Consider the following 82,105-nt stretch of genomic DNA (forward strand, 5'->3'; position numbering starts at 1 on the left):
CCCGGAATGCGCACTCCCCCCGGATTCATTCTCACTCAGCGTCCCCCAGAATGCGCGCTTACCCCGGTTTTATTCTCACTCGTCGTCCCGGAATGCGCACTTCCCCTGGTTTTATTCTCACTCGTCGTCCCGGAATACGCACTCCCCCTGGTTTTATTCTCACTCAGCGTCCCGGAATGCGCGCTCGCCCCGGATTCATTCTCACTCAGCGTCCCGGAATACGCACTCACCCCGGATTCATTCTCACTCAGCGTCCCGGAATGCGCACGCCCCCTGGTTTTATTCTCACTCGGTGTCCAACTTCGAAAATTCAGGCCGAATTTAAGATGCAACAACACCCCCGAAAAGCGCCTGAAAAATAGTTGCTTTATTATGTTGTGTGCCCCCAAGAGTATATTAGTATGCTTTATTAAATGATCCATCTAGCGACTGATATAGATTGGCATACTCGCTTGCTGAATCCTTCCAACTAAAATTGCTCTTGTTAACATTTTTCAGTAGAGCAGACCACCTAGTTGGATCGTGATAAATCGCGAGCGAATACTTTAATATGTGTAATAACTCATGTGCATTGTAATTGGAGAAGCTAAAGCCATTACCAGTTTCTTCTGTTTCATCAAAAGGGATGACCGTATCCTTTAGCCCACCTGTTTCCCTAACGATTGGTACTGATTTATATTGGAGGGCAATTAGTTGTGACAGGCCACATGGTTCAAATAGGGACGGCATCACAAAGAAATCACTAGCTGCATAGATTTGCCTGGCAAGTGCCTCATCGAAACCCAAATAAGAAACTAACTTTTGGTTGTTTCGTTGTTGAGCATGGAAATAGAAGTTTTCAAATTCATCATCTCCTGTTCCTAACAAAACAAATTGAACATCCTCTTGCAAAAACTCGTCGAGGATTGTTTGGACTAAATGAAGTCCTTTTTGTTCTACCAGTCGAGTAATCATTACATACATTGGTTTTTCGGAATCTATTGGTAAGCCTAGTTTTTCTTGGAGGTTTTCTTTGTTCTCCTTCTTTTTAATTCGTGAATATTTATAGTTTGATGTTATGTGTGGATCTGTCATTGGATTGTATTCATCTAAATCAACACCATTAATGATACCTATTAAATCATTTCGCCGTTCAGCAAAAATGGGATGTAGACCTTCACCATAGTAAGGTGTCTGAATTTCTTCGGCATAGCTTGGACTAACTGTGGTAATTTTATCTGCATGGAAGATGCCACTTTTCATGCAATTGAGGAGACCATTCCATTCCAAGCCACCGATATGTTCTTCTGGTATATTGAACAGTTCCTGGTATGCATCTTTTGGAATAATTCCCTGGTACTTGATATTGTGAATGGTAAAAACTGTTTTCATGTCTTTGACGGGATCTGATATCTTCGCAAATGCTACAGCTAAGCCAGCTTGCCAGTCGTGCGCATGAAGGACATCTGGTTGGAAATCTAATACAGGTAACGCCTCGATTACTGCTCGACAGAAAAAGACAAAACGCTCGCCGTCATCATAGTAACCATAAATTCCTTTTCGTTCGAAGTAATAATCGCTACCAACGAAATAGTAATGAATACCCTGATGAACTAATTGGTAAATAGTTGCTTCCTGATTTCTCCAACCTACTTGTACTTGAATGGATGTTACAAGTTCCATCTGACTATGCCAGTTAGCAATAATCTCTTGATAAAGAGGAAGAATGACTCTCACATCAGTCTTTTCATTTTTATTTAGTTCTTGCGGCAGGGAACCGACTACGTCTGCAAGGCCTCCAGTTTTGACAAAAGGGCTACACTCTGATGCGACAAATAGAATTTTTTTCCCCATAACAACATTCGCTCCTTATATTTTTCTTCTTTTGGCAATGACAAATGGTTGTTCTTTTGCACCTTTTAACACTTGATCCTTGGTTATCGTTACATCCTTATCCATGATGACATTTTCTAACCGAGCTCCGGGTTCAATCGTACACCGTTGCATGATAACTGAATTTTTGACAACAGCTCCTTCACTTACTTTCACGCCACGGAACAAGACACTATGATCGACTTCACCGTCAATGACGCAACCTGTAGCTACTAATGATTTAGTTACCTTCGACTCACCACTATATTTTGTTGGTGCTTGATTTCCGACCTTGGTTAACACATGTTCACCATCTGAAAATAGCTGTTTGTATGATTTTGTTTCAAGGAGTGCCATCGTTTGTCGGTAATAGCTATCAACTGAGTTGATGATTGAACTATAGCCGTCATAATGGTAAGACTGAATCGTTAGTCGGTTGAGATTAGCCTTAATACCGTCCATAAAGAAATGGTTTTTGTAATCTGCTATACATTCATCTACTAATTCAAGTAACAATGATTTTCGAATCACATATACACCTGAAAAGACGTGTGGATTTTTAGGGTCGTTTGTCAGAGAGGCGACAGAGCCTTCTTCAGCTACTTTTACCTTAATACAGCCATTATGTTCTGGAAGTAAATCTTGATATGTTGTCGTGAGTAATGTTACATCAGCTCCTGTTTCAAGATGGTGCTCAAAAAGCTGCTGGTAAACCGTATTAGAAATAAACTGGCTGCCACTAATCAAGACATAATCGGACTTACCTCTTTCAAAATAATCACGGTTGTTGTGAAAATGACTGAGGTCACCTTTAGAGATATCAGTGGGGTCGTTCCAATCTGGTGGTAGGATAAACAAACCACCGTGTCGCCTGTCCAAATCCCAGTCTGCTCCAGAACCGAGGTGATCCATCAAAGAACGATACTTATTTCTAGTGAAAATAGCGACTTCACTGATGTTGGATTTTGCCATGTTTGACAAGGTGAAATCAATCATTCTAAAACGTCCAGCAAACGGTACCGCTGCACCGCACCTGAAATAGGTTAATTCATTTAAGAAATCATGTTCATGTTCTAAATTTATTAAACCCATCATTGTGTCTATTCTAAAAACCCCCTTAAGTAATCGAACCACTTTGTATTTTAAATGCTTTACCGATATTGATGCTAGATGGTAACTGCTTTCAGGTTACTGTTAGATAACACAATCGGTTCTTCGTTTTTACTTGCTGCAATTTTTGAACCATCTGGAATTGTTACATTTTCCTGTACGATTACCCTTTCTAAAAAGACATTGGCTCCTACACGAACACCTGGATGAAGAATCGATTGGTTGATAACAGAACCTTCGTCGACATAAACATTTTCAAATAAAATAGAATGATCAAGCTTCCCTGAAACAATGCAACCATTATTGACTAATGAATGGTGCAGAACTGCGGTTTCTTCAATTAGTTGTGGAGCAAAATTCGAATCATGAGAATAGGTTCTCCATTCATTATTGTTAAGCGACAGTGATAGATCTTCTTTCAATAGATCCATGTGGGCTTCCCAGTAACTTTCGATTGTTCCAACATCTTTCCAATAGCCATCAAAGCGATAAGCATAAAGCTGGAGATTATCTGCGATCATCGCAGGTAGGATGTTTTGCCCGAAATCATGTTTAGATTCTTGGAGTTTTGCATCCTCCTCAAGGTAGCCCTTCAATACCTTCCAATTAAAAATATAAATACCCATTGACGCTAGATTACTCTTAGCATTTGTTGGTTTTTCTTCAAACTCATAGATTCTTAGATTGTCAGTAGTATTTAGAATTCCAAAACGAGATGTTTCTTTCCATGGAACTTCAACAACAGAAATCGTAACATCTGCTTCTTTTTCTTTATGGTGATTTAATAATGCATCGTAATCCATGTGGTATATGTGATCGCCAGATATGACAATTAAATATTCTGGATCATATCGTTCAACATAGTTTTTATTTTTAATGATGGCGTCTGCAGTCCCAAGATACCAACTACCCCCATCTTTTTCGGTGAACGGGGATAAAATAGTGAGCCCATCCTCCATTCGGTCTAAGTCCCATGGTTTTCCTACACCAATATGCTTGTGAAGTTCTAGTGGCGAATACTGTGTCAAAACACCGACTGTGTGCATCCGGGAGTTCAGGCAATTGCTTAACGCAAAATCAATAATCCGGTATCTACCACCGAACGGTACGGCAGGTTTAGCTAAATTCTTAGTCAACAATCCTAGCCTAGTACCAACACCCCCGGCTAAAAGCATCGTAACGCATTCTTTTTTCATAGCTTTGCCCCCTCGTATATTATATTTAGGCCCTCTATTAAGAGCCATCATTCTTAAAAATTTTCTTGCTGTATATGTCAAAAAAATCTTGGACACCCTGAGATAATTCTAGATAATGGTCTTAGGATCATTTGGGACAATTCTTTCCCCCCTTAAGTTGTAAGTTCAGGTACTTGTTTAAATACACAAATGGCGAGTGGAGGAACCTTTAATTTAATATGCTGTTTTTGTCCATGCCATTCGTCTGGGATACTAAAATGAAGTTCGGTATTAAGCTGGTCTGAACCACCATAGATTTCTGAATCAGAATTGAACACTTCCTGATAGCTGCCTGACTCGGAAACGCCAACTTTATAGTCGTAGTAAACATTAGGTGTAAAATTACAGATGATAAGCAAATCTTCTGTCAAAACACCGCTTTTTCGTTTAAAAGCAATGACACTTTGCTCCATGTTGTCTGCGTCAATCCATTCAAATCCTTTGGAATCATGATCTAGACTATATAAAGAAGGCTGATTTAGGTAAAAATGGTTTAACTCTTTAACATAATCAAACATCTTGCTATGCAACGGATACTCAAATAATAGCCAATCCAATTGATGTTGATCTCTCCACTCGATGTATTGACCGAATTCTCCACCCATAAATAATAATTTTTTACCTGGATGTGCCATCATATAGCCATAAAGAAGTCTGAGGTTGGCGAATTGTTGCCACCTATCGCCAGGCATTTTATTTAACAGTGATTTCTTTCCATGAACGACCTCATCATGTGAAAGGGGTAGTACGAAATTTTCGCTGTATGTGTACATAAATGAGAAGGTAAGTAGGTTGTGGTGCCACTTTCTGTAAACTGGATCATATTCCATGTAGGTAAGCATATCGTTCATCCAGCCCATGTCCCATTTAAAGTTAAAGCCAAGTCCACCTAAGTAGGTAGGTTTGCTAATGCCTGGAAGGTCTGAGCTGTCCTCTGCCATCATTAAAGCGGTTGGAAAGTACTTAAAGACTACTTCATTCAACTTTTTAATGAACGCGATTGCTTCTAGATTTTCATCTCCACCGAAGCCGTTTTTGAGTTTCACCTCGTCATCTGCTCGGTCAAAATTTAAAGAGGTCATGCTGGCAACGGCATCAATCCGAAGTCCATCAATATGAAATTCTTCTAACCAAAAGACTGCATTTGAAATCAGGAAACTTTGTACCTCAGGACGACCGAAGTCAAATGTTAATGTGCCCCATGAGCGCTTTTCTGCTTTGTCGGGATCACTGTATTCAAACAAGGGTTCGCCGTCAAATAAACGTAAACCTTGGGAATCCTTACAAAAGTGTCCTGGTACCCAGTCCATAATGATGCCTATTCCATTTTGGTGGCATTGATCAACAAAATACCTGAAGTCATTAGGTGTCCCGTAACGACTTGTTGGTGCAAAATATCCAGTGATTTGATAGCCCCAAGACAGGTCAAAAGGATGCTCGGAAAGAGGCATTAGCTCAATATGGGTGTAGCCAAGCTCTTTGACATAGGGGATTACTTTGTGGGCTAATTCCCGGTACGTGTAATACGTGTCATCTTCCTTTGTTTTCCAAGAGCCAAAGTGCATTTCATAAATAAGAATTGGCTCCTGATAGGGATGATACTTTTTCTTTTTAGCTTCCCACAACTGATCATCCCACATATACTTAGTAGATGAAGGTGTTACTGATGCAGTAAGTGGGCGAAGTTCAGCCTGATAAGCATAAGGATCGGCTTTTAAAAACGATTCGCCTGTGGCGGGTGTGATCCGGTACTTATACGGGCTGTTTGACTCAATTCCGGAAAAAGAACCAATCCAAAGTCCAGCCTGGTTAATTCGTTCGAGTGGGTAATCCGTACCTGTCCAATTGTTAAAATCACCAGCAAGTTCTACTTGAGATGCATGTGGTGCCCAGACTGCAAATCGTAGTCCGTTTTCACTTGGATGGCAGCCAAGCAAGTGGTAGCTGTGATAATGCGTTCCTTGGTGGAAGAGAAAAACATCTTGGTCTGCGATTTGATTCGACATAAAAAACTCCTTTCAGGTTACGTTTCGACAACAAATTACAGAATTTTCTGACTATTTTTGTCGAAAAATAAAAGAGCACTACGTTCACAGGTATCATTTTCTGATAATGTGAAGTGTAAGATGCCCCGGCTGCCCGATGATTTCTTTATACTATTACTCTACGAGTATATCATGTTTAGGACTGAAAGTGTATAATATTGGGTATATTTGTAAAGAAAGAAAATTTAGAAAATTTAAGATCAAAGAAATGAGGAGCTAACAATGGAAAATTCCATTGCTTGGATCGATGGAGAAAAAAGCATAACTGTCGAGTTAAGTGGGCTTGAGATTGAGGGCTTGATTAAAACAAATACTAGAATTGTTGTTGAGGGTCAAGAGTATCCAATCAATAAAATTGAACATTTAACTTCAAAAACAGCTACGATAAATTTAGAAACTAGCTTGCCACTTGGTCAAAAGATGTACCTTGGATGGAAAGACAACGAACTACCGATTTATCCGAGAGGTATTGTGCGGACTGCTTGGTTTGACCAAAGTTATGATGCTAGTGATGAGCAACTTGGATACATTTATTCTCCAGAAAAAACTTCCTTTTCTGTCTGGGCTCCAACAGCTACTACCATTGATTTAGTTCTTGAAGATTACCGGATTAAGATGGGGAGGAAAGCTAATGGTGTCTGGCATACGATTGTGGCAGGCAACTGGAACCATTCTCCTTATCATTTCGCGGCGGTGATTAATGGAAAAGAGCAATTAGTTAACGATCCTTATGGCAAAAGCATGACAGCCAATAGTTCGCGCAGTGTTGTGTTAAATCTTGAATCAACAGACCCGAGTGGGTTTGATGTGACTGATTACCCAAAAATATCAAAACAAGATGCAATCATTTATGAACTTCATATTCGTGATGCAACTAGTTCCAATGAAAGTGGTGCGACAAATAAAGGTAAGTTTCTCGGACTGACTGAAACAAACACGAAGAATTCTCAAGGATTTTCAACGGGTTTGTCCTATATCAAGCAGCTCGGTTGTACCCATGTCCAATTACTTCCTGTCGGGGACTTTGCTCGTGTTGATGAACGGAACCCTGACAAAAGCTATAACTGGGGCTATGATCCGTTGTTTTATTTTGTGCCAGAAGGAAGCTACGCAACAAGTGCTGATAACCCATACTTACGAGTGAATGAATGCAAGCAAATGATACAAGCCTTTCATCAAGAGGGTCTATCTATCATTTTAGATGTCGTCTATAATCATGTCTTTTATCATCAAGATTCAGCTCTAGAAAGGTTAGTCCCAGGTTATTATTTTCGCTACAAGGAAGATGGTAGTCTTAGTAATGGTAGCGGTACAGGTAATGATATTGCGACTGAACGAAAGATGGCGCGTAAGCTTATTCTAGATTGTATTGATTACTGGATAACGGAATACAAAGTAGATGGATTTCGATTTGATTTGATGGGTGCGATTGATCTTGACACAATGAAAGCCATCCGGATCCGTTGCTTACAGGAAAATCGACCAATAGTACTGCTGGGTGAAGGATGGGAGCTTGATACGGAACTACAACCTGAACAAAAAACGACTAGTTCGAAGTCTAATCAACTACTTGAAGTTAGTTTTTTTAATGATACATTCCGCGATTCACTAAAGGGGAATTTATTTGAAACAATGGATGTTGGCTATGCCAATGGCAACGGCCATTACATCGAACGGTTACCACAACTTGTTTCAGGTTCATGCCTTGACAGATTTGGTGATAAGTTATTTTCGAATCCACTTCAATCAGTCAATTATGTGGAGTGTCACGATAATCATACGTTATCAGATCGTTTAATGATATCCAGTCCTGATACGACTGAACAAAATCGTAAGCGTATGCACCAGCTAGCGACCGGATTAACAATCCTTAGCCAAGGGATTCCGTTTTTACATGCAGGTCAGGAATTTTTTAGGACAAAACAAGGTGATGAAAACAGCTATATCTCTGGTGATGAAATCAACCAAATTGACTGGCAAAAGCGTGGGATAGAAGATGAGAATGTTCAGTGGATCAAAAATCTGATTTCGCTGCGTAAAAAGTATCGTTTATTTGGTCTTAGTTCAGCTAAAGAAATTCAACACAGGCTGCACATTATATCCACTCCGGACCCAGTATTTGGTTACATGCTCATTGGTGAAAGTGAAGACTTTGCTATTTTCATTAATCCAACAAATCAAGTAATGGAAATTGGGATGCCAGCACAAGGTAGATGGGAAAAACAGGTTAGTAATTTATCCGGATCAATTTCCCCAATTAGTTGCTTACTTCAGACGAAGACAGAAATAGGTGGATATGAATTAGCTGTCTGGAAAAAGAATCGGGTGTAGGGTGGTGTCTATCCTGAAAACTTTATACCCAGGGATACATTACACCTTTTTTGTTGTGTGGTATCGTATTAAATACTATCAATAACGAACTAAAAGGGTGGAGTCAATATGAAAAAGGTATTAGCTTTTAGTGTAATGGTATTTATCATGATGTTGGCTGCTTGTAGTGATGACAGTTCAGGCGATGATAACGTTGAAAATGAAACGACTACAGAAGAAAGTCAGTCGAATGAAGTTCAAGCAGATACAGATGGGGATAAAACAAAAGGTGACGAACAAGAAGAGAATGCTGAAGAAGAGGCGGATCGTTCTAGTGATCTGGTTGCGACTGGCGCCGAGCAAATTTTACGAGAATCCGCTGAAGCAATGGCTGGGGTTACGAGCTTCCTAGCAGAAGGCCAATACATCGACAATACTACGACTAATGGACAAAACGAACGTGCAGAAACAAGTTTATCGATGACTATGATTCTAGATGACTCAACAAAAATGCACGCAAAATCAAGCACGGAGTCTAATACTGATGCAGGCGGCGATATCGAGATGTATCGGGTAGAGGATGCGATGTATGTTATGTCTGAAGGGCAATGGATTACGATGCCAACGACCGCTGATAATGGACAAATGTCTGAAATGTTCCAAATGTATGATACGGAACGAGTGGAAGAATACGTCGCTCAAAGTGAGTATTTTGAAGTAGCCGATAACGGGGATCATTACCTGCTTTCTTTTGCTGGTGACGGGGAACAATATAAGTCAGTTGTGATGGGAGCATCGGCCGAAGTGATAGGTGACACGCTAAAGGAACATTACCAGAATATGGAGGTTAGCGGCACATATGAAATAATGATTGATAAAGACAGCTATTATATGACGGGCTATAACACCGAATATGAATCGTCAACTACAGGTGAAATGGGAGAAGTAAAAACCCATCATAAAGCATCCTATTCGATGAGCAATTACAATGAATACGATGATATTACTGTTCCGGATGAGGTTGTCGATCAAGCTATGGCTATTGGAAATTAGTTTTTACACTTGGAATTATTGTCGCAGGAAAGTATCGAGTCTTTTTAGATTCGGTACTTTCTTTTGTTCTGATCTAGGAAATTAAAAATGGACTGCTGTGGATAATTAATTCCTAAGCTTAGCCACGTCCAGCTCCGGCACCTACCACCTCGAGGTCTTAAGTCAATCCTCTCTGTGGCAAAGAACACCACGCCGAGGCTTGTCTTAAGCTTGTCGGTGGTGAGCTAGGCGCCTGCGCTTTTGTTCTGATTTTTTGAGACTCGATATTAACTAACTTTTAATCTTTTGCTCCTTTCCTATATACTATAGAAAGAAAAATCTTTTTTAAGCGGGTAAGGATGTGAGTGTCATTCGAAAAAGAGATAAGGCGGATAAATTGTTCGAGATTAATCATTTACTAACTAAGTCATTAGATGTTCAAGTTATTTTACGAACATTAGTGGAAGAGGCTAGAAATCTGCTTGAGGTTTCTGACACAGTTATTCTCTATTTATTTGATCAGGAAGAAAAAGTTCTTCGTGTCGCAGAAGGTGTAGGAGTCGATATGGAAGCAATGAAGGATATCAGATTTTTACCTGGCGAGTCATTAACGGGGAAAACGTATGCTAATCGGAAATCATATCTATTTGCTGAAGAAGATATAATACGAGAAAATATGTCAAATATGTCATCTAGAAATTATTCCCACTATTTTAAAGGAGTTTTTAAAAGACAGGTAAAGAGTGCATTTTCAGTACCGTTATTACATCAGGATGAATGTCTCGGTGTGCTTGTAGTTGACAATTTCGAAAATGATGGAAAATTTACTGATGATGATATTCGAGTTATTGAAATTATTGCTAATCAGAGTGCGATTGCAATTGTTCATTCTAATTTGTTTCAAGACCTAAAGGAAAAAAACGAACAGCTTAAACATTCGATTGATATACATAACAAATTCACTAAAGCCATTTTAGATGGTGGTGGAATTGATACGATTTTAACTTTACTAACACGAAGTCTTCATGTGACAGCTGAATTTCACGGTGAACGTAATGAACAAGCTACGCAATCATATCCAATTATTCGAGGACGGGAGACGCTTGGGTATATTGGAATTGGAAAGGAAATAAGTGATTTATCTAATCTTGAAATTATTGCAGTAGAGCATGCGGCAACAGCGCTTGCCCTCGAGTTAGTAAAAGTAAACGCGCTATATGAGAAAGAGCTTCATTTTCGAGAAGAAGTATTTCAGCAAATGATAGAAGGAATTCCCGAAAGTGAACTGAAAAGAATCCAAAACTATGTGAATTGGAATATTAATTCACAGGTCAGTTGTATGATTATAGAAGGGGAAAAGACGGCTCTTTGGAGTCCGGAATCATTACTTGAGAAAGAACGCTTTATTCGTTCGTTAGAATCAATTTCTAAAGTCGTCAGCGGATCAAGCTTTGTCCTGACAAGAACATTTCAAGCGATATTAATTATCCCAATAACCAATCAATTTGTTGTAGAAAGTATTGTTGATCGAATTAAAAATCAATGGGATGAAAAGGGGCTTCTTTTTGGGATTGGTAGAAAAGTCGCTGTCAACGAGCTTGGGAACTCCTATCATGAGGCACTTGATGCTGTTCGTTATGGGAAGAAAAGTGGTGAATCATATGTTGACTATTCTAAACTTGGTATTGAACGATTGCTTGAAAAAGTAGATTCAACGACATTAAATTTCTTTATTGATGATAAAATGGGTCCTTTAATTACGATGGGTCCGATTTATATGAAAACCTTGTCTACGCTGATTCAATTAAATAAAAATCATAAACAAACAGCCGAGCAATTACATATTCACCCAAATACGCTCTACCAGCGCATTAAAAAAATGGAAGGCCAATTAAATATGTCGTTTGATTTAGAAACGGATTGGTTAAATCTAGTCGTCGCGTATAATCTTTATGTGACTACCAACAACAAATAGTGAGATATGTTGTTGGTAGTCACATTTCCTTTTATTTTTCTGAATATTATAATTATTGGAAGATTACTATAAAGGAGTAGTGTAGTGTGGGAAACGAGAATGTACGTCAAAAGAAAAGTCTTATCGATAAGTTAACTGAAATAAGGCATGAATTGCACCGGTTTCCAGAGGTTAGCCAAAAAGAATATAAAACGACTGAACGACTTAGTAACTGGCTAACAGAAGCGGGTTACACGATCTTACCGTTTGATATAGAGACAGGACTTGTTGCTGAAATTCGTGGTGGATTACCGGGCCCAACAGTCGCTTATCGTACTGATATTGATGCTCTACCGATTCAAGAACAAACAGGACTCAGTTATGCGTCAACCAATGATGGCGTTTCTCATGCATGTGGACATGATTTTCACATGACGATTGCTCTAGGTGCAGCGTTTGTTTTGGCTGAAAAAAAAGAGCAACTAAAGGGTACGGTTCGATTTATTTTTCAACCAGCGGAAGAAACTACGCAGGGTGCTAGGCAGTTGATTGAAGCCGGATTATTTACAGATGAAAAAATTGAAGCTATTTTCGGTTTACACAATCAACCTGCAATTGCAGCGGGTAAAGTAGGGCTCACTGATCATCATTTAATGGGAGCTGTAGATACAATCCGAATTACGATTAACGGCCATGGCGGTCATGGCGCAATGCCTCATCAAACGATTGATTCTGTTGTAGCAGGATCTGCAGTTGTCATGGGACTTCAGTCAGCAGTTAGTCGAAATATCGACCCTTTTGAACCAGTTGTCATCACACTCGGTTCGTTCCATTCTGGTACAACTCATAATGTTATTGCACAATCAGCTGAATTATTCGGAACCGTTCGAAGCTTTAACCCGAAGATTCGTGCCAAACTTCCTGAATTAATCGAACGGATTTCAAAAGAGATTGCAAAGGGTTATGGGGCAGAAGCTGAAGTAGAGTTTATTCCACAAGTCCCAGCTATTGATAATGACACATTAATGACTCAGTTTGTACAAGAAGCTGTAGAGGAAGTGCTTGGAAAAGATGCTGTTGTAAAACCAAATCCTACACTTGGGGGAGAGGATTTCTCTCTTTACCAGCAACATGTACCTGGTTGCTACTTTTGGATGGGTACAGGGGATGCGGAAAAAGGAATTACAAAGCATTGGCACGATCCAGCCTTTTTAGTCAATGATGACGTCACTTTAGATGCAGTTACAGTGGTAGTCAATACACTAGAAAGAGCACTCGACCATTTCTCAATACAAACAAATAAAGGGAGGAATACTTAGGTGGTAGCTACTTACCAAAATTATCTAAACGGCCAATGGACAGATTCTGAGACAGGAAACACCTACCCAAGTTTTAATCCAGGAGACAGTAATGAAATATTGGGTTATTTTCAAAGTTCAAATACTGAAGATGTTAAAAGGGCAATAACAGCAGCAAGTGACGCTTTTCCAGCTTGGTCAAACACATCTGCGCCAACCCGTGGCGATGTTTTATTTCGGCTTATCCAAGAGCTGGAGTCTGAACGCGAAGTCTTAGCGGAAATTATTACAAAAGAAGTAGGTAAATCTCTTCCCGGAGCACGAGGAGAGGTCGATAAGACGATTCAGGCAATGAAACAATTTAGCGGAGAAGCGACTAGAATGAATGGCGAAACAATTCCATCCGTTGATGCCAATATCTTCGGATACACTGTTAGGGAACCGCTTGGTGTTGTTGGAGTAATTGCTCCCTACAATTTCCCACTAGGGATAGGGATTTGGAAAATTGCGCCCGCGCTTGTTGCCGGTAATACTGTCGTGTTTAAACCAGCTAGTAATACATCACTTATTAGTATTAAAATTATTGAGTTGTTCGAGAAAGCTGGTGTACCAAAAGGAGTGCTTAATCTTGTTACTGGTTCAGGATCTGTTGTTGGCAAGGAATTTGGTGAAAACACAGACCTTAAGGCCGTTTCTTTTACAGGTTCCTCAGATGTTGGAATTAAACTTGGAAAAGCAGTAACAGCTCGTGGTGGGAAAATCCAAGCTGAAATGGGAGGGAAAAACGCATCGATCGTATTAGAAGATGCTGATATTGATCGTGCTGTTGATAGTTTAATTGTTAGTGGATTCTTGGATAATGGTCAGCGCTGCACTGGAACGAGTCGATTAATCGTACCAAGAACAATTGCAAAAGAAGTCATTGACAAGCTAGTAGCTAAAGCTAACGAACTTGTGATTGGCAATGGTTTTGATCATGGGGTAGACAATGGACCAGTGATTGACGAATCTCAACTAAATGTCTATTTGCATTACGTTAATCGTGCAATAAAAGAAGGCGCAAAGCTTGAATGTGGTGGTAAAAGATTGACTGATAATGGTTTAAATAAAGGATATTTCGTTGCGCCTACCGTATTTAGTAATGTAACAGAAGAGATGACAATTGCGAAAGAAGAAATTTTCGGACCAGTAATTGCTGTCATGGAAGTCGATTCATACAGGGAAGCAATCCGAGTCGCAAATAATACCGAGTTTGGGCTATCTTCAACCATTTACACAAAGGATTTAGAAAAGGCATTTCATTTTGTTCGTAATATCGAGTCTGGTGTTACCCATGTTAATATTCCCTCCAATTACTTTGAAAATCAGTACCCGTTTGGTGGGAAAAAGACGTCAAGTATCGGCCCACGTGAACAAGGCAGTACAGCACTCGACTTTTGGACCGACTACAAAACTGTTTATATCAGCCCCTAAGTGAGTCCATTTCATCATTACCATATCAAGCCATATCCCAACAACATATAGTTGGAAAACATTTAATGCAACTGTATGTTGTATCCTGATGGCGGTAAATAGTTATGATGAGATTGATTTAAGTAACCGCGTATGAGATTACTAATTAGGACTAAAGGGGGAAGTACCGATGGGAAATGAAAAGGTCGGTGTAATTGGTTGCGGAGCAATGGGGAGAGGGATTATTAAGAATCTTGTGTTAGGTGGATATCAAGTCCTTGCTTTTGATGTTAATCAACAGGCGCTGGATGCTGTCGAACAAATCGGAGCCAGTCCAACGAGTCAGAAAGAAGATATCTTCAGGCAGGTAGATTATTTGATTACTTCATTGCCATCACCGCAATTAGTCAAAGAGACAATTAGCGATGCTCTAACGTTTATGAAAGAAGGCAGTTATATTTTAGATGTTAGTACAACAGACGTAGCAACGTCGCGAACTATTTTTCAACAAGCAAAAGACAAAAGGATTGCCTTTTTCGATTGCCCATTAAGTGGGGGACCAGAAGGGGCAGATAAAGGAGAACTTACAATTGTTGTCGGTGGTGATCCAGATGAATTTATAACTGTTTCCCCGCTTTTAAAAGTAATTGGCAAAGAAATTGAATATATCGGTGAGTCGGGCTCTGGCCAGATTGTTAAATTATGCAACAACATTGTCGTAGCAGGAATTATTACATTGCTCAGTGAAGCTTTTTTAACCGGTGTAAAGGCAGGTGTGCCTGCTACAAAAATTGCAGAAATGATGCAAAAAGGCTCAGCTCAAACGAAGGCAATGTCAATCTTTGGTGCGAATTTGTTAGATGGGAACCACGAAAATGTTAAGTTCATGCTTCAGCACATGTCTAAGGACATTGATTTATATATGGATCTTGCCAAACAGGAAAAGATTCCAACCTTTTTCAGTGCTTCAATAGAGCAATTCTTTACCACCGCAAAAAATAATGGGAAAGGAGAGTTGGATACATCTGCTGTGAGTCAAGTGTTAGAAGAATTAGCAGATTCTTTAATCGTACCCAAATAATATTCTAGGAGGAACTTATATGACGGAAGAACGAAAAAATCTTTGGAAAGATTGGCGTCTCCATGCTGTTGTACTTGCCATTGTCTTGGTTACAGAATTAATTGGAACGCACCAATTTTCGGTTGGTCCTGGTGTGATTTTATTACTTCCTATGCTTTATGCTATTATTATCGGTCTTGCATTATATTTCACCCCAATCATTAAGGACAAACAATCAAAAAACGCAGAGCCGCTGATTATCTTAGGTGTAACATTACTGATTGCTAAAATCGGTGTTATTATTGGGCCATCTTTACCTCAGATAATCGAAGCAGGTCCGGCACTTTTATTACAAGAGTTTGGCAACTTAGGGACAATCCTTATTGCATTACCAATAGCCGTTTTTCTAGGATTAAAAAGAGAAAGTATTGGTATGACGCACTCTGTTGCACGTGAGCCAAACGTTGGGTTAATCATGGATAAGTTTGGTTTCAACTCACCTGAAGGTAGAGGTGTAATGGCTATTTATATCTTTGGTACTGTATTCGGTGCTGTATTCATGGGATTAATATCTGGCTTTTTAGCTACTTTAACTCCGCTCCATCCATTATCGTTCGCGATGGCTTCTGGAATTGGTAGTGGAAGTATGATGGCAGCTGCTAGTGGATCGTTAGTTGCAGCTTTCCCTGCTATGGAAACTGACATTTTAGCATTTGCAGGAGCTAGTAACTTACTGTCATTATCGACCGGTTTATACATGAGTATCTTTATTGGACTTCCACTTACGGAAAAATTATATGATGTATTAACGAAGCGAAAAGATAAAAAAGACCAAAATAAAACAAGGATAGGGGCGTAAGTATATGCTAAAAAACATTCAAGAGTGGACATTGTTATTAGTCATATTCGGCTTTGTTTCCCTACTTGGTAACTGGGTAGGATATGAGGTCATGCCTGTTGAAGCAGTACCTGGTATTATTGTTCTTGTGCTCATTTGTCTTGTAGGTTTAATTATTCAAAAACTAATACCTGTTAATATTCCTAGTGTTGCTTATGTTGCTATTGTTGGTGTACTAGTTTCAATGCCATGGATGCCAGGCTCTGAACAAATAGTAGAATGGACGAATAGTGTGAATCTATTGGCACTTGCCACCCCGATTTTAGCCTATGCTGGTATAGCGATTGGGCGCTCATGGACTGATTTTGTTAACTTGGGTTGGAGAAGTATTGTTGTTGCTGTCTTCGTTATGCTGGGGACATTTATTGGTTCAGCATTAATTGCAGAAATAACATTAAGAATTCAAGGGATTATTTAATAAAACGGATATTTTATTGGACTGTTGATTATCTAACGTAAACAGAGCTTTGAGGCATTATGCCTCGTAGCTCTGTTTTTGTTTTATCAACTAGTTTTAATTCACAGAATTGCTTTAACTGTTATTTTACTTTAAAATCACTAGTACAATAGACTTACTTATTTTTAAAATAAATTACTAAAAGAGTGATAGCTTTTGAATGGTTTTTCATTACCTAAAGGAAAACGATTATATGTATTATTTATATCGATAATGGGAGTAACTGCGTTCTTATTACATAATCCTTTTCAAGCAGTTGCAGAAATTTCTGGGATCTCAGATTGGCTGTTAACTTTATTGCTTGTTGCTGCTGTTATTCTTTCCAATCGCTACCTGGTTTATTTACCACCAGAAGGAAATTCATTGTCAATGGATTCTTCTATTTATATAGCTTCTACATTTATTTTTGGATTAGAATTAACACTTTTTCTATTATTTGTTGGAAGCCTTCTAGGTGATTTGAAACAAAAAAGAGTTAGGTGGCAGTTTCAAGTATTTAATTTTGCTTCCTTCACCTTAATTATATGTGGAGCGTATTACCTGTTTGCTTTTACAGGGGGGAAAATAGGTTATATCGAATTCGCTAGTATATTTTCTTATCTATTAGCCTTGGTTGGATATTTCTTAATTAATATACTTTTAATAGGTTTATATTTTATCATACCTTCGTCCCAAAACTTAATTTCTTTATTGAAAAAAATTCTAATAGAAGCACTTCCGACCTATGTTGTTACTTTTGCTTTAGCATTTATATTAGCGCTACTATTGGAATCAAGTCCTATTTTTGGTGTAATTATATTTACTTTTTTAGTTACATTACTTTCATATGTCTTTAGAAGGTACTTTGAATTGTATGAAGAGGCATCAGGTGATCGAGCGTATATAGAACAAATAATGAACTCTTTACCAGTTGGAATTATTACCTTTGATGAAAAAACAGGAGATATATCACTCAACGCTTTTGCAACAAATTTACTGGGTGTGAGTAAGGAAGAAGTAAAAAAAGTCATGTCGAGTACCGAAAACCATAGATATGAAAACAAATCATTTTGGGATATAGTACAAACAAAACAAGTAGTGCAAAACGTTACAGTCGACTACAAAACTGAGAAGAAGACGAGTATATTGTTAGTTTCACAATCTGAATTGATTAGTTTCGATAAATTAATTGGAAGAATCTATCACTTTGTGGATGTAACCGAAAGAGATGAGTTAGAAAAGCGAATGCATCAATCAGAAAAATTAGCTGTTCTAGGGGAGGTATCTGCTGGTGCAGCACATGAAATTCGAAATCCATTAACGGTAATAAAGGGTTTTTTAACATTGATGAAGCAGTCGCTTTCAAAATCTGACCAAGATAAATTTTATATACCATTATTGCTAAAAGAATTTGACCAAATTAATACAATTGTAGAAGAAATGTTATTGCTTGCTAAACCGGGACAGCCTCAGTTAAAGGAGGCTTATATAAGGGACATTTTTAATGAAATAATCCCACATTATCGCCCAGCATCTACGATATATGACATCCGGTTTAACATAGATATAGATGAGACACCACTATTACTTGATACAAAGCAAATCAAGCAAGCATTGTTTAATTTAATACGAAACAGTAGTGAATCAATGGATGGTGAGGGAACAATTACTGTTTACTCAAATACCAAACGAGAGTCCTACCAGCTGTTTATTCAAGATACAGGTCCGGGTATTCCTGAAAAATTACAGGATTCTATATTTGATCCATTTTTAACAAATAAGGAAACAGGCACTGGTTTAGGATTATCAATCGTCCAAAGAATTATAGAAAATCATCATGGTAGAGTTGAGTTGTTTGAAAGCTCGGATAAGGGTACTACGTTTTTAATTACATTTCCCTTAATAATTAACAAAGCGACCAATTAATTGGTCGCTTTGTTAATTATTAAGGCTTTTTGAGTTTCGTTGCTTTTAAGCTTCGGTTTTGATAGAAACTGCGACGTAACTTTTGCTTTCTTCCACTCTAAATAAAACGAGTGTAATACGGTCGCTTCGTCAGAATACTTCGCTTTCCGTGGGCACGGCCTAAAGCCTCAGAATCAAAGAACGATTCTTCCGGGGTCTTCGGCTCGTGGGACTGCGATTACTCGTCCCATCGAAAACCTTTTGCTGTTCCCACAGGATTCTCCGTATTCTGCCTACGCTGAGTAGTGGTGTTCTGATTAATAAGTACCTTACGCCGCCGTCAAATCAACATTTCGTGGAATTCTTCCAACTTGAACAGAAAGCCATTCTTTGCTGCGGAAATACACTTCGCTTTGTACAGTACTTACTATTGTTTATAAATATCGTTGTACTGATTGATTGGAGCGAAGGGCAGTCGACTCCTGCGGGAAAAGCAACAGCTGAAAATCCCGCAGGAAGTGGTTTTCTTCCGAGGAAGTTGAAGCGTTGCCCGCGGAAAGCGACTGCCCGGAGCGGAAATCAACTCAGCAGTTACGTCGGAGTCTATAGATTTTGTATTTTAAAATAATAACTATTTACGGTGGGAAAAGTAACGTAGTCCCGATCTTTTAGAAAATAGCTATTGTTAAAGAAGTACTCTGTTAACTATTACTTATCTAAGGAAACCCTTAAACATACTCACAACTGGTCCAGCTTGATTTACCACGCCCATGACATTCTGTACTCCATTACCAATCTTGACTAAATCTATTTTTCCATTTTCATCTCTTATTAGCGACCCGACTCCTTGTGTTGGTCGCCTCTGGCCAAGTGGTTTTTGACCTCTTGGGCCACTACGTGGTTGTTGCGGCATGATAAAATCTCTACGTTGAATGTGCTGATTAGGGTACTGAAATGGATTAACCCCTTGTGGATGATGGCCTCTTGGATGTCTAATGTTCGGTGGAAACATAATAACCTCCTAACTATACTAAATATACCTTACCTAGTCCGAATTTAGAATATAGTGTTATAGATTATAGATTATGTCATTTCAGAGATAATGAACCGGTTAAATAACTATAATCAGGTAAAAAAGAAATAAAAAACACCTATTTTTTCTTAAAAGACAAAGTAGTTATAAATGTCCAACCAACTACACCAATTCGAAAATAGACTAATTAAGAATAGCGGATGACGTTAGATGAGCTTTTCGCTTTAATAAACGAGTGTAAAAGGAGGTTAATGATGTCTGTAAACCATTATTATGAGTTGTGTCATAAAAGCATAAATAAAGAAGTTGTGATAAAAGATGTTCGTGGAACTGTCTACGAAGGTGTTATAGAAAAAGTTGATTATCAAAAAGTATATGTACGTCAATATGGCGGGGGAGTTTCACCGGCGGGGCCAGGAGGACCTGGGCTATTTCTTTTTGGACCTGCCTTTGGTGCTGGTGCGTTAGTAGGGATTGGTTTAGGTTCAATCGCTTCATTAGCATTTAGGCCATATCCTTATTATTGGTAAAAGGTGTGATCAAGGAGTGGCCTTCGTTTAAGTGTCACTCCTTTTTTAAAATTGGCTGAAATTTACTTGGGATGTGTACGTATGTTAAATAGACCGGTAGTGATTCAATTTGAGACGAATAGTTTGTTAATCAGAAATATAAACTTGAATGATAAAAAAGAGATTTATTCTATTTATTCAGACCCAGGAGTACTTAAATTTGATAATAGTTCTGGATTTAGCAACATCAAAGAAGCAGAAGATTTTATTAGACAAATCCTAAATCCACATCTGGATGATAATTCAATTAGGTGGGCAATTATTAATAAAGAAACAGGGAATCCAATTGGAACTTGTGGTTTTAGAAACTGGGACCGAGAGTCCAGGCATGCAGAAATAGGTGGGAATTTCATGAGCAAATATTGGGGAAAGGGATTTGCAACGGAACTGATACCTAAGATTGTGCAATACGGGTTTGATCATTTAAGGCTTAATAAAATCCATGCCTATACCCTTAGAAAAAACAAAGCGGTGCTAAAATTATTAGAGCGGTATCAATTTAAGAGAGAAGGTTATTTACGAGAGTATCAATTAGTAAATGGTAGATTTGAGGATGTAGTAATTTATGGGAAATTAAAAAGTGATGGGCATTTATAGAAAAGTTTACATGCCTATTCGTAGTGTTGTCAGTAATGAAACTCTGACAATTATAAACAAAGAGAGAGGGCATTGATCTATTTAATCAATGCCTACTCGTTTTATTCAATTATCTAAATCATCGATGGAGATAGCGATTATCTCGCCTGTGTAGGCATCGATATCCAGTTCCACTTCATTTTTATCAGTATCTAATTGAAGTTCATAGAGTAGATAACCATCATCTTCATCTAATTCAAGTTCAGTAATCGTACCTTTGAATTTTGCTAGGGCGATTTCCTTTGCTTTTTCAGCTGAGATTGGTGTGTTCTTAGTTGTGTTATCTTTCTTTGTAGTGTTATCGTCGACATCATCATCGTTGGTGTCTTTATTTTCATTAGTAGCTACATTGTTGTTATCAGTGTCATCATCTTTCTTCTTATTTTGATCATCACTGTTATCATCTTTTGTTGTACTACCAGTCTCTTTTTTTGTGTTTTTCCTGTCTTCTTCTAACTTTAATATCTCACCTGTGTTTGCGTCTATCGACAACTCATAATTGCGGTCAGATCCTTCAATGTCCACTTCATATACATAATTTTTACCATTTCGTTCTAATTCGATTTCAATTACTTCACCCGGAAATTGACTTTGGGCTTTCGTCATTGCTTCCTCTTCTGATAAATTAGCGGAAGCTGGTGAAGCCGATAATTGATAAATACCAGCAGCGCCACCAATAACTACTAGTGCACCCACAATTGAAATAAACGTTTTGTTTTTCATTTTTTTTCCTCCTAATTTTCACACGACCCTAATTTGGATTACGGATAGTGTATGAAAAACGTAAACTATCGTTTTAAACTAAAGGACGATGTCTGTTTTTCTTATTAGCTATAGCATAAGCAATTTTTATGAAGGAACGATGTGATTTAAATTAGAATTTGATGAGAAATCAATAATAGACTATTAATATGGAAGATGGATCGTGAAAACAGACCACTCTCCCTCGTTGCTTTTCACTTTTATATCTCCGCCATGAGCTCGAACAATATAGAGTGCAATCGATAAGCCAAGCCCAGTCCCGCCTGATTCTCTGTTTCTAGCTTTATCAGCTCGGTAAAAACGGTCGAATATATGCTCTTGTTCTGTTTCAGTTAACCCTTCACCAAAATCCTCGACCGATATTTGTATTTCTTGTTCAAACTGATCAATACTGATATTTATTTCTGAATCACTATACTTGCAGGCGTTATCGATCAATATATATAATGCCTGACTAATTTTTTCTTTATCAGCACTATGTTCAAGATTTTGAAGCTCAGTAAATAAGGTGATTTTTCGGTTGTAAGCAACTGATAAGGAGCGTATGATATCTTGTGTTAGGGCGATGAGATTAACTGATTCAAAAAGTAAATTCTCACGCTGTTGATTTTTAGCGAGTGAAAGCATTTGTTCTGTCATATGTTGCATTCTGTTTGATTCGGAGTTAATCGCTTGAACGGCTTCATCAAATATCTCAGGTTTTTCATTGCCCCAACGCTTTAGTAACTGAGCATAGCTTTTAATGATCGTGATTGGTGTTTTTAATTCATGGGATGCATCAGAAACAAATTGTTCTTGACGATTAAAGCTTTCGTTTAATCGGTCAATCATTTGATTATACGTATTACCCATTAAGTATAATTCATCTTTGGATCTGTTATGAATATCTATCTTTTTCCATTCACCATCCTTAGGGTTATCTGTCATCGAATGTGTCAGCTGTCTGATTGGCTTTATCACAAAGTTTCCTAGCCACCTACCAGCGATAAGTGCCGGTACAATCATAATTAGAGATGCAAAAACAAGCACAATGAAAAGTGTAGACATTGTTTCCTTTAAAGAGGTAAGGTGTTCTGCAACTTGCAGTGTCATCACTTGCCCATCATTCCATATCAAGGGTACAGAAATAATTGCATATCGAGTGCCAGAATCACCTTGAATTACTTGTTGTGATTGTTTTTTTACAAAGGTAAAAGGTAGGTTATAATACTCAACTTCTTTGGAAATTGATTCAATTACTTCATTTTGGTCATTAATGACTCGAATCATTCCATTTGACGGAATGTACGCTCTTAAAAATTGGTGTGGATCGGCGTCAATGTTTTCGTTTTCAGCTAATGCCTCCATTAAGGTGTTTGCTTGTGATTGAACACGTTCCACTTCAGCATCTAGTGATACTTTATAGAATAAAAAATAAATAGCCGTATTAATGAAGATAATGACTATTATCATGATAAGGCTCAGAAATACTTGGATTTTTGTTCGGAGCTTCATGATTTATTTTCCTTGATGGAGTAACCTACACCTCGAATAGTATGAATATATTGGTTTTCAAACGGTTTATCAACTTTCTGTCGTAAATACCGAATGTAGACGTCCACAACATTTGTGTCCCCAAAATAATCATATCCCCATACTTGTTCAATCAATTGTTCACGCTGTAATACCTGATTTTCATTTTTCATTAAGTAAACAAGCAAATCAAATTCACGTGGGGTTAATTCGATTGTCTGCTCACTTCGAATAACCTCCCTGGTTTGGATGTTTACAGAAAGGTCACCAATCGTTAATTGTTCCGTTTGGACGGTAGGACGACTACGTAGATGGACACGTATCCGGGCTAATAATTCTTCAATTTGGAATGGTTTTGTTATATAATCGTTTGCCCCTAAGTCTAATCCAGAAACCTTATCATGTACCTCATCACGCGCAGTTAATAGAAGTACCGGAGTAGATGTATCTTTGTTACGAACTCGTCTTAGAACTTCTAAACCACTTAGTCCAGGCAATAAAATGTCTAATAAAATGAGATCCCAGGACTGGTTTAGAATTTTTGTTAAAGCATCTTTTCCATTGTTGGCTATTTCTGTTTGATAGCCTTCATAGTCCAACTCCAATTGAATTACTCTTGCCAGCTTTTGTTCATCTTCAACAATTAGAATGTTGGGCATGTAAAAATCAACTCCTATTTTAATAGTAAAAGTGAGACTTTCTTTTGGATTAAATTACAAAAAAATCAATATTATGAAATAGACTAATATATAAAAATGTGAACTTAATTATTTAAATCACTCTAACAATATAATAACCTATATTCTAAGCTTTTAAAGGCATATTCTATTGAGATTCAGTAAATTGAATGGTATTTAATAAAATTAAAAGTAGTGAGAGTATAAATAGTCAGTTTTGATTGGGTTAATAAAAAAACAGCCTGCTCCTTTTTGAAAAAAGAAACAGGTTGCATCAGTTATTCTTTGAAATCGTCTTTGATTGCAGTAGCTTTTGTAACTGTTTCGTCCATTAACAATGAAAGTTGATGATTTCCAGTTGTTAAATTATCGACGGTCGCATTCATCTCTTCTAGGCTCGCTGATGTTTGTTCGATAATTGCTGCGAAGTCGTTGGTTGATTTCTCTACATCATTCGATTGTCCTTGTACTTTTTCAGCTAGTTGAGTAAAATTCTTTAGCCCGTCATTGAGTTCCTGCATGGTAGCAGATATTTTTTCGAAATATCCAGTAACATCATTTGTTGAAATAACTCCAAGTTTAATATTTTGTGTACTTTCGTCCATTTGGGTGATTGCTTGTTTATTGCTAGTATTTAATTCATCTAAGTTCTTGGTAATCTTTTCAGTTGTTTGACCAGTCAAGTCAGCGAGTTTTCTGATTTCATTCGCGACGACAGCAAATCCTTTTCCGGCGTCACCAGCTCTTGCTGCTTCAATCGACGCGTTTAGAGCTAGCAAGTTCGTTTGAGCCGTTATTTCTTTAATTGTTCCAGCGAATTTATTTGTTTCCGCTATTTTTTCCGTTAATATAGTGAAAGTATCATTTAAATCATTAATGACTTTTTCTAACGTTGTATTATTTTCATTTAGATCATTAATTTTCATTTTCCCATTCTTGGTTAATTCACTAGCGTTGCCAGAAGCCAGGTAGAGTTCAATTGATTTGCTATGTACCTCATCAATAGTAGACTTTGTTTCATTGGTGTTTTGTGATATTTCAGAGATTTGTTCGGATTGCGTTTGGCTGCCGACGGATACTTCATTAATTGCTGAAGCCATTTCATTTTGCGCAGTTAAGTTTGTCTGCAGATGATTATTTACCTCAGAGATACTAGTTATAATTGCATTTACATTTTGTTGTAATTGAAATTTTTGTGCTTCTTTACGTTTGGCTTCTATTTCAGACTTTTCGAGAACATCGATTAACTTTTTCGTTTGTTCTAAGGAAAGTCGAATTACTACATTAAATATTAGTCCAATCAACAGATAAATTAAAATTGTATAACTAAGAAGACTTTGGATTACTTCCTTATCAGCCGTTGCCAAAAAATGATTGGCTAAAATAACAACTATTCCTAAACCATACCCATAAAAGAATATTTTCCTATTCAGCTGAATGGCTGAATAAATTGTCAGAAATAATGAAATCAAAATAATGTTAATGCTGCTCCCATTGACGACTACGAATAGAAAATTAAAGGCATATGCAACAGTAATCAATAAATAAGGTAATATATTATGTTTCTTAAGCACTTTTTGGAAAATAAAATAAAGTAGTACTAAAAAAATCAAAGTTAAACCATAAAACATAAGTGTGAAATATTCCTGTTGAATAAAATTTAAAATAATTCCTCCAGCTAATGAGATTGCAATCGTCATCAACATTAACGTATTTTTTTTAATAGTATCGTGCAATTTCATGCTTTCAGCTAAATTCAAATCACATGCCCCCTCTTTTTTGAAAAAGTGTAAAACTTTGTCGTATATTCTGATTATATGGTTATATCCAAAAATTAACAATCAGTTTTGAGTAGAATATCAAGTTAAGTTTAGTATAAATTTCCGAAATTTTAATTTTTCCCGCGTTTTGTAATAGTTTTAGTTATTTTTGGAAAAATAAAAGCTAACTATTCATGTGGAGGTATTAATTTAAAAATGGAAACAAACCATCATCCAAATCTAACATCAGCAGAATTATCGTTTTTGTGGATGGCATACCAAAATAGCACTCTAATAGAGTGTACTACTTCCTATTTCCTAGAAACAGTTGAAGATGAAAATGTTCGTTCACTGTTAATTTATTCTTCAGATCTAGCTAGTAAACATGCCGAGCTATTAAGAGGAATTTATCGAGAAGAAAAACATCCAATCCCAATCGGTTTCACTGAACAAGATGTAAATTTACGTGCAAAAAGGTTATTTACAGATACGTTTATGCTTTTTTATCTTTCACACATTGGAACAATGGGATTAAACTCATATGGTGTTTCTTTGTCTATGTCAGCTAGAAAAGATATTCGTGAATTTTTTTCAGAAAGCTTATCTTCTTCAACGGAACTATTTAATCGTGTAACAGATGTTATGCAGAAAAAAGGTGTATTTATTCGTGCACCATATATTCCTTATCCGGAGCAAGTGGAATTCGTTCATAAGCAACATTTTCTATCTGGATGGTTAGGAGAACAACGTCCGCTGACATCGACTGAAATTTCATTTTTATTTAGCAACTTAGAAAGAAATGTTCTCGGAATGGCAATGCTAACTGGATTTAGTCAAGTAGCAAATTCAAAGAAATTAGCTCACTATTTTATTAGAGGTGCAGAGATTGCTAAGCACCATTGTGCTGTTTTTAGTAAATTTCTGGATGAAAGTAATATTATGACACCAATGACTTCCGATTCAACTCCAACACGCTCTAAGGAAGCCCCGTTTAGTGATAAATTAATGATGTTTCATACTGCTGCAGTCCAATCAGCGGGAATGGGTTTTTACGGAGCAAGTATGGCTGCTAGTCTAAGAAGAGATTTAGGAGCTTCGTATAGTCGGTTGATGGCAGAGGTTGCAGAGTACTCCGAAGATGGTGCTAACCTGATGATTGATAATGGCTGGATGGAAAAGCCGCCTACTGCACCAGATCGAAGGAACCTAGCAAATGATTAAAGGAATGTAGGTTGGGATCAGTAATGAACCTTATAAAAAATGAAGGTCAAGAGCAACAGCTCTTGACTTTCATTTTAATAATTTGATAATTCATTAACTGGCGCTTGAATGATAACTGGATTTTTTGCAGGATCTACCCATTTGAGGATAGAAACCATATTACCCTGTGAAACCCCAGTACAACCCAATGTATGACCTGTGGAAACATGAAGGAAAATAGCACTTCCTTCCCCTGGTACCTGACCGGTATTATAATTGATTACCAATCCATAGGTGTACGGACCAATATCCATATCCTCAGCACTAGACCACTGGTCTTGTGTTTCCTGTTTAGATTGCTATGTATTATATAACTGCGATTGTGGATCATCTACCCAAACATCGTCAGCTGTTATGTTTCTAAATGGAAGTTTTGTACCAGGATTTCCTTGCCGACCAAAAGCAGTTCCAATTGTGTACTTACCGCGCGGACTTTTTTGATCGCCTTCTACTTTATTTTTAGCAAAGCCTTTTTTGCCAATATGCCCTGATGTTGAGAGGATTCTGTCCCAAGAACCGCTAGCATTTCGCTCAAACGTTTGAATTTTTGCAGAGCTTGTCCCATAGTCATTCGAAGTAACTAATATTAATTGGTTATTCTTGCTTACTGTCTTAAGCTTGTCCGCATCATTTGTTTTTGGCTTAGCTGGAGGGTCCGTTTTTTCAGTCGATTCTGATTCGTCTTTTTCCTTTGACTCGTTATCCGTTGTTTTTTTATTTTTAGAAGCTGCTTTTTCGCTACTTGATTTAAGTTCAATTTTTTTATCTGATAGATACTTTCCATTTACAAAGCCTGTGAATTTTTCAGTTTGAACTTCAACCCATTCGGTTGGTGAACTACCTTCTACTGCTTCTATTGCTTGGTTCAAAGTGACTACCCCACTGACATCATAATTGGTACTTGGTCCTGCTCTCACATTTAACGAGGAGACTGATACATATTTTGTCGAAAGAGTTTTAACTGCTGTCTTTTCAGGTTTATCTTCTTTGTTTTGTGGATCAGGTGATTGTTCTTGATCTACTTCATCAATAGTATCATCTGTATTTTCAGTAGCTGTATCTTCTGACTTTTTTGCTATTAAATCAGATTCAGTTTCTGTTACTTCTGTTATCAGGGAATCCTGATTTGTTTTGACTTTTGTTTGAGCTTTTGATTGGTTATATATGTATCCGAAGCTAGACGCCGCGACAATGAAGATTAATAGACTTCCAATAATTAAAAATGATTTTCTCTTGTTCATCCAATCGTCCCCTCCACCTATTAGTAGGTAAATTATACCAGATGTTGTCACTTTAATAAATGTAACGCTGTCAATTACTTGATAGGGTAGAAGTTTGATAAGTGTGACATATTTTGGAATTAAGAGCATGGCCAGTGGATGGCAATCATGTATTACATGCGAAAAAATACTGACTGGAAAATAGTTTGTTTAGATAGAAGAGCTAAGTGACCTGTTAGCACCTCTGAACAGGTCGATTCACATTTTGTGTTAGAAATGTGATAACCTTACAAGGAGACGAGCTAATTAGTTTATTTCTAAATAAAAGCTTTATTGACAGCGCTGCCAATTTTGGGTTTAATAGTTTCAATGACTGAACTAGCATTTAAAGGAGGACTATCTAAAATGGAAAAAAAGATAAAATGGGGGATACTAGGTACAGGCGGAATAGCGAAAAAATTTGCCGAGGATTTGTCGTATGCCAGTAATGCTGATCGAATTGCAGTAGGTTCAAGAACAAAAAATAGCGCTAAAGAGTTTGCTGAAAGATATGGGATTGAACGTGCATATGGTAGCTATCAGGAATTAGCAGAGGACAAAGATGTAGATGCAATCTATGTAGCGACACCGCATCCTTTTCATAAAGAGAATGTAATGGCTTGTCTTCGAGCAGGTAAAGCTGTTCTTTGCGAAAAACCATTTACTGTTAGAGCAGAAGAACTTGAGGAACTTATTGATTTTGCTAAAGATAAAAAGCTGTTCCTTATGGAAGCAATGTGGACAAGGTTCCTTCCTCCGATTGTTAAGGTTAGAGAGTGGATTAACAATGGTAAAATAGGAGAAGTACGTTTAGTAAAAGCAGATTTTGGATTCCGGGCACCGTGGAATCCAGAGTGGAGACTACTAAACCCTGATCTTGGTGGGGGAGCACTGCTTGATGCTGGTATCTATCCAGTTTCCTTTGCATCGATGATTCTAGGTGCAAAACCAGAGAAAATAACAAGCACAGCTCATATTGGGGAAACTGGTGTTGATGAAGAATTCTCTATTATTATGTCATACCCAGGTGGTAAAACAGCATCTTTAAATGGTGCAGTTCGACTTAACCTAACCAATGAAGCATATATACTTGGAACAGAAGGCTATATTCACATTCCTAGTTTTCATTCTGCTAAGTCTGCATCATTATATATTGGTAAAGAGAAAGTAGAAACGTTTATCGATGACCGAGAATCAACCGGCTATGCTTTTGAAGCAGAAGAAGTAGGGCGAGCCTTGAGTGAGGGACTAAAAGAAAGCTCCGTTATGCCTCTTAATGAATCGTTGGAAATTATGAAACTAATGGATGAAGTACGAGGACAGTGGGGACTTAAATATCCATTTGAATAAATAGAAATGCCTGTTATTTGTCTTAGGAAGACAAGTGACAGGTGTTTTTAGTTTCGTTTAAAAGATGTTTCTAATCGTTAGTGGGGAGAAAAAAAGGAATCTAGCTTAATGGATAGAAACGACTGTATCAATAAAAAAGAACTTGTCCCTATTTATATATGCCTTATGAATAGGGGCAAGTTTTCTTTATACTACAATCGCTATGCTAATCTTCACCTAAAATCACTCTAAAAATATGGGGGTTTTTGATAGCTTTGGTAGAGTTGTTTCTCATCTTCTCTTGTAAAGTGTTCGTGTAAATTGTAAAATGGACCGTTTTCAATTGTTTCTTTGGATAAATCAACAACTACTTTTTGATCAATCCAAGAGATATTCTTGATCCAATCAATTGATAATAGCACGAATTTTCCTGGGAGAAAGTTTTTTGTTTCAACAATGAAATAGCGCAGCTTCCAGTTATAATCATCAACAAGAAAGTCTGTCACATGTCCAATTTCACCATTAGTAGCTTGAATGGTGTAGCCACCTAAATCACCTGAAATTTCGTCAACACTACGCAACTTTGTACTTTCTTGCTGTTCTTTGGCAAGTTCTTCTCCAGTTTGACCTGTCTTCATTAACTCTGCGGGAGTTGCAAAACCGCCCCACATCTTTTCGTTATCAAGATAGCTCCAGTAATAAGGCCACTCAAAGTAGGTATTCAGGCTAGATTCTTGTTGTCTGGAAACAGGTTGATTTTCGTCGATATTAGGACTATTTTTGATACTATCTTTCGACTCGAAAATAGTCACTGTTGAATTTTGATAGTCCACATAATCAAAAGAAATAGGAGAGACTAATACCTTTCTTCCTGGCAACCATTTTTTCGTATCCACAACAAGGTAACGTACCACCCAACTATCTTCATCAAAATAAATATCTTTCACTTTTCCTAATTTGTCATCTGTTGCTTGCACTTTAAAATCTTGTATTCGATTTGTGAAATGTAACATTCAACTACCTCCTCAAATAGTTATCCTGTTATTTTTCTTTTACCGGTTATCGTTAGTTTTAAACATAAGGTTTTTATGCAACGGGGAATGCCAAGTCGATGTCAAGTGCATTTAACCATGTTGCGCATGGCGGTAAACTACTTGTTAAGGAGAATATTAGCTTCAAAGATCCGGAGTTTCATAAAAAAGAACTGACTTTAATGGGTAGTCGAAACGCGACAAAAGAAGACTTTCAGGTGGTAATTGAAACAATCAAAAGCGGACAGATAAATGCCGAATCGTATATCACCCACAGAACCAGCTTTGATCAAATGACCGAGGTGTACGAAAGCTGGTATAACCCAGAAGAGAAAGTTATTAAGGCAATTGTGACCTTATGAGGAGCTTGATATAGAGATTGGGAAATAGAACAACAGAAAAAAACAATCGAGCGACCATAGCTGCGGTTGCTCGATTGTTTACTTGTAGTCCAGGAAATTATAAAATGGTCTGCTATGGATAATTAATTACTAAGTTAGCCACGTCCAGCTCCAGCTCCAGCGCCTAGCCGGAAATAAGCGGTTTTCTTATTTCGAATGGACCCGCCTGAGGTCTTAAGACAAGCCTCTCTGTGACAAAAAGCGTCACGTCGAGGCTTGTCTTAAGCTTGTCGGGGCTAACAAGGCGCCCTTATCTTTTCTTGTATTATTTAACTTTAATCACAATTTTACCTTTGGCATGATGTGTTTCGCTCAGTCCATGTGCTTCTCGGAGTTGCTCAGCAGTAAAAGTGAATACATGTCCAACTTGGGGTTTTACAATTTCTTTTTCTAAGAGATCTCCAAGCGTGCTTAGTTGTTCACCATTTGGAGTTAGCCAATATGACATCGCATCGACGCCGTGTTTTTTAGCTAAATCCTGGTCAGGTTGCCCCGCGATTGTCACAAGTTTACCTCCGTGTTTTAGCACTTGAAAGCCTTTTTCTAACACTTCTCCACCCATGGTATCAAGGACAACATCAAAGTCTTTCAATACCTCTTCAAATTTCTCGGTTTGGTAGTTAATGAATTGATCGGCGCCAAGTTGTTTTACATATGCTTCATTGGTTTCACTTGCTGTTGTGGCAACGTATGCCCCTAAATGCTTGGCCATTTGAATAGCTAAACTACCTACACCGCCAGCACCGGCCTGTATTAATACTTTATCGCCTTTTTTTACCTCAGTTTTATCAACGAGACATTGCCATGCAGTAAGTCCTGCGAGTGGAATGGAAGCAGCTTCTTCGTAAGAAAGGTTTTTTGGCTTTTTTGCTAGTAAGTTTTCATCGACAGTGGTGTACTCCGCATATGTTCCGTCAGCTGTTGTATCTGGACGAGCGAAAACCTCGTCGCCGACAGCAAAGTTTTTCACGTCTTTACCAGTCTCGACAATTATTCCTGCGACATCCCAACCTAAAATAATTGGAAATGAAAAATCAAGCATAGCCTTCAAATAACCTTCTCTTAGTTTCCAGTCGATAGGGTTAATAGAAGTAGCATGGACCTCCACTAATACTTGGTTATCATTAATCTCCGGTTTTGGTACGTCTTGCTCCTGTAGGGCTTCTTTGCCACCATACTCATTTATAACAATTGCTTTCATCACTTGATGCTCCTTTAATCATATTGATTTTAGTATGACCAAGTCTAGTAAATGCAAATCAAAAAATCAAAGAATAAGCTTGTAGAACTTAGCATTGAAAAAGTGGTTTTCGTTAGTGATAGTTGGCGATAGCTATAAAATAATAATGTATTCACGATGTCATTTGAGGAGATATATCCAAAATGTGTCGGAGAAGCATTGGTATATATAAATTTACTCGATAACTTTAGCAGTCGCGCTCAATCAGGGCTTATTTGCAAAGGCCTATAACATAGGAACTGGTTCTAATTGGAGTATTTCGATTAAGGTTACATAACTTGTTTATATTATTAAAATAGATAAGTCGATTTTGTCAAAAAAAGGAGTATTTAGTAGAAGTATAAGATGTTTTAAAATTTTGTTGACTTGTTCTTTATAAAGAATTAGAATGAAGATTATTAAGGACGTTAGCATCTCTATATATTCTTCGTAGTTAAAAAGTAAGACTACAATGCAAAAGAAAATTTAAATGTAATTATTGTTCTTTATAATGAATAAAATGTAGAGGTAGTGTAAATAAAATCGAGTTTTTTAAAAAAAGGTGATTAACGTGAGTAAATTGAGTAAGGATTTTATTCAAGATAATAGAAAGGTTAGAGAGATAAATTTAAAGGAGTACTATGATTTATTTAGAAAAAGATTGTGGATAATTCTTTTAATCACTACTCTGACAACGTTAGCAGGTTATTTTTATGACAGCCAAAATAACTATGTTCCATTATATGAAACTTCAACAAGAGTTATTATCGGACCAGAAGCAGAGTCAATGGTAACTTTAATGGTAATGATTAAAGATCCAATCATTTTGGAAAAGGTAATACAAGAGTTAGAACTAACAAGAACTTCGGATGTTTTAGCAGAACAAATCGATGTAACGAGAATTGATGAATCAAGTGTAATCAGTATTTCAGTTATCGATGAGGATCCCGTTTTAGCAATGAATATTGCAAATGCAACATCAAAAATATTTAAACAAGAAATTGTAGGGATTTTAAATTTCAATGGAGTACAACTATTATCAGAAGCAAAAGAAAACTCACTTCCAATCAATGAGCCATCAAGAGGAGTAACTCTTTTTGCTGCAATATTTGGAATTATTGTTAGTGTAGGATTTGTGTTTTTATTGGAATCGTTAGATGGAACTGTTAAGAAGGAACGAGATGTTGAGGAAGTACTTGGAGTACCAGTACTTGGGGTGATTTCAAATATGAATAAGAGAAAATTCATCCTAAAAAAACAAAAACACCAGCAAAAGCAGGAGTCGGAGATAAGGGGTGAAACAATTGGCATTGAATAAAAGGAGTCAAGTGAAAAATTTTAAGAAAAAGAATCTCGTGACCTATTCAAACCCAGATTCAGCGATTTCAGATCAATTTCAAACAATTAAAACAAATATAAAATTTTTGACAGAAAAAAGAAATAATCAAATCTTTTTAATAACATCTCCAGGAATAGGAGAAGGTAAATCGACTATAACTGCCAATTTATCTGTGTCTATGGCTCAACAAAAAGAAAGAATTTTACTAATTGACGCTAATCTCAGAGACCCTATTATTCATACTGTCTTTAAGCTCTCAAATGAGACTGGATTAACAGATGTACTACATAATAAAACATTACTTAATCAAGCAATTAACAACACTGGAATTGGAAACTTAGACATCTTGACTAGCGGCAATTATTCCCCTAATCCTGCAGAATTAATAGGTCATGAATGGATGAGAGAAATATTGAAACAATTAGCAGATTCATACGATATGATATTGATTGATGGTCCTAGTGTTTTAAAATGGACAGAAACAAGAATATTAGCAAATCTGAGTCATAGTGTAGTACTTGCAGTAGCGCGAGGAAAAACAGGAATGGAAAAAGCAGAAGAGGCTAGGAAAGTCTTAGAATTAGCACATGCTAATTTAGTTGGAGCAATTATTATCGAGAAATAAAAGGGATTTTTTTGATTCTATCGTTCGTTATTAAGAATAATTTATTCGTTGGTCTTGGTGATGTCTACTTATCAATAACAATGTAGGCAATCGGTCATGCTGTGGGTTGGAGTCAACCTTAGACGCGTTCGTTGTCGATAGTGTGATGTGAGGATGGGTTAAATGCCCATAATTTTTTATTTTTAAGTGCTTATTTATGTGGCTTTTAAATAGGACATGTAAATAAACACTTAACTATTTTTCCGAGATAAAAGGGGATTATTGAAAAAAAGACTATAGAAAGGGGGAAGTACATGACTTACCGCCAGCGGTTGTCATTATTTATCATTCTTGATTCAGTTATTGTAATTACCGCCATTTTTATTAGTAGATTTCTTGTAAATGCTAGCATTCACGTGATTACTATTCCACTAATTGTTAGTTCGATTATCATTCTACTGAGTCATCATTCTTTTTCAGTCATGTATAAGTTATACAAAAAGGCCTGGGAGTATGCCAGCGTAGGTGAGTTAGTCATTATTACTAAGATTGTCAGTTTTTCAATGCTTATCGCGCTGGTATTTCAACAAGCTTTGTTTCAGGAAACACAATTTAGGCTACTAGCCGTCACCTGGTTACTTCATATGTTGTTTATAGGTGGTTCAAGGTTTGTCCTAAGAATGTACCGCGATTCGATTATTAATAAATCTATCAGCCAAAAAAGAACCCTTATTATTGGTGCAGGTGCAGCTGGAACAATGGTGGCTAGACAATTACTAAAGAATAATGAGGGTCTGTTACCAATTGCATTTGTCGATGACAACATACGTAAGCATCATTTGGATATCATGGGGATTCCAGTTACTGGCGGAGTTAATGTTATTGAGCAGGTAGTACTTGATTACAACATTGAAAATATAATTATCTCGATACCATCGCTAAGTAAAAAAGAGTTGAACGTTATTTTTAGAGAGTGTGCCAAAACAAAAGCAAAAACGCAAATCATGCCAATGTTGGAAGACTTGGTTACGGGTAAGGTCTCTGTTAGCCAATTTCGTGATGTTCAAGTTGAAGACTTGTTAGGAAGAGATCCGGTTAACATGGATATAGAAAAAATATCTGAATATGTAACCGATAAAGTTATCTTAGTTACTGGTGCTGGTGGTTCAATAGGCTCGGAGATTTCAAGACAAATTGCTGTTTTTAAACCACAGACATTGATTTTACTTGGACATGGAGAAAATAGTATTTATTCGATTGAAATGGAATTAAAGGATAAATTCAAAGATTCACAGGTTGAGTTTATTACAGAAATAGCCGACTTACAAGACCAGGACAAAATGTTGAAGATTATGAGTGAGCATAAACCAGATGTAGTTTATCATGCCGCTGCTCATAAACATGTGCCATTAATGGAACGAAATCCTGAAGAGGCTGTTAAAAACAATTTAATTGGTACGATGAATGCAGCAAAAGCTGCTGACCAGTATGGTGTAAAAACTTTTGTAATGATTTCTACTGATAAAGCCGTAAATCCAACAAGTGTCATGGGAGCAACAAAGAAGTTAGCAGAGATGGTTGTTCAAGGTATGGGTAAGTATAGCAACACCAAGTTTGTTGCAGTCCGGTTTGGAAATGTATTAGGAAGTAGAGGTAGTGTCATCCCGATATTTAAGAAACAAATTGAAAAAGGTGGGCCAGTGACAGTCACTCATCCAGACATGTTGCGTTATTTTATGACAATACCCGAGGCTTCAAGGCTAGTCATCCAAGCAGGTGCACTTGCTAAAGGTGGCGAAGTATTTGTTTTAGATATGGGAGAACCAGTGAAAATTGTTGACTTAGCAATGAATTTAATTAAGTTATCTGGTTATTCTGTAGAGGAAATTGGCATTGAGTTTACAGGAATGAGACCAGGAGAAAAATTATTTGAGGAATTATTAAAGGAAAACGAAGTACAACAAGAACATATTTATCCAAAAATTCACATTGGCAAAACCGCAGAGTTATATTTAGAAGAAATTGAAGAACTAATAAACAACTATGCTAACTTCGATAAGGTCTCGCTTAGAAATTATTTATTAGACTTAGCTAATGGAAAAGTAACAAAAAGACAAAAGCCAATTATGTCAGCATCAAGTTAGAAAGGGGTGTAAATCAATGAAAGTGAAAAAAGCAATCATACCAGCTGCCGGCCTTGGTACTAGATTTCTTCCGGCAACGAAAGCAATGCCGAAAGAGATGCTACCAATTGTTGATAAGCCGACCATTCAGTACATAGTTGAAGAGGCAATTGAGTCAGGTATTGAAGATATAATTATCGTAACCGGTAAAGGGAAAAGAGCGATTGAAGACCATTTTGATAACTCATTTGAGCTAGAACAAAACCTGTTTAACAAAGGAAAATTCGATTTATTAAGTGAAGTACAAAAGTCTTCGAAGCTAGTCGATATTCATTATATCCGGCAAAAGGAACCGAAAGGATTGGGTCACGCAATTTGGTGTGCCCGCAAATTTATCGGAGCTGAACCCTTTGCAGTGCTTTTAGGAGATGACATTGTGAGGTCCCAAACTCCATGTCTAAAGCAACTGATTGATCAATATAACCGCTACAATGCGACGATTTTAGGAGTGCAAACCGTTAAGGAAAGTGAAGTTTCGAGATACGGTATTGTCGGTGGAAGTATGATCTCTGATCGGTTATATAACGTACACAATCTTGTAGAAAAACCTAAACAAGAAGATGCTCCTTCAAATTTAGCAATTTTAGGACGCTATATTCTAAGTTCTAGTATTTTTAACATATTGGAAAGCCAAAAGCCTGGCACTGGTGATGAAATACAATTAACAGATGCCATTGCTGAACTTAATAAACAGGAAGCGGTATATGCTTACGATTTTGAAGGGCGCAGGTATGATGTTGGAGAAAAAATGGGTTTTATCAAGACGACAATTGACTTAGCGCTAGAACGAGAAGATTTACGCAAGGATTTATTGGAATATCTTTCTACTATAGTAGAGAAAGAGTTAATGAGATAGATAGGTGAAAAACATGGCCAATAAAATACTGTTTTGTGCCACAGTTGACTACCATTTTAAAGCATTTCATTTGCCATATATGGAATGGTTGAAAAATCAAGGTTGGCAGGTTGACGTCGCAGCATCGGGAAAGATTGATTTACCCTATACAGACAATAAGTATGATATACCGATTAGGCGCTCGCCATTTAATAAAATTAACCTGCGTGCTTATCAAAAATTGAAAAATGTTATCGATAAAGGAGACTATTCGATTATTCATTGCCATACACCAATGGGAGGTGTGTTAACCCGTCTGGCAGCAAGAGATGCTAGAAAACAGGGAGCAAAAGTAATATACACAGCTCACGGATTTCATTTTTGTAAGGGTGCACCGCTGATCAGTTGGCTTGTCTATTATCCGATTGAAAAGTACCTGTCCAAAGTAACAGACACGCTAATCACGATTAATATCGAAGATTATCGTTTTGCACAAAAGCATATGTCTAAAGCTAAAAAGATTGAACATGTACATGGTGTTGGTGTTGATACAGAACGTTTTAAGCCAATTACAGAAAATAATAAAAGCGAAATGAAAAAGTCATTCGGTTATGGACCTGATGACTTTTTATTGTTTTATGCAGCAGAATTTAATAAAAATAAAAATCAACAATTTCTGCTAGAATCATTAGCCTTGATTAAAGATGATGTTCCGAATGCTCATCTTGTTCTAGCTGGTGAGGGTCAATTACTAGAGCGTTGTCGCTTACTATCGTCAAATCTTGGAATAAGTCATATGGTTACTTTTTTAGGATTTCGAAATGATATTCAACAAATCCTTCCAATGTGTGATATTGGTGTTGCATCAAGCCTTCGTGAAGGATTGCCAGTCAATATAATGGAAGCAATGAGTTGTGCCTTACCAGTTGTAGCTGTTGACAATAGGGGGCATAGGGAACTCGTACAAAATAATAAAAATGGTTGGACCGTTGCGAGCGATGATACAAAACGATTTGCTAATAAAATAAAAACGCTCGCAAATGTACCAGATTTAAAGAATAAACTTGGAGCAAACGGCAGGGAGATAATTTTGAAAAGATATAGTACGAGGAAAGTATTGATTGAAAAAAGTAGAATTTACAGAATATATATGAATAGAGAGGAGGTTACGGAATGGGCAACCCATTGAGAGTACTTCATGTTGTAGTCAATATGAACCGAGGTGGAGCTGAAACTTTACTAATGAATCTATATCGTAATATCGATCGTTCGAAGGTTCAATTCGACTTCTTAACTTGTAAAGAAGGTGTTTTTGATTCGGAAATCACTGCAATGGGAGGGGAAATTTTCAGAATTCCTTACATCTCAGAGGTTGGTCATTTGGGATACAAACAACACTTGGATCAATTCTTTAAATCAAATAACCAATACAAGATTGTTCACTCACATATGGATAAAATGAGTGGGTTTGTTCTTTTGGCTGCCAAGAAAGCAAATATACCAGTCAGAATAGCACATAGTCACAATACGAGAAGTGAGGGTGGTTTGGCATCAAAGTTATATAAATGGTATGCAGGTCAATATATTAGATACAACGCCTCGCATTTCTTTGCATGTTCAACAAAGGCTTCAAAATGGTTGTTTGGAAACAATTCAACGGAAGCATATATTTTAAAAAACGGAATTGAAACCGATCAGTTTCATTTTTCTCTAACTGCTCGTGAAAAAATCAGGAACGAGTTAACTATTGAAAAAGACACAATCGTTTTGGGGCATGTAGGAAGATTCTCTCATCAAAAGAATCACTTATTCTTGTTGGATATTCTCGCAGGTATGGTCAAGAAAATACCGAACGTTGTCTTGGTGCTAGTTGGTGATGGACCATTGAAACAAAAGGTGAAAGAAAGAATAAAAGAGTTAAAACTAGATAAGAAAGTGAAGTTGTTGGGAATAAGAGACGATATTCATCTGTTGCTTCAATCCTTCGATGTTTTCATTTTCCCTTCCTTTCATGAGGGGTTGCCAGTTACATTGATCGAGGCCCAAGGAGCTGGATTACCATGCATTATTTCTGATTCAATCACGGACGAAGTGGATATGGACGTTGGTCTAGTTAGCTATCTACCAATAACAGATCAAAACTTATGGATCCAAAAGATTACACAGTTAGCGAAGGCGAGACAGACCAGAAAGTCATCGAGTAAATCCCTGACGCTCAAAGGGTATGACATCAAGAAAACAGCAGAGCGGTCACAGTTATCTTATCTATCGTTAGGAGATAAAGTGATATGAAGAAACTGACTGTATTCACTCCTACTTATAATCGTGCTTATTGTCTTGATAACTGTTATGAAAGTTTAAAACGTCAATCATGCAAAGACTTTGTTTGGTTAATTATTGATGATGGTTCTACAGATGATACAGAAGCTCTCGTTGATGGCTGGATAATCGAAGGCGTTATCGAAATACTCTATCTGAAGCAAAGAAATCAAGGGATGCACGGGGCGCACAACACGGCCTTTGAGCTTATCGATACCGAATTAAATATTTGTATTGATTCGGATGATTATATGCCAGGTGATGCAGTTGAAAAAATTCTCGCATTTTGGAATGCTTTTGGGAATGAAAATGTGAGTGGAATCATTGGACTTGATTCCTATACAGATGGCCGAATTATTGGTACAGAACTTCCTAATAGTTTGAGAGAGTCCACTTTGTTTGATCTATATCAGAAGCATGGTGTAACAGGTGATAAGAAGCTCGTTTACCGAACTGAACTAACAAAAAAGTACCCATATCCCATTTTCACGGGTGAAAAATACGTTGGGCTTGCCTACAAATACCACATGTTAGATCGAGATTATCAAATGTTGCTAATGAATGAAGTTTTATGTTGTGTTGAATATCTTAATGATGGCTCATCGTTAAATATGCTAAATCAATATCGAAATAATCCACAAGGGTTTGCTTTTTATCGTAGAGAGTTGATGAAGTTACCATTCGCGAATGTTTTGTTTAAATACAGGCAAGCAATCCATTATGTATCTAGTAGTTTAATAAGTAAAAACTGGTTGTTTTTAAAAGAGGCACCAAAGAAAGTTTTAACTATCCTAGCATTGCCACTCGGAATCCTGTTATATGTTTATGTTACAACAAAATCAAGAGTTGTTTAAGATTATAAAAGAGCGAATGGTTCATGTTTTTATATCGAAAGGAAATTTACTATGACTCTCCTCTGGGTAAATCTTTTTTTAGTTTTTATATTTGCATTTTTTGCAAGATACGCTGCAACTCCTAGATTGACCATTAATGCAGCTGTTCCGATTAAACCAAATAAAGTTCTTATTTTTGGAGCGTTAGTATCTTTGGTTGCAATATCTGGCCTCAGGTCAAGTATTGGAGACACTGGAGCCTATAAACGTATTTATGTGATAAATGATTTTTCCTGGGAGTTTATTCAGTCTCAGGGTGATATAGGCTTTGGAATTCTACAGATGCTATTAAAGAATTACGTATCCGATGATCCTCAAATACTAATTTTCACTACAGCATTAATTACAAATTTGTTAGTGGTAATCGTATTGTATAACTATTCTAGAATGATTGATTTAAGCTTGTATGTGTATATTACCGGAGGACTATTTTTAGTGTCGATGAATGGAATTAGGCAAGTACTAGCCGCTGCAATTCTTTTCATCGGTACGAAGTATTTAATAGAAGGTAATTTCTTTAAGTATTCACTGATTGTTGTATTAGCCTCTTTCATTCATCAGAGTGCACTTATATTGTTACCAATTTATTTCTTAGTCAGATTAAAAGCTTGGTCAAAAGCTACTGTAGCTCTTGTGATTTTTTCATTTTTTATTGCATTAGGATTTGATCGGTTTTCAGTATTGTTGTTTTCTGCAATTGAGGGTAGTCAATATGGAGGGTATCAGGATTTTAATGAAGGTGGCGCTAGTATTTTAAGGGTAGTTGTAGATGCTGTTCCGATTGTAATTGCATATTTAGGAAGAAATAAGCTTAAAAAAATTTGGCCTGATAGTGATTACATAGTCAATATGGCATTAGTAGGGATGGTATTTATGATTATTGCTACACAGAATTGGATATTTGCTAGGTTTTCAATTTACTTTGATTTATATCAGTTAATTTTAATCTCTTGGATTATTAAGATATTCAGAGAAAAGGACCAAAAGCTGATTTATTTAGTCATCATAGTTTGTTACTTTGCTTATTATTTTTATGAGAATGTGATTACTTTAAACATTAATTATAGAAGTGATTACTTCATTTGGTAGTCAGTAAACTTATAATTTTGGATGTTTTAATTTTTGAAAGGAGGAATAGTAGATGGCTATTCTCGTAACGGGTGGAGCTGGATATATTGGTAGTCACACTTGTGTGGAGCTATTAAATGATGGTTATCAGGTAATCGTTGTTGATGATTTTTCAAATAGCAATCCTGAATCATTAAAAAGAGTGGAACAGATAACCGGAAAACAACTTAAGACGTATCCGATTGATTTATTAAATCAGATTGATTTAGAAAAAGTATTTAAAGAGAATAAGATTGAAGCGGTTATTCACTTCGCTGGATTAAAATCAGTTGGAGAGTCAGTTGCGGTGCCACTTAAATACTACCGTAATAATGTGATAAGCACATTAATTCTATGTGAGGTGATGAGAAAACACCGAGTGAAAAATCTTGTCTTCAGTTCATCAGCAACAGTTTATGGAGCAACGGATAAAATGCCTGTTTCAGAAGATGCTTTTCTGAAGCCAGTCAATCCATATGGACGAACGAAACATTTAATTGAAGAATTGCTACGGGACTTGTATCAATCAGATAAGGAATGGAGTATTACATTATTAAGATATTTTAATCCAATTGGAGCTCATGAAAGTGGCAATATCGGTGAGGATCCAAATGGTATTCCAAATAATTTACTACCGTATATTTCGCAGGTAGCAGTAGGGAAACTGCAACGTCTTAACATATTTGGAGATGATTACCCAACCAAAGACGGAACCGGGATAAGGGATTATATTCATGTCGTTGATTTGGCTAAGGGGCATCTAAAAGCCTTAGAAAAAATAACATCAATAACTGGTGTAGAAACGTATAATCTTGGTACGGGTAGAGGTTATAGTGTGTTAGAAATGATTGACGCGTTCGAGAATGCTTCGGGGAAGAAAATACCTTACACGGTTGTAGATCGGCGAGAGGGAGATTCAGCTATTTGTTATGCGAATCCGAATAAGGCAAGAGAACACCTAAAATGGCAAGCTAGTAGAGATATTCATTTGATGAGTAAAGACGCATGGCGATGGCAACAAAAAAATCCAAAGGGATATCAAGAAATAGTTGATCCAAGACAAACTGGTGTTTACTAAACGCTAGTTTTTTTAAATGTCTATAAAAGCGGGGAGTATAATGAAAAGCACGACTAATTTAACAAAAAGAGATGTAAGAGAAATGCTGGTAAAGGCTAAAAAAGGAAGCGAATCGACTAATATTAGCGCACTTGAAGTTATCAATCAGATGAAAGACCAGATAATGGAAATCAAATTCGCTGATAAGAAAGTAAAATAAAGTTTTAAGAAATTGGGGTTAGATCATGATTAAGCGATTAATTGATGTAGTTATCTCACTAATACTGCTGACGGTGTTGTCTTCACTTGTTTTAGTCATTGCTTTTTTAATACGAATTAAATTAGGAACACCAATACTATTTAAACAGCTACGTCCAGGTTTAAACGGCAAGGCATTTTACGTATATAAATTTCGCACAATGAATAACGAAACAGATGAGAAAGGTAATTTATTATCTGATGACTATCGTTTAACTGGTCTTGGGCAATTTCTTAGAAAATACAGTTTAGATGAATTTCCACAACTAATTAATGTTCTTAAAGGTGAGATGAGTTTGGTTGGTCCGAGACCTTTGTTACTAGAATATTTACCTCTTTATACAAAGGAACAAGAGAAAAGACATAACGTTAGGCCAGGTATAACTGGATGGGCACAAGTTAATGGGAGAAACGCGATTAACTGGGAAGAAAAATTCAAGCTAGATACATGGTATGTCAACAATTATAGTCTACTTCTTGATTTTAAAATAATGATTAAAACACTTAGTAAAGTGGTTAAGAAAGAGGGGATTAATTATCAAGGACATGTCACGATGGAAAAATTTAAAGGCTCAGAAGAAGTGATGTAGCATGAATATAATTATTGTCGGAAATGGTGGGCACAGCAAAGTCATTCAAGAGATGGTTTCTTTGATAAAGGAGCATCAGGTTATTGCAATCCTAGATGATAAATATACGAGTGAATTCCACGTTAATGGAACTGTACATGGCCCTTTAACTTTGTTAGATCAAGTACTTGAACAAGACGGTAAGGTGATCATTGCGATTGGAAATAATTTAACCAGAAGACACATAGTAGCTTCATTAAACTTAGAAATCGAACAATTTTTAACAATTATTCACCCAACAGCGATAGTAAGCTCCACAGCAAGATTAGGTTATGGAACAGTTATTATGCCAAATGCAGTAATTAATGCAGAAACAATGATTGGTGATCATTGCATTATTAACACGGGGGCTATAGTGGAGCATGAAAATGTTGTTGGTGATTACACACATATTTCTCCCAATGCTACCTTGACAGGTAATGTCTTCGTTGGTGAAGGTGTACATATAGGGGCAACAGCAACTATTATACCAGGGATGAAAGTAGGTAACTGGTCGGTTATTGGTGCTGGGTCAATCGTTATCAAGGAAATTCCAGCTGGAAGTAAGGCAGTTGGATCTCCTGCAAGAATTCTTTCAAACAATAAATTAAATAAAACGCAGGAAGAAAAGGTGGTGGTTATAAATGACAAAACCTAAAATTCTTCTTTCACCACCACACATGAGTGGGAAAGAGATAGATCAAGTTAAGGAAGCATTCAGAACAAACTGGATTGCACCATTAGGACCGAATGTTGATGCATTTGAAAATGAAATAGCAAGTTATCTAGGAGCAAATGGAGCTGTCGCGGTAAGTTCAGGAACTGCAGCGATTCATTTAGCTCTTTCTTTATTAGGAGTGCAAAAGGGAGATAAAGTGTTTTGTTCCACGCTTACCTTTGTTGCTAGTGCAAATCCAATTTTATACCAAGATGCAGAGCCCGTTTTTATTGATTCAGAGCCGGATACATGGAATATGTCTCCACAAGCACTTGAACGGGCGTTAACAGATGCAGTACTTGAAGGAAATTTACCAAAAGCAGTAATTGTAGTGAATCTTTATGGACAAATAGCCAAAATGGATGAGTTGGTGTCTATTTGTAATCGGTATAATGTTCCAATTATTGAAGATGCGGCCGAGTCTCTGGGGTCAACTTATAAAGGAAGACCAAGTGGTGTTTTTGGTAAGTTCAGTATTTTCTCTTTCAACGGAAATAAAATTATTACCACATCTGGCGGGGGAATGCTTGTATCGGGTGATCTAGACGCGCTGAAAAAAGCGCGTTTTTTAGCAACACAGGCAAAGGATGCTTCGCCACATTATCAACACAGTGTTTGTGGTTATAACTACCGGATGAGTAATATATTAGCGGGTGTTGGAAGAGCTCAACTAGATGTTTTAGAAAGTCGTGTGGATGCAAGAAGACATATATTTGATCGCTATTACCGGTGTCTAGTTAACTTACCTGGTATAAACTTTATGCCAGAATTACTACATACAAGGACAAATAGATGGCTTACGGCATTCACGATAAATGAACATGAAGCTGGTGTTTCTGTAGGACAATTGTTGGAAACACTTAATGCCGAAAATATTGAAGCACGTCCGGTATGGAAACCACTCCATTTGCAGCCATTATTTAAAGGTGCAAAGTACTACCCACATGAAAGAACAGGGCATGTCGCACAAGAGCTATTTGAAAAGGGTATATGTCTTCCGTCTGGATCGAGCCTAACAGACGATGAACAAGACAGAGTAATCGACTGTATAACAGAGACAATAAACGGACCCGTTACTAGCGAAGAAGTAATCTTAGAAAATATGAGGTATAGATAATGATAGGTGATAACATATACAAGATTCGGAAGCAAAAACGTTTAACTTTATCAGAACTAGCAGAGCGTGCGAATATTTCTAAGTCCTACTTGAGTAATATAGAACGTAACTTAAATCAAAATCCTTCTATTCAAATAATAGGGAAAATCGCAAAAGAATTAAACGTCAACATTGATACGATCTTAGGATTGAATCAGAAAAAAGCAAATCAACCCGAAACAGAGTGGTTAGACTTTGTTAATCAACTAAAAGCGTCTGGAATCGAAAAAGAACAATTACAAGAGTATAAGACTGTTATTGAGTTTGTTAAATGGAAGAATGAGAAATTAGGGGAGAAATAATTTACCCATGCAAATATATTATGGAAGGGAAATGAAATGGATAACCCAATCAAGGTCCTTCAGGTTGTTGGAGCAATGAATCGAGCAGGCACAGAAACGATGTTAATGAATATTTATCGAAATATTGACCATCAAAAAGTACAGTTTGATTTCATTTCCTATGGGAGTGGTGATGCAGATTATGATGAGGAAATAAAAAATTTAGGTGGGCAGGTGATAAAGTTAACCAAAACGAGCTCAGTTGCACAGATTTACAAGGTTATAAAAAAGAATGGACCATATGATGCTGTTCATTGTCATACACTGTTTCATTGTGGGCTTGCTAATCTAGCAGCATTTCTAGCCGGAGTGAAAATTAGAATTTCCCATGCACATACTACCTTAGATGATACTAATGGGCTGGCTAGAAAGATATATATTAATCTAATGAGGTGGATGATTAGTACTTTCTCAACCAATCTACTAGCTTGCAGCAATGGTGCTGGGAGTTATTTGTTTGGAGAAAAAGAGTTGTCAAATGCTAACTATTCCTTTTTTCCAAATGTGATTGATTATTCGAATTTTTTACAGGTTCCAGGTACAACTATTAAGAAATTTAAAATGGAACAGGGAATTGGCAATAGTATAGTGATTGGCCACATAGGAAGATTTATTGAACCAAAGAATCACCTTTTTTTGCTAAAAGTAATGAAAGAAATTATTAAGAAAGAACCATCTAGCAAACTACTGTTAGTTGGAGATGGAGATTTAAGGCAAGAGATTGAAGCAAAAGCAAAAAAAGAAGGATTATACGAGAATATCAAGTTTGTTGGGGTGAGAGAGGATGTGCCAACAATGCTACACAGCATGGATATATTTGTATTTCCTTCCATTTATGAAGGTTTAGGGCTCGTACTTTTAGAGGCCCAAGCTAGCGGATTACCGTGTATTGTATCGAATGCAATTCAGCCCGAAGCTGACATAAATATTGGACTTGTATCAAAGCTTTCCTTGGACGGTGGACCAGAGGCTTGGGCAAGAAAAATTTTAAAGGAAGTAGGTAATAAAGAAAAGAACCTTAACATGATTAACAATTGTCTTGATAAATCTGGATATTCTCTAAATGATGGAATTACCAAATTAATCAACATCTATTATCCAGAAGAAGGAGAAGTTTATGAAACAGATATTAGTCGCCTCTTTTGATATGGAAGTAGGTGGAGTCGAGAGAAGTTTAATCAGTATGTTAAACAATTTTGATTACGACAATTATGCAATTGATTTGATGTTATATAGTCATACCGGTGATTTTATGGAACTGCTGCCCAATCAGCCTAGTTTACTATCCGAACTACAACCGTACAAAACTTTTCGGATGTCGATCGGGCAAATACTCAAGTCTGGGAATCTTCCAATCGGACTCGCAAGATTATTAGCAAAGTATAAAGCAGGGTTACATCCATCTTCAGAAAATGGATATAAACAGATGCAATACATGTGGAAGTATTCCATCCCATTTTTACCAAAAATAAAAAAAAGATATGATGTCGCTATCAGTTATTTATGGCCGCATTATTTTATTGCGGAAAAGGTTAAAGCTAATACAAAGATTGCATGGATTCACACCGATTTCTCGACAGTAGAAACGGATGTAGATTTGGATCTTAACATGTGGAATAACTATCATCATATCGTGGCAGTATCTGATGAATGTAAAAAAGCCTTTACCAGAAAGTATCCGTCATTAGAAGAAAAGGTCAGTGTTATTGAAAATATTTCTTCGCCAGCAATAGTTCAAACACTTGCAAATGAACAAATAGAAAATCCAATGGTTAATGATAATCGTTTTAAAATTATCACAGTTGCAAGACTATCTCATGCGAAAGGGATTGATCAAGCAGTCAGAGCTATGAAATTGTTAAAGGATAGCGGTTATCAGGATATTGCTTGGTATGTCGTTGGCTATGGTGGAGATGAGCAGATGATAAAAGAATTAATTAACAAGTATCAGCTTGAGGATTCATTTATCCTATTAGATAAAAAAGCGAATCCGTATCCATATATGAAAGAAGCAGACATCTATGTACAACCATCCAGATATGAAGGTAAGGCTGTAACAGTTGTTGAAGCACAAATTCTAGCAAAACCTGTTCTCATCACGAATTATCCAACTGCAAAAAGCCAAGTAAATGACGGTTATGATGGGTGCATTTGTGAGTTATCACCAGAAGGGATTGCCAATGGAATCAAAATGCTTTATAACAATGAAGCCCTAAGGAGAATCTTGTCTGATTACTGCAACAATAAAAACTACGATAACAACGAGGAACTCAAAAAACTATATCAATTAGTTTAGGGAGGGGAACAATAGATGTTACACAAACAACTAGTTAGCGTTATTGTTCCTATCTACAAGGTAGAAAAATATATCCATCGTTGTCTTGAAAGTATTTTGCGGCAAACTTATCAATACTTAGAGGTGATCTTGGTTGATGATGGTTCCCCTGATCAATGCGGAAAAATCGCAGATAACTACAGTGAACTGGATTCCAGAATCATTGCCGTGCACAAGGAAAATGGCGGATTATCTGATGCAAGAAACCACGGGATGGGATATGTAACAGGAGAGTTTACCATGTTTGTGGACAGTGATGATTGGTTGGAATTGACCATGATTGAGACGATGGTAAATGTCATTTTAGATTATCAAGCTGATGTGATTCAATCAGCTTTTTATTATGCTTACGATGACAAATTACTTTTTGATAGTAGGCATCATAAAAAAGATGATGATCCAATTTTGTTAAACAATAACACATTAATGTACGAACTAGTAGTTAATGAAAAAGTGAAAAATTTCGCCTGGGGCAAGCTTTACAAAACGGAATTGATTCGTGATATTCCATTTAAAAAAGGTGTGTTATTTGAAGATGTGTTTTGGGCTCACCAAGTCATGCATCGAGTTGAAACTTATGTCATGATTCATCAGCCAATGTATTATTATTACCAACGTGATGATAGCATTGTCGCAAACTATACACCTAGAAATTTAGATATTATTAATGGATTAAAGGAAAGACATCGATTTATAGAAAAGTATTATAGTCATTTATCGAACGAGTCCTATAAGTTGATGGTAAAGACATGCTTGGTTCACTATAATCTTTTGTTAGCCAATCGAAAAAAAGACAAACATGGGATTTACAGAAAAGAAATTCGGTATTATATCCATAATAATTATGGGGATTTAAAAAAAGCGGTAAGAGATGACAAGCAATTGTTGAGAGAATTATCGTTTTTTTCATTGCATCCATTGCTTAATATTTTACTTACTGGATTAAGAAAAGTAATAAAAACACTAAGAATAAAATCTCAACCAGATGGGCTATCTTGGATGAAGTACGAACAAGACATTATAAAATCACATAGGAGTAATAGTGATGGTTAATATGATAAAGGAAAATGAAATCTCACAAAAACTTAATTTAAAACGGCTTAATCAAGTAAGAATTGATAAAGATTTGCCAATTCTAGATGTTGAACCATACAATTTAATTAATCATAAAAGATTCGACATTATGGCTAAGTATATATATGGGGAATTCCAAGAAAATGCGTGGAATAGTAGTTGGGGTTATCGACTTTATGAAAATCATATGTGGGTTTTTAATCAGTATGATGAAGATGATGAGTCAGGAAAAAAAGGAATAAAATCTTTCATTAGTTCTTTTAATTTCACTTTGAAATCTGTCAAGGATAATGGTTTTGATGATACAGTTTCATTACTACCAATTAACGAAAATAACGTTCCAATTGATGGAGCACATCGCCTAACCGCAGCATTACTTTATGACAAAAAGGTAAGCGCAGTGAAAATAAAGAATCACAATTTAAATTATAACTATGAGTTTTTTAGAAATAAAGGTCTTCTTAGTAAATGGTCCGATGCCATGACTTATGAATATTGTAAGTTAAAAAGTAATACTTTTATTGTTCTATTATTTCCAAATAGCATTGAAAAAAAGGAAAAGGTCAAGGAAGTTCTCGATAACTTTGGGGATATTTATTATGAAAAGGAGGTTTACATAAAGAAAGAAGGTCCAAGAAACCTTATTAAACTATTGGCTGAAGATGAGAAGTGGTTAGAAGACTTTAGTGGATATAAGAACGATCCTGAAAGGGAAATTGGTTCTTTTTTTAATGGCGATGGAACAATAGGTGTTCTGATTTTTGAAACGACTGATTTTAGAAATCTATCAATGGTGAAAATAGGACTTAGAGATATTTATGGCGAAAGTGATTTTAATTTTTATATTAATGAAAAACATCAGGATACTATTCGGCTAACTCAAATGCTATTAAACGAGAACAGTATTCACTTTTTGAATAACGCTATTTCAGATTCGCCATTTAAAGACTTTGAAGAAAACTTAAATCAATATAAGAAATTCATTAAAAGAGTGGATATTGACATTGATTCTATTTGTTTGATTTCTAATGAAGTGCTCGCAGCTTATGGACTACGCGATTCAGTTGATTTTGTTTTTATTCAAAATGGACAAATGCATATAGAGGATGAAAACTCTGGCTTTGAAAGATTAATAAATTACAATAGTGAATTGATTGGTTTTAAAAGACACATTGACGATATTATATTCAACCCGGAGAATCACTTTTATTATCAAGGTGTTAAGTTTGCATCGTTAAATGTTGTAAAAGAAATAAAGAAAAAACAAGGAGTATTTTATGACAGGGAAGGTATTCTTATGATTAAAAACATCTTAGGGATCTGGTTGAATAATATCAATAAAGAATTAATAAGATATACCATTAAAAAAAGAACTATGATACTAAAGTTGAAAGTAATAGCAATAAAATTAGCTCTAAGTAAATTTTATAAAAAGTTGCGGCAGGAAAAAGTTTAATACAATAATTAATTAAAATGGAGTTTTAAAATATGAAAAAAAGGATGCTATTTGTAATAGATTCATTAGATTGTGCAGGAGCGGAAAAGAGTCTATTAACGTTATTATCACTTTTAAACTACTCGAAATACTCTGTTGACTTGATGTTGTTTGCACATGGGACAATACTGGAAAGTTTAGTTCCAGAAGAGGTTAATATTTTGAAACCATTAAAATATACAGAGTTTACTAAATTAAGTGTTAAGAAATCATTTTTTTATACTCTAACAAACAAGGAATACAAAATGTTCTATTCAAGGATTAAATATTCAGCGAGAATTCGTAAGAAAAAATATCGTAATTCACAGAAAGCTAGAGTATTTTGGGAGAGCGTTTCTAACACCATTGAGAACAACCCTAAATACTATGATGTTGCAATAAGTTATGCGCAAGGTATTCCAACTTTTTATGTAGCCGAAAAAGTAAAAGCGAAAAAGAAGTTCGCCTGGGTTAATGTAAGTTATAGATTAGAAGTGAAGGATAAACAATTCCAAGAAAAATTTTATGAGAAATATAAAAAGATTGTTGCTGTGTCAGATTCCACCAAAGAAATATTTTTAGAGACGTTCCCTAATTTCACCAACAAAATGAAAGTAATTCATGACATTAATAACCCTGACTTTATAGCAAATATGTCCGAAATAGGAAATGGTTATCAAGATAATTTTAATGGGGTGAAATTATTAACGATAGGGAGACTTGATCACCAGAAGGGATATGATATCGCACTAAGAGCTTGTAAGAAGCTTAAAGAAAGTGGTATTGATTTTAGATGGTATGTATTAGGAAAAGGGCCTTTAAAAGAAGAGATTCAAAAGTATATAGAAAAAAACAACCTAACCAAACATTTCATTTTATTAGGTGTTAGATCCAACCCTTATCCTTTTATCAAAAATACTGATATATATGTTCAAACATCAAAATTTGAAGGTTTCGGCTTAGCAATTGCAGAAGCACGAATGCTAAATATTCCAGTTGTTACTACAAGATTCGACGCAGTTTTTAGTCAGATGGTAGATGGGGAAAATGGCTTGGTGGTTGATATGAATGCTGACGCTGTTTGTGATGCAATATTGAAATTAACTAACGATAGAGAACTAAGAAATAGGCTGATTAGTTATTTAACTATCGAGAAAAAAGGAAACGTGGAGGAAGCAGAAAAGTTTTATCAACTAATAGGATGAGTGTGGTAAATCCAATGAAGATTAAAATAGTATTTATGGTCATTAACATGAACATCGGTGGAACTGAAAAGGCATTGCTAAATATGATTGAAGAGATGCCTAGGGATCAGTATGAGATCACTATATTAATGTTAGAGAAATATGGTGGATTTTTAGAGTCTATTCCAAGTCGAGTTAATGCTGAGTATTTAGATGAATATTTTGAAATGAAAGATGAGTTAAATAAGCCGCCAAAAACAGTAGCATTGAATCTTATAAAAAAAGGGCAGTTTGTTAAAGGAGTAGGCTTCACTTTAACTATATTATTATCAAAGGTTATAAAAAACAAAGGACTTCTTTTTAAATTTCTTTTAAGAAATGTTCATGAATTAGAAAAAAAATATGATGTTGCTGTAGCTTATGCTGGTCCGATGGACTTCATAAGCTATTTTGTTATTAAAAAAATAAAAGCTGATAAGAAAATACAATGGATTCACTTTGATATCACGAAAATTGGATTTGACGTTAAATTTGCCGAAATATTCTATAAAAAGTTTGACAAAATATTTGTAGTTTCAAAAGAAGGTAAGAAAAAAATTAATCAAAAATTACCGAAATTAAAGGAAAGAATAGAAACTTTTAGTAATATTCTTTCGACAGATAAGGTTTTAAGAATGGCTGACGAGGGCCTAGGATTTACAGATGATTTTAACGGTATAAGAATTTTAACAGTTGGGCGATTAAGTATAGAAAAAGGTCAAGATTTAATCATACCTATCTTGGCGAGATTAAGGGAAAAAGGATTGAATATAAGGTGGTACTGTATTGGCGAAGGGAATGCTCGATCAGAGTATGAAACGTTAATAAGTGACCATCAGGTAAAGGAAGATTTTATTTTACTTGGAGCGAATTCAAATCCTTATCCATATATGAAAGAATGTGATATATATGTTCAACCATCTAGGCATGAAGGTTTTTGTATAACTCTTGGTGAGGCAAAGTGTTTTAATAAGCCAATTGTTAGTACAAATTTTACGGGAGCAAAGGAACAAATATCCAACAATAAAACAGGTTTAATTGTTGGATTTGATAAAGATCAGATGGTTAATGCCATTGAGCAAATGATTAATAAAGATTTTAGAGAACAAATCGTAACGAACATACAGAAAGAACACACTAGTAATACTAGTGATTTCAAACAATTTTTTTAAAAATAGATGTTCCGTAAATTTATTTGCTGGAGGTGAAAAAGATTAAAAGAAAAATTTTATTTATGCTCACTAGCATGAACATAGGTGGTGTGGAAAAATCACTATTGTCCTTACTCTCCGCAATGCCTATAAATAAATATACTGTTAAGGTCCTTTTATTAGAGAAAAAAGGAGCATTTTTAAAGCACATTCCAGCTTGGGTAGAGGTGGAGGAGGTTAATTGGTTTGAAGAAATCAAACCAATTATTATGCAACCACCTCAACAGACAGTAGCTGACTATTGGAGTGGAAAGAAGTTCTTTAAAATCCCTACATTTGTTGGTAAGTATTACTTATCGAAAAAACTTAATGATAGATATATCTATTATAAGGAAGTTTTCAAAAGTATTCCTAATAACTCAAATGAATATGACGTTGCTATTGCTTATCAAGGACCGACTGATGTGATTGATTATTATATAGCAAACAAAGTAATAGCAAAAAAGAAAATAGCGTGGATACATTTTGACGTCGAAAATCATTTGATTAATCAAAAATTATATAAAAAATTGCATGAGAAATATAATAAGGTGTTTGTTGTATCAGAAGAGGCTAGGCAACATTTAGTTAATCTTATTCCTAATGATAAAAATAAGACGGAGGTCTTATTTAATATCATTTCACCTGATCTAGTTGAAAAAATGTCTCAAGAAAAGGTAGTAGATTTTGATGAAAAGCATAATGGAATTAATATTGTGACAGTTGGGAGGCTTTCTTTAGAAAAAGGTCAGGATATCGCGATTAAAGTTTTATCAAAATTGAAAGAAAATGGTTATAACGTTAACTGGTATTGCATAGGTGATGGAAAAGCCAGAAAGGAATATGAAAATCTAATTACTAGGTACAATTTAGAAGATTCTTTTATCCTATTAGGAGCCAAAGAAAACCCTTACCCTTATGTCAAAAATGCTGATATCTATGTTCAACCCTCAAGACATGAAGGGTTTTGTCTAACACTTGCAGAGGCAAAATGTCTATGTAAGCCACTTATATCCACAAATTTCACTGGAGCAAAGGAACAGATTAAAGATGGTTATAATGGGTTAATTGTGAAAAAAAATATTGATGAATTACTCGGAAAAATAAAATTTCTAATTGAAAACCCTAAAAAAAGAGAAAATCTTTCAAGTAATCTATGGAAACAAAAAGTGGATACATCAAGTGAAGTAGCAAAACTATTGAATTATATAGATGATGAGAGGAGTCATGGTTATGAATCCGAAGATAAGTATAATAGTTCCAGTGTACAAAGTGGAACCATACATTCATAAGTGCATTGATTCTATACTAGCTCAAACTTTTACAGATTTTGAGCTAATTCTTATAGATGATGGTTCACCTGATCGATGTGGTGAGATATGTGATGAATATGCTAATAATGATAATAGAGTTAAGGTTATACATAAAGAAAATGGAGGTGTTTCTGAAGCTAGGAACTCAGGAATAGATAGAGCGGTGGGTGAATATATTATATTTGTTGACAGTGACGATTGGATTGAAAGTTACTCTTTGCAAATGTTAAATGAAAACATTAGCGACCCTAAAATTGATGTAGTTATATTTGGTCTAGTAAAAGATATTCATTCTAAAAACAAACTTATAAAAAGTGAATCAAACGGGTTTTATAAAAAAATAAATTTAAATATTACTGAACTAAGTAACAACTTTATTTATTTTCTTAATTCTGTTGGAATGCATCCATCTTGGATGTATCTATTCAAAGCAAAAATTATAAAGAATTTTAATCTGTATTTTAATAGTGATTTAGTTCTGTATGAGGATTTTGATTTTAATTTAAGATATTTAATGAACTGCAATAAGATTACGTTACTTCCGGATGCTTTGTATCATTATAATCTGTATGTTTCAGTAGATTTATTGGCAAAGCGAAATAAAATTAATATAATATCAGATATTTCAACTGTATGCACATCTTTATTCGATTTCTTAAAAAACACGGTGGGGAAAAAAGATATTGAAAAACAGGTTCTTGAATATATTCTCCCGATATATACTTTATGTTTTCGAAATATTGTAATACACAGAAATAAATCCGACTTAGCATACAAAATCATAATGATGAAGCAAATAAAGAAAGACTTAGTGTTTAATATTTTGATACAACAATATGGATATTCACTAAAATTTTATAGAATTCTAGGTTCACTATTGAATAAAAATTTATATTTGGCGGCTTATTTCCTTATACTAGTTAAGTTTAATAAATAATTAATTTTGTGTGAGGAGGTGTTATGTTGGAGGAAAAGATAAGTATAATTGTCCCAGTTTATAATGTGGAGAAATACTTGGGGAAATGTGTTAATTCAATTTTAAAACAATCATATCAAAATTTTGAATTAATACTCGTTGACGATGGTTCCCAGGACAATTGTGGGATGATTTGTGATCGTCTTGCAAAAAATGATAAAAGAATCAAAGTAATACACAAAAGTAATGGAGGCTTGTCTTCGGCTAGGAATGCAGGGTTGAAATTCGCAACTGGGAAATATATTTCATTTATTGATAGCGATGATTATATACATCCGAATATGTACGAAATTCTCTATAATTATTTGCAGAAGTACTGCTCAGATATAGTTATATGTGATTTTGTAAGAGTTCTAGAGAATGTAAAACATCCTTATGAGAAAATTAATGTGGATCAAAATGTCAGAAATTATTCAAATATAGAAGCACTAGAAAATATATATACGAGTTTGGGTACAACATTCATTGTATCCTGGAACAAATTGTATAAAAGACATTTATTTTTTAATTTAAAATTCGAAGAAGGCAGAATACATGAAGATGAATTTATAGCACATAAAATTTTGTATAAAAGTTCAAAGATAACATATGTACAGTGTGAATTATATTATTATGTTCAAAGAGAGGATGGAATAATAAATTCTCCATTTAATATAAAGAAAATAGATGCTATTTATGCAAATTTAGATAGAATAAATTTTTTGAATTCAATAAATCAAATACAACTTCGCAGAAAAGCCGAATTCAATTTTATACTATTATTTTTTCAGCTTTACTTTAAAGTGAAAAAAGAGTGTGATAAACCTAATTATGAGTTGAAAATTTTAAGGAAAAAGTTCCGTGGTATTTTATTATTTTTAATTAAGAATCCTTATTTTAAATCTAAAGAAAAACTAATGTGGATTATATTTATAATACATCCTAATCTTTATGAGAATCGAATTAATAAGTAAAACACTTTAAATCTAATTATGCAGAATAATAGGAATAATTAGATTTTAATTAAAGGGGAACAGTATGGGAGGTTAATTAGTTGAATGAATTGAAGGTGTGACTGCTTAAATGAGACAAAGATAGTTATACCAGTAGGGCTTAATAGCTGAAATATTAGAATGAAAAGAGCAACAATGATTTATTTGCATACCATGTCAAACCATATTCAAAAAATATTAGAAGATTTAATAAGTTCTAATAGCAACTTAGTTTTTTAAATAAACAAATGAAAGGAGATATTTTGTATGGTTAAAGTAAGCTTTATTGTTTCTGCATATAATATTCAAGACTATATATCGAAATGTGTACAATCATTAATGAATCAAACACTTGAAGATATTGAAATAATTATTGTTAATGATGGTTCTACAGATAATACTTTTAGTGAAATTGAAAAGATAACTAAGGAAGATAATAGAATCGAAATAATTGATAAAAACAATGAAGGAGTAATGAGAGCAAGGGAAACAGGGTATGAACAAGCAAATGGAGAATATATACTCTTTGTTGATGGTGATGATTGGCTTGATGAAAACGCAGCAGAAAAATTATATGAAAAGGCAAAAGAAAAGGATTATGATATAGTGTCTTTTGGTTTTTATTTTACTGATGGAGAAAAGAAGGTAAAAGGGATTTCAGTGAGAAATGACTTGTATGATAATTTAAAAGGTGACAATTTTTTAGTAATGGTACTAACAAATAAAATATATCCACCATTGTGGAGTAAGTTAATAAAAAGAAGTTTTATTAAAAGTAATAATGTTGTATTCCCTAATTTTATTGAAAAAGCTCAAGATTTAGCTTTTTCATGTTCTCTAGGGATTCATTATCCAAATTCTTGCGTTATAGACGATTGTCTATATTATTATTTCACATCTAGAAGTACCTCGGTTACAAATACAATGTCCCCAATAATTTTTGAAGTGGAAAAAGCCGTTAGCTTTATTCGAAAGCAATTAAAATTTAATAATATGTTAAAGAGTTATAAAGAAGAGTTTGACTTTTTAGCTTTCTATCATCTTTATTGGGTCAATAGAAGGTTGATATATGATAATAATAAATTCAGTAAACCCATTTATAAAATGTGGAAAAGCACGGGAATAGACCTCAGAAAAAATAAGTATTTTAATCATTTAATAATGAAAGAATCATTTAAGGCAAGAGTAATCATAAAGATGATTATATATAACTATACTTTGGGAAGATTGATTGTAAATTTTCATGGGTTTTATATTAATATTTTAAAAAAGCGAAACACATTTGTTTGAATTGTGTTTTATATAATAAATGTATTGAAGTGGAATAATACCCACTTGCAAACCGATCCAATTATTTAAACCTTGTTTCAGTTTAAAAAAATTAATAATAAGGAGGATGAAAAATGAAAGTTACTTTATTAAAACTTTTAACACTTTTCAACAAAAGTGAAAAGAAAAAACTATTAATATTGTTCTTTATGATGATAGTTGCTGCTATATTTGAAACGATTGGAATAGGATTAATTGTTCCATTTGTAGGTATTATAACTAATCCTGATATCATTCAAGAACAAGCAATTTTATCATTTTTATATCAAGTGTTTAATTTCCAATCAACCAAAGCTTTTATCGTATTTTCAGTTGTTTTATTACTGACGATATTTGTTATGAAAAATCTATATTTACTACTTTTTAATTACGCACAATTTAAAGTCATTTTGAATCAACAAGTTAAGTTATCAAGTATATTGTTTAAAGAATACCTAACAAAGCCATATTCATTCCATTTACAGCGAAATACAGCAGACTTACTTAGGAATATAAATGGGGAAGTATCCAAATTGTTTCAAGGAATTATCATGTCAGGTTTTCAGCTATTTACCGAAATTCTTGTGACTACATGTATTTTAGTGTTGTTATTAGTAACAGCACCAATTGCAACTTTAGTAGCTGCTACCTTATTAGGTGGGAGTGTTTTTTTATTCTTTGCATTTCTTCGTAAAAAAATCAGCCTTTTGGGAAAAGAACAGCAAAAGGTAAATGGAACGATGATAAAGTGGGTAAACCAAGGGTTAGGAGCAAGCAAAGAAGTTAAAGTATCAGGAAAAGAGAGCTTCTTTATTAACTCTTATACTGGTCAAAGTCAAATCAAGGCTAACAACAGCCGATATATGAAGATGTTAGAACTAGTACCTAAATTATTTATTGAAACATTATTGGTATCTATTGTTCTAATTACGATGCTTATACTTGTTTTTCAAGGAACAAATACAACGCAAATTGTATCAACGATGGCACTGTTTGCTATGGCAGCTTTTCGATTAATGCCTTCAATTACACGAATTGTGTCATTGATTACCACTATCCGATACAGCCAACCAGCTCTAACTGTTGTTTATGACGATTTGTTTCAGAATAAGACAGAAATTACAGAGATTAATCTTAATGAATCAATATTCGTTAATAGAGGGGGAAGAACCTTTACTGACTCAATACAATTAAATAATATATCATTTCGTTATCCTAATCAAAATGATTATTCAATAATGAATGTATCATTAACCATCCCTATTGGTAAATCTGTTGCATTTATAGGGGAATCAGGTGCTGGAAAAACAACAATTGTTGATATCATTTTAGGACTATTTCGTCCAGAAAATGGAACTGTATTAATTGATAAAAAACCCCTTTTAAATCAAAAAAAGTTATGGCAGCAAAAAATAGGTTATATACCACAATCAATTTTTCTATCTGACGATACAATTCGTGGGAATGTTGCTTTTGGAATAGGCCTTGATCAAATTGAAGAGGTTGAAGTTTGGAGGGCCTTGGAACAAGCGCAATTAAAAGAATTTGTTGAAGCACTTCCTGATCAACTTGAAACTTCTGTAGGCGAGAGAGGCGTTAGACTTTCAGGTGGTCAACGACAACGTATTGGTATAGCCAGAGCACTATATCATAATCCAGAGATATTATTTATGGATGAAGCAACATCAGCATTAGATAATGAAACAGAAAAAGAAATAATGAAGGCAATTGATGGATTAAAAGGTGAAAAAACCCTAATCATAATTGCCCATAGGTTAAGTACTATAAAAAACTGTGATATCGTTTTCGAGATGAATAAGAGTAGACTTGTAAGTATAAATAATAAACAAGAACATTCAATAATATAATCTATTTGACGCTTACTTTACTAGTGGTTATGAACTCTAGTTCAGCCTAGGAAAATTTAATATATCAACATCGAAGTTTAAGAAAAATTTCATTCGGTCTTTAAGTTACTTAGTGTTATTAATTTTTATAGCAATTCCATATCTTGCTGGCAAACCAGAAGTCTTGTCGGGTGGTATCGACAGAGTCTTGCTTAATTTCTTTTTATTATCGAACTCTTACAACGGTGCATGGTGGTATTTACAGACCTACGTCATTGTTGTATTGTTAGCGCCACTATTAATTAAACTAGTGCAGAAGCATAATTCTTTTTTCTATTAATGGTCTCAGGTATTATCTATTTCATTACCTATTGTAGCAATTTAATTTTGTAATTGATTTCGGTGATAATTCAATTGTAAATATTTTAGAGAATGCAACAGTTTAAGTTTATTTCACGACTTGTAAATTACTGATTTGTTCTTTATAACGAAATGAGTGATTGCATTTATTTTGATAATCATAAAATTTTTAAATTGAATGGCAACCAGTTATTTTTAATTGGGAATTTATTTTAAATTGGAGAGTGAACTATGAGTGCTATTGCTGGAATCCTTCATTGTAATAAAGAACCTATACCAATTGGACATAGCAATGGAATGATGAAGAAATTACAATTTCCTGCTGATGATATCAAAGTGTTGTATAGAGATTATCTATTCTTTGGATGTCATGCGCAATGGATTACACCTGAGTCAGTTGGAGAGCCGTTACCATACTATGACAACGAAAGGAAACTAGCAATTACTGCTGATGCTATTATTGATAATCGGAATGAATTGTTTCAGAAGTTGCAGGTAGGTAAGGATGAAGGAAAGATAATGCCTGATAGCCAGCTGATCTTACTCGCCTACTATAAATGGGGCGAAGATACACCGAAGCATTTAATTGGTGATTTTGCCTTTATGATTTGGGATGAGAAAGAACATAAGCTTTTTGGAGCGAGAGATTTTTCAGGAAGCAGGACACTATATTACTTTAATAATCAAAATCGGTTTGGTTTTTGCACAATAATGGAACCATTACTGTCATTACCATACGTGAAGAAGAAGTTGAATGAACAATGGCTTGCAGAATATCTTGCTATTCCTAATATGATTGATAGTGTTAATGCTTCTTCGACAGTAATAAAAGATATTAAACAGGTTCCCCCTTCACATACTATTACTATGATTGATGGGAAAACTACTATTTCAAGGTACTACACTTTAGATCTGAACAAAACAATAAAATTTAAGAAAGATAAAGATTACGTAGAATCTTTCCGAGAGGTTTTTCAGGAAGCCGTTGATGCAAGGTTACGTACGGATTATCCTGTGGGCTCTCAACTAAGTGGGGGACTGGATTCGAGCTCCGTTGTTGGTTTTGCTGCGAAACCATTGATGAAAAAGAACAGAACTTTACATACGTTTAGTTTTATTCCTGAAAGAGATTTCATAGATTGGACGCCTAAATATAGAATGGCAGATGAGCGACCATTTATTAGTTCAACCGTTCAACATCTGAGCAATATAGATGATCACTATTTAGACTTTGCGGGTAAAAGCCCGTTGTCAGAAATAGATGATTGGTTAGAAGTGATGGAAATGCCCTATAAATTTTTTGAGAATTCTGTATGGGTGAAAGGAATATATGAAAGTGCAAGTCAAAAAGGTATTAAAGTGTTATTAAATGGTTCGAGAGGTAATTTCGGAATTTCTTGGGGGCCTGCACTAGATTACTATGGAACTTTAATAAAAAAAATGAAGTGGATCAGCCTTTATCGTGAATTGAATCTATACAGTCAAAACACAGGAGTGAAAGATAAATTCAGAATACTCTCAATAGCAGGTAAAAAAGCATTTCCATTTTTAAATAAATCAAAAGAAGTCTACCAACTACCCATGATCATCAACCCTAACCTTGCAGAAAAAACTGATGTTTTTAAAACATTTCATGAACACGGCATTGATAAGAATGGCTCTTCTAATTCAAGTATATACGAAAAAAGAAATGACCACTTTACGAATCCTGCTATCTGGAATACAACTGGCACAAGCGGAACAAAATTATCTCTTCGTTATTCAATTTGGAATCGTGATCCTACTAATGATCTACGTGTTATTCAATTTTGCTTATCGTTACCAGAAGATCAATTTGTCATGAACGGGATGGATCGGGCACTTATTCGAAGAGCAACAAAAGGGTATCTGCCAGATGAAATTCGTTTGAATCAGCGAGTAAGAGGTATCCAAGGTGCAGATTGGGTCCACCGTGTAGCTCGGTCTTGGGGCCTGTTTATAGAAGAGTTACTACAGCTAGTTAATGATCCGTTAGTTTCTGATTACTTAAATATTCCCTTACTTCAATTAGCAATTTACAACGCTAAGGAGGGTCCTAAGTTGAACAATGCATTTGACCCAGAGCTTAGAATATTAATGCGTAGTTTAATCATTTATCGATTTATAAAAAGATTTCATTTGAAAGGAGGTGATAATACATATGAAGAAGATATGGAAACAGCCAGCGTTGGAGGTTTTGGAAATTAATATGACTATGCAAGGCGCAGGAATTAGAGATGTAGATGCTACGTTTGAAGATGAAGATGAAACTGTACACCTTCATGAAAGTTAAATCAGAAAAGAGTATGTGTTACTTACCCTTATAAATTTAAACGAATTTATAAGGGTCTTCTTTAATGAGTCAATGTTTTATTTCTCAACATTAATTTGAATTTTATTGACATTAAAATACAATAATGATAAGTTATATAGTATAATTTGTTCTTTATAAAGAATTAAAAGTCATATTAACTACTGAAAATTAGTTTCTTAAATAAATGACCATACCTTAGGGGAAGACTTTCTGGAAAAATGTTCTCTATAAAGAAAAAACATTTGATTATTAAATGCTATAGGAGGAAATTATGAGTGCAATCGTTGGTATCCATAACAGTAATCATGAACCTGTAGCTGTAGAATATATGCAAAATATGATGAAATCCCTGAAGAAGTATCCCGCTAAAGACATTCAAATCTGGAACAATAAAAATACCTTCTTCGGTTGTCATGCACAGTGGATTACACCGGAGTCGATTGGAGAACGATTACCATATCATGATTATGAAAGACAGCTAGCAATTACAGCTGACGTAATCATTGATAATCGAGAAGAGTTATTTAATAGATTGCAAGTGAATCAAACAGATAGAAAGTCAATACCAGATAGCGAACTAATTTTATTAGCTTACCATAAGTGGGGCGACGAGGTACCAAAGCATCTCGATGGTGATTTCGCTTTTATGATATGGGATGAGAAAAAGCAGAAGTTATTTGGAGCTAGAGACTTCTCTGGTGCAAGGACTCTTTATTTTCATCATGACCATAGACGGTTCGCATTTTCAACAACAATAGAACCATTGTTTACACTTCCTTACATAAAAAAGAAGTTAAACGAAGATTGGCTGGCTGAATTCCTTGCAATACCAACGATTGTTGAATCGGTAGACATGTCGACCACGGTATATAAATCGATCTCTCAAATTCCTCCTTCCCATACCATCACTGTAGTTGATGAGAAAGTTACTGTTTCAAGGTATTGCACGATAGAAGTCAAGAAAGGGATAAAACTTGGGTCAAATGAGGAGTATGAGGAAGCATTTCGGGATGTTTTTCAAAAAGCAATTAGTGCTAGGACGCGAACACACGGGCAAGTAGGATCACATTTGAGTGGCGGCTTGGATTCTGGATCAGTTGTTAGCTTTGCTTCAAAAAACCTTATAAAACAAAATAAAAAGTTACACACGTATAGTTACTTACCAGAAGATAGTTTTACAGATTGGACACCGAAATATTATCAAGCTGACGAAAGTTCGTTGGTAAAAGAAACAGTGAATTATGTAGGTAATATTTCAGATAATTATTTAAGATTTGAAGGTATGGATCCTTTTACTGAAGTAGATGATTTCATTGAGCTAATGGAAATGCCTTACAAGTTTTTCGAAAACTCATTTTGGTTAAAAGGTATCAATGAAACAGCTAATAAACAAGGGATTAAGGTTCTATTAAATGGTGCAAGAGGAAATCACTCGATTTCTTGGGGTTCATGGAAGTTGAACATTAACTATTACACTTCACTATTTAAGAAACTGAAATGGTTAAAGCTTAATAGTCAACTAGACTACTACACTAAAAATTATCATACGGGGAAGTCAAATATGCTTCCTATTATTACAAAACAAGCAATTCCAACGTCAGTGAATTGGAATAAAAAAAATCATCAATTTAGAAATGAATTTCCTACTATTATTAATCCGTCATTTGCTAACAAAACGAATGTAGTTGAAAGGCTTAAGCAATATGGACTTGATCCAAAATCAGGGCCCGTTGAGAACTTAACAAAATATAGGAATAACTACTACAAGCAACTACATGCTTGGAATAAAAGCGGAGTTGCAGAAACAAAGTTATCTTTGCGTTACTCATTGTGGAATCGTGACCCAACAAACGATATTAATGTTATCCGTTTTTGTTTAGCTATACCGGAAGAACAATATGTTCTAAATGGAATGGAACGTTCATTTATTAGAAGGGCTACAAAAAACTTTCTTCCAGATAAGGTGAGACTTAACTATCATACACGGGGGATTCAAGGGGCAGATACAATTCACCGTATTGCTAAACATTGGGACTGCTTTATAGATGAATTACAACAATTAAGCAATGACTCTCTAGTTTCTGAATTTATAGATTTGAACGTGATTAGAAATTGCTTATCAAGGATAGGGACTAAACCACGGCAGGAATTAATAGTTGAAAATGATTTTAAGGTTCTAACTCGTAGTTTAATTGTGTACCGATTTTTGAAGAATATTGGCTGATTGGGGGAGGTGATAATAATGAAAAGAGAGTGGAAAAAGCCATTGTTAGAAGTTCTTGATGTAAGCATGACAATGAACGGACCAGGAAATGCAAACGCGGATTGCTTTGATGTTTCGGAGGGTAAGGATGAAACACACGAAGGAAGATCTAACGCGAGTTGTTTAGGTAGTTAATTTTTTGTTTGAACATTTACTTAACCCTTATACATTAAAGTATAAGGGTCTTTATTAAACTATAGGGGAGCATGTTGATGATAATCTCAGAGAAGAAACAGGCTTACAAAGTCTTCGGGTTAGCTGTATCAAGTGAATACCACCTACCGGAGTTACAACAAGTTAGCATAAAAGAAGATTTAGTGGATGTCACAATTACCAAAACTGATTTATCAGTAACTTGGTTTGAACTAGCTGAACCAAACAATTATTTTATTGTTAAGAAAGATTTTATTTTATTTCAAATACCTGAAGTGGCCATTTTTTTAATTGAGAATGGAAAAAAGATTACTGTTTCACCCATGGTAGGTTTTGATGAAGACCAAATTCGTCTCTACCTACTAGGAACTTGTATGGGAGCACTTTTAATGCAAAGAAAAATCCTTCCTTTACATGGTAGTGCGATAGCTATTGATGGTAAAGCCTATGCCATTGTTGGTGATTCAGGTGCAGGGAAATCAACCCTAGCATCAGCATTCCTAAAAAGAGGATTCCAGTTGCTAAGTGATGACGTAATTCCAGTTACGCTATCTGACCAAAATGTTCCGATTGTAACGCCTGCATATCCACAACAAAAGTTATGGCAAGAAAGTTTGAATGAGTTTGGAATGAAATCGACCCAGCTACGTCCAATTATTGATCGAGAGACTAAGTTTGCTGTCCCGGTTTTAGACCAATTCGCTCAAGAACCGATCCCGCTTGCAGGTGTTATTGAATTAGTTAAAACAGAAACTGAAGAAATCAAAATACGACCAGTTCTTGCCCTCGAACGACTTCATACCTTATTTGTTCACACGTACCGCAACTTTTTGATCAACAGGTCGGGTTTAATGGAATGGCATTTTGATACTACAACTAAGATTGCTAATAAAATCGATTTATTTCGCTTAGAACGACCTACATCGTGTTTCACGGCCCATGAATTAACGGATGTCATTTTGTCTGAGATAAAAAAGGAGGAACCAAGTTTATGATTGAAAATCAAGTTGTTTCGGTTAGTCAGGTTGTTAAACAAAATGAGGGCAACATCGTTAGTGACATGGATGGAGAAAAAGTCATGTTAAGTATTAACAAAGGTAAGTACTATAACTTAGGTGAAATGGGTGGAGAAATATGGGATCAGATTAAGGAACCCACGTCCGTTAAGGAATTGATTGAATCATTACTTGCTCAGTATGATGTTGAAGAAAGTGAATGTCGGGATCAGGTCATTTCGTTCTTAGGTATGTTGGCAAGTGAAGAATTAATTCAACTATCATAATTAAGGAAGGAACTAAGAAATGAGGAAGTTTAAGACTTTTTTATTATTGGATCGAAAACTAAAACTACTATTATTTGAATCTTATTTTTACTTAGGCTGGGCTCGGATATTAAAAAGCGTACCTTTTTCAAAGGTAGCTCCTTCCTTGGGAATTCAAATGCAAGAGACCACGACCAATAATGACTTTGCAAACAAACAATTGTTAAGCAGTGTATCTCAGGCAATCCACATGATGAGTCGTTACACTTTTTGGGAGAGCCAATGTCTTGTGAAAGCAATTGCGGCAATGAAAATGTTGGAGAAACGTAATGTGGAGAGCACACTGTACTTAGGAACTGCAAAGGATGAATCCGGAAAATTGGTTGCACATGCATGGTTACGAAGTGGTTCGTATTATATTACTGGATTAGAAGTAATGAAGCAATTTACTGTCGTTAGTAAATTTGCTAAAAATGTCTATAAAGAAGGAGAAAAATATGGATAACAAATTTCGTCTCGATTTAGCAGGAATACCGAAAGAATTGCTTTTAATCCTCGAATTGCTGAAAAGGGACGAGTATGCCCCTCTAAATGAACCCCAATTGTTAATAGATATCGACTGGAAGTTATTTATCAATCTAGTGAATCATCATCGTCTTTATCCCTCTTTATATCGTAAATTAAAGTTAGTAGAAAATGGCCTCATTCCAGAGTACGTTATTGAAAGTATTGAACAAAGTTATAAGCAAAATACATTTCAAATGTTGTTACTTAGTGCCGAAATGGAGCAAGTCAGTAAGTTATTTAATGAAGAAAAAATCAGGTCTCTGTTTCTAAAAGGCCCAATGCTTGCACATGAGCTATACGGTGATGTTTCTCTTCGAACCTCGAGTGACTTAGATATTCTAATTCCACTCAATAAACTAGAGAATGCGGAAAGACTGCTTGAGAATCTAGGGTATGAAAAGGACGATTATATCCAAACCGTGTTGAACGATTGGAAATGGCGTCACCACCATGTTACTTATATTCATCCACAAAAAAGAATGAAACTAGAAATACATTGGAGATTAAATCCAGGACCAAGTAAAGAACCGAACTTTGAACAGTTGTGGGAACGGAAAAACAGAAGCTCACTTACCAGTTATCCCGTCTATCTACTAGGTAAAGAGGACTTATTTTTACTACTCGTTTCTCATGGTGCTAGGCACGGTTGGTCCAGATTACGCTGGTTGCTCGATATTAAAGAACTGGTAAAACAAGACTTGGATTGGGATAAAGTTCGCCAACTAGTAAAAACATACCATTTTCAGCAGGAAGGTGGTCAGTCGCTGATTTTATCCTCCCAACTGTTGGATTCAAAGATTAGTAATAAGATGACCCCTTTGATTTCAAAGAAAAAACCAGGTGAAGTGGCACAAAAAGCCACATTTTATTTTAGACAAAGGGTCAGCTTACATAACAACCCAGTCCCAAAAGAAATAGCTGTATATCATAAACGCTATTTATTTTCATTAATGTCATTTCAACAAAAAATAGTGTTTATTTTAACTTTTCTGCATCCGTATCCAGAGGATGCGCAGACATTGTCATTACCAAAAAAGTTCCATTTCCTTTACTTTCCACTGAGACCTTTTTTATGGGCATGGAGAAAAACGAAGAAAGATGCTTTATCCTAGGGGGACAATCAAATGCAACATATCTTGTATTTCTTAAAGCAAATTCATGCATATTCCGGTAAGATTCTTTACATAAATATGTTTGCAATGATGGGAATTAGTTTACTAGAGGGGGTTGGTATCCTTCTGCTTGTTCCGATGATTAGTATAAGCGGGATTGTTGATTTAGGTACAGGGGCAATCCCTATTGTCGGTAATCTGTTTAGTTTTTTGGAGGGGATACCAAGTTCAATCGCTCTTCCTTCAATATTAGCTGTTTATGTTTTAATTGTCATAAGCCAAAATGTGATGAATAGGCAAATATCAGTAAAAAACACGATAATTCAACAAGGGTTTTTAAGGCACGTACGAATAGAAACATACAGTTCTTTACTACGTTCTAATTGGGATTTTTACATTAAAAAGAGGAAATCTGATTTAATTAACTTATTAACATCAGAGATTGCACGCGCGAGTGCAGGAACGAATTCGTTTTTGCAATTTGTGGCTTCACTGGTCTTTACTGTAATCCAAATCGGACTGGCCTTTGTGCTCTCACCAAATATAACTGTTTTTGTATTGTTGTGTGGTTTAATGCTGATCTTTTTTAATCGTAAATTTCTTGCTCGTTCACTAGAACTTGGAAATAAAAACTATGAGTTAGGAAGAAATTACTTGGCTGGAATAACGGATCAAATGAATGGAATTAAAGATATAAAGAGTAATACCCTAGAAGAATCAAGATTGGACTGGTTTAGCTCAATAACTAAACGAATACAAACAGAACAAGTCGAATACACGAAACTTAGAAGTACCTCTCAGTTATATTACAAAGTTGCTTCAGCGATACTAATTGCAGGATTCATATTTATTGCTATAAATATGTTTAGCGCGCAGGCAGGGCAACTAATGTTAGTGATTGTAATATTCTCAAGGCTGTGGCCGAGAGTTGCTGGTATTCAGGCTTCACTCGAACAGATCGCGACCATGTTACCTGCATTTAAAGCAGTTAAAGCCTTACAACAAGAATGTAGGGTTTCTCAAGAATTTACAAGTAAATCAGACAAATCGATTAAACCGCTTGAGATTAAAAAAGGGATTTTCTGTGAGAATATTAGTTTTAAATATAATCAAGATACGGAAAAGTATGCTTTAAATAATGTTAATCTTTCTATCCCATCAAACCAAATGACGGCTTTTGTTGGCAAATCAGGAGCTGGGAAGAGCACGTTAATTGATTTATTGATGGGCTTAAACCAACCGCAAAAAGGACGGGTGCTGATTGATGACGCCTTATTAACAAGTGATAATTTAGTCGCTTTAAGGAAATCGATTAGTTATGTAGCACAGGAACCGTTTTTATTTAATACGAGCATTAAAGAGAACTTAACACTAGTAGTGCCGGATGCAACAGAGGAGCAGTTATGGTCAGCGTTGGAGTTTTCTTCGGCTGCTGAATTCGTTAGCAAGCTTCCAGACGGATTGGATAGTTTAATAGGCGATCGAGGAGTTAAATTGTCAGGTGGAGAGAGGCAACGGCTTGTTTTAGCCCGTGCTATTTTACGGAGTCCTTCGATATTAGTGCTTGATGAAGCAACGAGTGCACTCGATACGGATAATGAGGCTAAAATTCAAGAAGCACTAGAGAGGCTTAAAGGAAAGATGACAATTATTGTAATAGCACACCGGCTGTCGACAATCCGAAACGCTGATCAAGTTGTCGTACTAGATCAGGGAGAAATAATTCAAACTGGTGAGTTTGCCCAGCTTGCTAATGAGAAGCGAAGTATGTTTAGTCATTTGTTAAGAAACCAAATGGAGGCAACAAACTAAAAACACTCACTTTGGTGGGTGTTTTTTGTCGTATGTATAAATGACTATGTTGGAGAGGGATTAGAATGAAGAAGGTAGGTACGATTATGGTCGGTCTCATACTATTATTTATTGTTCTATTTGGTTACACAATTTGGGACAATAACCGGATAAAAGTAGTCGAGCAAGAAATAGTAATAGAAGATTTATCAGATCAGTTGGAAGGTTTTTTAATCCTACAAGTGAGCGATTTACATGAAAAAGAATTCGGAAATAATCAAAAAAAATTGATAGAGAAGATCAATCGAATTGATTATGACGCGATAGCTTTTACCGGTGATATGCTAGATGGTATTCAAAATACAAATTATCAGCGGTTCCATTCATTATTAGAAGGAATCGCTAATAAGGAAAATGCCTGGTTTGTTCCAGGCAATACTGATCCAGAAAGCTACGTTGTCACGACGAATGTTGAAAAAAGTGAGTTTATTAACGGGATGGAAGAACAAGGGGTTAAATTATTGGAAACTATTGATACAATAACTGTTGGGGATTCTGTCCTGGATTTTGTTAATTTCGAGATGGCTATCAAGGATGGTTATGTTGGCATAAATGAAGGAACCCCAAGACCTTCCTATGCTAATAATAAATTGTTTTTAAAAAATCAAGAAAGTTTGTTAGAGGAAATGAAAGTGCTGGATGATAAAACAGCCAATGATGTATTAATAGCACTAGGCCACTATCCTGTAGTAGATGCACGGATTGACCAAATTAAAGTAGATTCTCGCTTACAAATGAGAGACTTCGATCTTATTATGGCAGGTCACTATCATGGTGGTCAAATACGTTTGCCTTTTATAGGTGCGTTTTTTGTACCAGAAGCATGGTATCAAAATCAATTCTTCCCGCCACGAAACCGGGTGAAAGGACTATGGGAATATAAGGGTAGTAAGCAATATGTTAGTACGGGGCTCGGCAGCTCGGATGCAGTCGCGTTTTTGAACTTTCGATTTTTAAATCCACCGGAAATCAATCTGTTAAAATTAACAAAAGGTGAGTAGTTTTACTTTTGTTAAACTGTCTTGGGATACTATGATAGAATTCTTCGGCACTCTTTTGAAGGGATACCATTTTCTGTCTATCCTTTTAGCGTTGCTTTATGATAGATATGTCCTATATTATTTAAATGAAATTTTTCATTATCTTAGAGGAAAATGGCAGTTTTTGTTGAAATAAAACGACAACGAATTATTTTCTTTTTTATATTTGCATGTGAATCAATTGCTAGTAATCTATGAGACTACCAAGGATCGCAAGGTACTTTACTAATGAAATTAAGTATGAAAATGCTCTTTACAGTCCGGGAGATTAAAAATGGACTGCTGTAGATAATTAAATTTCTGAGTTACCCACGTCCAGCTCCAGCGCCTGCCCCGCCTGCGGTCTTAAGTCAATCCTCTTTGTCGAAAAAGCACCACATAGAGACTCGACTTATGCTTGTCGGGGGTGACCAAGGCGCCCTGCGCTTTTCTTATACCCTAACCTATCCAGTCTAAAAATATAACATCTACGAAAAGAGAGGAGCGTTACGCGTGTTTGAATTATTCACTATATTGAAAGACGTCATCTTACCTGTATTTATCTTAATGGCACTGGGCTACATCTTACATAAAAAGTTTCACCTCGATATTTCTACATTAGCGAAATTAAACATCTACTTTTTGGTTCCTGGTTTTATCTTTGTGAAATTATATAATACGCAAATTTCTTGGAACTTATTTTCTGATATCTTTTTATTCTTTTGCTTATATGTTTTCATGTTATTTCTTATTTCCATTGTTGTCGGTAAAATGATGGGTTTAGATAAAGGGGAAAAAACTGCATTCTCAAATAGTGTCATGTTTTACAATTCCGCTAATTATGGTGTGCCAGTCAATGATTTAGTATTTAAAAGTGATCCATTTGCTATGTCAATCCAGGTTATTGTTTTAACATTACAAAATATCTTTTTGTTTTCCTATGGTATCTTTTCTTTACAGTCAGTTAGTAAAGGGAAGCTTAAAGCAGCACTAGGTTATTTCAAAATGCCTGTTTTATACGCAATGTTGGCTGGGATATTGCTAAACATCTTTCATGTTCCAATCCCTTCATTTATTTGGGTACCTTCGAATTATATTTCTGATGCACTGATTTCATTGGCGCTAGTTACTCTTGGTGCACAGGTAGCTGCATTGAAATTTAAATTTGGCCTTCTGTCTGTCTATATGAGTCTTGTTATTAGACTTTTAGTGGGTCCTGTTATTGCCTTGGCAATTATATTTATCTTCAAAATGGATGGGATGTTCGCGCAAGCATTATTAATATCTTCAGCAATGCCTACTGCTGTAAATAGTGCCGTCATTGCACAGGAATATAAAAACCACCCGGAATTTGCTTCTCAGGTGGTAGTGCTTTCTACTATTGTTAGTGCATTTACAGTGTCAATGATTATCTACCTGGCGAGAATTATATTTTAGACTAACTGTTATCAGGACACATCCTAAACTATTTCATTTTTTAAAACTACAGTTTTACTAAACTGAACAGGTGGATGTTCACTCTTCGAATAGAGCTTCAAACAAAATGCACGTAACTTTTTTACCAGGTTAGTCTAATCATAAAATCCTTTAAAGAAAAAAGAGGATACCCTCTAACTGTGTAGAAGTATATTTAATATTAGCCATCTAAGAAAACAACTTGATACATAAAGAAAGAGGCGATTCTATCAAACATTTAAACGAAGTGCGCTGGGGAATAATTGGTTGTGGCGATGTAACTGAAGTAAAAAGTGGTCCCGCACTGCAGAAGGTTGAGAATTCGCAACTTGTAGCTGTGATGCGTAGAAATGGCGAGTTAGCTAAGGATTACGCGAGAAGGCATGATGTTCCTAATTGGTATGATAATGCTGACCAATTAATTAATGATCCATTAGTGAATGCAGTTTACATCGCTACTCCACCTGCCTTTCATATGGAATACGCGGTAAAGGCAGCAAATGCGGGGAAAGTAGTTTATGTGGAGAAACCGATGGCGTTAAATCCAAACGAATGTCAAATGATGATTGATAGTTGCAAACAAAACGCTGTTCCACTTTTTGTCGCATATTACCGTAGAGAATTAGATCGGTTTTTAAAAGTAAAAGAAATCATTGATCAAGGATTAATTGGTGATACCCGTTTTGTATCCACGGTACAATACCAGCCAACTGCTGAAACTGAAATGGATCAAACAAATCCACCTTGGAGAATACAACCTGACCTTGCTGGTGGAGGACTGTTTTTTGATTTGGCTAGTCACACTTTAGACATTCTCGACTTTTTGTTGGGACCGATTGAACAGGTACGTGGGTTTGCAAACAATCAAGCCGGCCACTACCATGCAGAGGATATTGTAACAGGTACCTATTCGTTTAGATCCGGAGTACAGGGAATTGGTAGTTGGTGTTTTAATGCTTTGGACCGGGAAGATAGGAATGAGATCATTGGTTCAAAAGGGAAAGTTACATTTGCTACTTTCGGCGAAGGGCCAATTCAATTGAGTGTGAATGGTAAGATCACTGAATGGGGTTTTAAGAATCCGGTCCATGTGCAGCAGCCATTGATTCAAACGATTGTCGATCAACTGACAGGCAACAATGAAGGTATATGCCCAAGTAACGGGGAATCTGGGATTCGGACAAATTGGGTAATGGAACAAATGGTAACTGGAAAAGTTTAATTTAATAAAGTGATTATAGAAAATGAGTGATGATATTATTAATAAGGTATGAAATACTAGCTCCGGCACCTGAGCTTCTTTGTAGCGTAAATAACACATAGAAGCTCCGGCTTGTAGCTTTTTCTTATTATAAAATTAAAGCGTTTTCAAATTATAAAATTGGAGGTATTTAAATGATAAAAGGAATTGGTCATGCGGCCTACACTGTAGCAGATATGGAAAAGTCATTGGATTTTTACTGCAACGTATTAGGGTTTGAAAAGCTATTTGATTTACACAATATCAAGGACGAACCATGGATTGTTTATTTAAAGGTTTCAGAAGGGCAGTATATTGAATTGTTTTACGGTGGAGAGAAAAAGGTTCAAATTGACGGCAGTACGATTGGCTATTCGCATCTATGTTTTGAAGTGGAAAACATTGAGGTAATAGCCAATCACCTTAAAAGTAAGGGTTATACATTGGATGTAGAACCAAAGGAAGGATTGGACGGAAATTATCAATGTTGGGTAAAAGACCCTGATAAAAATCGAATTGAATTTATTCAAATGCGACCTGATTCGCTACAACTAAGAACGTAATATAGAAAAATGAATAGAGGTTGTCCGCCTAAGTAAATAGGAATGTTGTTTAAAAGGTGCTTAATGATTGTTGAAATTAAACGAGAGGATGTTGACGATGTCGAAATTAAAAATTGGAATAATTGGTGCTGGTGGAATAGCTACAGACGTACACATTCCGAATTACTTAAAGCAAGAAAGTGTAGAAATAGGAGCAATTGCTGATGTTGCGTTAGTTAGGGCACAAGAAGCTGCAACTAACTTTTCAATTCCACATGCATTTGGATCATACCAAGAAATGCTTGAGAATGTAGAACTCGATGCAGTTAGTGTTTGTGTCCCAAATAAATTTCATGCAGAAGCGGCTATTGCTGCACTAGAAGCAGGATGTCATGTTCTATGTGAAAAACCACCAGCGATGACTGTCGACGAGGCAGAACGTATGCAACAAGCAGCAGAAAAAGCTGGGAAGTTTTTAACTTATGGTTTTCATTATCGCCATCAATCAGAAGTTACGACTGCAAAAGCGTTTATTGATGGTGGTGAACTAGGAGATATTTATTCTGCACGGGTTCAAGCAATTCGCCGGAGGGGGATTCCGGGCTGGGGTGTCTTCACGAACAAGGAACTTCAAGGCGGTGGACCGTTAATTGATATTGGTGTCCATATGTTAGATACTGCCCTTTATTTGATGGATTATCCAGAGCCAGATGTCGTGTTAGGGAAAACACACCAACAAATAGGCAATAAAAAAGGTGTAGGATTACTTGGTCAATGGGACTGGGAAAATTTCACGGTAGAAGATATGGCTGTCGGGATGATTACATTTAAAAATGGTGCTTCTTTAGTCCTTGAAGCTGCGTTTGCGGCGAACGTTGCTGAACGTGATACGATGCAGGTTTCTTTAATGGGAAATGAAGGTGGAGCAGATATATTTCCACTAAAGATTTATCAGGAGAAGCACGATTCGTTAATTGATATTACACCTGCTTATTTACCTGAAGGTGGTGGGCATGAGCGCGAAATTAAGCACTTTGTAGAAAGCTGCCTGAAAAATGAACAGCCTTTAAGTACACCGCTCCAAGGTACAATTATTCAAAAAATAGTTAATGCTCTTTATCAGTCAGCCGAATCGGGAAAAGCAGTTCAATTGTAAAATCATTTTGAATGAATTAAGAGATAGAAAGGGAGATTTTTGTGGGGAAATTAGGAATTCAACTATATTCTGTGCGAGATAAAACAAGTAAAGATTTTCTTGGCACCATCAGTGAACTAGGACAAATGGGTTATCAAGGTGTTCAATTTGCAGGATTTTTTGAAACACCCGCTAAACAATTAAAACAGGTAATGGATGATTCAGGAGTGATTAGTGCAGGTAGTCATACTAGATATGATATGTTGCTAGATGAACATCTGATGCAATCATTAGAATACAATCACACGATTGGGAATGAATTAATTATTTGTCCATCTTTACCAGAAGAGTTTAAAGGCAGTGTCGATGCTTTTAAGCGGGCAGCTGATTCTTTAAATGAGATTGGTCGTAAATGTAATGACCAAGGCTTTACCTTTGGATACCATAATCACGACTTCGAATTTAGTGATTTGGGTAGTGGAAAACGTGGGTTTGAGATTTTATATGAGAATACAGACCCTAATTTTATGAAGATGGAACTTGATTGTTACTGGGCACTACATGCTGGTTTTGATCCTTTAGAAATAATAAAACAAAACAGGAACCGTTGTGTGTCACTGCATATTAAAGATATGAAACGTGTGGAAGGGAAAAAAGTCAGCACAGAAGTAGGTCAAGGGGAACTGGATATCCAAGCATTACTAAAAGAAGGGAGAGAATGCGGTGTAGACTGGTTTACAATAGAGCAAGAAGATTTTGATAAAGATACACTGGAAAGTGCGTATATAAATCTAACAAATATAAAAGAACTAATCTGACAGTAGTTAAGAAAGAAAATATTCAATCATTCTACCGGGTGAAGATTAATTGATAACGAATCCCTTTCCCTCCTTGTCTTATTTTAGAGGGAAAGGGATTTATCAATTTTCTTATTCGATTTCAATTGTTTTGCCTCTCCTGTTTGTCGACGATTTGTTGATAGTAATCAGACCGTTTCGGATTGATGTCTATTACTCCAGATAAATACCACTTTCATTTTGCTCATCTAGTTAGTTACTTAAATATACATGACCATACCCACTGATACCGACTAATACAATTGATACTTGCTGCTTCATAAGAATTCTCCATATTTTAGTGAAATGTTCGAAACTTTTCCGGTGGTATGCCAACAATCTTTTTGAAAGTAGCTATGAAGTGACTTGGTGACCTGAATCCTATTTCTTTTGCTACTTGATTAATGGTCATTTCTTTTGATTCAAACAACAAATGTTTCGCAGTTCGAATCCGTAAATCTAAGAAATAGGCATAAGGTGAAACATTAAATGTATTTCGAAATAGACCATTAAGTTGTCTAGGTGAGATATCTAAAAACTGCGCAAACTCAATTAATCCAATATTGGGGTTGGAAATATTAGCTTTCATCCATTTGATTAAAGGTTGTAGTTTCTCCAAATTACCGGAGACAGCTAGATTTTTTTCGGCTCCAGCATAATTTTTTACCATCAATAAAAACTGATAAACATTCGTTGATGCATGAATGCCGAAAACATCATTCGTGTCCTCAATGTTCTGCATAAAATCTATGATTTCAGTCCTAATCGGATTGTCACTTTCCCACTGATAAAATGCTTCTGATTGTAATCCTATGTACGACATCACATCGGCAATGATTTTTCCGCCGAAAGTTAGATATGTAGTTTCCCATTTGTCAGTAAGTGCTTGGTAGGAGTGACTTACATGAGGACTAATTAGCATCCCACAGTTAGGTTTCAGGATGTATCTTTCCCCGTTAAATGCAAACTCTCCTTCACCGGCAATTGTTTGTAGCCAGTGATAATGGGGGTAACCATGGGGACGGGTTATTTTTTCTTGATGGGGATTAAAGCCAATACTTTCTATATAAATTGGTAAGAGTGGCCTGCTCTGAAAAGGAGTTAGTACCATTCTTCGTTTATTCACTATTGATCCCTCCGAAAAATGCCATTTTCTTATATCAGTGTTAAAAATATTATATATAAAAGAATATTGTAAGCGAATACAATGATTATATATTATATCACAAGGGTGGGAGTAAAAAATGATTAATGAAAAATTAGCAAAGATTTGGTACGGAGGAGATTATAATCCAGAACAGTGGGATCAATCCGCATGGGATGAAGATGTTCGGATGTTTAAGCTAGCAGGAATTGACGTCGCAACCTTGAATGTATTTTCTTGGTCGCTAAACCAGCCGGATGAACATACATATAACTTTGAATGGTTAGATCAAACAATTGATCGATTATATCAAAATGGAATATATACGTGTCTTGCGACTAGTACCGGAGCACATCCTGCTTGGATGGCTTCTAAATATCCAGATGTATTGCGTGTTGATTTTCAAGGTAGAAAGAGAAAATTTGGTGCAAGACATAACTCTTGTCCAAACAGTCCAACTTACCGAAAGTATTCGGAAAGAATTGCAGCTAAACTAGCGGAACGATATCAGGATCACCCTGCTGTTCTCGTTTGGCATGTGTCGAACGAATATGGTGGATATTGTTATTGTGACCATTGTGCAGAGGGATTCCGTGAATGGCTAAGAGAACGATACGGGACACTTGAAAAGGTGAATATTTCGTGGAATACAAGGTTTTGGGGGCACACATTTTATGATTGGTCAGAAATTGTTCCTCCAAATGAACTTAGTGAGGAGCAGCCTGGTGATGTTAGTTTTTTTCAAGGAATTTCGCTTGATTACCGAAGGTTTATGTCAGATAGCTTACTAGATTGCTACAAATTAGAATATGATGCAATTAAACAACATGACAAAAACACACCGATAACTACTAACTTAATGGGTACGTTCCTAGATCTTGATTATTTCAAGTGGGCAAAACATTTAGATGTTGTCTCATGGGACAATTATCCGAGAATTGATACACCAGTTAGCTTTACAGCTATGACCCATGATTTAATGAGGGGACTAAGAAGTGGGCAGCCATTTATGTTAATGGAGCAAACGCCTAGTCAACAAAATTGGCAAGCATACAATTCATTAAAACGACCTGGGGTAATGAGATTATGGAGCTATCAGGCTATAGCGCGGGGTGCTGATACGGTCATGTTTTTTCAATTGCGTCGTTCTGTCGGGGCTACTGAAAAATACCATGGTGCGGTAATTGAGCATGTTGGTCACGAACGAACAAGGGTGTTCAAAGAAACAGCTGAACTAGGAAAAGAATTAAGTGAGCTATCTGATCAGCTGTTAGATGCAAGGGTCAATGCGAAAGTAGCGATTGTATATGACTGGGAAAATAGATGGGCAATAAATTTATCAAGCGGACCGTCAGCAGCGCTTGATTATGTGACAGAAGTACACAAGTATTATGATGCATTTTATCAAGCGAATATCCAGGTTGATATGATTAGTGTTGAGGAGGATCTTAGTAACTACGATGCCGTGATTGCTCCCGTACTCTATATGGTAAAACAAGGGTATGCAAAAAAACTTGAGGAATTCGTTAAGAACGGAGGTACATTTGTAACTACTTTCTTTAGCGGGATTGTAAACGAAAATGATTTAGTTACATTAGGTGGTTATCCAGGTGAATTAAGAAACATGCTAGGCATTTGGTCTGAGGAAATTGATGCACTAAATCCAGACAGTAAAAATCAAATTGTTATAAAAGGCCAACATGCTAATCTTACAGGCGAATATGAATGTAACCTTTTATTCGACTTGATTCATTCTGAGGGAGCTGAGGTAGTAGCTGAATATGGAGATGATTTTTATCAAGGGATGCCAGTTGTAACTAGAAACAAGTTCGGTAAAGGGAATTCTTGGTATATTGCATCTAGTCCAGATCAAGCTTTTTTAGAAGGATTTGTATCTGAATTGTGTAGTGAAAAAGATATTAAACCAAACGTTAAAGCAGGGACCGGGATTGAAACATCGGAACGCGTAAAAAATGGCAAACCATATCTATTTGTAATGAATCATAATGACATAAAAAGTGAATTTGATTTAGAGGAGAAAGTTAGGGAAGACTTATTAACAGGCGAAACAAAGTCTGGCAAGGTATTAATAGGAGCTAAAGGCGTAATGATACTAGGGTATGAGCAGGTTGGGGATTTATAAAAGAACGAACCACGAGGGAGCAGTTAGGTTAGTACTAACTGTTTCTTTTTGGTCATAGCAAAGAGACCATTGTTAATGAAAAATAAAACGGTATCATCAGCGGGAGTTTACTAAAGGATTGGCAAATCAATTACTTCATCCAATCTTCAAACAAGCCACTTCCATTACAACCGGGACAGTGATAGTTAGTGCCATAATAATGTTCATACGACATTATCGGAATCCCCATTCCATTACAATCAGGACATTTACCTAACTGTTCCATCTTTGAAACTTTCTTTTGATACTTTTTATTTGTCCAATCAGATAACACACTGAATAATCCCATTTTGATCACCTCAAAATTTATTATGTGTTTATATTTTTATTTTATTCAGATAATCGCAATATGGAACACGTTTAAATGTCGAGCTTTTGTTGTTTGGAGAATGGAGACCGATATGCTAGATGTATTTAAACGGTAACTGAAAAGGTGTGGAGCTTAACTTTCAAGTAACTAAAAGACGGTTTAAAACAATGGCATAAATTGGTTGTGGGATTAATAGGTAGCAGACAATGGAAATCGGAGGTGTTTTAAAGTACAATTAAACTATTATGTTTTTTTAACTTTAAAGAGCTTCTGAGGTGAACAAAATGAAGAAATCTTCTCCACAGACTATTAGTAATCCTACTACTAATTTAATAGAACAAAACAAAACTAGTTTATTCGCTGATCTCAAATCTCTTTTTAAAGCCATTGTGCTGATATCGAATATTCTTCCTGTCATCACTGGCTTCTTTTTAGCCCTATATTTCACAAATGCTTCTTTTCTAGAACATTGGGAGGTATTCCTATTAACGATTGTTGGTAGTACTTCGGTTATGGCAGGTGCTCTCTTGCTTAATAACTGGTACGATGTTGATATCGACACGGTTATGGAACGAACGAAAAATCGCCCGACAGTTACTGGGACTATTTCACTAAAAACGGTTCTAGTCATGGGGATTACGTTGAGTGTTTTAGGACTAATACTGTTATCTTTTACAACCATTGAGGCTTTGGTATATGGTCTTTTGGGTTGGTTTACGTACGTTTTATTGTACACGATGTGGTCCAAGCGAAGATACACGTTGAACACGGTAATTGGCAGTATTTCCGGTGCAGTTACCCCACTGATTGGCTGGGCAGCGGTCGATTCGACTTTTCATATTGTTCCAATTATCTTATTTCTTATCTTATTTATTTGGCAGATTCCTCATACATTTGCAATTGCGATCAAAAAATGCGATGAATATAGAGCTGCAGGAGTTGCTATGCTTCCTGTCGTACATGGTTTTGAGATTACCAAGAGACAAATGGCTATTTACATTGCTTGCTTACTGCCATTACCATTTTTCATCTTTTCATTAGATAGTATATTTATAATAATAGCTACAATACTCACCACTGGTTGGCTCGTTCTTGGCATGATAGGCTTTTTTACAAAGGATGACCTTAGATGGGCACATTGGATGTTTTTGTATTCAGTTAACTATTTAATGGTGTTATTTCTTACAATGATTGTTGTGACACTGTTTTAACGAATGTATTAAATAAAAAGAAGTAATCACCTCATATTCATACAGGGTGATTACTTCTTTTAACATTAACTTGCTTTTTCATTTTCAAATCTTGATGAGATCACCTTTCGTTCTGAAGCAATCCATACTAACCCCATGATGATAATTACTCCACCAACTATTTGTGCAACTGATATCGTTTCATTGAAGAATAATACCCCAGCAGCTGCAGCTGATGCTGGAACAAAGTACCTGAAGAAGTTAGCTTTTGTTGCACCAACATGTTTCATCGATAAATTCCAAATCACAAATGCTGCCACAGTACATAAAATTACGTTATAGCCGATTGCTCCCCAGGTAATTGCAGATAATTCAGTCCACTGGATGCTCTCCCATCCTCCAAGTGTAAATGGAATTAAAAAGAGCGAGCCAAATAATATATACCAAGTTGTCACGCGCATAGGTGAGTACTTATTCATAAGCGGCATGCAGGCTAAATTAAATAATGCACCAATTAAACTAATAGAAAGTGCAAGAAGATTACCTAACATATATTCTGATCCAAGATCAAATCCATCTTTTCCCCCAAGGATAATAAGTGAGACACCTACTAACGCTACAAATCCGCCGATGACTATTCGTTTAGTCATTTTTTCTGGAGTGAATAAAGGAGCAAATAAGGCGACGAAGATTGGCCAAGGTGCGACGTTTAATAGCGAAGCGTTTGCAAGTGTTGTAAATTTAATCGCATACATAACAAGCAACTCTAAAATGGTAACGCCAACAAATCCAATGATAGCGAGTCTTAAAAGATCCTTCTTTTCTACTTTAATGTCACCCTCGGTAATTTTCAAAATGATAAATAAAAACGGAAGGGCTAACCCAAATCTGAGAAGTACAAAGACCTCCGCAGTAAAAACGTCCATTGCCCAACGTGAAACCCCGAAGTTCACGCCCCAAATAATTGATACTAGAATAAGTCCTATGTAGAATATTAAGTTTGATCTCAATTAAAATCCATCCATTCCTATGTAAATTGCTACCACTTGTTATTATCACACTTCTTGTAACGGGATACTAGCTAAATTGTCAAAGATTGAGTAATTTTCATGGGGAATGTAAGAATATAGTTAATAACTAAACAATTGGTTGTAGAAACTAACTTTCTATTCTATCATTACAGTATACAAAATATAATGTTTCATAAGGGAGGGGTTGTAGCTTTGAGTACCAAAGATGAGAGACTTTATGCAATGTTAATTTATCTTCTTAGTTTTCCATTTCCAATCCTTGCACCACTAATTATTTGGTTGATGAAAAGAGAAGAGTCCGAGTTTGTTGATTATCATGGCAAAGAATATTTTAACTTTTTAATTTCTTATACAATTTATTTTACCGTTAGTGGAATTTTAGTCTTGCTACTTATCGGAATTGTCCTGTTACCTGTAGTAGGGATTATGCTTTTCATTTTCACTATTATTGCCGCAGTTAAATCGTATGGTGGTGAAGAATACCGGATTCCCTTGATTTTTCGCTTTATCAAGTAATTAAAATGAAAGGCACTAGTTCAGGTGCCTTTCATTTTTTTGATTGTCTAGGAAATTACACTAGTGTTGCATTAAAAATATTTATTAAAGTCAAGAGTTTATTATATTCAAGTTAAATATTATTTTAATATTCAGTTTTTATCTTTTGAGAGAAAAATAGAAAAAAGAACAATGGGGTCTAAGAAGGTAGTCCATTATCCATTTTTTTTACATTTATACCGAGTCGTTTGTTAGGTCATTTAAATGTTGTGTTTCACCTTCTTCATATTGCCTTAATGTTTCTAAGAAAACCTGTTCGTTTTTCTGTTTTTTTCTACCTGGTGACGAACGATCTGGTAACTTAAAAATTTCCTTTATAAATAAGGAATAGCACTTTGACCAGTAGGCCCTTACAAACTTTTGTATGTCTAGTAATGATCGGTTACTATCGATTTTATTTTGTA

Annotated in this window: 72 protein-coding genes and 2 pseudogenes; 57 read left to right on the forward strand and 17 right to left on the reverse strand. The window is 35.7% G+C overall.

Annotated features, from left to right (window positions below):
* Positions 1 to 396 precede the first annotated feature (396 nt).
* The 4 genes from glgA to glgB all read right to left on the reverse strand — a co-directional run bounded on the left by glgA (position 397) and on the right by glgB (position 6,202).
* Positions 397 to 1,833: a glycogen synthase GlgA gene (gene glgA, locus LD272_RS18365; RefSeq protein WP_226038069.1), complete on the reverse strand. Its 1,437-nt coding sequence runs from the start codon at positions 1,831 to 1,833 to the stop codon at positions 397 to 399.
* Between the two features lie 15 nt (positions 1,834 to 1,848).
* Positions 1,849 to 2,946, reverse strand: a complete 1,098-nt coding sequence (gene glgD, locus LD272_RS18370; RefSeq protein ID WP_255639806.1) for a glucose-1-phosphate adenylyltransferase subunit GlgD — start codon at positions 2,944 to 2,946, stop codon at positions 1,849 to 1,851.
* Between the two features lie 71 nt (positions 2,947 to 3,017).
* Positions 3,018 to 4,157 (reverse strand): glucose-1-phosphate adenylyltransferase, encoded by a 1,140-nt coding sequence (locus LD272_RS18375; protein ID WP_226038070.1) that lies wholly within the window; start codon positions 4,155 to 4,157, stop codon positions 3,018 to 3,020.
* Between the two features lie 152 nt (positions 4,158 to 4,309).
* Complete coding sequence (gene glgB, locus LD272_RS18380; RefSeq protein ID WP_226038071.1) at positions 4,310 to 6,202, reverse strand: 1,4-alpha-glucan branching protein GlgB; 1,893 nt, start codon at positions 6,200 to 6,202, stop codon at positions 4,310 to 4,312.
* A gap of 261 nt (positions 6,203 to 6,463) precedes the next feature.
* Between glgB and pulA the strand changes: the two genes are divergently transcribed.
* The 9 genes and pseudogenes from pulA to LD272_RS18425 all read left to right on the forward strand — a co-directional run bounded on the left by pulA (position 6,464) and on the right by LD272_RS18425 (position 18,607).
* A complete protein-coding gene (gene pulA, locus LD272_RS18385) occupies positions 6,464 to 8,572 on the forward strand; it encodes a type I pullulanase (protein WP_226038072.1) in 2,109 nt (702 codons plus the stop codon).
* Between the two features lie 108 nt (positions 8,573 to 8,680).
* A complete protein-coding gene (locus tag LD272_RS18390) occupies positions 8,681 to 9,604 on the forward strand; it encodes a DUF6612 family protein (protein ID WP_226038073.1) in 924 nt (307 codons plus the stop codon).
* 340 nt (positions 9,605 to 9,944) lie between these two features.
* A complete protein-coding gene (locus LD272_RS18395; protein ID WP_226038074.1) occupies positions 9,945 to 11,558 on the forward strand; it encodes a helix-turn-helix domain-containing protein in 1,614 nt (537 codons plus the stop codon).
* A gap of 86 nt (positions 11,559 to 11,644) precedes the next feature.
* Entirely contained in the window at positions 11,645 to 12,856 is a 1,212-nt protein-coding gene (locus tag LD272_RS18400; protein ID WP_226038075.1) for a M20 metallopeptidase family protein, read from the forward strand.
* A complete protein-coding gene (locus tag LD272_RS18405; protein ID WP_226038076.1) occupies positions 12,857 to 14,308 on the forward strand; it encodes an aldehyde dehydrogenase family protein in 1,452 nt (483 codons plus the stop codon).
* Positions 14,309 to 14,474: 166 nt separating this feature from the next.
* Positions 14,475 to 15,368: pseudogene (locus LD272_RS18410) on the forward strand (NAD(P)-dependent oxidoreductase); the annotation flags it as partial.
* 19 nt (positions 15,369 to 15,387) lie between these two features.
* Positions 15,388 to 16,206 (forward strand): DUF3100 domain-containing protein, encoded by an 819-nt coding sequence (locus LD272_RS18415; protein ID WP_226038078.1) that lies wholly within the window; start codon positions 15,388 to 15,390, stop codon positions 16,204 to 16,206.
* A 4-nt stretch (positions 16,207 to 16,210) separates the two neighbouring features.
* Positions 16,211 to 16,663: a hypothetical protein gene (locus LD272_RS18420; RefSeq protein ID WP_226038079.1), complete on the forward strand. Its 453-nt coding sequence runs from the start codon at positions 16,211 to 16,213 to the stop codon at positions 16,661 to 16,663.
* Between the two features lie 195 nt (positions 16,664 to 16,858).
* Positions 16,859 to 18,607, forward strand: a complete 1,749-nt coding sequence (locus LD272_RS18425; protein WP_226038080.1) for a two-component system sensor histidine kinase NtrB — start codon at positions 16,859 to 16,861, stop codon at positions 18,605 to 18,607.
* Between the two features lie 691 nt (positions 18,608 to 19,298).
* Here the strand turns inward: LD272_RS18425 and LD272_RS18430 are convergent.
* Complete coding sequence (locus tag LD272_RS18430) at positions 19,299 to 19,598, reverse strand: YppG family protein (RefSeq protein ID WP_226038081.1); 300 nt, start codon at positions 19,596 to 19,598, stop codon at positions 19,299 to 19,301.
* Between the two features lie 275 nt (positions 19,599 to 19,873).
* Here LD272_RS18430 and LD272_RS18435 point away from each other — a divergent pair, with 275 nt between their 5' ends.
* Both LD272_RS18435 and LD272_RS18440 read left to right on the forward strand, forming a co-directional pair.
* Entirely contained in the window at positions 19,874 to 20,149 is a 276-nt protein-coding gene (locus tag LD272_RS18435; protein WP_226038082.1) for a hypothetical protein, read from the forward strand.
* Between the two features lie 81 nt (positions 20,150 to 20,230).
* On the forward strand, positions 20,231 to 20,785 hold the full coding sequence (locus LD272_RS18440) for a GNAT family N-acetyltransferase (RefSeq protein ID WP_226038083.1): 555 nt from the start codon (positions 20,231 to 20,233) through the stop codon (positions 20,783 to 20,785).
* 105 nt (positions 20,786 to 20,890) lie between these two features.
* Here the strand turns inward: LD272_RS18440 and LD272_RS18445 are convergent, their stop codons facing one another.
* From LD272_RS18445 to LD272_RS18460, 4 genes are all read right to left on the reverse strand, one after another.
* On the reverse strand, positions 20,891 to 21,547 hold the full coding sequence (locus tag LD272_RS18445) for a PepSY domain-containing protein (protein ID WP_226038084.1): 657 nt from the start codon (positions 21,545 to 21,547) through the stop codon (positions 20,891 to 20,893).
* Positions 21,548 to 21,730: 183 nt separating this feature from the next.
* On the reverse strand, positions 21,731 to 23,080 hold the full coding sequence (locus tag LD272_RS18450) for a HAMP domain-containing sensor histidine kinase (protein WP_226038085.1): 1,350 nt from the start codon (positions 23,078 to 23,080) through the stop codon (positions 21,731 to 21,733).
* Positions 23,077 to 23,757, reverse strand: coding sequence for a response regulator transcription factor (locus LD272_RS18455; protein WP_226038086.1), 681 nt, complete (start codon positions 23,755 to 23,757; stop codon positions 23,077 to 23,079). The genes LD272_RS18450 and LD272_RS18455 overlap by 4 nt, the downstream gene beginning before the upstream one ends.
* A 296-nt stretch (positions 23,758 to 24,053) precedes the next feature.
* Positions 24,054 to 25,535, reverse strand: coding sequence for a methyl-accepting chemotaxis protein (locus tag LD272_RS18460; protein ID WP_226038087.1), 1,482 nt, complete (start codon positions 25,533 to 25,535; stop codon positions 24,054 to 24,056).
* A 216-nt stretch (positions 25,536 to 25,751) separates the two neighbouring features.
* Between LD272_RS18460 and LD272_RS18465 the strand changes: the two genes are divergently transcribed.
* Positions 25,752 to 26,756 (forward strand): DUF3231 family protein, encoded by a 1,005-nt coding sequence (locus LD272_RS18465; RefSeq protein WP_226038088.1) that lies wholly within the window; start codon positions 25,752 to 25,754, stop codon positions 26,754 to 26,756.
* Between the two features lie 74 nt (positions 26,757 to 26,830).
* Here LD272_RS18465 and LD272_RS18470 read toward each other — a convergent pair whose 3' ends face one another.
* A complete protein-coding gene (locus LD272_RS18470) occupies positions 26,831 to 27,049 on the reverse strand; it encodes a hypothetical protein (RefSeq protein WP_226038089.1) in 219 nt (72 codons plus the stop codon).
* A 45-nt stretch (positions 27,050 to 27,094) separates the two neighbouring features.
* Positions 27,095 to 28,036, reverse strand: coding sequence for an SH3 domain-containing protein (locus tag LD272_RS18475; RefSeq protein ID WP_226038090.1), 942 nt, complete (start codon positions 28,034 to 28,036; stop codon positions 27,095 to 27,097).
* A gap of 384 nt (positions 28,037 to 28,420) precedes the next feature.
* On the opposite strand from LD272_RS18475, the gene LD272_RS18480 reads away from it, so the two are divergent.
* Positions 28,421 to 29,404 carry a Gfo/Idh/MocA family protein gene (locus LD272_RS18480; protein ID WP_226038091.1) on the forward strand — a complete coding sequence of 328 codons (984 nt, stop codon included), beginning with the start codon at positions 28,421 to 28,423 and terminating at the stop codon, positions 29,402 to 29,404.
* Between the two features lie 227 nt (positions 29,405 to 29,631).
* Here LD272_RS18480 and LD272_RS18485 read toward each other — a convergent pair whose 3' ends face one another.
* Positions 29,632 to 30,396, reverse strand: coding sequence for a PRC-barrel domain-containing protein (locus LD272_RS18485; protein ID WP_226038092.1), 765 nt, complete (start codon positions 30,394 to 30,396; stop codon positions 29,632 to 29,634).
* Positions 30,397 to 30,494: 98 nt separating this feature from the next.
* Between LD272_RS18485 and LD272_RS18490 the strand changes: the two genes are divergently transcribed.
* Complete coding sequence (locus LD272_RS18490) at positions 30,495 to 30,776, forward strand: MDR/zinc-dependent alcohol dehydrogenase-like family protein (protein WP_226038093.1); 282 nt, start codon at positions 30,495 to 30,497, stop codon at positions 30,774 to 30,776.
* A 304-nt stretch (positions 30,777 to 31,080) separates the two neighbouring features.
* Here LD272_RS18490 and LD272_RS18495 read toward each other — a convergent pair whose 3' ends face one another.
* Positions 31,081 to 32,016 carry an NADP-dependent oxidoreductase gene (locus LD272_RS18495; RefSeq protein WP_226038094.1) on the reverse strand — a complete coding sequence of 312 codons (936 nt, stop codon included), beginning with the start codon at positions 32,014 to 32,016 and terminating at the stop codon, positions 31,081 to 31,083.
* A gap of 589 nt (positions 32,017 to 32,605) precedes the next feature.
* On the opposite strand from LD272_RS18495, the gene LD272_RS18505 reads away from it, so the two are divergent.
* The 40 genes from LD272_RS18505 to LD272_RS18700 all read left to right on the forward strand — a co-directional run bounded on the left by LD272_RS18505 (position 32,606) and on the right by LD272_RS18700 (position 75,271).
* Positions 32,606 to 33,352 carry a YveK family protein gene (locus LD272_RS18505; RefSeq protein ID WP_226038095.1) on the forward strand — a complete coding sequence of 249 codons (747 nt, stop codon included), beginning with the start codon at positions 32,606 to 32,608 and terminating at the stop codon, positions 33,350 to 33,352.
* Entirely contained in the window at positions 33,339 to 33,998 is a 660-nt protein-coding gene (locus LD272_RS18510) for a CpsD/CapB family tyrosine-protein kinase (protein ID WP_226038096.1), read from the forward strand. The genes LD272_RS18505 and LD272_RS18510 overlap by 14 nt, the downstream gene beginning before the upstream one ends.
* Positions 33,999 to 34,291: 293 nt before the next feature.
* Entirely contained in the window at positions 34,292 to 36,121 is a 1,830-nt protein-coding gene (locus LD272_RS18515) for a polysaccharide biosynthesis protein (RefSeq protein ID WP_226038097.1), read from the forward strand.
* 16 nt (positions 36,122 to 36,137) lie between these two features.
* Positions 36,138 to 37,016, forward strand: coding sequence for a UTP--glucose-1-phosphate uridylyltransferase GalU (gene galU, locus LD272_RS18520; protein WP_226038098.1), 879 nt, complete (start codon positions 36,138 to 36,140; stop codon positions 37,014 to 37,016).
* 13 nt (positions 37,017 to 37,029) lie between these two features.
* Positions 37,030 to 38,184, forward strand: coding sequence for a glycosyltransferase family 4 protein (locus LD272_RS18525; protein ID WP_226038099.1), 1,155 nt, complete (start codon positions 37,030 to 37,032; stop codon positions 38,182 to 38,184).
* Positions 38,169 to 39,287, forward strand: coding sequence for a glycosyltransferase family 1 protein (locus LD272_RS18530; protein WP_226038100.1), 1,119 nt, complete (start codon positions 38,169 to 38,171; stop codon positions 39,285 to 39,287). Before LD272_RS18525 ends, LD272_RS18530 begins: the two co-directional genes overlap by 16 nt.
* Positions 39,284 to 40,168, forward strand: coding sequence for a glycosyltransferase family 2 protein (locus LD272_RS18535; protein ID WP_226038101.1), 885 nt, complete (start codon positions 39,284 to 39,286; stop codon positions 40,166 to 40,168). The genes LD272_RS18530 and LD272_RS18535 overlap by 4 nt, the downstream gene beginning before the upstream one ends.
* A 51-nt stretch (positions 40,169 to 40,219) precedes the next feature.
* Positions 40,220 to 41,296: an EpsG family protein gene (locus LD272_RS18540; protein ID WP_226038102.1), complete on the forward strand. Its 1,077-nt coding sequence runs from the start codon at positions 40,220 to 40,222 to the stop codon at positions 41,294 to 41,296.
* A 52-nt stretch (positions 41,297 to 41,348) separates the two neighbouring features.
* Positions 41,349 to 42,392, forward strand: coding sequence for a UDP-glucose 4-epimerase GalE (gene galE / locus LD272_RS18545; RefSeq protein ID WP_226038103.1), 1,044 nt, complete (start codon positions 41,349 to 41,351; stop codon positions 42,390 to 42,392).
* A 40-nt stretch (positions 42,393 to 42,432) separates the two neighbouring features.
* The gene (locus LD272_RS18550) at positions 42,433 to 42,591 is read left to right on the forward strand and encodes a hypothetical protein (protein ID WP_226038104.1); all 159 of its coding nucleotides are present in this window, start codon (positions 42,433 to 42,435) and stop codon (positions 42,589 to 42,591) included.
* Positions 42,592 to 42,619: 28 nt separating this feature from the next.
* Complete coding sequence (locus tag LD272_RS18555) at positions 42,620 to 43,219, forward strand: sugar transferase (RefSeq protein WP_369414008.1); 600 nt, start codon at positions 42,620 to 42,622, stop codon at positions 43,217 to 43,219.
* Between the two features lies 1 nt (position 43,220).
* Positions 43,221 to 43,895: an acetyltransferase gene (locus LD272_RS18560; protein WP_226038106.1), complete on the forward strand. Its 675-nt coding sequence runs from the start codon at positions 43,221 to 43,223 to the stop codon at positions 43,893 to 43,895.
* Positions 43,882 to 45,072 carry a DegT/DnrJ/EryC1/StrS family aminotransferase gene (locus tag LD272_RS18565; protein ID WP_226038107.1) on the forward strand — a complete coding sequence of 397 codons (1,191 nt, stop codon included), beginning with the start codon at positions 43,882 to 43,884 and terminating at the stop codon, positions 45,070 to 45,072. The genes LD272_RS18560 and LD272_RS18565 overlap by 14 nt, the downstream gene beginning before the upstream one ends.
* Positions 45,072 to 45,413: a helix-turn-helix domain-containing protein gene (locus tag LD272_RS18570; protein ID WP_226038108.1), complete on the forward strand. Its 342-nt coding sequence runs from the start codon at positions 45,072 to 45,074 to the stop codon at positions 45,411 to 45,413. Before LD272_RS18565 ends, LD272_RS18570 begins: the two co-directional genes overlap by 1 nt.
* Positions 45,414 to 45,449: 36 nt before the next feature.
* Positions 45,450 to 46,598 (forward strand): glycosyltransferase family 1 protein, encoded by a 1,149-nt coding sequence (locus tag LD272_RS18575; protein WP_226038109.1) that lies wholly within the window; start codon positions 45,450 to 45,452, stop codon positions 46,596 to 46,598.
* Positions 46,570 to 47,748, forward strand: coding sequence for a glycosyltransferase (locus LD272_RS18580; protein WP_226038110.1), 1,179 nt, complete (start codon positions 46,570 to 46,572; stop codon positions 47,746 to 47,748). The genes LD272_RS18575 and LD272_RS18580 overlap by 29 nt, the downstream gene beginning before the upstream one ends.
* Before the next feature lie 15 nt (positions 47,749 to 47,763).
* On the forward strand, positions 47,764 to 48,840 hold the full coding sequence (locus LD272_RS18585) for a glycosyltransferase family 2 protein (protein ID WP_226038111.1): 1,077 nt from the start codon (positions 47,764 to 47,766) through the stop codon (positions 48,838 to 48,840).
* Positions 48,833 to 50,317 carry a hypothetical protein gene (locus LD272_RS18590; protein WP_226038112.1) on the forward strand — a complete coding sequence of 495 codons (1,485 nt, stop codon included), beginning with the start codon at positions 48,833 to 48,835 and terminating at the stop codon, positions 50,315 to 50,317. Before LD272_RS18585 ends, LD272_RS18590 begins: the two co-directional genes overlap by 8 nt.
* Positions 50,318 to 50,349: 32 nt before the next feature.
* A complete protein-coding gene (locus LD272_RS18595) occupies positions 50,350 to 51,540 on the forward strand; it encodes a glycosyltransferase (RefSeq protein ID WP_226038113.1) in 1,191 nt (396 codons plus the stop codon).
* A gap of 14 nt (positions 51,541 to 51,554) precedes the next feature.
* On the forward strand, positions 51,555 to 52,730 hold the full coding sequence (locus tag LD272_RS18600) for a glycosyltransferase (RefSeq protein ID WP_226038114.1): 1,176 nt from the start codon (positions 51,555 to 51,557) through the stop codon (positions 52,728 to 52,730).
* 89 nt (positions 52,731 to 52,819) lie between these two features.
* Positions 52,820 to 54,040: a glycosyltransferase gene (locus tag LD272_RS18605; RefSeq protein ID WP_226038115.1), complete on the forward strand. Its 1,221-nt coding sequence runs from the start codon at positions 52,820 to 52,822 to the stop codon at positions 54,038 to 54,040.
* Complete coding sequence (locus LD272_RS18610; RefSeq protein WP_226038116.1) at positions 53,982 to 54,998, forward strand: glycosyltransferase family 2 protein; 1,017 nt, start codon at positions 53,982 to 53,984, stop codon at positions 54,996 to 54,998. Before LD272_RS18605 ends, LD272_RS18610 begins: the two co-directional genes overlap by 59 nt.
* 26 nt (positions 54,999 to 55,024) lie before the next feature.
* Positions 55,025 to 55,990, forward strand: a complete 966-nt coding sequence (locus LD272_RS18615) for a glycosyltransferase family 2 protein (protein WP_226038117.1) — start codon at positions 55,025 to 55,027, stop codon at positions 55,988 to 55,990.
* A gap of 285 nt (positions 55,991 to 56,275) precedes the next feature.
* Positions 56,276 to 57,298 (forward strand): glycosyltransferase family 2 protein, encoded by a 1,023-nt coding sequence (locus LD272_RS18620; protein ID WP_226038118.1) that lies wholly within the window; start codon positions 56,276 to 56,278, stop codon positions 57,296 to 57,298.
* Positions 57,299 to 57,411: 113 nt separating this feature from the next.
* Positions 57,412 to 59,184 (forward strand): ABC transporter ATP-binding protein, encoded by a 1,773-nt coding sequence (locus LD272_RS18625; protein WP_226038119.1) that lies wholly within the window; start codon positions 57,412 to 57,414, stop codon positions 59,182 to 59,184.
* 570 nt (positions 59,185 to 59,754) lie between these two features.
* On the forward strand, positions 59,755 to 61,749 hold the full coding sequence (locus LD272_RS18630; RefSeq protein ID WP_304511987.1) for an asparagine synthase-related protein: 1,995 nt from the start codon (positions 59,755 to 59,757) through the stop codon (positions 61,747 to 61,749).
* Complete coding sequence (locus LD272_RS18635; protein ID WP_226038120.1) at positions 61,703 to 61,834, forward strand: paeninodin family lasso peptide; 132 nt, start codon at positions 61,703 to 61,705, stop codon at positions 61,832 to 61,834. Before LD272_RS18630 ends, LD272_RS18635 begins: the two co-directional genes overlap by 47 nt.
* Before the next feature lie 292 nt (positions 61,835 to 62,126).
* Positions 62,127 to 64,079, forward strand: a complete 1,953-nt coding sequence (locus LD272_RS18640; protein ID WP_226038121.1) for an asparagine synthase-related protein — start codon at positions 62,127 to 62,129, stop codon at positions 64,077 to 64,079.
* Between the two features lie 18 nt (positions 64,080 to 64,097).
* Positions 64,098 to 64,253, forward strand: a complete 156-nt coding sequence (locus LD272_RS18645; protein WP_226038122.1) for a paeninodin family lasso peptide — start codon at positions 64,098 to 64,100, stop codon at positions 64,251 to 64,253.
* Between the two features lie 77 nt (positions 64,254 to 64,330).
* On the forward strand, positions 64,331 to 65,266 hold the full coding sequence (locus LD272_RS18650; protein ID WP_226038123.1) for an HPr kinase/phosphorylase: 936 nt from the start codon (positions 64,331 to 64,333) through the stop codon (positions 65,264 to 65,266).
* Positions 65,263 to 65,553 carry a lasso peptide biosynthesis PqqD family chaperone gene (locus tag LD272_RS18655; RefSeq protein ID WP_226038124.1) on the forward strand — a complete coding sequence of 97 codons (291 nt, stop codon included), beginning with the start codon at positions 65,263 to 65,265 and terminating at the stop codon, positions 65,551 to 65,553. The genes LD272_RS18650 and LD272_RS18655 overlap by 4 nt, the downstream gene beginning before the upstream one ends.
* A gap of 19 nt (positions 65,554 to 65,572) precedes the next feature.
* Positions 65,573 to 66,037: a lasso peptide biosynthesis B2 protein gene (locus LD272_RS18660; RefSeq protein WP_226038125.1), complete on the forward strand. Its 465-nt coding sequence runs from the start codon at positions 65,573 to 65,575 to the stop codon at positions 66,035 to 66,037.
* Complete coding sequence (locus tag LD272_RS18665) at positions 66,030 to 67,211, forward strand: nucleotidyltransferase domain-containing protein (RefSeq protein WP_226038126.1); 1,182 nt, start codon at positions 66,030 to 66,032, stop codon at positions 67,209 to 67,211. Before LD272_RS18660 ends, LD272_RS18665 begins: the two co-directional genes overlap by 8 nt.
* A gap of 12 nt (positions 67,212 to 67,223) precedes the next feature.
* Entirely contained in the window at positions 67,224 to 69,023 is a 1,800-nt protein-coding gene (locus LD272_RS18670; protein WP_226038127.1) for an ABC transporter ATP-binding protein, read from the forward strand.
* A 65-nt stretch (positions 69,024 to 69,088) separates the two neighbouring features.
* Positions 69,089 to 70,063, forward strand: a complete 975-nt coding sequence (locus LD272_RS18675; protein WP_226038128.1) for a metallophosphoesterase — start codon at positions 69,089 to 69,091, stop codon at positions 70,061 to 70,063.
* A 531-nt stretch (positions 70,064 to 70,594) separates the two neighbouring features.
* Positions 70,595 to 71,518 carry an AEC family transporter gene (locus LD272_RS18680; RefSeq protein ID WP_226038129.1) on the forward strand — a complete coding sequence of 308 codons (924 nt, stop codon included), beginning with the start codon at positions 70,595 to 70,597 and terminating at the stop codon, positions 71,516 to 71,518.
* A gap of 220 nt (positions 71,519 to 71,738) precedes the next feature.
* The gene (locus tag LD272_RS18685) at positions 71,739 to 72,758 is read left to right on the forward strand and encodes a Gfo/Idh/MocA family protein (protein ID WP_226038130.1); all 1,020 of its coding nucleotides are present in this window, start codon (positions 71,739 to 71,741) and stop codon (positions 72,756 to 72,758) included.
* A gap of 173 nt (positions 72,759 to 72,931) precedes the next feature.
* Positions 72,932 to 73,339: a VOC family protein gene (locus LD272_RS18690; RefSeq protein ID WP_226038131.1), complete on the forward strand. Its 408-nt coding sequence runs from the start codon at positions 72,932 to 72,934 to the stop codon at positions 73,337 to 73,339.
* A gap of 97 nt (positions 73,340 to 73,436) precedes the next feature.
* On the forward strand, positions 73,437 to 74,474 hold the full coding sequence (locus tag LD272_RS18695; protein WP_226038132.1) for a Gfo/Idh/MocA family protein: 1,038 nt from the start codon (positions 73,437 to 73,439) through the stop codon (positions 74,472 to 74,474).
* Between the two features lie 41 nt (positions 74,475 to 74,515).
* On the forward strand, positions 74,516 to 75,271 hold the full coding sequence (locus LD272_RS18700; RefSeq protein WP_226038133.1) for a sugar phosphate isomerase/epimerase family protein: 756 nt from the start codon (positions 74,516 to 74,518) through the stop codon (positions 75,269 to 75,271).
* A gap of 316 nt (positions 75,272 to 75,587) precedes the next feature.
* Here LD272_RS18700 and LD272_RS18705 read toward each other — a convergent pair whose 3' ends face one another.
* Positions 75,588 to 76,415: an AraC family transcriptional regulator gene (locus tag LD272_RS18705; RefSeq protein WP_226038134.1), complete on the reverse strand. Its 828-nt coding sequence runs from the start codon at positions 76,413 to 76,415 to the stop codon at positions 75,588 to 75,590.
* Between the two features lie 118 nt (positions 76,416 to 76,533).
* Between LD272_RS18705 and LD272_RS18710 the strand changes: the two genes are divergently transcribed.
* Positions 76,534 to 78,576 (forward strand): beta-galactosidase, encoded by a 2,043-nt coding sequence (locus tag LD272_RS18710; RefSeq protein WP_226038135.1) that lies wholly within the window; start codon positions 76,534 to 76,536, stop codon positions 78,574 to 78,576.
* A 130-nt stretch (positions 78,577 to 78,706) separates the two neighbouring features.
* Here LD272_RS18710 and LD272_RS18715 read toward each other — a convergent pair whose 3' ends face one another.
* Positions 78,707 to 78,904 (reverse strand): methionine aminopeptidase, encoded by a 198-nt coding sequence (locus LD272_RS18715; RefSeq protein WP_226038136.1) that lies wholly within the window; start codon positions 78,902 to 78,904, stop codon positions 78,707 to 78,709.
* 305 nt (positions 78,905 to 79,209) lie between these two features.
* On the opposite strand from LD272_RS18715, the gene cyoE reads away from it, so the two are divergent.
* On the forward strand, positions 79,210 to 80,136 hold the full coding sequence (gene cyoE, locus LD272_RS18720) for a heme o synthase (protein ID WP_255639807.1): 927 nt from the start codon (positions 79,210 to 79,212) through the stop codon (positions 80,134 to 80,136).
* A gap of 65 nt (positions 80,137 to 80,201) precedes the next feature.
* Here cyoE and LD272_RS18725 read toward each other — a convergent pair whose 3' ends face one another.
* Complete coding sequence (locus tag LD272_RS18725) at positions 80,202 to 81,125, reverse strand: DMT family transporter (RefSeq protein WP_226038137.1); 924 nt, start codon at positions 81,123 to 81,125, stop codon at positions 80,202 to 80,204.
* A gap of 213 nt (positions 81,126 to 81,338) precedes the next feature.
* Here LD272_RS18725 and LD272_RS18730 point away from each other — a divergent pair, with 213 nt between their 5' ends.
* Complete coding sequence (locus LD272_RS18730) at positions 81,339 to 81,662, forward strand: DUF4870 domain-containing protein (RefSeq protein ID WP_226038138.1); 324 nt, start codon at positions 81,339 to 81,341, stop codon at positions 81,660 to 81,662.
* Positions 81,663 to 81,875: 213 nt separating this feature from the next.
* Here the strand turns inward: LD272_RS18730 and LD272_RS18735 are convergent.
* A pseudogene (locus tag LD272_RS18735) lies at positions 81,876 to 82,105 on the reverse strand (hypothetical protein); the annotation flags it as partial.

The sequence above is a fragment of the Aquibacillus saliphilus genome (genome assembly GCF_020404745.1).
Lineage (GTDB): Bacteria > Bacillota > Bacilli > Bacillales > Amphibacillaceae > Aquibacillus > Aquibacillus saliphilus.

Bases quoted from the DNA above. Each gene is read 5' to 3' on its own strand.
- glgA (WP_226038069.1), bottom strand. From the start codon at position 1,833: ATGGGGAAAAAAATTCTATTTGTCGCATCAGAGTGTAGCCCTTTTGTC.
- glgD (WP_255639806.1), bottom strand. From the start codon at position 2,946: ATGATGGGTTTAATAAATTTAGAACATGAACATGATTTCTTAAATGAA.
- LD272_RS18375 (WP_226038070.1), bottom strand. From the start codon at position 4,157: ATGAAAAAAGAATGCGTTACGATGCTTTTAGCCGGGGGTGTTGGTACT.
- glgB (WP_226038071.1), bottom strand. From the start codon at position 6,202: ATGTCGAATCAAATCGCAGACCAAGATGTTTTTCTCTTCCACCAAGGA.
- pulA (WP_226038072.1), top strand. From the start codon at position 6,464: ATGGAAAATTCCATTGCTTGGATCGATGGAGAAAAAAGCATAACTGTC.
- LD272_RS18390 (WP_226038073.1), top strand. From the start codon at position 8,681: ATGAAAAAGGTATTAGCTTTTAGTGTAATGGTATTTATCATGATGTTG.
- LD272_RS18415 (WP_226038078.1), top strand. From the start codon at position 15,388: ATGACGGAAGAACGAAAAAATCTTTGGAAAGATTGGCGTCTCCATGCT.
- LD272_RS18420 (WP_226038079.1), top strand. From the start codon at position 16,211: ATGCTAAAAAACATTCAAGAGTGGACATTGTTATTAGTCATATTCGGC.
- LD272_RS18430 (WP_226038081.1), bottom strand. From the start codon at position 19,598: ATGTTTCCACCGAACATTAGACATCCAAGAGGCCATCATCCACAAGGG.
- LD272_RS18435 (WP_226038082.1), top strand. From the start codon at position 19,874: ATGTCTGTAAACCATTATTATGAGTTGTGTCATAAAAGCATAAATAAA.
- LD272_RS18440 (WP_226038083.1), top strand. From the start codon at position 20,231: ATGTTAAATAGACCGGTAGTGATTCAATTTGAGACGAATAGTTTGTTA.
- LD272_RS18445 (WP_226038084.1), bottom strand. From the start codon at position 21,547: ATGAAAAACAAAACGTTTATTTCAATTGTGGGTGCACTAGTAGTTATT.
- LD272_RS18450 (WP_226038085.1), bottom strand. From the start codon at position 23,080: ATGAAGCTCCGAACAAAAATCCAAGTATTTCTGAGCCTTATCATGATA.
- LD272_RS18455 (WP_226038086.1), bottom strand. From the start codon at position 23,757: ATGCCCAACATTCTAATTGTTGAAGATGAACAAAAGCTGGCAAGAGTA.
- LD272_RS18465 (WP_226038088.1), top strand. From the start codon at position 25,752: ATGGAAACAAACCATCATCCAAATCTAACATCAGCAGAATTATCGTTT.
- LD272_RS18470 (WP_226038089.1), bottom strand. From the start codon at position 27,049: ATGGATATTGGTCCGTACACCTATGGATTGGTAATCAATTATAATACC.
- LD272_RS18475 (WP_226038090.1), bottom strand. From the start codon at position 28,036: ATGAACAAGAGAAAATCATTTTTAATTATTGGAAGTCTATTAATCTTC.
- LD272_RS18480 (WP_226038091.1), top strand. From the start codon at position 28,421: ATGGAAAAAAAGATAAAATGGGGGATACTAGGTACAGGCGGAATAGCG.
- LD272_RS18485 (WP_226038092.1), bottom strand. From the start codon at position 30,396: ATGTTACATTTCACAAATCGAATACAAGATTTTAAAGTGCAAGCAACA.
- LD272_RS18490 (WP_226038093.1), top strand. From the start codon at position 30,495: ATGTCAAGTGCATTTAACCATGTTGCGCATGGCGGTAAACTACTTGTT.
- LD272_RS18495 (WP_226038094.1), bottom strand. From the start codon at position 32,016: ATGAAAGCAATTGTTATAAATGAGTATGGTGGCAAAGAAGCCCTACAG.
- LD272_RS18515 (WP_226038097.1), top strand. From the start codon at position 34,292: ATGACTTACCGCCAGCGGTTGTCATTATTTATCATTCTTGATTCAGTT.
- galU (WP_226038098.1), top strand. From the start codon at position 36,138: ATGAAAGTGAAAAAAGCAATCATACCAGCTGCCGGCCTTGGTACTAGA.
- LD272_RS18525 (WP_226038099.1), top strand. From the start codon at position 37,030: ATGGCCAATAAAATACTGTTTTGTGCCACAGTTGACTACCATTTTAAA.
- LD272_RS18530 (WP_226038100.1), top strand. From the start codon at position 38,169: ATGGGCAACCCATTGAGAGTACTTCATGTTGTAGTCAATATGAACCGA.
- LD272_RS18535 (WP_226038101.1), top strand. From the start codon at position 39,284: ATGAAGAAACTGACTGTATTCACTCCTACTTATAATCGTGCTTATTGT.
- LD272_RS18540 (WP_226038102.1), top strand. From the start codon at position 40,220: ATGACTCTCCTCTGGGTAAATCTTTTTTTAGTTTTTATATTTGCATTT.
- galE (WP_226038103.1), top strand. From the start codon at position 41,349: ATGGCTATTCTCGTAACGGGTGGAGCTGGATATATTGGTAGTCACACT.
- LD272_RS18550 (WP_226038104.1), top strand. From the start codon at position 42,433: ATGAAAAGCACGACTAATTTAACAAAAAGAGATGTAAGAGAAATGCTG.
- LD272_RS18560 (WP_226038106.1), top strand. From the start codon at position 43,221: ATGAATATAATTATTGTCGGAAATGGTGGGCACAGCAAAGTCATTCAA.
- LD272_RS18565 (WP_226038107.1), top strand. From the start codon at position 43,882: ATGACAAAACCTAAAATTCTTCTTTCACCACCACACATGAGTGGGAAA.
- LD272_RS18570 (WP_226038108.1), top strand. From the start codon at position 45,072: ATGATAGGTGATAACATATACAAGATTCGGAAGCAAAAACGTTTAACT.
- LD272_RS18575 (WP_226038109.1), top strand. From the start codon at position 45,450: ATGGATAACCCAATCAAGGTCCTTCAGGTTGTTGGAGCAATGAATCGA.
- LD272_RS18580 (WP_226038110.1), top strand. From the start codon at position 46,570: ATGAAACAGATATTAGTCGCCTCTTTTGATATGGAAGTAGGTGGAGTC.
- LD272_RS18585 (WP_226038111.1), top strand. From the start codon at position 47,764: ATGTTACACAAACAACTAGTTAGCGTTATTGTTCCTATCTACAAGGTA.
- LD272_RS18590 (WP_226038112.1), top strand. From the start codon at position 48,833: ATGGTTAATATGATAAAGGAAAATGAAATCTCACAAAAACTTAATTTA.
- LD272_RS18595 (WP_226038113.1), top strand. From the start codon at position 50,350: ATGAAAAAAAGGATGCTATTTGTAATAGATTCATTAGATTGTGCAGGA.
- LD272_RS18600 (WP_226038114.1), top strand. From the start codon at position 51,555: ATGAAGATTAAAATAGTATTTATGGTCATTAACATGAACATCGGTGGA.
- LD272_RS18610 (WP_226038116.1), top strand. From the start codon at position 53,982: ATGAATCCGAAGATAAGTATAATAGTTCCAGTGTACAAAGTGGAACCA.
- LD272_RS18620 (WP_226038118.1), top strand. From the start codon at position 56,276: ATGGTTAAAGTAAGCTTTATTGTTTCTGCATATAATATTCAAGACTAT.
- LD272_RS18625 (WP_226038119.1), top strand. From the start codon at position 57,412: ATGAAAGTTACTTTATTAAAACTTTTAACACTTTTCAACAAAAGTGAA.
- LD272_RS18630 (WP_304511987.1), top strand. From the start codon at position 59,755: ATGAGTGCTATTGCTGGAATCCTTCATTGTAATAAAGAACCTATACCA.
- LD272_RS18635 (WP_226038120.1), top strand. From the start codon at position 61,703: ATGAAGAAGATATGGAAACAGCCAGCGTTGGAGGTTTTGGAAATTAAT.
- LD272_RS18640 (WP_226038121.1), top strand. From the start codon at position 62,127: ATGAGTGCAATCGTTGGTATCCATAACAGTAATCATGAACCTGTAGCT.
- LD272_RS18645 (WP_226038122.1), top strand. From the start codon at position 64,098: ATGAAAAGAGAGTGGAAAAAGCCATTGTTAGAAGTTCTTGATGTAAGC.
- LD272_RS18650 (WP_226038123.1), top strand. From the start codon at position 64,331: ATGATAATCTCAGAGAAGAAACAGGCTTACAAAGTCTTCGGGTTAGCT.
- LD272_RS18655 (WP_226038124.1), top strand. From the start codon at position 65,263: ATGATTGAAAATCAAGTTGTTTCGGTTAGTCAGGTTGTTAAACAAAAT.
- LD272_RS18660 (WP_226038125.1), top strand. From the start codon at position 65,573: ATGAGGAAGTTTAAGACTTTTTTATTATTGGATCGAAAACTAAAACTA.
- LD272_RS18665 (WP_226038126.1), top strand. From the start codon at position 66,030: ATGGATAACAAATTTCGTCTCGATTTAGCAGGAATACCGAAAGAATTG.
- LD272_RS18670 (WP_226038127.1), top strand. From the start codon at position 67,224: ATGCAACATATCTTGTATTTCTTAAAGCAAATTCATGCATATTCCGGT.
- LD272_RS18675 (WP_226038128.1), top strand. From the start codon at position 69,089: ATGAAGAAGGTAGGTACGATTATGGTCGGTCTCATACTATTATTTATT.
- LD272_RS18690 (WP_226038131.1), top strand. From the start codon at position 72,932: ATGATAAAAGGAATTGGTCATGCGGCCTACACTGTAGCAGATATGGAA.
- LD272_RS18695 (WP_226038132.1), top strand. From the start codon at position 73,437: ATGTCGAAATTAAAAATTGGAATAATTGGTGCTGGTGGAATAGCTACA.
- LD272_RS18710 (WP_226038135.1), top strand. From the start codon at position 76,534: ATGATTAATGAAAAATTAGCAAAGATTTGGTACGGAGGAGATTATAAT.
- LD272_RS18715 (WP_226038136.1), bottom strand. From the start codon at position 78,904: ATGGGATTATTCAGTGTGTTATCTGATTGGACAAATAAAAAGTATCAA.
- cyoE (WP_255639807.1), top strand. From the start codon at position 79,210: ATGAAGAAATCTTCTCCACAGACTATTAGTAATCCTACTACTAATTTA.